This window comes from Luteolibacter sp. Y139 (genome assembly GCF_038066715.1).
In the GTDB taxonomy this organism is placed as follows: Bacteria; Verrucomicrobiota; Verrucomicrobiia; order Verrucomicrobiales; family Akkermansiaceae; genus Haloferula; species Haloferula soli.
The window spans coordinates 115,344-230,686 of record NZ_JBBUKT010000009.1 but is presented as its reverse complement, the minus strand read 5'-3'; the positions used below and the strand labels follow the sequence as shown (position 1 = coordinate 230,686).

General features: G+C 63.0%; 94 protein-coding genes and 1 riboswitch (2 of these 95 cut by a window edge). Of the genes, 45 read left to right on the top strand and 49 right to left on the bottom strand.

Going from position 1 to position 115,343, the window contains the following annotated elements:
• Window positions 1-4,248: the 3' portion of an nSTAND1 domain-containing NTPase gene (locus tag WKV53_RS20960; RefSeq protein WP_341406757.1), read on the top strand. 2,175 nt of this gene lie to the left of the window's left edge; only the last 4,248 of its 6,423 coding nucleotides appear in the window; the start codon falls outside the window, past its left edge; it ends in the stop codon at window positions 4,246-4,248.
• Here WKV53_RS20960 and WKV53_RS20955 read toward each other — a convergent pair whose 3' ends face one another.
• Window positions 4,249-4,452: a PEP-CTERM sorting domain-containing protein gene (locus tag WKV53_RS20955; protein ID WP_341406756.1), complete on the bottom strand. Its 204-nt coding sequence runs from the start codon at window positions 4,450-4,452 to the stop codon at window positions 4,249-4,251.
• 187 nt (window positions 4,453-4,639) lie between these two features.
• On the opposite strand from WKV53_RS20955, the gene WKV53_RS20950 reads away from it, so the two are divergent.
• Both WKV53_RS20950 and WKV53_RS20945 read left to right on the top strand, forming a co-directional pair.
• Window positions 4,640-4,903 carry a hypothetical protein gene (locus WKV53_RS20950; protein ID WP_341406755.1) on the top strand — a complete coding sequence of 88 codons (264 nt, stop codon included), beginning with the start codon at window positions 4,640-4,642 and terminating at the stop codon, window positions 4,901-4,903.
• A gap of 3 nt (window positions 4,904-4,906) precedes the next feature.
• On the top strand, window positions 4,907-5,338 hold the full coding sequence (locus WKV53_RS20945; RefSeq protein WP_341406754.1) for a TA system VapC family ribonuclease toxin: 432 nt from the start codon (window positions 4,907-4,909) through the stop codon (window positions 5,336-5,338).
• Window positions 5,339-5,352: 14 nt separating this feature from the next.
• On the opposite strand, the gene WKV53_RS20940 is transcribed toward WKV53_RS20945, so the two are convergent.
• The gene (locus WKV53_RS20940; protein WP_341406753.1) at window positions 5,353-6,333 is read right to left on the bottom strand and encodes a hypothetical protein; all 981 of its coding nucleotides are present in this window, start codon (window positions 6,331-6,333) and stop codon (window positions 5,353-5,355) included.
• Window positions 6,326-6,874: an RNA polymerase sigma factor gene (locus WKV53_RS20935; protein WP_341406752.1), complete on the bottom strand. Its 549-nt coding sequence runs from the start codon at window positions 6,872-6,874 to the stop codon at window positions 6,326-6,328. The genes WKV53_RS20940 and WKV53_RS20935 overlap by 8 nt, the downstream gene beginning before the upstream one ends.
• Window positions 6,875-6,958: 84 nt before the next feature.
• Between WKV53_RS20935 and WKV53_RS20930 the strand changes: the two genes are divergently transcribed.
• The 4 genes from WKV53_RS20930 (at window position 6,959) to WKV53_RS20915 (ending at window position 11,019) form a co-directional block, all read left to right on the top strand.
• A complete protein-coding gene (locus WKV53_RS20930) occupies window positions 6,959-7,894 on the top strand; it encodes a DUF6807 domain-containing protein (protein WP_341406751.1) in 936 nt (311 codons plus the stop codon).
• Window positions 7,891-9,315, top strand: a complete 1,425-nt coding sequence (locus WKV53_RS20925) for a Gfo/Idh/MocA family protein (protein ID WP_341406750.1) — start codon at window positions 7,891-7,893, stop codon at window positions 9,313-9,315. Before WKV53_RS20930 ends, WKV53_RS20925 begins: the two co-directional genes overlap by 4 nt.
• Window positions 9,316-9,476: 161 nt before the next feature.
• The gene (gene fdhD / locus WKV53_RS20920; protein WP_341406749.1) at window positions 9,477-10,244 is read left to right on the top strand and encodes a formate dehydrogenase accessory sulfurtransferase FdhD; all 768 of its coding nucleotides are present in this window, start codon (window positions 9,477-9,479) and stop codon (window positions 10,242-10,244) included.
• Window positions 10,245-10,305: 61 nt separating this feature from the next.
• Window positions 10,306-11,019 carry a Bax inhibitor-1/YccA family protein gene (locus WKV53_RS20915; RefSeq protein ID WP_341406748.1) on the top strand — a complete coding sequence of 238 codons (714 nt, stop codon included), beginning with the start codon at window positions 10,306-10,308 and terminating at the stop codon, window positions 11,017-11,019.
• A 263-nt stretch (window positions 11,020-11,282) separates the two neighbouring features.
• Here WKV53_RS20915 and WKV53_RS20910 read toward each other — a convergent pair whose 3' ends face one another.
• The 3 genes from WKV53_RS20910 to WKV53_RS20900 all read right to left on the bottom strand — a co-directional run bounded on the left by WKV53_RS20910 (window position 11,283) and on the right by WKV53_RS20900 (window position 15,771).
• Window positions 11,283-12,116: a hypothetical protein gene (locus WKV53_RS20910; RefSeq protein WP_341406747.1), complete on the bottom strand. Its 834-nt coding sequence runs from the start codon at window positions 12,114-12,116 to the stop codon at window positions 11,283-11,285.
• A 95-nt stretch (window positions 12,117-12,211) separates the two neighbouring features.
• On the bottom strand, window positions 12,212-13,612 hold the full coding sequence (locus tag WKV53_RS20905; RefSeq protein ID WP_341406746.1) for a toxin-antitoxin system YwqK family antitoxin: 1,401 nt from the start codon (window positions 13,610-13,612) through the stop codon (window positions 12,212-12,214).
• Window positions 13,613-13,653: 41 nt separating this feature from the next.
• Window positions 13,654-15,771 (bottom strand): serine/threonine-protein kinase, encoded by a 2,118-nt coding sequence (locus tag WKV53_RS20900; protein WP_341406745.1) that lies wholly within the window; start codon window positions 15,769-15,771, stop codon window positions 13,654-13,656.
• Window positions 15,772-15,926: 155 nt separating this feature from the next.
• Here WKV53_RS20900 and WKV53_RS20895 point away from each other — a divergent pair, with 155 nt between their 5' ends.
• The 5 genes from WKV53_RS20895 (at window position 15,927) to WKV53_RS20875 (ending at window position 19,845) form a co-directional block, all read left to right on the top strand.
• Window positions 15,927-16,778, top strand: coding sequence for an ABC transporter ATP-binding protein (locus WKV53_RS20895; RefSeq protein WP_341406744.1), 852 nt, complete (start codon window positions 15,927-15,929; stop codon window positions 16,776-16,778).
• 11 nt (window positions 16,779-16,789) lie between these two features.
• On the top strand, window positions 16,790-17,704 hold the full coding sequence (locus WKV53_RS20890) for an ABC transporter permease (protein WP_341406743.1): 915 nt from the start codon (window positions 16,790-16,792) through the stop codon (window positions 17,702-17,704).
• Window position 17,705: 1 nt separating this feature from the next.
• Window positions 17,706-18,665, top strand: coding sequence for a hypothetical protein (locus tag WKV53_RS20885; protein ID WP_341406742.1), 960 nt, complete (start codon window positions 17,706-17,708; stop codon window positions 18,663-18,665).
• Between the two features lie 63 nt (window positions 18,666-18,728).
• Complete coding sequence (locus tag WKV53_RS20880; RefSeq protein ID WP_341406741.1) at window positions 18,729-19,451, top strand: metallophosphoesterase family protein; 723 nt, start codon at window positions 18,729-18,731, stop codon at window positions 19,449-19,451.
• A 1-nt stretch (window position 19,452) separates the two neighbouring features.
• Window positions 19,453-19,845 (top strand): (deoxy)nucleoside triphosphate pyrophosphohydrolase, encoded by a 393-nt coding sequence (locus WKV53_RS20875; RefSeq protein ID WP_341406740.1) that lies wholly within the window; start codon window positions 19,453-19,455, stop codon window positions 19,843-19,845.
• Window positions 19,846-19,919: 74 nt separating this feature from the next.
• Here the strand turns inward: WKV53_RS20875 and WKV53_RS20870 are convergent, their stop codons facing one another.
• The 4 genes from WKV53_RS20870 to WKV53_RS20855 form a co-directional block, all read right to left on the bottom strand.
• Window positions 19,920-20,657 carry a PEP-CTERM sorting domain-containing protein gene (locus WKV53_RS20870; protein ID WP_341406739.1) on the bottom strand — a complete coding sequence of 246 codons (738 nt, stop codon included), beginning with the start codon at window positions 20,655-20,657 and terminating at the stop codon, window positions 19,920-19,922.
• A 93-nt stretch (window positions 20,658-20,750) separates the two neighbouring features.
• Window positions 20,751-21,449, bottom strand: coding sequence for a thermonuclease family protein (locus WKV53_RS20865; RefSeq protein WP_341406738.1), 699 nt, complete (start codon window positions 21,447-21,449; stop codon window positions 20,751-20,753).
• Window positions 21,450-21,452: 3 nt separating this feature from the next.
• Complete coding sequence (locus WKV53_RS20860) at window positions 21,453-22,115, bottom strand: murein hydrolase activator EnvC family protein (protein ID WP_341406737.1); 663 nt, start codon at window positions 22,113-22,115, stop codon at window positions 21,453-21,455.
• Between the two features lie 79 nt (window positions 22,116-22,194).
• Window positions 22,195-23,082 carry an undecaprenyl-diphosphate phosphatase gene (locus WKV53_RS20855; protein ID WP_341406736.1) on the bottom strand — a complete coding sequence of 296 codons (888 nt, stop codon included), beginning with the start codon at window positions 23,080-23,082 and terminating at the stop codon, window positions 22,195-22,197.
• Window positions 23,083-23,207: 125 nt separating this feature from the next.
• Here WKV53_RS20855 and WKV53_RS20850 point away from each other — a divergent pair, with 125 nt between their 5' ends.
• Window positions 23,208-23,783 carry a DUF2062 domain-containing protein gene (locus tag WKV53_RS20850; protein ID WP_341406735.1) on the top strand — a complete coding sequence of 192 codons (576 nt, stop codon included), beginning with the start codon at window positions 23,208-23,210 and terminating at the stop codon, window positions 23,781-23,783.
• Here WKV53_RS20850 and WKV53_RS20845 read toward each other — a convergent pair.
• Window positions 23,743-24,522, bottom strand: coding sequence for a hypothetical protein (locus WKV53_RS20845; protein ID WP_341406734.1), 780 nt, complete (start codon window positions 24,520-24,522; stop codon window positions 23,743-23,745). The genes WKV53_RS20850 and WKV53_RS20845 overlap by 41 nt on opposite strands.
• A gap of 235 nt (window positions 24,523-24,757) precedes the next feature.
• Here WKV53_RS20845 and leuA point away from each other — a divergent pair, with 235 nt between their 5' ends.
• The 5 genes from leuA to WKV53_RS20820 all read left to right on the top strand — a co-directional run bounded on the left by leuA (window position 24,758) and on the right by WKV53_RS20820 (window position 30,007).
• Entirely contained in the window at window positions 24,758-26,443 is a 1,686-nt protein-coding gene (gene leuA, locus WKV53_RS20840) for a 2-isopropylmalate synthase (protein ID WP_341406733.1), read from the top strand.
• An 80-nt stretch (window positions 26,444-26,523) separates the two neighbouring features.
• Entirely contained in the window at window positions 26,524-27,309 is a 786-nt protein-coding gene (gene rph, locus WKV53_RS20835) for a ribonuclease PH (RefSeq protein ID WP_341406732.1), read from the top strand.
• Between the two features lie 143 nt (window positions 27,310-27,452).
• Complete coding sequence (locus WKV53_RS20830) at window positions 27,453-28,160, top strand: type II secretion system protein (RefSeq protein WP_341406731.1); 708 nt, start codon at window positions 27,453-27,455, stop codon at window positions 28,158-28,160.
• A gap of 144 nt (window positions 28,161-28,304) precedes the next feature.
• Window positions 28,305-29,180, top strand: a complete 876-nt coding sequence (locus WKV53_RS20825; protein ID WP_341406730.1) for an alpha/beta fold hydrolase — start codon at window positions 28,305-28,307, stop codon at window positions 29,178-29,180.
• A gap of 35 nt (window positions 29,181-29,215) precedes the next feature.
• Entirely contained in the window at window positions 29,216-30,007 is a 792-nt protein-coding gene (locus WKV53_RS20820) for a DUF475 domain-containing protein (protein ID WP_341406729.1), read from the top strand.
• Here WKV53_RS20820 and WKV53_RS20815 read toward each other — a convergent pair.
• From WKV53_RS20815 to ileS, 3 genes are all read right to left on the bottom strand, one after another.
• On the bottom strand, window positions 29,955-30,488 hold the full coding sequence (locus WKV53_RS20815; protein ID WP_341406728.1) for a hypothetical protein: 534 nt from the start codon (window positions 30,486-30,488) through the stop codon (window positions 29,955-29,957). The genes WKV53_RS20820 and WKV53_RS20815 overlap by 53 nt on opposite strands.
• A gap of 73 nt (window positions 30,489-30,561) precedes the next feature.
• Window positions 30,562-31,203, bottom strand: coding sequence for a signal peptidase II (locus WKV53_RS20810; protein WP_341406827.1), 642 nt, complete (start codon window positions 31,201-31,203; stop codon window positions 30,562-30,564).
• 5 nt (window positions 31,204-31,208) lie between these two features.
• Window positions 31,209-33,956 carry an isoleucine--tRNA ligase gene (gene ileS / locus WKV53_RS20805; protein ID WP_341406727.1) on the bottom strand — a complete coding sequence of 916 codons (2,748 nt, stop codon included), beginning with the start codon at window positions 33,954-33,956 and terminating at the stop codon, window positions 31,209-31,211.
• Between the two features lie 239 nt (window positions 33,957-34,195).
• On the opposite strand from ileS, the gene WKV53_RS20800 reads away from it, so the two are divergent.
• The gene (locus tag WKV53_RS20800) at window positions 34,196-34,579 is read left to right on the top strand and encodes a hypothetical protein (protein ID WP_341406726.1); all 384 of its coding nucleotides are present in this window, start codon (window positions 34,196-34,198) and stop codon (window positions 34,577-34,579) included.
• The gene (locus tag WKV53_RS20795; RefSeq protein WP_341406725.1) at window positions 34,576-35,886 is read left to right on the top strand and encodes a B12-binding domain-containing radical SAM protein; all 1,311 of its coding nucleotides are present in this window, start codon (window positions 34,576-34,578) and stop codon (window positions 35,884-35,886) included. Before WKV53_RS20800 ends, WKV53_RS20795 begins: the two co-directional genes overlap by 4 nt.
• A 1-nt stretch (window position 35,887) precedes the next feature.
• Here the strand turns inward: WKV53_RS20795 and WKV53_RS20790 are convergent, their stop codons facing one another.
• The gene (locus WKV53_RS20790) at window positions 35,888-37,066 is read right to left on the bottom strand and encodes a DUF4190 domain-containing protein (protein WP_341406724.1); all 1,179 of its coding nucleotides are present in this window, start codon (window positions 37,064-37,066) and stop codon (window positions 35,888-35,890) included.
• A 291-nt stretch (window positions 37,067-37,357) separates the two neighbouring features.
• Between WKV53_RS20790 and WKV53_RS20785 the strand changes: the two genes are divergently transcribed.
• Window positions 37,358-38,362, top strand: coding sequence for a hypothetical protein (locus tag WKV53_RS20785; RefSeq protein WP_341406723.1), 1,005 nt, complete (start codon window positions 37,358-37,360; stop codon window positions 38,360-38,362).
• On the top strand, window positions 38,359-39,174 hold the full coding sequence (locus WKV53_RS20780; RefSeq protein ID WP_341406722.1) for a hypothetical protein: 816 nt from the start codon (window positions 38,359-38,361) through the stop codon (window positions 39,172-39,174). Before WKV53_RS20785 ends, WKV53_RS20780 begins: the two co-directional genes overlap by 4 nt.
• Before the next feature lies 1 nt (window position 39,175).
• Here the strand turns inward: WKV53_RS20780 and WKV53_RS20775 are convergent, their stop codons facing one another.
• Window positions 39,176-40,273 (bottom strand): glycoside hydrolase family 76 protein, encoded by a 1,098-nt coding sequence (locus tag WKV53_RS20775; protein WP_341406721.1) that lies wholly within the window; start codon window positions 40,271-40,273, stop codon window positions 39,176-39,178.
• Between the two features lie 188 nt (window positions 40,274-40,461).
• On the opposite strand from WKV53_RS20775, the gene WKV53_RS20770 reads away from it, so the two are divergent.
• The 3 genes from WKV53_RS20770 (at window position 40,462) to WKV53_RS20760 (ending at window position 46,412) form a co-directional block, all read left to right on the top strand.
• A complete protein-coding gene (locus tag WKV53_RS20770; protein ID WP_341406720.1) occupies window positions 40,462-42,780 on the top strand; it encodes a hypothetical protein in 2,319 nt (772 codons plus the stop codon).
• 132 nt (window positions 42,781-42,912) lie between these two features.
• Complete coding sequence (locus WKV53_RS20765; protein ID WP_341406719.1) at window positions 42,913-43,773, top strand: hypothetical protein; 861 nt, start codon at window positions 42,913-42,915, stop codon at window positions 43,771-43,773.
• 320 nt (window positions 43,774-44,093) lie between these two features.
• Complete coding sequence (locus WKV53_RS20760) at window positions 44,094-46,412, top strand: InlB B-repeat-containing protein (protein WP_341406718.1); 2,319 nt, start codon at window positions 44,094-44,096, stop codon at window positions 46,410-46,412.
• 74 nt (window positions 46,413-46,486) lie between these two features.
• Here WKV53_RS20760 and WKV53_RS20755 read toward each other — a convergent pair whose 3' ends face one another.
• Window positions 46,487-48,583, bottom strand: a complete 2,097-nt coding sequence (locus WKV53_RS20755) for a prolyl oligopeptidase family serine peptidase (protein ID WP_341406717.1) — start codon at window positions 48,581-48,583, stop codon at window positions 46,487-46,489.
• Between the two features lie 165 nt (window positions 48,584-48,748).
• Between WKV53_RS20755 and WKV53_RS20750 the strand changes: the two genes are divergently transcribed.
• The 5 genes from WKV53_RS20750 to WKV53_RS20730 all read left to right on the top strand — a co-directional run bounded on the left by WKV53_RS20750 (window position 48,749) and on the right by WKV53_RS20730 (window position 55,337).
• The gene (locus tag WKV53_RS20750; protein ID WP_341406716.1) at window positions 48,749-49,432 is read left to right on the top strand and encodes a hypothetical protein; all 684 of its coding nucleotides are present in this window, start codon (window positions 48,749-48,751) and stop codon (window positions 49,430-49,432) included.
• Window positions 49,433-49,621: 189 nt separating this feature from the next.
• Window positions 49,622-49,966 carry a HEAT repeat domain-containing protein gene (locus tag WKV53_RS20745; protein ID WP_341406715.1) on the top strand — a complete coding sequence of 115 codons (345 nt, stop codon included), beginning with the start codon at window positions 49,622-49,624 and terminating at the stop codon, window positions 49,964-49,966.
• A 46-nt stretch (window positions 49,967-50,012) separates the two neighbouring features.
• Window positions 50,013-52,244, top strand: a complete 2,232-nt coding sequence (locus WKV53_RS20740) for an FdhF/YdeP family oxidoreductase (protein WP_341406714.1) — start codon at window positions 50,013-50,015, stop codon at window positions 52,242-52,244.
• Window positions 52,245-52,439: 195 nt separating this feature from the next.
• Entirely contained in the window at window positions 52,440-53,750 is a 1,311-nt protein-coding gene (locus tag WKV53_RS20735) for a HEAT repeat domain-containing protein (protein ID WP_341406713.1), read from the top strand.
• Window positions 53,751-53,762: 12 nt separating this feature from the next.
• Entirely contained in the window at window positions 53,763-55,337 is a 1,575-nt protein-coding gene (locus WKV53_RS20730) for a hypothetical protein (protein ID WP_341406712.1), read from the top strand.
• 22 nt (window positions 55,338-55,359) lie between these two features.
• Here WKV53_RS20730 and WKV53_RS20725 read toward each other — a convergent pair whose 3' ends face one another.
• Both WKV53_RS20725 and lpxK read right to left on the bottom strand, forming a co-directional pair.
• Entirely contained in the window at window positions 55,360-56,037 is a 678-nt protein-coding gene (locus tag WKV53_RS20725; RefSeq protein ID WP_341406711.1) for a DUF2459 domain-containing protein, read from the bottom strand.
• Window positions 56,038-56,162: 125 nt separating this feature from the next.
• Entirely contained in the window at window positions 56,163-57,374 is a 1,212-nt protein-coding gene (gene lpxK / locus WKV53_RS20720) for a tetraacyldisaccharide 4'-kinase (protein ID WP_341406710.1), read from the bottom strand.
• Between the two features lie 441 nt (window positions 57,375-57,815).
• Here lpxK and WKV53_RS20715 point away from each other — a divergent pair, with 441 nt between their 5' ends.
• Entirely contained in the window at window positions 57,816-58,277 is a 462-nt protein-coding gene (locus WKV53_RS20715; protein ID WP_341406709.1) for an aminoacyl-tRNA deacylase, read from the top strand.
• A 6-nt stretch (window positions 58,278-58,283) separates the two neighbouring features.
• On the opposite strand, the gene recJ is transcribed toward WKV53_RS20715, so the two are convergent.
• A complete protein-coding gene (gene recJ, locus WKV53_RS20710; RefSeq protein WP_341406708.1) occupies window positions 58,284-59,981 on the bottom strand; it encodes a single-stranded-DNA-specific exonuclease RecJ in 1,698 nt (565 codons plus the stop codon).
• Between the two features lie 117 nt (window positions 59,982-60,098).
• Here recJ and WKV53_RS20705 point away from each other — a divergent pair, with 117 nt between their 5' ends.
• On the top strand, window positions 60,099-61,670 hold the full coding sequence (locus tag WKV53_RS20705) for a hypothetical protein (protein WP_341406707.1): 1,572 nt from the start codon (window positions 60,099-60,101) through the stop codon (window positions 61,668-61,670).
• Between the two features lie 30 nt (window positions 61,671-61,700).
• Here the strand turns inward: WKV53_RS20705 and WKV53_RS20700 are convergent, their stop codons facing one another.
• The 8 genes from WKV53_RS20700 to WKV53_RS20665 form a co-directional block, all read right to left on the bottom strand.
• Window positions 61,701-63,914, bottom strand: a complete 2,214-nt coding sequence (locus tag WKV53_RS20700; protein WP_341406706.1) for a transglutaminase-like domain-containing protein — start codon at window positions 63,912-63,914, stop codon at window positions 61,701-61,703.
• Between the two features lie 188 nt (window positions 63,915-64,102).
• Window positions 64,103-66,751 (bottom strand): AMP-binding protein, encoded by a 2,649-nt coding sequence (locus WKV53_RS20695; RefSeq protein ID WP_341406705.1) that lies wholly within the window; start codon window positions 66,749-66,751, stop codon window positions 64,103-64,105.
• Window positions 66,752-66,917: 166 nt separating this feature from the next.
• On the bottom strand, window positions 66,918-67,832 hold the full coding sequence (locus WKV53_RS20690) for an MBOAT family protein (protein ID WP_341406704.1): 915 nt from the start codon (window positions 67,830-67,832) through the stop codon (window positions 66,918-66,920).
• Window positions 67,829-68,272: a hypothetical protein gene (locus WKV53_RS20685; protein WP_341406703.1), complete on the bottom strand. Its 444-nt coding sequence runs from the start codon at window positions 68,270-68,272 to the stop codon at window positions 67,829-67,831. The genes WKV53_RS20690 and WKV53_RS20685 overlap by 4 nt, the downstream gene beginning before the upstream one ends.
• Window positions 68,269-68,673, bottom strand: coding sequence for a hypothetical protein (locus tag WKV53_RS20680; protein ID WP_341406702.1), 405 nt, complete (start codon window positions 68,671-68,673; stop codon window positions 68,269-68,271). The genes WKV53_RS20685 and WKV53_RS20680 overlap by 4 nt, the downstream gene beginning before the upstream one ends.
• The gene (locus WKV53_RS20675) at window positions 68,670-69,128 is read right to left on the bottom strand and encodes a hypothetical protein (RefSeq protein WP_341406701.1); all 459 of its coding nucleotides are present in this window, start codon (window positions 69,126-69,128) and stop codon (window positions 68,670-68,672) included. Before WKV53_RS20675 ends, WKV53_RS20680 begins: the two co-directional genes overlap by 4 nt.
• A gap of 22 nt (window positions 69,129-69,150) precedes the next feature.
• Entirely contained in the window at window positions 69,151-69,606 is a 456-nt protein-coding gene (locus tag WKV53_RS20670; RefSeq protein ID WP_341406700.1) for a thiol-disulfide oxidoreductase DCC family protein, read from the bottom strand.
• A gap of 157 nt (window positions 69,607-69,763) precedes the next feature.
• A complete protein-coding gene (locus WKV53_RS20665; protein WP_341406699.1) occupies window positions 69,764-70,354 on the bottom strand; it encodes an FMN-dependent NADH-azoreductase in 591 nt (196 codons plus the stop codon).
• Window positions 70,355-70,538: 184 nt separating this feature from the next.
• Here WKV53_RS20665 and WKV53_RS20660 point away from each other — a divergent pair, with 184 nt between their 5' ends.
• On the top strand, window positions 70,539-71,126 hold the full coding sequence (locus tag WKV53_RS20660) for a TetR/AcrR family transcriptional regulator (protein WP_341406698.1): 588 nt from the start codon (window positions 70,539-70,541) through the stop codon (window positions 71,124-71,126).
• On the opposite strand, the gene WKV53_RS20655 is transcribed toward WKV53_RS20660, so the two are convergent.
• Genes WKV53_RS20655 through WKV53_RS20635 form a run of 5 tightly spaced genes read right to left on the bottom strand, consistent with a single transcriptional unit; the run spans window position 71,118 to window position 85,980 of the window.
• Window positions 71,118-72,197 carry a hypothetical protein gene (locus WKV53_RS20655; protein ID WP_341406697.1) on the bottom strand — a complete coding sequence of 360 codons (1,080 nt, stop codon included), beginning with the start codon at window positions 72,195-72,197 and terminating at the stop codon, window positions 71,118-71,120. The two genes, WKV53_RS20660 and WKV53_RS20655, sit on opposite strands and share 9 nt — an antisense overlap.
• Before the next feature lie 31 nt (window positions 72,198-72,228).
• Window positions 72,229-84,378, bottom strand: coding sequence for a choice-of-anchor Q domain-containing protein (locus WKV53_RS20650; RefSeq protein WP_341406696.1), 12,150 nt, complete (start codon window positions 84,376-84,378; stop codon window positions 72,229-72,231).
• Window positions 84,379-84,434: 56 nt separating this feature from the next.
• Complete coding sequence (locus WKV53_RS20645; RefSeq protein WP_341406695.1) at window positions 84,435-84,965, bottom strand: phage tail protein; 531 nt, start codon at window positions 84,963-84,965, stop codon at window positions 84,435-84,437.
• A 7-nt stretch (window positions 84,966-84,972) separates the two neighbouring features.
• On the bottom strand, window positions 84,973-85,476 hold the full coding sequence (locus WKV53_RS20640; protein WP_341406694.1) for a phage tail protein: 504 nt from the start codon (window positions 85,474-85,476) through the stop codon (window positions 84,973-84,975).
• Window positions 85,477-85,482: 6 nt separating this feature from the next.
• Window positions 85,483-85,980: a phage tail protein gene (locus tag WKV53_RS20635; RefSeq protein WP_341406693.1), complete on the bottom strand. Its 498-nt coding sequence runs from the start codon at window positions 85,978-85,980 to the stop codon at window positions 85,483-85,485.
• 319 nt (window positions 85,981-86,299) lie between these two features.
• Between WKV53_RS20635 and WKV53_RS20630 the strand changes: the two genes are divergently transcribed.
• Both WKV53_RS20630 and WKV53_RS20625 read left to right on the top strand, forming a co-directional pair.
• Window positions 86,300-86,659, top strand: coding sequence for a DUF6916 family protein (locus WKV53_RS20630; protein WP_341406692.1), 360 nt, complete (start codon window positions 86,300-86,302; stop codon window positions 86,657-86,659).
• A gap of 14 nt (window positions 86,660-86,673) precedes the next feature.
• Window positions 86,674-87,159 carry a GNAT family N-acetyltransferase gene (locus tag WKV53_RS20625; protein ID WP_341406691.1) on the top strand — a complete coding sequence of 162 codons (486 nt, stop codon included), beginning with the start codon at window positions 86,674-86,676 and terminating at the stop codon, window positions 87,157-87,159.
• On the opposite strand, the gene WKV53_RS20620 is transcribed toward WKV53_RS20625, so the two are convergent.
• The 7 genes from WKV53_RS20620 to WKV53_RS20590 form a co-directional block, all read right to left on the bottom strand.
• A complete protein-coding gene (locus WKV53_RS20620; protein WP_341406690.1) occupies window positions 87,152-87,454 on the bottom strand; it encodes a DUF6916 family protein in 303 nt (100 codons plus the stop codon). The two genes, WKV53_RS20625 and WKV53_RS20620, sit on opposite strands and share 8 nt — an antisense overlap.
• Window positions 87,455-87,470: 16 nt before the next feature.
• Entirely contained in the window at window positions 87,471-88,778 is a 1,308-nt protein-coding gene (sufD, locus tag WKV53_RS20615; RefSeq protein WP_341406689.1) for a Fe-S cluster assembly protein SufD, read from the bottom strand.
• Window positions 88,779-88,784: 6 nt separating this feature from the next.
• A complete protein-coding gene (locus WKV53_RS20610) occupies window positions 88,785-89,243 on the bottom strand; it encodes a DUF6036 family nucleotidyltransferase (protein WP_341406688.1) in 459 nt (152 codons plus the stop codon).
• Window positions 89,244-89,415: 172 nt separating this feature from the next.
• Window positions 89,416-90,852, bottom strand: a complete 1,437-nt coding sequence (sufB, locus tag WKV53_RS20605) for a Fe-S cluster assembly protein SufB (protein ID WP_341406687.1) — start codon at window positions 90,850-90,852, stop codon at window positions 89,416-89,418.
• Window positions 90,853-90,864: 12 nt separating this feature from the next.
• The gene (gene dps / locus WKV53_RS20600) at window positions 90,865-91,386 is read right to left on the bottom strand and encodes a DNA starvation/stationary phase protection protein Dps (protein ID WP_341406686.1); all 522 of its coding nucleotides are present in this window, start codon (window positions 91,384-91,386) and stop codon (window positions 90,865-90,867) included.
• 22 nt (window positions 91,387-91,408) lie between these two features.
• On the bottom strand, window positions 91,409-92,167 hold the full coding sequence (sufC, locus tag WKV53_RS20595) for a Fe-S cluster assembly ATPase SufC (protein WP_341406685.1): 759 nt from the start codon (window positions 92,165-92,167) through the stop codon (window positions 91,409-91,411).
• Window positions 92,168-92,191: 24 nt separating this feature from the next.
• Complete coding sequence (locus WKV53_RS20590) at window positions 92,192-92,623, bottom strand: Fur family transcriptional regulator (RefSeq protein WP_341406684.1); 432 nt, start codon at window positions 92,621-92,623, stop codon at window positions 92,192-92,194.
• Between the two features lie 180 nt (window positions 92,624-92,803).
• Between WKV53_RS20590 and recQ the strand changes: the two genes are divergently transcribed.
• Entirely contained in the window at window positions 92,804-94,981 is a 2,178-nt protein-coding gene (gene recQ, locus WKV53_RS20585; RefSeq protein ID WP_341406683.1) for a DNA helicase RecQ, read from the top strand.
• A gap of 16 nt (window positions 94,982-94,997) precedes the next feature.
• Here recQ and WKV53_RS20580 read toward each other — a convergent pair whose 3' ends face one another.
• The 4 genes from WKV53_RS20580 to WKV53_RS20565 all read right to left on the bottom strand — a co-directional run bounded on the left by WKV53_RS20580 (window position 94,998) and on the right by WKV53_RS20565 (window position 99,965).
• The gene (locus WKV53_RS20580) at window positions 94,998-96,521 is read right to left on the bottom strand and encodes a glycosyl hydrolase 53 family protein (RefSeq protein WP_341406682.1); all 1,524 of its coding nucleotides are present in this window, start codon (window positions 96,519-96,521) and stop codon (window positions 94,998-95,000) included.
• Between the two features lie 27 nt (window positions 96,522-96,548).
• Window positions 96,549-97,964 carry a PQQ-dependent sugar dehydrogenase gene (locus tag WKV53_RS20575; protein ID WP_341406681.1) on the bottom strand — a complete coding sequence of 472 codons (1,416 nt, stop codon included), beginning with the start codon at window positions 97,962-97,964 and terminating at the stop codon, window positions 96,549-96,551.
• A gap of 11 nt (window positions 97,965-97,975) precedes the next feature.
• Complete coding sequence (locus tag WKV53_RS20570; RefSeq protein WP_341406680.1) at window positions 97,976-99,397, bottom strand: PQQ-dependent sugar dehydrogenase; 1,422 nt, start codon at window positions 99,395-99,397, stop codon at window positions 97,976-97,978.
• An 88-nt stretch (window positions 99,398-99,485) separates the two neighbouring features.
• Window positions 99,486-99,965: a hypothetical protein gene (locus WKV53_RS20565; protein ID WP_341406679.1), complete on the bottom strand. Its 480-nt coding sequence runs from the start codon at window positions 99,963-99,965 to the stop codon at window positions 99,486-99,488.
• Window positions 99,966-100,145: 180 nt separating this feature from the next.
• Here WKV53_RS20565 and WKV53_RS20560 point away from each other — a divergent pair, with 180 nt between their 5' ends.
• From WKV53_RS20560 to WKV53_RS20535, 6 genes are all read left to right on the top strand, one after another.
• The gene (locus WKV53_RS20560) at window positions 100,146-100,727 is read left to right on the top strand and encodes a C40 family peptidase (RefSeq protein WP_341406678.1); all 582 of its coding nucleotides are present in this window, start codon (window positions 100,146-100,148) and stop codon (window positions 100,725-100,727) included.
• Window positions 100,728-100,820: 93 nt separating this feature from the next.
• Window positions 100,821-102,020, top strand: a complete 1,200-nt coding sequence (locus WKV53_RS20555) for a TIM barrel protein (RefSeq protein WP_341406677.1) — start codon at window positions 100,821-100,823, stop codon at window positions 102,018-102,020.
• Between the two features lie 83 nt (window positions 102,021-102,103).
• Window positions 102,104-103,609: a sugar ABC transporter ATP-binding protein gene (locus WKV53_RS20550; RefSeq protein ID WP_341406676.1), complete on the top strand. Its 1,506-nt coding sequence runs from the start codon at window positions 102,104-102,106 to the stop codon at window positions 103,607-103,609.
• Window positions 103,606-104,541 carry an ABC transporter permease gene (locus WKV53_RS20545; RefSeq protein ID WP_341406675.1) on the top strand — a complete coding sequence of 312 codons (936 nt, stop codon included), beginning with the start codon at window positions 103,606-103,608 and terminating at the stop codon, window positions 104,539-104,541. Before WKV53_RS20550 ends, WKV53_RS20545 begins: the two co-directional genes overlap by 4 nt.
• On the top strand, window positions 104,538-105,569 hold the full coding sequence (locus WKV53_RS20540; protein ID WP_341406674.1) for an ABC transporter permease: 1,032 nt from the start codon (window positions 104,538-104,540) through the stop codon (window positions 105,567-105,569). Before WKV53_RS20545 ends, WKV53_RS20540 begins: the two co-directional genes overlap by 4 nt.
• Window positions 105,566-106,564 carry an autoinducer 2 ABC transporter substrate-binding protein gene (locus WKV53_RS20535; protein WP_341406673.1) on the top strand — a complete coding sequence of 333 codons (999 nt, stop codon included), beginning with the start codon at window positions 105,566-105,568 and terminating at the stop codon, window positions 106,562-106,564. The genes WKV53_RS20540 and WKV53_RS20535 overlap by 4 nt, the downstream gene beginning before the upstream one ends.
• A 65-nt stretch (window positions 106,565-106,629) precedes the next feature.
• Here the strand turns inward: WKV53_RS20535 and ahr are convergent, their stop codons facing one another.
• On the bottom strand, window positions 106,630-107,640 hold the full coding sequence (gene ahr, locus WKV53_RS20530) for an NADPH-dependent aldehyde reductase Ahr (protein ID WP_341406672.1): 1,011 nt from the start codon (window positions 107,638-107,640) through the stop codon (window positions 106,630-106,632).
• An 86-nt stretch (window positions 107,641-107,726) separates the two neighbouring features.
• On the opposite strand from ahr, the gene WKV53_RS20525 reads away from it, so the two are divergent.
• Entirely contained in the window at window positions 107,727-108,950 is a 1,224-nt protein-coding gene (locus tag WKV53_RS20525) for a class I SAM-dependent RNA methyltransferase (RefSeq protein WP_341406671.1), read from the top strand.
• Between the two features lie 240 nt (window positions 108,951-109,190).
• Here the strand turns inward: WKV53_RS20525 and WKV53_RS20520 are convergent, their stop codons facing one another.
• The gene (locus WKV53_RS20520; RefSeq protein ID WP_341406670.1) at window positions 109,191-109,790 is read right to left on the bottom strand and encodes a macro domain-containing protein; all 600 of its coding nucleotides are present in this window, start codon (window positions 109,788-109,790) and stop codon (window positions 109,191-109,193) included.
• 75 nt (window positions 109,791-109,865) lie between these two features.
• Window positions 109,866-109,927: riboswitch (guanidine-III (ykkC-III) riboswitch) on the top strand.
• Between the two features lie 21 nt (window positions 109,928-109,948).
• Between WKV53_RS20520 and WKV53_RS20515 the strand changes: the two genes are divergently transcribed.
• The gene (locus tag WKV53_RS20515; RefSeq protein ID WP_341406669.1) at window positions 109,949-110,275 is read left to right on the top strand and encodes a DMT family transporter; all 327 of its coding nucleotides are present in this window, start codon (window positions 109,949-109,951) and stop codon (window positions 110,273-110,275) included.
• 4 nt (window positions 110,276-110,279) lie between these two features.
• Here WKV53_RS20515 and WKV53_RS20510 read toward each other — a convergent pair whose 3' ends face one another.
• A complete protein-coding gene (locus tag WKV53_RS20510) occupies window positions 110,280-111,434 on the bottom strand; it encodes a phosphotransferase enzyme family protein (protein WP_341406668.1) in 1,155 nt (384 codons plus the stop codon).
• A gap of 180 nt (window positions 111,435-111,614) precedes the next feature.
• Here WKV53_RS20510 and WKV53_RS20505 point away from each other — a divergent pair, with 180 nt between their 5' ends.
• On the top strand, window positions 111,615-112,205 hold the full coding sequence (locus WKV53_RS20505) for a class I SAM-dependent methyltransferase (RefSeq protein WP_341406667.1): 591 nt from the start codon (window positions 111,615-111,617) through the stop codon (window positions 112,203-112,205).
• 111 nt (window positions 112,206-112,316) lie between these two features.
• On the opposite strand, the gene WKV53_RS20500 is transcribed toward WKV53_RS20505, so the two are convergent.
• Together WKV53_RS20500 and WKV53_RS20495 are read right to left on the bottom strand one after the other, a co-directional pair.
• A complete protein-coding gene (locus WKV53_RS20500; protein ID WP_341406666.1) occupies window positions 112,317-113,663 on the bottom strand; it encodes a glutamate--tRNA ligase in 1,347 nt (448 codons plus the stop codon).
• A 107-nt stretch (window positions 113,664-113,770) separates the two neighbouring features.
• Window positions 113,771-115,343, bottom strand: partial view of a LamG-like jellyroll fold domain-containing protein gene (locus WKV53_RS20495; protein ID WP_341406665.1) — the end only. 1,652 nt of this gene lie beyond the right edge of the window; only the last 1,573 of its 3,225 coding nucleotides appear in the window; its start codon lies beyond the right edge, outside the window; it ends in the stop codon at window positions 113,771-113,773.

Here is a 115,343-nt window from a genome sequence, read left to right as displayed (position 1 = left end):
CTCGGTGTGATCGCCCGCAACAAGCAGCACGATGCCGAGATCGCCGAGGGCAAGGCCAAGACCGCCACGGCCGCAACCAAGCGCTCGCTCGCCGCCGCCGACTTCGACTCGGGAGCCTCCCGTGTCGCCTCCGGTTCTCCGGATGAAGCGCTGCCTTTCCTGCTCGCCTCGCTGGAAAGCGATCCGAAGAACCTCGATGCCCAGGCACTCCTGTTAGAAACCCTGCGTCACACCGCGTGGAATTTCCCCGAGCTCGCGATCAAGCATCCGCTGCCGGTACGCATGCTGTCCTTCGGCAACGACCGCGACACGCTCTTCGCCGCCACCGACTCCAGCTCCAGCGGCGAGGGATTCAATACCACGCTGCGCTGGGACCTGACAAAACTCTCGGTCTCCTCGATGCTGGCCCCGCATTGGGGCGAGATAACCCTGACCCTCTCGGTCGCACCCGGCGGCAAGCACCTGATCATCCAGCGCGCCTACAAGTTCCTCGAAGACGCCTTCCTCTGTGACGCGGAGACGATGAAGGTGATCGCACGCCTGCCGGTCACCAGAGCTCGCACGATCCCTGCCACGTGCCTCGCGTGGTCGACCAATGGGGCGTTGCTCGCGTATCCGGCCAACCCGGCTCCCGGCAGTCCTGCCGCCTCGAGCTACGTCTGGCGCATCATCGCTGCCAACAGCGGCCAGACCGTGCGGGAGTCCGAACCGCTGCTGCCCACCGCCGCCGCGCCCGTCGCCGCCCAGCTCGACGGTACCCGGCTGCGGGCAATCGCCGCGGATGGAGCCCTCCTCGAAGTGCCCATCCAGCCGAACGCCGAATCACGCCATGCAAAGGTCGAGTCGCCCTTCGATTTCGCGGTGTTCAGCCCCGATGGCGGCCTGCTGCTTGCGGCCATCCCTCAGGAAAATCGCGACGAATCCCATCTGGAAGTCATCGAGTTCCGCGAGGAAAACGGGCAGCTCGAAAGCAGCTCCCGCTACCTGAAGGCGGAAGACACCTGGGCCTCCCCCACCGCCCTCGCGGAACGCTTCCCGTGGGCGAATTGGGAGTCGCCTTTCTGGCAGAAAATCTTCGCCGAACCCGACAAGACCGCGCCGCCGCTGCGGATCACCGGCTCGCTGCTGGAAAGCAGCACGCTCAATGCGGCTCGCACGCCGATCCGGGCTGAATCCCAGATCGAATCCGTGGCGACTTCCGGCAGCCGCGTGGCCGTGGGCACCGCCTCCGGTATGCTGACGGTCCACGAGTTTCTGGAACCGCTGGGCCATCGACTTCCAGCCGCGAAGGAAACCCCGGAGAAAGAAAGCGAAGGCGGCTGGAGAACCGTCAGTGAAAATCGCCTATCCGCGCTCCAAAGCCGCGGTCGCGATTGGCGGCTGAAGGCGAAGGACGGCGATCACATCACACCGCTCGAGACCTACTCCGGCTGGATGCAAACCTGTGACGTCGCGGTACCGGCCGACAACGCTTTCGTCGTTCAGGCGGGCTACAGCGCGGGCTCGGGAGGCTATTCCTACTCGGGCATGGTGGTGTCGGACGCGACGACCGGCGAAATCCTCACGGACCTGGAACCGGTCTCCGAGATTGGTTCGGTGAGCTTCCTCGGCGACCGCCATCGCGTGGCCGCGCTCGGCTCGATGGAGGTGACCATCGCGGACGTGGAGAAAAGCGGCTTCCATCATGTGGCGACGCTGCCGGTGGTGGCGGCCCATGCGCTGCACTACATCGCCGGCCGAGAACTGCTGGCGGTGGCGACGGCGGATTCGGTGCGGGTCTTCGATGCGCGTGATTTTTCACCGGTGTTCACCCTGCCCATCGCCCAAGGAGCCACCTTGGAAGGCTCCAATTGGGTCGATGGCACTCCCGTCTCCACTTGGGCGGATGACCCCGCGCGCGAGTGGCTCGCCTACCGCGCTGGCCGCCAGCTCGATGTCTGGTCGCTCAGCTCCGGCCGACGGCTGGTGAGTGGCCTGGTCTTGCCCTCGGAAAACGTGACCCCGGGCTTCGCGGAAAAGGATGGCATCGCCGGGCTTTCCTTCACTGGCGCGATCGAGGCGTTTGTGCCGCTCGCGCGCACGGGCGGGCTGGACGACTCACAGCTCGCCACCTTGCGCGAACTTTCCGAATGTCTCGCCGGCATGCGCTTCGCCGATGGATCGCGCGCCCTTGCCGCGATCCCTGCGGAAACCCGCCACGAACGGGTGCAGTCGATCGATGCCAGCACTGCGGAGTCGCTGCTGCCGGGCGCGAAGGATCTGATCGCCAGGCTGGCGACGCTCGCGCCACGCAGCAGCGCCCCGGCGGCATGGGTGCCGGTCTGGGACCGGCTCACGCTCGGCAGCGATGAAAACCAGCGCATTGCCCGCTGGGCTTCAGACCTTGGCACGGATCACCCGTGGTTCGGCGGCTTTATCCATGGCCTGATCGGAAAGTCCGACGAACAATTCTTCACGTGGCTGCGCGCCGAACCGACGACGGATCAAGAAAAGGACACCGAGGGCCCCTTGCCGCAGGACGACGATATCGGCCACCTGCACCGGATCGCCGGCGATCCGGCGGAAACCGCCGAGTTGAAGCAGGCCGCGTGGCTCGTCCTCCGCACCGCCAATGCCGGCGCGGCCCTGACCGAGAAGGCCACCCGCGAGGACTTCCCTGACCTCGACTTCGAGGCGCTGGCAAAGCTGGAGCCCACCGCTCTCGAAGCGCTTCGCAAGGAGCTCGACGAAGGCGAGCAGAGCAACTGGCGGATCAAGCTGATCGACGAGCTCGGCAAGCGCCCCGCTGCCGTGGCCCTGCTGGATGCCCGCATCGCCGCCACCTTGGCAGCGTGGGAAGCCGCGCCCACGCCTTCCAGTGCCATCGATCACGCCGAAGCGCTCGCCTTCCGCGGCGAGGTCGCCAAGGCCGCCGAATTCCTTACCGGCAAGATTCCGGACGATACCGTCTTCACGCTTCCGCAAGCCCACTTCCTCATCGCCTCCCGCCTTGCCACGACCTGCCAAGCAGCGGTGGAAAAATCGCTCGATGCGCTCGACTCGTCATGGCTGCACGCCGCGTGGGTCGACTCGCCTGCCGGGGGGCCCTTGGCCAGCCGGGTGGAACGCACGATGACCGCCGTGGACGGCCAGGGCCGCGCCGCCATCGCCGCCCTCCACGCGGCCTTGCACGCCAACGACCCCGCCTCCATCGCCATCGCCCTGCGCTTGGCCAAGGACTTGCCACTGGCGATCCGCGACTACGCCGGCGCGCGCGTCTTGTGGGCGGAGGGAAAGAAGGCCGAGGTGTTCGCGCTGTGGCCCGGCGAGTTGCCCGACTTCGGCGAGCTGGAAGAGGCGAGTGACTGGGGCGGCTGGGAAGCCGTCATGTCCTGGCAAGAGACCAACGCATTCGTCGACGAGCTGGAGCAGATGGCCGCCACCCTCAAGGCAGCGCCCGAAGCCAGCATCGAGGACCTGCGAGCCCTCGGCGAAAAACTGCTGGCGAAAGAGACCACCGCCACCTTCGGCGCAAAGCGCGTCCGAGACGCGCTCGTCACCTGCGCCCTCGGCCTCGCTGACGATGCCAAGTCATCGGAACTCATCACCAAGATGGTCGACCGGGCCCGCCTCGCCGGCGCATCCCATCAGGACTGCCTGCGGATCGAAGCCCGCTCTTTCATGGCGCAGGGCCAGTTTACCGCAGCCTACGGGCGGTGGCTCCAGCTCATCGACAACGACAAGAGCGAGATCTCGTCGAACGACTACCTCTACGCCGCCAGATGCGTGCTGGAGGACATGCAGGACGCCGCGGCGCTGGAGCTGCTGAATCGCGGCAAGGACCGCTTCCCCACCGATGCTGGCTTTGCCTTGGACGCCTCCTGGCTGCTCCTGACCACCTCTCATCCGGAGGACGCCGGAGTGATGCTCGAGCACGGCTTCAAGATCCCCTTCCCGGACGAACAGAAGCAAACGGCCACCGCCATGCTCCTGTGCGCCGCAGAACAAACCGGACGCGCGGACCGTGCCGACGAAGCCTTCAAGGAACTGCTCACCCTGAGCCCGGAGTGGGGTGAAGTGAAGAGCCTGAACACCCTCGATTGGCCTGACCTGCTGAAGCAGACCCTGATCGCCGTGGCGAAGCGGAATGGCGCGGTAGAAACCGCAGAACCGGAAAAGACCGAGCCGGAGAAAGCAGTGCCAGAGAAGCCGGCACCGAAGAAGGGAGCGCCGGAAAAGGCGAAACCGAAGAAAGCTAAGTCCAAGTAATCAGCGCGGTCCGCCCTTCCGCATCAGCAGGAAAAGCACCGCCATCGCGCCGGCCAGCAGGAACAGCGGCGATGGCTCCGGCACGGCGGTCACCTTCACCTCCGGCACCGGATCGCCGACAACCGCGCCCGGCCCGGCGTGAGCGACGGACAACAAGAGCACACTGGCCAAAGCCAAGGCGTTCCGGCAGGCGATTGATTTCATGGCACCGGGGGGTGTTAGGGAGGCACGGGAAGGATTCCCCATCCAGAGCGCTGCGTGCATTACCAGTCCCGGAGAGGCAGAACAAGCTGCAATTCTCTGCACGCCGCCGTTTCCAAAGCCTCTGACGTGCCAAGCCCTCGTGAAATGAAATGATCTGAATGAGCAGTTTTCTTCCGTATTCCCCGGAATGAAGACCTCGATCGATCTCCCGGATTCCCTGCACCACAAGGCTCAGGCCCGGGCCGCCGAGCAGGGAGTCTCTCTGGGTGAGATCGTTGTGGCAGCCTTGGAGAAAGGCTTGGACCCCGCCCGCGCAGCAACCCGGCATCCAGGTGAGCCACACTTCGAGATCGATGAGCTCGGCTTGCCCCGCCTCCGCCGGATGCCGGGAGACACGACCGTGATCACCGAGGAATTGCTGAACCTGCTCCGCGAACGGGAGGGCGTCTGAGCCATGATCCGCCTGGCTGACATCCCCGTCCTGATCGCCTTGGCCGATCCGCGTCACGTCCACCACGTCGCAGCCCGGAGATGGCTGGTCTCCCGGCCCGACATGGGGCTGGCCACCTGCCCGCTGACCGAGAGCGGATTCCTCCGCATCTACGGCCATCCCTCGTATCCCCATGGCCCCGGCTCCCCGGAAAAAGCCCTGATGGACCTGAGGGCCTATCGAGCCCGGCGCGGCCACCATTTCCTGCCCTGCGACCTGTCGCTCAGCGACCCCATGTTCACCTCCTTGGCCGGCTTGGCACCGCAGCGAGTCACGGGCATTTATCTGGTGGCCCTGGCGCTGAAATACGGGATCCGCTTTGCGACCTTCGATGCCAACCTTCCCACGTCGCTGGTGGCCCGTGGCTCCCACGCTGTGGACGTGATTCCGGTCTGAGGACGGATCACCCGTCAGAACATGTCCTCCAAACGCTTGCGATCGACATCCTGCTTCCGATCAGCGTCCTTCTCCCCCATCAGGACAAAGACCCAGTCTTCATCACTCCAGCGGGCGACCGACCACTTGCCATGGTTACCATAGGCCGGTTGGCCTTCCTTGGGCAGCTTGCAGCTGACATCACAGCGCTTGAAGACCACGAGGTGAACCACGTTGTTCTCCTGCTTGAAGCAAACGAGCGCGCCTTTCTTCCCCTCGATGTCCAGCTCGCGGCAGCCGAGGCCGGGAATGTCCTTGAGGCCCTTCGGCAGGCAGCGGTTCGGGCACGGCAGCTTGGCCGCTTGGAGATGATCGAAGAGCGCGTGGTGATCCGGATCATTCAGATCCAGTTTGAAGCCCGGGGACTCGAAGGTCTTGATGAACTCTTCCTCGACCTGGCTGATCGGCAGGCTGGCGACGACCGGAATCACTCCGCCTCCCGAAGTTCCCGGGCCATTGGACCCCAGCGACGTCTCCTCCGCCGGATTGGACACGACGCCGTCGGCCCCCTCATGTGGACGACTGGCGAGGAAAGCCAGAGCGATTCCCGCCGCAGCCGCTGCGGACAGGCCGAAATGCCACCAGCGGCGACGACTCACCGGTTCGGCGGCGGTACGCTCCATGGCGGAGAGAATCTCGCCGCGAAGAGCGGACGGCGGGCGGATGTCCGCCATCGCCCCGATCACCGAAACGTCGAACCGGTCCGGATACACCGCCGCATCGCCGCGCTCCATGGCGAGGCTGACGAGGATCTCCTCGCGCAGCACCGGCGGGATACCCACCGAGTTCAGCGCGGTGGCGAAATCCGCATCGCGGGCGCGCTCCCGGGCCAACCATTCGCCGAGTTCACGATCCTTCGCCGCCCAAGCGAGTGCCTCGGCGAAGTCGGGATTCCCGGCATCCGCACCATCGGGGCGGAAGCAGCGGAGAATGAAGCGTGCTTCCTCCTTATCCATGGTTCGATTTCAGGGCCTCCGGTTGCAGTTGCAGGATGTTCTTGGGCGCACTGGAAGGCTCCGCGGTCATGCGACGGCGGAGCATTTCCTTCGCCCGGGAAATGCGCGACATCACCGTGCCGATCGGCACGTCGAGGATCTCGGCGATTTCCTTGTAGCTGTGTTGTTGCAGGTAGAAAAGCGCAAGCGGAGCGCGGAAGGTCTCATCGAGATCGCCCAGCAGTTCGAGCGCGCGCTGGCCGTCCATGGTGCGCTCGGTGTCGTCTTCTTCCGAGCAGATCTTGCCCGCCACCGCCTCGGTCAGCTCCTCGTCGGAATAGCGCTTTGCCTTTCGCGCCAGGGCCAGGAACTCGCGGTGGAGTGTGGTGAAAAGCCACGTCTTCGCCTTGTCGCGCTCCTTGAGCTGGTGGCCTTTCTGGGCCCAGATGCAGAAGGTCTGCTGGACCAAATCGGCCGCGGTATCGGCGTTCTTCGATAGCGACATCGCGAAGCGGTAGAGCGCTTCGTAATGAGCATCAACGAGCTGTTCGAATTCCGACATCAAGCTTCCTTGGGAGACCTACTCAATAGAGTTATTCCGCAATTTTCCATCGCCCATGCACCGGTTCTTGTCCAGCGTGCCGGGATGAAGCTCCTGCTTTTGCCTCTTCTTTTGGCCACCACGGCACTCGCCGACGAAGGATTCTCGATCAAGGGCTCCACCGAGCCGATGGCGGTGAACATCGAGCTGGATGGCAAGCCATTCACCACCTTCGCGACCGACTCCCGGGTCCCCTACATGGCCCCGCTGCGCTCGACTTCCGGAGCGGTGCTGACCCGCCACTGGCCGATGGAAGACACCTTCAAGGAGGAGGAGCGGGATCACCCGCACCATCGCGGCTTCTGGCTGAGCCATGGCAACGTCAACGGCAACGACTTCTGGGCATGGCAGTTCGGCCAGGACCCGAAGATCGTGCTCAAGAGCACCCCGAAGATCGAAAAGAACTCCTTCAGCGTGGATCTCGCCTGGACCGCCGGTGGCAAGACCCATCTCACCGAGCAGCGCAGCTACGCTTTCAAGAAGATCGACGACAAGACCACGATGATCAACGTGGTCTCGAAGCTCACCGCGGCCGATGACGATGCGACCTTCGGCGATACCAAGGAAGGCTTCTTCGCGATCCGCGTGGACCGCACGCTGCGCCTGAAGGGCAAGGTCGCCAAGGGCCACATCGCCGACTCGGAAGGCCGCACGGATGACGAGGCCTGGGGCAAGCGCTCGAAGTGGGTGGCCTTCACCGGCCCCGATGAAAAGGACGAGCCGGCGGTGGTGGCGGTCTTCGACCACCCGTCCAACCTCCGTTTCCCGACCTGGTGGCACGCCCGCGACTACGGCCTGCTCGCTGCGAACCCCTTCGGCATCCACGAGTTCGAGAACAAGAAGGACGAGAAGCACCTCGGTGATCTCGTTCTGAAGAAAGGCGAGTCGCTGACGTTCCGTTATGGCGTGATCCTGCATCAAGGCAGCTTGGAATCCGCCAAGCTGGCCGACCGCTGGACCGAGTTTTCCAAAACCCCATGAAACGCCGCTTCTTTCTCCACACCTCGGCCTTCGCCGGCACCTGGTCGCTGCTGTCCCCGCTGGCCCGCGCCCAAGGCGCGAATGACGACCTGCGGGTCGCCGTGATCGGCTTCAATGGCCGGGGCCAGAGCCACATCGACTCCGCGACGAAAACCAAGGGCGTCCGCCTCGTGGCACTCTGCGATGTCGACTCGAAGGTGCTCGGTGCCGCAAAGGACAAGCTGGAGAAGCAAGGCATCAAGGTCGCGACCTACGATGACTATCGTAAGGTCTGTGAGGCGAAGGACATCGATGCCGTGGTCATCGCCACGCCGAATCACCTGCACTCGCTGATCGCCGTCACCGCTGCGGCCAATGGCAAGCACGTCTACGTCGAGAAGCCGGTGTCCCACAATGTTTGGGAAGGCCGCGTCCTCGCTGACGCTCAGGCGAAGTATGGCAAGATCATCCAACACGGCTTCCAGCGCCGCTCGGAGACTTCGTGGGAAGAGGCTTTCGCATGGGTCAACGCAGGCAACATCGGCAAGCTCAAGCTCGCCCGTGGCTTCTGCTACAAGCCGCGCCCATCGATCGGCAAGGTGAGTGGCCCACAGAAGCCACCGGCCGAGGTGAACTACGACTTGTGGTGCGGCCCGCGCGAAACCACTCCGCCGCATCGCGAGAAGTTCCACTACGACTGGCACTGGCAATCTCCCTACGGCAATGGCGACCTCGGCAACCAAGGCCCACACCAGCTCGATGTCTGCCGCTGGGCGATTGGCGATCCGAAGGAGCTCCCACCGACCGTCCTGTCCTGCGGCGGGCGCTTCGCCCATGACGATGACGGTGACGTGGCCAATACCCAGGTGGTCTTCCTCGGCTACGATCCGGTGCCGATCCTCTTCGAAGTACGCGGACTCCCGAAGACGGGCGTCGATTACAAGTCCGGCATGGACAACTACAAGGGCCAGTCCGTCGGCAACCTGATCGAATACGAAGGCGGCTGGCTCGCCGGCGGTCACGACGGCAAGTGCCAGATCTTTGATTCACAAGGCAAGCAGCTGAAGGCCTTCCAAGGCGGCCGCTCGCACTTCCAGACATGGGTCGATGCGATCCGCGCCGGGAAACAGGAGCACATGCGCTCTGCCGAGAGCGGTCACCTTTCCTCCGCGCTCGCTCACATCGGGAACATCTCGTGGGACCTCGGCACGCCGGCATCGACGGGCGATGTGAAGGCCGCCTTCTCGAATGCTGCCGGGGCGGAGGCCATCGAGCGCATGTCCGCCCACCTCGCGGCGAATGGCGTGGACCTCGAGAAGCAGAAGATCCGCCTCGGCGCATCGCTGGCCATGAGCGGTGAGAAATTCACCGGCGATCACGCCGACAAGGCCAATGCTCTCTTGAAGGGCAGCTATCGCAAGGGCTTCGAGCTCCCGGTCTGACTCATCTAACGACCAAAGGAGCGAAAGCCATAAGGGGTGTCGACGTTCCGTCGACACGGTGTGGACGGAACGTCCACACTCCTTATGGGCTCGTGCTGCCAGCGCTCAAGAACCACGAAAGGACTTCCCGAACCGCGGGCACGTCTCTAGGCAGAGGTGGCATGGACAAGCAGATGATGGCCACCGACGCCGATGGCGCGCAGGTTCCCGATCAGGTGGTGATCGAGGAACCGCTCCAGATCGTGATCGATGGCCACCCAGTCGCGGTCACGATGCGCACGCCCGGTCACGATGCGGAGCTCGCGCTGGGCTTCCTGCTCACGGAAGGCGTCATCCGCTCGCGAGATGATGTCCGCAAGATCGACACGGAGTCGCGCGAGAACCATGCGCTGGTCTTCCTCTCCGACACTGCGGAAGTGGACCTCAAGAAGCTGACCCGCCATGTCTTCAGCGCGTCTTCCTGCGGCATCTGCGGGAAGGCGACCATCGAGGCCGTCACTTCGCAGCGTCCGCCCCTGCAGGAGCGGTTTGAAATCTCCCGCGGGGTCCTTCTTGCGGCCCCGGCGAAATTGGAGGCCGCCCAGTCGGTCTTTGCCCGCACCGGCGGCCTGCATGCGGCCGGGATCTTCACGGCGGATGGCACGGCGCAGGTGATCCGGGAAGACATCGGCCGCCACAATGCGGTCGACAAGGTGCTCGGCCATGCGCTGGAAGCCGGGTGGAATTTGTCTCGAAGTTTCCTATTGGTCTCCGGACGCGTGTCTTTCGAGATCATGCAGAAGGCGCTCGCCGGTGGCCTGCCGTTGGTCGCCGCCCTCTCCGCTCCTTCCTCGCTGGCAGTGGATTTCGCGGTGGAATCGAACCAAACGCTGGTCGCTTTCCTACGCCCACCACGGTTCCGGGTCTTCGCCGGTAGCGTGACCGCGTGAATCCTCGGCCCCGGAAAACACCTTGCCTCGCGGGGTGGCGGGGACCATACATCCTCAAGTTATGAATTCCTCTTTCAATCCCTATGCTGTCGGTCCGGTGGCGGAGGCGCCGCTGGAAACGCGCACCGACTTCGTGCGCAAGACGTACACTCACGTGGCGGGAGCCATCGGGTTGTTCGCCCTGGTGGAATACCTGATGATCCAGGCGGGACTCGGAAACGCCGCCGTCTCCCTGCTCGGCACCAGCAAGTATTCGTGGCTGATGGTGATGGGCGCCTTTATGGGAGTTTCCTGGCTCGCCAACAAGTGGGCCTACGGTGGTGCTTCCAAGGGCATGCAGTATGCCGGCCTGGCGCTCTACACCGTGGCGGAAGCCGTGATTTTCCTGCCGCTGATCGGCATCGCGCTCATGCGCTCGAACGGTGCCGCCCTGATCGGCCAGGCGACCGTGGTCACCGGCTTCCTGGTGCTCGGCCTGACTGCCATCGCCTTCACCACCAAGAAGGATTTCACCTTCCTCGGGGGAATGATCAAGATCGGCTGCTTCATCGCGCTTGGCCTGATCGTCGCCTCCATCTTCATGGGCTTCTCGCTCGGCATCTGGTTCAGCGGGGCCATGGTGCTGCTGATGGCCGGTAGTATCCTCTACAATACCAGCGCGATCATGTATCACTACTCGCCCGGCCAGCACGTCGCCGCCGCGCTCTCGCTCTTCGCCAGCATCGCCACCCTGTTCTGGTATGTGCTCCGGATGTTCATGAGCAACCGCAACTGATCCTTGCGTTAGCTTTTCTCTTCCAAGGCCGGATGTCCGCGTGGCATCCGGCCTTTTTCGTGGTCCGGGAGCGGCCCGCCCTCAAGTGTAAGTAGTCCCGGCTTCAGCCGGACACGCTGGAAATGCAGGCTCTTCCCCTCGTTCGGTCCGGCTGAAGCCGGGACTACATACACTTGAATTCGCAGCTGCTGAAATTGGTCGCCAAAAAAGGCAGGCCCCGAAAGCGAGGCCTGCCTGATAGAAAAACAAGAAACCTCAGAACCTCACTTCACCTTCACGGTGACTTCGTCCTTCGTCTCGATCTTGAGGCCGGGGATATCCTTGAAGGCTGCGGCCGCGTCGGCGGGGCTGGCGTCTTTCATCGCTTCCAGCTTCTTCATGTTCACGGGATCGGAGATGATCTTGCCGAAAGGCATGTCGATCAGCGTCACCACATTGCCGTCCTTATAGGTCGCATCGGTCTCGGCAATGCCATCCGCAACCTCGAGCTTCACGGTGATGCGCATGTCCTTGAACATCTGCTGCGCCATCGCCAGAGACTGGGGATCGGTCTCTTCTTCTTTGTCGGGAGCAGCGCCTTTTTCGGCGTCAGGCTTCTTGGCATCACCCTTCGGCTTGGCGTCGGGGTTCATCATCTTGAGCACGCCGTCCTTGTAGGTGAAGGTCATCGGCTTGTCCTCTGGCTTGGCGGCAGCGCCATCAGGTGCATCCCCCGGAGGTCCCATGTCCTTGCCAGCGTCGGCCATTGCGCCGCCGGGCTTGAACTTCACCTGGTTGATGTCCTTGAACTTGTAAACGACCCGCCCGCCGACGCGGCCGTCCTTCTTGAGTGCCTCGGTCTTCTCGACCGTGACGCCCTCACCCATCTTGGCGGCGGACTCGGCGGCCTTCTTGGGATCGGAGAACTTGCCCACGGGGTTTTCGCCGCCGGCCGGCATGTCAGCCATCATCGCGCTGGCTTCAGCGCTGAAGAGGGTCTCCTCGGTGATGGTGCCACTGCCATCCTTGTTCAGCTTGATGGTGGTCGTGTTTTCGAGACAGGAGGGGAGAAGCAGCGCGACCAATGCCGCGCCGAGATATGGAAGTGCTCTTTTCATGGGAAGCTATCAGCCTGCACCAGCGGCGGACTTTGACAAGAACTCGCTTGGTACAACTTGGCCTGATAGGCGGGCGGTGCCTTTTCCTCCCTGCCTCATTTCTTGTCCACCTTCTCGCCGTCTTTGAATTTCTGACGGGAGATTTCCTTCCCCTTGCCGTCCAGCCGGACCACCTCGCCATTGAGCACGCCGTTGCGATACTCGGCGGTGAAGGTGAGCCCGCCCTCCGGATTGAAGCCCTCGGCCTTGCCGTTCAGGCGATGGTGCTTCATCGGCAGCTTGCGGGCGACCTTGCCTCCCGGATGAAGACTTTCCCACAGCCACTCGCCGTCCTTTGACGCGGTCAGCCGCTCATCGTCGGCGACATACACTCCCGGCGGCGGTTCGGTGATGAACAGCGGTTCCTTGTCACCCTCGCGGAAATAGTAGGCGCGACCGACTTCCTTTCCGTCCCGGTGAAAAACCGTGAGATTCTCAATGTCGATGGTGGCGAAGGAGGATCCCTGGGCCGGAGGCCCGACCAGGGAGAAATCGCTGCCTTGGGTCACCACCCTCAGCACCTTGGGATCGGCCGCCTTGGAGTCCACCTCGAACGCGAAATGATCATAGTAGTGCCAGGTCCGCTGGCGATCCTCCTTGTCGATCCCGTCGCCGTCACCGTGCTTGCGGACCTTTTCGAGCTCCTCGCCACTGCGGACGAAGTCCGGCGCGCCGTAGCGTTCGCGGATCGCGGCCAAGGCAGGCGATGTCTTGCAGGGAGGGACCGCGATCTGGGTGGTGATGAAGAATCCGCCGCGCATGCGACGAGTGCTCCGGATGCTGAAAAATGCCGAATCGATCTGGCTTGCGGCGTCCGCCGGCGCGAAGAACTCGCGATCGAGAAGAATCTTCCCGCCGCGCCAGCCGGTGGCGGCGATCTGCACTTCCGGCGACGCTTCCTTCAGGCCAAGCGCCTTTTCCACGGCCTCGTGATCCCAGTCATTATCCCCCTTGGCAAAGGTGGCCGTGCCGCGCAGTGCCGCATCCGGACTTTCGCCGGTCTTGCGGAACCACATCAGGTAGTCCTTGCCCGCCGTGAAGTAGGACCCTGCGAGCGTCTGAAGAATCCTCAACCGGTCTTTCTCCGCAACCTTGTCGAAGGTCTCGTAATATTTGTCGCCCTCCAGCCATCCCTTGAAGGCCTGGCCCGGCTCTCCCTCCACCGGCACGATGTACCAGTTCCCCCAATCCTTGGGCGCGTTGAAGTACCACACGAAGTGGGTGCCTTCCGGCAGCTCCGGGCAGCGGAAACGAAAACCGTCGAAGACGTCCTTCCCGATTTTGACGGGGCTCTCGCCGAGCTTGAGATCGAAAGAAACGGGCTTGCCGTCGGCGGTCAATTTCACCGTGTCAAAGGCCTCCACGCCTTCAACCAAACCGGCCTTGAGTTCTTGGATCGTCAGTTCTTCGGCCGCCGATACGGCGATCAGGAGAAACAAGGGAAGGAGGGCTTTCATCGTAGGACGCTGGAAAAAGCTTTCCGAAGTGGCGAGAGAATTCACTGAAGCTCCTTCGCCAGCCTCTCCCGTTCCCCGGCGGAAAGATCCGCCGCCTCGAACGCCGCACGCGCGGCCTGCAAATCGGACCCTCGCCAGGACTTCAGGGTCTGGCGCAGTTCGTTGAGACGGGCGTTTTCATCGGTGATCGAAGCCGCCCACGAGAAGGCAGTGGCAGGGTCGCTGTCCCGGACCTGCCCGACCAGTGGCTGGATGGCGGCATCCCGCGAACTACCGGCTGCCAACGTGCCGAGCCACTGGGATGTGGCGATGGCATCGTACTGGCTCCAGGAGGCCGCGACTGCCTTGAGCCCGGCATCGCGCGCCGGCCCCTCGGGAAGGGCCGCGGCCCATCCCGATGCGGAGGCCGGATCGTCCGCCGCCCACTGACCGGCCAGTCTTTCGGCGGAGGAGGCGAGGTTCTGGCCCATGCCATCCGGCGGCGAGGCAATGAGGCGGGCAAGCTGGGCGCTGGCGGTGTCCGGATGATCGCGGGCCAGAGAGGGCAGGACGGCGGCGAGCGCGCGTGCCTTCTCGGCACCGCTCAAACTGTCCGCCCACGCCTTGGCCGCTTCCGGATCGCTCTGGCTCCATGAGCTGGCGACATTGTCGAGGGCTTCCAAGCGGCTTTGCCCAGCGGGCAGCTTCTTCCAACCCTCCGCCGCGGCCTCAGGATCCTCGCGGCTCCAACTTTCGAAAAGCCCCTTCACCGCCGAGGTCTGTTCCTGCGTGTTCTGGAGAGCCACGGCGAAATCGAGGGCCTTCTTCGGATCGCGGTTCGTGTAGGCCTGCATCATTTCCTCAAGCGTGTCGGTGTCGCGTTGTGCTTCCGGCAGCGCGAGGAAGTATTTCTCCGCCGCCGCAGGATCGGAGGAAACCAGGCCCCGCAACACCGCACCCGAAGTATCGATCTTTTCCCGGTCCGTGAGCTTGGCGATCTGTTCCTTGAGCAGGTCCGGCGTGCCCCAGGCGGCGTAGTACATCTGGTTCCCCAGGTTTTCCCGCCGCGTGGCCGGGTCCTTCACTTGATCGATGAGATCGAAGGCAAGCCGCGTGTCATTCCAGTTCAAGTTCTGCAGGAAGCTGTTGGTGGCGATGCGCAGGTCCGCCTTGTTCTCCATCTTCGTCAGCATCGCCATGGCCCTGCCCGGGTCCTCATCAGCCACGATTTCCAAAATCCCTCCGACGATCCTTCCCCGCAGATAACCCGGCTCGCTCATGAGCCGCGTCCATGCCTTGTCCGGATCCTCGCGGGCGATGACCTTGTAGACTTCCGCTGCCGAGGTGCCCTTGCGGTCGCCGCTCAGGGTCTTGGCCCATGCAAGGGCCGCGTCCGGATCCTTCTGCGCCCAGCTCGCCGCCAGCATCCCCGCCGTGCGGTCGCCCGCCCGGTCCGGCGGCAGAGTCGCGAAGCGGGCCGCCGCGGCCACCGGGTCGGTCTGCGCCCACTTTCCGAAAACCTGCGCCGTGTAGTAGTCGCTGAATCCTGCGGGGCTGGCTTCCTTCTCCAGCAAGTTGCAGGCAGCCGCCGGATCGGTGTCACCCAGGGTGTTCACCATCGCCATGCCCGCAGACTCGCGAAGCTCGCCCTTCGGCAGCTTTTCAAATTCCATCATCGCGCGATCCGGGTCGGCCTTCGCCAAGGCCCCGAAGCAGCTTCCCGCCGCCCCTTTCTGGAACGAGCGCGACTTGCAGGACATCACGAACGCGACCGATGCCGCCGGATCGACCAGCGCCCACCGCTCAAAGAGCGCGCCCATCAGCGTGTAGCTGACGGGATCGTAGCGGTTCGAGTTGTCCCGGGCCTCCTTCTGCACCATTTCCATCAGCGCGGGGATCTCGTCGGCCTTGAGTTCATTCACCGCCAGCGTCAGCCGGGCGGACGCCACCGACTCGCCTTGATGCCGGAAGACCTTCCGCAGGTCCTCCATCGATGACAGTGAGAGCATGTCCCCGCCAAACGGGTCAGTCCGTGAACCTCGCGTAGCCACCTTCGATTCAAGGGCAGGCCCGGCGGAGGTGCCGGCCCGGGCATCGGGCGAAGCCTGTCCATGCCTCCCTGCGAAATAGCCGATTCCAAGGGCAACCGGCAGCATCAGCAGGGGGACGGAGGGTTTCATTGAGTTATGAATTAGTGATCTCCATGCGGGACGCCAGCGCTTTCTATCCGGGCTCTGGATGTCATCCGGCAAATGGCCACGGGCCACCCGGAATAAAACCCGGACGCGAAACACGTTGCCGGTGGCGCTCTCCCTCTAGCATCCTCCGCGCGCCGATGGAAACCGCCGTAGAGATCCGAGATCTGGTGAAAGACTTCCGCCCGGCGGGCCGCAAGGAACCGCTGCGCGCGGTCGACCGCGTGTCTCTAACCATCGCTCCTGGCGAGGTTTACGGGCTGATCGGGCCGAATGGCTCCGGCAAGTCCACCACCATGAAGGCGCTGCTCGGGCTGGTGCAGCCGGACTCCGGAGTCTGCCGGATCTTTGGCAATGACTCAATGAAGGTCGATTCACGCCAGGATGTCGGCTTCCTCCCGGAGAATCCCTATTTCTACAAGCACCTCAGCGGCGCGGAGACCCTGCGCTTCTACGGCAAGCTCTGCGGCCTGCGGGGCGCGTCACTGGAGGCCCGGGTGAAGGAACTTCTCCATCTGGTGGACCTCGATGGTGCTGCCGACCGCCGGCTCGGCGGCTATTCGAAGGGCATGCTCCAGCGCATCGGCCTGGCCCAGGCGCTGGTGCAGGAGCCGCGGCTGGTCATCCTCGATGAGCCCACCGCCGGTGTCGATCCGGTCGGCTCGCGCGAGATCCGCGACCTGATCCTCGATCTGAAGGCCCGCGGCATCACCGTGTTCCTCTGCTCGCACTTGTTAGAGCAGGTGCAGGAGGTCTGCGACCGTGTCGGCATCATCTACCGCGGCAAGATGGTCAAGGAAGGCCGCATCGATGACCTGCTGGCGATCGGCGACCAAAGCGAGATCGTGCTGCGCAATGCCTCGCCGGAGCTGTTGGAAAAACTCACCGCCCAGATCGAAGCCGACGGCCAGGCCGAGCTGGTGCGCACCGGCCGCCCGAAGACCACGCTGGAGCGTCTCTTCCTGGAGGAAACCGTGAACCGCCGCGACTGACCGCTGACCCGATGTCCCGCCCCGCGCCCAACCGTCCGCTCGATCCCCGCCGCATCGGCGTGATCGCGATGCACACCTTCACGCAGCTGGTGCGGATGAAGGTCTTCTACTTCCTCGGCATCTTCGCGCTGATCCTGCTGGCGAGCAATCTCTTCAACATCCAGGGCCTCGACCGCGCGGACTTGGAAGGCGTCGATGTGCTGCGCTCGATCCGCTCGTGGTCACTGGGAACCATGACCCTGTTCTCCGTGGTGCTAGGAATCGTGGCCACGGCCCTGCTCCTGCCGAAGGACGTGGAGGACCGCACGCTCTACACCATCCTCGCCAAGCCGGTGCCCCGGCTCGACTACCTCGTGGGAAAATTGGGCGGCGTCATCTTGCTGCTGTTCGCCTCGCTACTGGTGATGGACCTGTTGATGTCCGGCGTGCTGGCACTCCGCAGCCACCTGGTCGTCGAGGCACAGGAAGCGGCCGCCTTGAAAGCCGGCTGGCCGAAGGATCAGATCGAGTCGCTCCGATTGGAAACGCTGCGCCAAGGCACCACCTGGGACCTGCAAGGGGCAGTGCTGCTGGTCTTCCTTCGCTCCGTGGTGGTGTCCTCGTCGGCACTGATGCTGTCCATTATCTCGACCAGCACGCTCTTCACGACGATCACCGGCTTCATCGTCTATTTCATCGGCAACTTCCAGGAAACCGCCCGCGCCGCCTATTTCAGCAAGGATGGGACCGGGCCGCTGGAGCGTCTGGCCGGGCTGGTGGTCGCCACCTTCTTTCCGAATTTCCAGCTCTACAATGTGGTCGATGACCTGATCGCGGGCACCACGCTGACGCTGAAGGACCTCTCGGGTCCGCTGGGCATGACCGCCTTCTATCTGGTGCTGCACCTGTTCGTGTCCTGGCTGATGTTCTCGAAAAAGGAGTTCTGAGATGAAGGCCCGCCACCGAAACCTGCTCGCCGTGGTGGTTCTCGCCGCCGGTGGCCTGCTGCGGTTGCCAGCGGAGCAGGCGATCACCGCCCGATTCCGGGAAGAGGGGCTGCTTTCTGCCCCGCTCGAGATCGGCATCAAGGAGCGGATCGGCCAAAATAGCTCGGCGATCGCCCTCGCCGGCCTGCGGACGCTGGTCGCGACCTTCACCCACCTCCAGGCCACCGAGGCATTCACCGCCTGCGACTGGCCCGAGGTGGAAAAGCTGATGGAGACCACCGTCCAGCTGTCGCCCCGGGGACCCTACTACTGGGACATGGGTGCGTGGCACATGGCCTACAATGCCTCCTCGTGGTATCGCATGGATTCCGGTCTGCCGCCGCTCCGGGCCAAGGCGGAAGCGCACCGCTGGATCGAAAAAGGCCGGAACTTCTACGTGCGCGGCATCGCCAACAATCCCGGCGACTGGCAGCTCCCTTCCCTCTACGGGCAGCTTCTTTCCGACGCCCGGCGAGAACCGGACGACAAGGCGGCGGTCGAGGCCTTCCGAAAAGCCGTGGCCACCGGCAAGGCCCCGCCGCACATCCACCGCCAGCGCTTTTTCGCCGAAGCCCGCGCCGGAGCCGATCCCAAGGAAATGCTGGCCGCCGTCAGCTCCCTGCTGGCCAAGCAGGGAAACCGCGTCCCCACCCTGCTGTGCCTGCGCTACACCTTGGAATACCAACTCCATGAGCCTGAGGACCCGGCCGCGCTGGCGCTGGAGATTTTCGGCAGCGAGGAAAAGGCCCTGCGGAATCTGGGCGAATACCACGTGAACAACCTGCTGGATCGCATGCCGGAGCGCGGCGTGGAGGCCGCCGTCCGCCTTCTGGAGCGGCGTCGCGGGATTTCCCCGGAAGACGACAAGAGTTTCATCCGTCAGAAGGAGAAGGATGGCGAAAGGCTCGCACTTGACCATTGAACCGGGTTTGACTCGACAGCCGCCGGAACCCTCCCCTAAAGCCTCTCCCGCCGCCATTCTCCCATGCGAATCGCTCTTTTCGGTGACATTCACGCCAACCTCGAAGCCCTCGAGGCCGCGCTGGCCGATGCCGCCGAGCAGGGATGCACCGATTACGTCTGCCTCGGCGACGTCGTCGGCTACAATGCGGACCCGGGCGCCTGCCTGGAAAAGGTCCGTGCCATGGACTGCCCGGTGGTGAAAGGAAACCACGACGAGGATGCCTCCGGCACCCATTCGTTGGATTCCATGAACCCGGTGGCCGCCGCCGCGCTGGAGTGGACCCGCGAGCAGCTGACCGATGAGCAGCGCACCTGGCTGCGCCGCCTGCGGATGGTCCGCCAAGTCGAGGATTTCACGGTGGTCCACAGCACCCTCGACCAGCCAGCCCACTGGAACTACGTGACGAACCGCTTCGACGCGATGTCGAACTTCTCGTACCAGTTCACGCAGGTCTGCTTCCACGGCCATACCCACGTCCCGCGCGTGTATGTGAAGACCGACAAGGTCGCCGAGGTCCCCGCCGACTCGGTGGTGATCGAGGACGGCTCCAAGTATTTCATCAATGCCGGCTCCGTCGGCCAGCCGCGCGATGGCGATTGGCGTGCCTGCTACGCCATCTACGATCTCGACCACAAGCTGGTCGTCTTCCGCCGCGTGGAGTACGACATCGCCACCACGCAGAAGAAGATCCTCGATGCCGGCCTGCCCTCGATGCTGGCCGAGCGCCTCGCCGACGGCCGGTGATATGATCGACGTCGTCGCCGGCCTGATCCTCGATGACGCAGGCCGGCTGCTGGCCTGCAAGCGACCGGAGGGCAAGCACCTCGGCGGCAAGTGGGAATTCCCCGGCGGCAAGGTGGAATCCGGCGAAGACCCGGCTAACGCGCTGATCCGCGAGCTGGAGGAAGAACTCGGCATCCGGGTGGAAACGGGCACCGCGCTCACCCCGGTGGTCTGGGACTACGGCCGCGGGCCGATTCGACTGCATCCGTTCCTCTGCCGCATCCTTTCCGGCACCCCCCACCCGCATGAGCACTCCGAGATCCGCTGGTGCGGACCGGAGGAACTCGGCGAACTTGATTGGGCCGAGGCCGATGTCCCGATCCTGGCGGAGTGGAAGGCGCGCCAAGGCTGGTAGGTCCCGACAACTCCGCTAATCCGGTAACCCTATAAGAGCGGAGTAACCGGAGTGGCGTCGGTCCCGCCGATGAGTCACTTCCGCCGCCGGAAAAACGCCAGACCGGTGCCACCCAGCAGTAGCAGCGCGCCGGAAGGTTCCGGCACGGGCAGAGCCGTGAGCTGGAGGGACAGGGTGCTGGTCGGCGGGGCACCCGTGGAAATCCAGATCGGCATCCACTCGCCGCCGATTTCGCGATAATACAGGCGGCTGGGATCGGTCGACGCGCCAGTGGGAGCGAGATTGGCGGCATCTTCCAGCTTCGGGCCGAAGGCACCGCCGTCGCTGTAGCTGCTGATGTTCTCGAATTTCACCGACCAGAAGATGTCGTCCGGCACCAGCGTGTGGATGTCCGCGAAGAGGAGCTGGTTGAGGTTGCGGTTGGTGGGACCATCGTCCTCCAGTTGGAAGGTGATCGGACCGGAGGACCACAGCGGCATATCGGCGGGACGATAGCCGGCGAGCGCGCCGGGCGTCACTCCCGGTTGGCCGACGGGGCCGTCGTATTCGTTGTCGTCCACGATCGCCTGATAGAAGGACAGGGTCACCGTGGCCTGCCGGGCGATGTTTGAGTAAACGGTGACCGTGGCTTGATCGAGGTAGCGCTCGGTGCTGGCGAGGTGCGCGGAGTCGGCATACTCCGCCTCCTGCGCAATCGTCAGGTAGGAGAAGGTGCCGCCGGTCTCGCCGGGCAGCGAATACACCAGAGTCTGGGCGACCAAGGGAGCCGCGAGGGCAAGCGCCGCCGCAGCGAAAAGCAGGGGGAATCTCATCGGGGGGGATGGGGTGAACGATTAGCCCTTAGCACAGGCAGGCAGGGCAAGTCGATGTCCGATTGCACGTTGCCCGAGAAAGACCTGCCGAGCTTACTTCCCCCAAGCGCCGCGCTTGGCTTTCTTGGCCTCCTTCTCCAGCTCCCGCAACTGCCTCAGCCGCTCCTTTACCGGCGTGCCATCAGGCAGGTCGGCACCCTTGGTGTGAATGCGGACGAGGCCCTCGCGGACCAGTGTCTCCTCAAGGAAGGGCCCGCCATCGGGCGGCGTGACGAAGACGTGGTAGCGCTTGTCGCCAAAGGGATCGTCCCAGCGGGTGTAGAGAGTGAAGGTGCCCCGTGAGAGCAGGTCGTGGGTGAGGGCCTTGGCGCGCTGGCCGATCTCGACGGCCTGGTCATCGGTCAGGCCCATCTCCTGTGCCTGCTCGTGGATGCGCTCGCGATTGGTGGCACCGCCCCCATAGGTGCGGAACTGGCTTTCCGGCGCGTCCACGTAGTAGAGGCGGAATTGCTCCACGCGGCCGTCCGGCAGACTGGCGTAGAAGCTATCGCCGTCATTGTGCGAGTCATCATGCCAGCGGCAGCCGGAAATGACCTCGTAGCCATGGGTCGAAGTCCGCTCGACGGTGGAAGTGCGCTCGACAGTGGAGGGCCGCTCGACGGTAGAGGGCCGCTCGGCTTTTCCAGCGGCGGGCGGTGACTTTTGCTGCTTCAGCGCCCAGCTGGCGACGGCGAGGATCAGCAGCAGGACGAGCTGCCATGGCTTGGTCGGTCCGCGCCGGGCGATGGCCATGGCTCAGAGACCCTTGAAGCCCTGATACTCCTGATAGGTGCCGAGCGGCATGGCGGCCTTGCCCCAGTCGCGGTTCAGGCGGCGGTACTTCTTGATAAACTCGGTCGGATCGGCCCAGTTCGTCAGGTCCCGGGCCACGCTCTCGCGCTGCATGCCGATGTTGAGATTATGGCGGATCTCGAAGTGAAGGTGGGCAGGGTACATCCCGCGGTTATTCCCGATGGTGCCGATCTGCTGGCCGCGGCGGACGATCTGCCCGACTTTCACCAGGATATCCCGAAGGTGGCCGTAGAGGGCATCAATGAACCGGACCTGACCCGAGGCGGGGTCGCGGTAGGCGTAGCGGACGATGACGACATTTCCCCAGCCCTGATGGACGTCGTAGGCCCAGGTGACCACGCCGTCACCGATGCTGTAAACCGGAGCACCCATGTCGCTGTCGCCGCCGCCGGCGCCATTCCAGTCCTCGCCGAAGTGGACGGGCGGGCTCAGCCGCATGCCGCGGGCCTTGTAGTAGCCGGTGGCATCAGGCTTGCCGACGGGGAAGTCGAATCCGTCCGCCAAGGGCACCTTCGCGATGCGTTGCTGGGCATGGGCAGGCACCAGCAGGGCCAGGAGCAAGGCCAGCAGAATCAGGATCGTGGGTTTCTGCGGCGCTCCGCTCACCCCGCCAGTGCACGCTTGGAGGCGGCCCCGGGCAAGTTAAATTCGCCTTGTCCCGGTTAGGCCCGGCGAGCGGGGCGGCTCAACCCACCGCCAGACCGAAGGCATTCATTGCAATCAGCACGGCGGCAAGGACGGCGATCGCGATCCGATACCAGCCGAAGACGCCAAGGCCCTTCCGGTTCAGGTAGCCGACCATCCATTTCACCGCAATCGCGGCGGAAACGGCGGCGGCGATCACCCCGATGAGCAGGGGGACCGGGCCGTAGGTGTCCCACATCAGCAGCGTGCCACCGAGCTTGTGATCGTATTTCTCCGCGATGTGATGGACCGGCCAAACGGCCTTTTTCGCCGTGGCAGCCCCGAGTGTGACCAGCCCGAGCAGGAAGGAGAACTCGACCGCGGCGCTCAACCGCAGGCCCACCAACAGGCCCCCGATGATGGTCATCAGGCTGCGCGAGGTGCCCGGCCACATGGCGAGACACTGGGCGAAACCAACCATCAGCGCCATCTTGATCGTGATGTCGGCGAGTTCCACGCCCTTCGCTCCGCCCCCCTGTTTCATCCAGCGGTCGATCGCAAGGATGGCGAGGCCGCCGGTGAACCAAGCGAGCGCGACCCACTTGAAGAGGAACAGCTTTTCCTCGATCCAGTCATTGGCGAGGTAGCCGATGATGGCGGCGGGCAGGAAGCCGGCGAGCACGGCGAAGACCAGCTTCAGGCCTTCCTTGTCCTTGCCAAGCAGGCCCATGAACATCTGGCGGACCCGCGGGAAATAAAGACCCAGCACGGCCGCGATGGCACCGCCCTGGATGCAGATCGCGAAACAATCCGCCGCCGCTTTTTCCTGGCCGGTGAGGTTCCCCAACATCATCCGCTGGGCGACGATGAGGTGACCGGTGGAGCTGACGGGGAGGTATTCGGTGATGCCCTCGATGAGGCCGAGGATGAGCGCTTGCCACCAGTTCATGAGGGAGTGGCGCGACCTTGCCGGGCAAGAACGGCTCCGGCAAGGGATTTGCGGTTGCTTGATGGTCGAGGCGGAGAGATGTTATGGCCGCCCGGCGTAACCACCGGACCCTCTACCACCACGGCATGAAGCAAAAGTATCTCTGGATGGTCAGGCGCGCTTATCGGGCGCTGCGCCATCCGAAGCTGCGCCATCGGGTGTGGTGGAGAAAACTGACCCAGCCGCTGTTCGAGCGCCGGCTGTGGAAGCCCTGTCGGGATACCGTGGCGGTGGGCTTGGCGATCGGCTTGTTCTTCGGGGTGATCCCGCTGATTCCGCAGTCGCTCTTCGCGGCGATCGCGGCGATGCGGGTAAAGGCGAACATTCCCTTCGCCGTGGCGATCACCTGGGTTTCGAACCCGCTAACCAACGTTCCGCTGTGGGTATCCCAGCTTTGGCTCGGCAATCAGGTGCAGGATCTCCTGCATCTGGACGCCCCGGAATTCGCGGGCACCTTCCAGATTCCAGGGATCGGCGAAGCGAATGCTGCCACCTTCCTGCTCGGGGTGATTCTTTCCGGGCTGATCCTGGCACTGCTCGCCTTTCCGATCGTCCACTTGTTCTCGGCGATCATGCCGCACCACCTGCCGAAGATCACCCGGCGCAACCGCGACGCGGTGGTCATCGTCCCGCCTCGCGGTTCCCGAAACTCCGAGAGCTGACCTTGCCGCCACCGAAGGGTGCGCCCAGACGGGTGCCAACGGTGGCTTTCGGAAACACGAAACGCTCGAGCGCCTTAGCCTCCGCGCGCTTCAGGCCGGCCACCACCAGCAGCGCGATCAAGCCGACCGCCGCCCCGAAGCCCACCGCCAGCAGGACCAGGCTGCTCCGGGTCGTCCCCTCGGGAACCGCTGCCCGTTCATCGAGCACCTTGGAAATGCCGGTCGCCAGTCCCAGAGCCAACCGCTCGGCATAGTCCTCGGTGGAGGGCGCTTGCCGCAGGCTCTCCTCCATGGTGCGGCCGATAGCTCCCAGGTCGGTCGGCGCGAGTTCCTTCGGCCCGGTCACCGGCAGGGTCGCCCCCGCGGGAAGGTGATCGGCCTTGGTCGGTGTCTGGCTCTGGCGAAAGATCCGGCTGTCGGTCTCCAGCACCAGCACCATACCCGGCGAGTCGCCGAGCCACGCCCTCTGCAAGACGTGGGCGCGATCGTCCAGATTGCGGCCATAGAGCGAACTGTAGAGAACGAAGTAGAAGCGGAAGCCGTGCTTTTCCTCCAGTGCGGCCAGCGTTTCAGCGACCGCCTTGTGCCGCTCGGGGCTGCGCGCGAACATCCGCGCCTCATCGAGGATGCCATCGGCAGGAGGCGGCGGAGGCGTGAAATCGTCCGTTTCCTGAGCATGCAGCCAGCCGGCCATCATCCACAGCAACGCAACGCACAGTAACCTCACGCGGTGCATCATTTCAAAGCGGGCGAGCCTGACAAGCTCGCCTGCCGTCTTTCCCCTCGACAGGTCGAAGCTCCCGCGCCAGCGTCCGGGCCGTGACGACGAATCTCCGCGGGCTTCTTGAGCTGCGGCCGCTCCTTCTAGGGCTGGCCACCCGCTGAGCATTTTCCTTTCCTACCGCCGTCCACTGGCTGCTGCAATTTTCCTGCGGCGCCCCTTTTCCTTTCAGACTCATTCTCTCTTTTTTTCCGTGAAAACCGCCTCGATCTCGAAATACCGGCCCTTTCCGCCGGTCCAATTGCCGGACCGCACCTGGCCGGACAAGACCATCACGACCGCCCCGATCTGGTGCTCGGTGGACCTCCGCGATGGCAACCAAGCCCTCCCGCAGCCGATGTCGGTGGAGGAGAAGCTCGAGTTCTTCGACGTGCTCTGCCGGGTGGGTTTCAAGCAGATCGAGATCGGTTTCCCGTCCGCCGCGGACACGGAGTTCAACTTCTGCCGCCGCCTGATCGAGGAGAACCGGATCCCGGAGGATGTGACGATCCAGATCCTGGTGCAGACCCGTGAGCACCTGATCCGCCGCTCCTTCGAAGCCATCGCGGGCGCGAAGAAGGCGATCGTCCACATCTACAACTCCACTTCCCCGCTGCAGCGCCGCATTACCTTCGGCGATGCCTCGCGCGAGGACATCAAGCAGCTGGCGATCGATGGCGCGAAGCTGGTGAAGGAGTTGGCCCCCACGATCCCGCAGACCGAGGTGATCCTGCAATACTCGCCGGAGTCCTTCTCGGACACCGAATTGGATTTCGCCGCGGAGATCTGCAACGCGGTCATCGATGTCTGGCAGCCGACGCCGGAGAAGAAGATGATCGTCAACCTGCCGGACACCGTCCAGTGGACCACGCCGAACATTCACGCCGACATGATCGAGTGGATGATCCGCAACCTGAACCGCCGCGAGTCGCTGATCGTCTCGCTGCACACTCACAATGACCGCGGCACCGGCACGGCGGCCACCGAGCTGGGCCTGATGGCTGGCGCGGATAGGGTGGAGGGCACGCTCTTCGGCAACGGCGAGCGCACCGGCAACCTGGACATCGTCAACGTGGCGCTGAACATGAACGGCCACGGGATCGATACCGGGCTGGATTTCTCCGACCTGACCTCGCTGCGGCAGGTCTATGAAAAGGTCACCCGCATGACGGTCGGGGAGCGCCACCCGTATGCCGGCGAGCTGGTCTTCACTGCCTTTTCGGGCTCCCACCAGGATGCGATCAAGAAGGGCCTGGACCGCCGCGAAAAGGAGGTCGCCGTGGATGCCGATCTCCCTTGGGGCGTGCCCTACCTGACGATCGATCCGCAGGATATCGGTCGCTCGTATGAGGCGATCATTCGCATCAATTCGCAGTCCGGGAAGGGCGGCATCGCCTACATCCTCGACCGCGAACACGGCTTGGACCTGCCGAAGACGATGCACCCGCAGGTCGGCAAGCGCATCTATGACCTGGCCGATGAACTGGGCCGCGAATTGACGGCCGACGAGATTCGCGACGCGTTTTACAAGCTGTTCGCCAACGTCGAGCTGCCGCTGTCCGTGAAGGACTACGAGCTGGTCCACCACACCACCGAGCGCGGTCAGGTCGCCTGCAATGCGACGATCGAGCTGTACGGCGAGGAGCGGAAGATCCAAGGTGTCGGCAATGGCCCGATCAATGCCTTCGTCCACGCGATGGCAAATGCCGGGATGAAGGACTTCAAGGTGACCGACTACCGCTCCCACGCCGTCCGCGGCGGGTCGGACGCAAGCGCCGCCGCCTACGTCCAGGTCCAGCACGATGACGGCCGGATCCTGTGGGGCTGCGGCATCGACCCGTCCATCGAAATGGCCGGCTTGAAGGCGCTGGTCACGGGGTGGAATTTGCTCCGGGCCTAGCCGCCCGGTCCGCTGTCGTGACGGGCGATTGGGTTCATCCCCACTTGCCATGAGTGCGGGGCTTCCCTTGACTCTGCCCCATGTCTTCCGCCCGCCACGACGGCCGCCAGCCGGATCAGCTCCGCCCGATTTCCTTCATTCCCCATGTGGCCCCGCACGCCGCGGGCTCGGTGCTGGTGTCCTTTGGAAATACGCGCGTTATCTGCGCTGCGACCATCGATGAGGATGTGCCGCGCTGGATGAAAATGCAGCGGGTCGAGGGCGGTTGGCTGACGGCGGAGTACAGCATGCTCCCCTACTCGACGCTGGAGCGGAAGGATCGCGATATCTCGCGCGGCAAGCTGGATGGCCGTTCCTCGGAGATCCAGCGGCTGATCGGCCGGGCGCTGCGGGCGGTGACGGATCTCTCGAAGCTGGGCTCACGCACGATCTGGATCGATTGCGACGTGCTCCAGGCCGACGGCGGGACCCGCACGGCGTCGATCACCGGTGGCTGCGTGGCGCTGGCAATCGCCCTGAACAAGCTGATGGCGGCGGGGAAACTGAAGGCTTTCCCGCTGACCAAGCTGGTCTCGGCGATTTCCGCCGGAGTGGTGAATGGCCAGCCGGTGCTGGATCTGGACTACATCGAGGACAAGGACGCCTCGGTGGATTTCAACGTGGTGATGACCGAAAGCGGTGAATTCGTGGAGGTGCAGGGCAGCGGCGAGGAAGCGGTTTTCACCGGTGCCGAGATGTCCGCGATGCTGGAGCTGGCGACCAAGGGCTCGGCCGAGCTGGTGGCGCTTCAGAAGAAGGCGATCCTGGAAGCCGACAAGCCGAGCGGCGACGCGCTGGCCTCCCTCGCGGCGGCCTTCGGGCGTTGACCCACAGCGGTTTTCTTTGTCCTTGCAGCGGCCCCGGGCGGAATTAGTTTTGTCCGATCCTCAAGCGGTTCGCCGCTCGGGGATACATATAAAAAACGGGACCACTTAGCGGGTCCCATCATAGACAAAACCAAAGTAAGAACATGAAAACCAACATCCGTCAGCACGGAGGCTTCACCCTGGTGGAGCTGCTCGTGGTGATCGTTATCATCGCGGCCCTCGCGGGCCTCTCGGCTCCCGTCATCCTGAAGCAGCGCAAGGCTGCCGACCGGACGGAAGCGATCAACAACGTGAAGCAGATCAACCTCTCGTTCATCGACTTCGACAACGACTACGGCAGCTTCCCGGACAATGACACTGCAGCGGACGTGAAGGACGCAACCGGTTCGAGCCTGAACTTCGGTGGCACCTTCTCGAACGACTACTTCCGTCAGATGATCGCCGCCGGCACCAAGTCGGAGAAGATCTTCTGGTGCAAGACCAGCTACAGCCCGAAGAAGGGTGATGACATCATCACCGGCGAAAAGGCGCTGGCTGCGGGTGAAGTCGGCTTCGGCTACGTGATGAAGAGCCAGACCGACGGTCTGGGCACCTCCAGCGACCCGGGCATCCCGGTCTGCGTGACTCCGCTCTACAAGGCGCAGCCCAACTGGGAATTCGATCCCGAGCCGTATGGTGAAAAGGCAGTGGTGCTCCGCATCGACGGCAGCGCCAAGCCGGAAACCATCCGTACCGACAACCGCTACATCAGCATCCAAGGCAGCCGTTTCCTCCAAACCACGGGTGACAACACCCCTTGGGGCACGGACATCAACCCGGTCCTGCGTGCGCCTCAGCCACGCGGCAACTAAGCCGGTCTGACAATCACTGATTCCCACGCCGGGAAGCCTTTCGGGGCTTCCCGGTTTTTTCGTTTCCGGGAATCGACGGTGACGATGATGCCGCCGGAAACTTCGATGTGCGCTGCCGGGTCTTTCCACTACCCTGCCGCGGTCATGAAGGAAGACGAACGGGTGCGGCTGCCGGACGGCCGGATGTTAGGCTACGCGGAATATGGCGATCCCGCGGGCGAGCCGGTGTTGTTTTTCCATGGCTGGCCGAGCAGTCGCTATCAAGGAAAGCTGCTCCATGAGCTGGCAGCGGAGCGAGGGCTGCGTCTGCTCGCCCTGGACCGGCCGGGCGTGGGGCTGTCCGATCCGCTGCCCGGACGCGGTTTCGCGAGCTGGCCGGGCGATGTCGCGGGCTTCGCGGATGTGCTGGGGATCGGGCGCTTCAAGATCTACGGCATTTCCGGCGGTGGGCCCTACACGCTGGCGACCGCGGCGGCACTGCCCGAGCGGGTGATCGCTGCGGCGGTGATTTGCGGGGCGCCACCCTTCGGCGATCCGGCCGACCGGGCCAACATGCACTGGGCCTACCGGATCCTGACGAATCTCAAGCGGCTCCGACGCGCCGTCACGCCCGGCGTGATCGGAGCCAGCCGCTGGATGATCGCCCGCGGCGCGGAGCGCGCCCCGATGACGTGGATGATGCGCAGCATTCCCACGTCCGACCGCGAGGCGATCGCCGACGCTGGCTGCTGGGAAAGTGTGACCCGCAGCTATCTGGAAGCCGTGCGCAAGGGGACGGACACTGTTCTAACGGAGGGCGAGCTCTACCTCGAACCCTGGGATTTTTCCCCGGAAGACATACGGGTGCCGGTCGCCTTCTGGCACGGGCTGGCGGACAAGAACCTGCCGTGCGAGGTCGCGAAACGCCTCGCCGCCCGTGTGCCGGCGGCCGAGGGTCACTGGGAGGAAGGCGAAGGCCACTACTCGCTACCACTGCGCTATCGAGCGCCCGTGCTCGATTGGTTGCGAGATCGGGCTTGAGCCTATGGCATGTAGAAGGGAGCCTGCCCGCTCGCATGGACTGGACGAACATTTTCGGCACGGATCCCGTCGCCAGCATCACGGTCATCCTCACGCTGATCGTGATCGAGGGCATCCTTTCCGTGGATAATGCCGCCGTGCTGGCCACGATGGTGATGCGATTGCCGGAGAGCCAGCGCGGCAAAGCGCTGAAATACGGCATCATCGGCGCCTACGTTTTCCGCGGCATCAGCCTGGCGCTGGTCACGTTGCTCATGAGCATCTGGTGGCTGGAGCCGGTCGGAGGCGCTTACCTGCTCTATCTGGCGTGGCAACACCTCGCGCGCGGTGCCGCCGTGGAAGAGGAGGCCAACGAGCACGCCGGGAATGAAGGCAACTGGCTCTACCGCCACACGATGGGACGCCTCGGTCCCTTCTGGGCCACCGTCGTGGCGGTGGAGGTCATGGATCTCGCCTTCTCGCTCGACAATGTCTTCGCTGCCGTCGCGTTCACGAAGAACGAGAAGCTCTTCCCGGAGCCGTCGAACATCATCCTGGTCTGTATCGGCGTCTTCATCGGCATCCTTGCCATGCGCTTCGCCGCGCAGGGCTTCGTGAAGCTGATGCACAAATACTCCTTCCTCGAGAAGTGCGCCTACATCGTCATCGGCATCCTCGGTATCAAGCTGCTGCTTGCGATCCCGCGGCATCTGCTGGCTCACGGCCATCCCGTGCGCGAGTTTCTGGAAAGCAAGTACTTCGATCTCGGCACTTCGGCGATCACCCTGCTGATCTTCATCGTACCGGTGGTAGTTCACCGGGCGAGAAATCGGGCTCCTCAGGAGTAATCAGCCCCAGGCCCCGGATCTTTTTCAGGGCAAACAGCAGGGGCGGCAGGCACAGCAGGCCGAAGGAGCTATCGATCATCCGCCAGCCGAACGGAATCCCGCGGATGGGCCCGCAGATCAGCGCGAGCGGGATCACCGCCAGCGATGCGACCACCCCGACGCGCAGGACATCCTGGTAGCGCACCGGGTCCCGCCACGGCAGAAAGAAAAACATCGCGATCACCAGGTGGCCGAAGGCAAGCCAGTCGGTGCCGTAGGCGAGGAAGGGATAGTGTTCATGGGTCACTTCCAGCCCATCGCGCACCCGGAGAATCCATTGCGTGAATCCGGCGTGTAGCTCCGGGTGCCCCTGCGACTCCGCGGTCACCCACGAAGTGAGGAACCGCAATTCCTGAAGCAAGGGAAACGCCGTGATGCCGCTGAAGACGAGCCCTCCGATCACGATTCCGATCGCCAGGCGAATCTGCTTCAGAGGAGGCATGACCTCACAGTGGCGGGCCGACCGGCTGGCGTCGAATCCGCAACGGTGAAAAGCCGGTGAAGGGACCGCGAAGTCAGTCGCGCGAGACGGGGTGCTGCTTCTTGTGCTGCAGATCCGCCTTCAGGCCGGTGAAGAAGAGCAGCGCCGCGGCGATGCAAATGCACGAGTCGGCGACATTGAAGGACGGCCAGCGGTAGTTCACCAGCGGGAAGGTGAAGTCGAGGAAGTCGACCACGTAGCCGGCTTTCAGGCGGTCCCACAGCGGCGCGCCCTCCATGTAGGAAAGGCGCGAGCCCTGGACCAGGCGGTCGGTGAGATTGCCGAAGATGCCACACAGCAGGAGACCGACGGCGGCCCTGCCCCAGTTGCCGATGAAGAACTTGTTCCTCAGGCCGAGCGTGATCAGCACCAGCGCGAGGACCGGCACGGCAAGGAAAACCAGCGGCGCCCAGTCGCTGCCATTGCCGAAGCCAAAGGCCACGCCCTGGTTATGGACGCGCACGATATTGAAGACGCCATCGATCACCGGCTTTTCCACTCCCGAGGAGAAGTTCCCCCGGAGAGGCTCGGGGAAGGTCGCGACGATCTTGAACTTCGACCACTGGTCGAGCACGTAGAGCGGCAGGGTGACTCCCAGCAGGATCTTCCAAATGGGCCATTCCTTCCCTGCCCCGGCGACAGGTCGCGTCTCCTCGGATGCCTGGATCGATGCCATGTGCTTCACGCGTGGGAAACGGTTTGCACCACAGACTCGCAGCGGGCGCACAGGCCGGACTTGCCGAGCGGCTCGTAGCGGCGGCAGCGCGGGCACATGTGATAGCTCGTCTTCGCCGCCTTGGCCGAGAGCTTCTTGCCAGCGGAGACGTCAAGATCGGCGATGATGAAGAACTCGGTCGCAAACTGGCGGTCGCGCAACAGGTCATACACCGGCTCCTTCTCGGGAACCACGAGCGTGACTGCGGCTTCATTGTTCTTCGTGAAGACCTTGGCCTGGATCTGCTCCTCGATCGCGGTCTGCACCGTGCGGCGGATCTCCAACAGGCGGTTCACCTTTGCTGTGGCCTCGCCGGAAGCAAAGGCGGCATCGGGTTCCGGGAAGTCCTGCTCGTGGACGCTGCCTTCGGTGAAGGTGGCGTGTTCCCACGCTTCATCGGCGGTGTAGACGAGGATCGGCGCGAGCAGCTTGGCCAACGCTTGGAAGACATCATACATCGCCGTCTGGCTCGCACGTCGGCGCACCGAACTCTTCGCGTCGCAGTACATCCGGTCCTTGGTCGCATCGATGTAGATCGCGGACAGGTCGGTGGAGCAGAATTGATTGAGCGAGTTGAAGACCTTGCGGAACTCGTATTGCTCGTAGGCCTTGCGGCACTCGCTGACGACGGCGTGGAGCTTCTCAAGGATCCATTGGTCGAGCAGCGGCAGGTGGCTCGGTGCGACACGATCCATTTCCGGGTCGAAGCCATCGAGGTTACCCAAGAGGATGCGCAGCGTGTTTCGAAGGCGGCGATACGGCTCGGCGACCTGCTTGAAGAGATCCTCACTGAAGGGGACTTCGCTCTGCCAATCGACGGAAGACACCCACAGCCGCAGGATGTCGGCACCATACTTGTTGTAGAAGAAGGCGGCGTCGGTCGGCTTGCCAGCCTTCGCGGCGTCGGACTTCGAGATCTTCTTCTTGTCCTTGTCGACCACGAAGCCGTGAGTGAGCACGGCCTTGTAAGGAGCCTTGTCACGCCAGGCGACGCTCATCATGAGCGAGCTCTGAAACCAGCCGCGGTGCTGGTCGGTAGCTTCGAGATAGAGGTCGGCAGGCGCGTGCAGCTCCGGGTGCTTTTCAAGCACGGCGACGTGCGAGCAGCCGGAGTCGATCCACACGTCGAGCGTGTCGCGGCACTTCTTCACGCCGGCGGGCAGGCCGAGCTTCTGCGCGAGCTCGTCATCGGAAAGCTCGAACCAGATATTAGTGCCTTGCGTTTCGACGAGATCGGCGACCTTGCGGGCGACGTCGGCGGAAAGGATGGCCTTGTTGTTGGCATCGAAGAATACCGGCAAGGGCACGCCCCAGGTGCGCTGGCGCGAGATGCACCAGTCCGGGCGCGCTTCCACGGTGCCGTAGATGCGATTGCGTCCCCAGGCAGGCAGCCACTCGACCTTGTCGATCTCGGACAGCGCCTTGCCGCGCAGGGTTTCCAGCGAGATGAAGAACTGCTCCACCGCACGGAAGATGATCGGCGTCTTCGAGCGCCAGCAGTGCGGGTAGCTGTGGCGATAGACTTCCTTCGCGAGCAGCACGCCCTTGCTTTCCAGCAGCTCGACGATCGGCTCGTTCGACTTGAAGACGTGCTTGCCGACCAGATCTGGCAGGCCGACTTCCGCGGTGAAATTGCCCTCGTCATCGACCGGCGAAAGGATGCCGAGGCCATATTGCTGGCCGACGACATAGTCGTCCGCACCGTGGCCGGGAGCGATGTGAACCGCGCCTGTGCCGGTGTCAGTGGTGACGAATTGGCCGAGGATGATTTTGGAGGTGCGGTCCAGGAAAGGATGGCGCGCTTCGAGATGTTCGAGATCGCGGCCCTTCACGCTCTTCAGCACCGAAGTACGACGCATGCCGGACTTCGTTTCGAGTTCCGCGACGAGCTCCTTCACCACGATCAGGATTTCCTGGCGGCCACTGCCTTCGAATTGGCTGACCTCGTAAGTGAACTCCGGATGCACGGCCACGCCAAGGTTGGCGGGAAGCGTCCACGGGGTGGTCGTCCAGATCGCCATCGACGCGTTGCCGATGCCGAGCTTCGACGAAGACTCCGGCGTGAGCGGGAACTTCACGAAGATCGCGGTGCTCTCCTTGTCCTGGTATTCCACCTCGGCCTCGGCGAGCGCGGTCTGCGCGCCGTAGGACCACTGGACGGGCTTCTTGCTCTGATAGACGGAGCCGCTTTCAACGAGCTTGGCGAACACGCGCAGGATCTCCGCCTCATAGCCGGGGGCCATGGTGAGGTAGGGATTATCCCAATCGCCGAACACACCAAGGCGGCGGAACGAGCCGCGCTGGATATCGATGAACTTCTCCGCGAACTCGGTGCAACGGCGGCGGATCTCGGCGGGCTCGAGGCCGGTGGCTTGCTTCACCACCTTGAACTCGATCGGCAGGCCGTGGCAGTCCCAGCCGGGAACGAACGGCGCGGTGAAGCCGGCCATCGTCTTCGACTTCACGACGAGATCCTTCAGCACCTTGTTCAGCGCGGTGCCCATGTGCACGTCTCCATTCGCGAAGGGCGGGCCATCGTGGAGGAGGAAGGTGGGAGCCTTCTGCGCGCGGCGGCGGCCGAGAACCTTATGGTAAAGTCCCTGTTTCTCCCAAATCGCCAACCGCTTCGGCTCGTTGTCCACGAGGTCCCCGCGCATCGGGAACGTCGTTTGCGGCAGCAGCAGCGTGTCTTTGTATTGCGATTCGGAACTCATTTTGCGGGCGCGGAAGCTAGCAACGCCCCCCCGAGGGGTCAACTACCGGCGCAGGAGATTGAAAATCAGGGAGAAATGGGCGAAACCCCGGTATTTTCAGGCCAAATTCAGGGAAATCCGGAGATGGATTACCCCGCACCCACCCCGGGAACTCGTTCCGGCAGATCCATCGTTTGACGCGATCATGTGCCTCGCGGATTCGATTATCACGGGCGCCTCACCCCTGCTGAAGTGACGCTGTGGATCCCCTCAAGTTCTCGCTTCTCACCGGCTGGGCCGGCTTTCTCGGCGGCGTGATCAGCGGGGCGATCATGGGGCTGCTCTTCCACCGTGAGGACTGGCTGGGCGGCTACGGCAGCCACGAGCGGCGGATGGTGAGGCTGGGGCACATTTCCTTTTTCGGGATCGGGCTGATCAATCTCTTCTACGCGCTGTCGCTGGAGCCGCTGGGTGTGGCTCACGAGGCCGCGCGGATTGGCTCGATCGCGCTGCTGGTGGCACTGGTGGCGATGCCGCTGAATTGCTTCCTGTGCGCATGGCGAAAGCCGTTCCGCCATCTCTTCTTCATCCCGGTGTTGTCCGCGGCGGCGGGCATCTCGGTCATCCTTTTCGCCCGGTCATGAATATCGGCTACGTCGCGATGAGCGGGCTGCGGCTCGTCGATCTTGAGCTGCTCCAGCTCGGCTTGTCGTTCCCTGCGGTGGCGCGGCGGGCGCGGGAGATCGAGGCATTGCCATCGCTCGGGTTGCTGACCTTGGCGGGAATGTCGCCGCCTCACATCGGGGCCGAGTATCTGGAAGTGCGGGATATCTCGGAGGTGCCGGATCGTTTCGATGCGATCGCACTTTCCACGCTGAGTGCGACTTCGAAGGAAGCCTATGCGATGGCGGCAAAGTTCCGCGAGAAAGGGATTCCGGTGATCCTTGGAGGCCTGCACGCGACGCTCGCGCCGGACGAAGCCGCGAAGCATGTTGACTCGGTGGTCATCGGTGAGGGCGAGGTTGTGTGGCCGGAAGTCCTGCGGGATCTGGAGCGTGGCGAATTGAAGCCGATGTACGATGCCCGTCGTAGCGGGCCCTTTGATTTCCGGCATGCGCCGATGCCTCGCTTCGATCTGTTGTCGCCGGACCGCTACCCACGCTTCACGGTTCAAACGCAGCGCGGGTGTCCGTATGCCTGCGAGTTCTGCGCGGCTTCCATGCGCCTTTCACCGACCTTCCGCACCAAGCCGGTTGAGAAGATCATCGCCGAGGTGAAGCGGCTGAAGGAGCTGTTCGGCCGGCCTTTCGTCGAATTCGCCGATGACAATACCTTCGCCGACAAGCGCCATGGCCGCGCCCTGATGCAAGCGCTCGGGAAAGAGAGCCTGCGCTGGTTCACCGAGACCGATGTGTCCGTCGCTGATGACGAGGACTTGCTGAAGATGATGCGCGACGCGGGTTGCCATCAGGTGCTCATCGGATTCGAAAGCCCGCGCTTCGATTCACTCAATGGCGTGGAGAAGAAATCCAACTGGAAAGCCCGCCGCACCGATCGCTATCTGCGTGCCGTGGAGACCATCCAGCGCCATGGTATCACGGTGAACGGCTGCTTTATTCTTGGCCTCGACGGCGACGGGACAGACAGCTTCGAACACGTCTTTCGCTTCGTGGAGGAAAGCGGGCTCTACGATGTGCAAGTCACCTACCTCACGCCCTTTCCCGGCACTCCGCTGTGGAAGCGGCTGTCGGAAGAAGGCCGGCTACTCTCGGAAGAAGCGACCGAACGCTGCACTCTCTTCGACATCAATTTCCGGCCGACGGACATGAGTGTGGAGGAGCTGAAGAACGGCTTCCGCGATCTCACACGCCGTCTCTATGCACCGGAATTCGTGGAGCAGCGGAACCAGCGCTTCCGCGGGCACCTGCGGGCGAAGGTGCGGAACCGGTGATTCAGCGGCGCTTCATCCACTCGATTCCTGCGGGAATGCCCTCGACGATCATGGCATCGTAGTGGCCGCCTTCAGGAACTTCGCGGAACGTGATATCGGCGCCCTTCGCCTTGAGATTCGCCACGAAATCACGCGAATCGGCAACGGGCACGTTCTTGTCGTCCGCCGCGTGAAACACTAAAGCCGGGATCGTGAGCTTGTCGGCATGCGTCTTCGGTGAGCTGCGCTTCAGGAAGGCCTTGATTTCGGGGAACGCCAGATTGCTGAAGGGATTGTCGGTGACTTCCTTCAGGCGCGCCTCCACGTCCGTCGCAGGCGCATAGGCCGCACATCCGGCGAGGCGGGACTCATGCTCGCCAAAGAGCAGCGACAGCGTGGCCGCCGAGCTATGCCCCGCGGCAAAGATCTTTCCGCGATCGACCTGAGGCATGCGTGCCAGGACGAATTCGAGGGCATTGCGTGCATTCACGAGCCCTGCCTGGGCACCGCGGAAGCGCTCGTAGGCCGCCTTGGATTTCTCCCGGTCGTCCGAATCGTCGCGGTCCAAATTTCCATCCAGGGAATACATCACCACCGCCATGCCTGCCTCGGCATACGGCAGGCATTCATCGTGATAAGCCCCCGCATCCAACGGACCAACATCCGTCCCGGAAAGCAAGGTGGTGCCAGCCGGGGCCACGAGCACACAGCGCAGCGAGCCCGCAGCGGGGTTTCCGGCAGGCAGGTAAATGCGCAGCTCCATCGACTCGCCGGGACCGGAGCCGGATTGCAGGCGAAGCTGGCCGACCTTCACCCCGCTATCGCCCAGCGCAGTCATCGCCGGTAGTGCGGGAAAACTGGGAATCGCCACCGAGGACAGCGGGTAAGGCGTGCCCGCGACTGCTGCATCCTTCGCCGCCTTCTTCGCGCCCATGCCTGCGAACACGAGGAACAACGTGAGACCCGCGAGACCAAGATAACCAAACACCAGTCCCGTGATCGCCATTCCTTGGCCACCCAACTCCCCGCCCGAACGACGGATCGCGCGCAAGGAAAGATGACCACAGATCACCGCAGGCAAGGAGGTAATGCCGGCACAGATCCCCAACAACCCAAGCACCAGTCCGGCCACGCCAAGCGCCGAGGTCTTCGGCATGCGGGTGATCGGCACGATCTGACGCGGTGGTGGTGCTTGATACATGAGCGTGAACTTGCGTGGAGACTCCGCCGATGTCGAACCGATAGATAGATCATCTCAATCCGGCCGAAGCTTGCCGACAAACATGGCTTCATCTTGAATGAGTTCATGCGCGTTCTCGATCCCCTGCTATTCCTCACCGGCCACCGTGGGGCGATCGAGCGCATCGCCGCGACCCGTCATGCGTGGATCATCGGCGCGATCCTGGTGCTCAGCGCTGGCGTCGCGCGGAACTACGATCACCTCGACTTACTGCGCGAGCCAGAGTGGTTCATCGGGCCCTTCGTCGCGTCGATGGTGTCGATCTTCTTCATCTTCGGATGCATCGCAGAGCCGCTGAAATTGAAAGATACCGGCAAACGGTGGCCGCAGCTGGGATCCTTCCTCACGTTTGCCTGGATGACGGCGCCGTGCGCATGGCTCTACGGCATTCCCGTTGAGTCCATGACCGATCTGGTCACGGCCACCAAATGGAACATCGCTTTCCTGGCCATCGTCTCGCTGTGGAGAGTCGCGCTCATGACGAGGACGGTGGCTGTTTTGACCGGGGTCAGGCACCTCAGGGCATTCGTTCTCATCCTCGCTCCCGCGGCTTTCGAATCGATGGTCGGCAGCACCTGGAAGGGCATGTCCTTGGTCCAAATCATGGGCGGAGTACGGTTGCCCCCACATACCCAACTTCTCCGCGATGCCTCTGAATTCATCGCAACGGTTTCGGGCTGGCTCTTCCTTGCGATGATCGTGCTCTGCTGGATCGTGCAAGGCCGGGCGACACTTCCATTGTCGCGGACTCACACCTCATCGCCATGGGGCTCTTCGGTTCTGGCGGCCATTGCTCTTTCCGCTTGGATCATTGCGAGCGCTCCCGTCCAACCTGCGGTTCAAAACAGGCATCAGCTGCAAGGTTTGATCGATGACGGTCGTTATGCGGAGGCCGTTTCTTTCGCGTCCTCGAAGAAGCGCTCCGATTTCACCAATGATCATGAGCTCCCAGCGGGTCGGCGAGGGCGCCACGCCCTTGACTTGCTCAAGGCAACTTCTCCCTCGACGCCGTCCTGGCTTCGGGACGAATGGAGTTCAAGCGCCCTTGAATCCCTGAAGGCATACCCATCGTTCTCCAAGGAAATGCTTGCCGACCTGGACCGGGACCATCCGGATATCGCCATTGGTCTGCGGACCTATGCAAGGGAACTCCGAAGCCAGAACCACTTGGACTCGGAGGAACAATGGTGGCTGGATCGCTACGAAGATCTTACCGATACCAAACCCCCAAAGGCTCCCAAGCCCTCGCGCCAGTGAAGCACTTTCTCCTTCTTCCCATCGCTTTTCTTACCGCATGCTCGACGGATATCCCGCGCATGCCCGGGGCTCCTTCGTCGGCCCTCTCGGGGGCAACCATTCGCACGGACTCCGACCAGCGCTTCGCGGCGCTGTTAGATGGGGCGACTGACAATACCGTCATCACGAACTACACCACCGACCGGCCATCCACATGGGGTCACAACTTCACGCGGCGTCTCGATTTCACCGGCGTTGCGTGGGATGATACCCGCACCGCCACTGCGGTTTCGCCGCTGCATGTGGTGATGGCGGCGCACTACCAACGGCCGGTGGGTTCCACGATTGTTTTCAACGACCGGAGCGGGCAACCCCACCGCCGCACCTTGGTCGCGGTCGAGTCGCTTTCCGAGATCGCCGACGTTGCGGTGGGAAAGCTCGATTCACCGCTGCCTTCCGGCGTGAAGCCGTATCGCTTGCTACCACCTTCGACGGGCTATGAATCGCTCGCCGGGTGCCTCGCGTTCGTGACCGATCAGCAGCGCCGAGCCTTCGTCCACGAGATCGCGGGCGTTCAGGGGAACGGCCTGTCGTTTCGCCATGGCTCGCGCGTTTCGAGCTTGTTCCGAAAGAACCTCGTCGCCGGCGATTCAGGCCATCCTTCATTCCTCCTGGTCGGTGGAGAGATGGTGCTGATCAGCACGCATACCACAGGTGGCCCGGGAAGCGGGTCCTTCTACTCATGCCCGCAAGTGTTCTCCGCGGTCGATGCGGCCATGACCAAGCTCGGCGGCGGATACCACCTCTCGGTCGTCCCGCTGGCCAGCCGTTAGATCACTTGATTGCCTTCGGCTTGTCCGACTTTTTCCAGAACTCGATGCCCACCGGCGTCTCGTGGTCGACCAGCAGCCACAGCTCGCGGGCCAGCGATGCCTGGGTGATCAAGTCAGGCGCGGGCGACTTCTTCCACGTCTCATAGTGGTACTCGGCATTCTTGATCGCACGCTCGTGATAGCTTTTGTCGCCGGTGGCGCGATAGAGCTCCAGATCCGCCTCCACCATCAGGTGCGCCCACTTGATCGGATCGCGGTAAGCGCTAGTGCTTCCATCGATCAGGGAGTTCGCGGCCTTGCCCATGCGCAGCGCTTCATCCATGTAGAAGCGCTCGCCGGTGCGGGCATAGAGCGAAAGGAAGGCCCGCAGCGGCAAGCCCGCATTGTAGGTGAGCTGGGCATGGTTGATCTCCTTGGTCTTCACATTGATCGAGTCGGCGAACAGGCCGTTCGGTGCCTGGAGCGTCTTCACGGTCCACACCATGATCTTTTCGCCAAAGGCATTCCACTTGGCCGCCTCGGCATCCTTTTCAAAGCGAGCCAGGCGGAAGCAGCCGAGCGCTGCGGGGCCGTTCACGCAGGTGTTCTTGCCATCGCCCTTGTGCGCCTCGTGCCACCAGATGCCGCCGCCGAGTTCCTCGTCCCAACCGCTGGTCACGAACTTGAGCGTCTCCTCCGCGCGCTTGAGGTAGCGTGACTCGCCGGTGAGCTCATAGGCCTCCAGGAAGGTGAGCACCATCCACGCGTTGTCATCGTAGTACTTGTCGTTGCCTCCCTGGGTTCGGCCGGGTTCGTAGCCGGGAATCTTCACCTTCAGATCCCAGTAACCCTCCAGCCCGTCGAAGAACTTCCGCATCACCGGGCGGTACTGCTTGTCGTTCCTCGCGGCTCCCACGACCGCGGAAAACATTACGCCGCTGCCCCAGATCAGCTCCGGATCCTTGCCGCCGGACTTGGAAGCGTAGAGGCCGGACTTCCGGTCGTAGAAGTTCTTCTGGATCGACGCCATGACTTCGGTCGCCTGTTCCAGGTGGGAAGTGGGCGCGGCCACCGCGGAAAGCAGCAGCGCCGGGAACAGAAGCAGGGCAACGAGTCTCATGGGCGGGAATCCGATGACATTTCAAAACCCCGGCGACAAGGAGCGGTCTCGTCCGGACCGAGGAATGTCACAATCTCGCCATTTCCCGCCAATCATTCGGCGGCCCGCCCGTTCACTCACGGGTAAATTCTTCGTCACTTCACCGATTCATCATCGAAGCCGCGACATTGAACCGTAGTCCTCTTGCCATGCGTCATCTCCTGCTGATCGCCGCCCTCGCCTGCCCGCTCGTAGCCGCCGGGGAGCGCACCTACATCCAGGAATTCTACGATGCCCGCAAGATCGAGAAAGCCGACCCTGCCGCCGCCGTCGAGGGCATGAAACGGAGTTTCGAGAAGGCGATCGCGGAGGGAAATACCGACTACGCGGCGGCGGCCGGCGCCTCGGCCTGCCACCTGATTTACGAGCAGGGCAGGAATGTCGAAGCCGGCAAGTTCGCGCGCGAGGTGCTCGACAAGCTCGATCCACTGCCGGTCGATGGCCCCTATGGCGACGCGGTCCGCCGCTGTACGATCTTCGGCTATCTGGAGCGTGGCCTGATGATGGAGGGCAAGATCGGAGCGGCGCTACAGGCCAACCGGGCCGGGGCGGAAACGCTGCGTGGAAAGAAGGTCACGGCGAATGGCGACGGCCCGCCCGTGAAGGTCAAGGAAGTCATCGCCCTGCCCGCGAAGCTACGGTCAATGGGCTGGCGATTGATCGAGCGCGAGGGGGAGCTGCTCGACCACATCGGCCGTACGACGGACGCGCGCGCGCTTCTCGACGAAGCGGCGGCTTACCTGACCGCGCCGGACCGGGATCTGGAGTCGGTGGAGCGTTTCTACGCCTTCAAGTTGCTGGCGTCGCGGGCGGAGCTCCTCGATTTCCTCGGCTACAACAAGGAGGCGATCGACCTTCAGGAGGAATTGCTCGGAAGCGATCTGGCTGCCACCCATAGCGGCCCCGGGCTGGACACACTGCGGCTGAATCTGCTGCGAAACCGATCGCAGTGGGAAGGACCGTCCGAGGCGATCCTGGAAGAAGCGAAGCAAGCAGCCGCCGCTGCGAAGCGGGCGGGCGCGATCCACGGCTTCGACCGCCTGATCGCCAAGATGGAACTCGACCTGAAAGAGTCACAGGAAGCGCTCGATGCGATCCAGGCCGATGCCAAGTTCGAGAAATCGCTAGGCCATTTTCACGAGGCGCTTTATGCGGATCGCGACTATCTCATCGCCCGGGCAAATGCCGGTGTCGACGGGCTCGATGGAGAGTTCGGCAGCCTGCTGACGCAGATGCGCGCGCAGGGCAACAAGCGGGGGGAACCGACGCTTTACCGTGAGTATGGCGACTACCTGCTCGACCGGCAGCGGCCGACGGAAGCGGCCGTCATGTTCAGCGAGGCACTGCGGCTGACCCGGTCCTTTGGCTGGGTGCTGCATGAGCCGGCGCTGCTTTCCAAGCTCTTCGACGCGCGCTTCGCAGCAGGCGACCTGGCGGGAGCGCGGGCTGCCTTGGCCGAGTTCGACGCGTTTCTCGCCAATCATCCCGACATCCCTGCCGCCCGCCGCGTGCTGGCCGAAAGCGGTCGCGCGAAGGCCCTCGCCCGCCTCGGCGAGAAAGAGGCGGCACGGACCGCATTTGCAGCAGCGCGAAAGTCCGCAGCCGATCTGCCGGACTATCTCAAGAAGTGGCTGACGCCGGAAATGGAGAGCAGCCTTGCGGACCCGGCTCCGCCCGCTCCCGGCGCCGCAGTGGCCAAGCTCAAGCCGCTGTCCGTGCAGCCGCTGGAAGTCACCAGCATCGCTCCGCCCGGCGGCAGTGCGCGCACGCGCTTCACGGTCTTCAATTCCAATGCGGCCGGGGTGACAGGAAGCCTCGTCGTCAGCGGCCCGGGCGCAGTTGCCGCGGGCGATGGCATCCGCTTTGAAGCCGGCAAGCCCGCTACGGAAGTCCGTGTGGCGCGTTCTATTTCCTCGGGCGGGGAAATTTCCGTCGTGGGAACACTGGCCGCCGGAAATGCCGCCACGGCTGAGGTCCGTGTGGCCTGGGAACACACGGGACAAGGTGCCGGCAACGTCACGACGTGGAACGTGAGCTGGGACAAGGCCGCCACCGGCAGCGTGGTGCTCGATGCCAGCGCCCTGGAGACGAGCCCATTTCGCTCGGTGGTCCTGTTCCACGAACTCGCCGTGCCCGTGCATGAACCGGAGGGAATTTCCTTCCGCCTGGTATCGAAAGTGCCGCTCCGCTTTGAGTACTACGATCCTAGTAACCAGGCGCTGCTCGGAGTCGATGCCAACGGGAATGGCGACTTCACGGAAACCGGCGATCTTTACTTCCGGGGTAGTTCGGGGGCAACTGCCGCCTTGGTACCGGCCGGGCCGGGAGGCAAGTCACCTGGCGTGGAAGTCCGGATTTTCTCCATCGACGGCGGTCCCGCCTCGCCGGAATCGCAGGCCCTGATCCTTGCCGCGGAAGTCTTCCGCGACGGCAAGTGGAGCAAGGAAGCCGAGGACACGCTGAAATAGCCGCGGATTTCCGGCTTGCCAAAGTTACTTTGTTCCACAAAGTAACTGCATCCTCACTCCATTGAGGACTCACCCGCCCCGAAACTTTGCAATACAAAGTTCATGTCTGCAAGCACCCAATCCCCTCCCTCCATGCGCCTCCAACTCCGCCGTGCGATGGTCGCCGGCCATGGAAAGGAAACCCGTGAAGCGCTTGCGCGCCTGGAGTCCCGCCTCAAACGCGGACCGGTGACGGTGCTGGGGCCGCTCGCACCGGATGCGGCGCTTTGCGAGATGTACCGCCGCCGGGGTGCGCTGGAGGGAGATCCGCTGGAGTTCCGGGCGCCAACGCACACCGTGGTGGTTCCCTTGAACGGCTTGCCGCGGGAAACGCGTCGTCGCTGGAAGGACAGCGGGCATGAACTATTCGATCTCACCTTGCCATCGGTCCGGCGTGCGCAGACTGCGCTGAATCTTTTGACGCTGGAGCACTGCAAGCCGCTAGTGGCGGGCTTTCGCGATGATGCGGAGAGCCTGTCCATCGCTGGCGAAGCTGCTGGGGCCGCAGTGGTGGAGGATGCGGAAGAGGCGGCGCTGCTGCCGTTCGCGCCGAAGTTCGGGATCGTTTGCCAGACGCGAATCACGCGCCGCCAGGCATCCGTGACGGCGGAGGCGCTGCGATTGCGCCATCCCGACAGCCGCATGGTTTTCCTCGATACGACCTCACTCACGATGTTGGAGCGTGAGCGGTCCGTGGAAGCGCTCAGCCGTTGGGCGGAATCGATCATTGTCGCGGGCGACGCCAAAGAGGCATCCGTCAGGGCCTTGATCGAGACCGCCCGGCGGTTGGGTCTCCCGGCCAAGGCGGTGGCGGATGCGGGCGCTCTCGATCCGGGCGATTTTGCAGGCGTGGGAAGGATCGGCCTAACAGCGGGCGAGTTCTCGCCGGACGCGGTGATCGAAGCGATAGCGGCCCGGTTGGAGACGGAAGGCGCGGGGAAATCCGCGACTTAGGAAAGTTCTCTTGGGTGTTTGGGAGGGCGAGGTGCTGGAGCGCGGGACGGGGTCCCGCGCTCCAGCTGTTTTTTCCCCCACAAGAATCGACGGCGACAGGCCACGCACGGTTACTATGCACTTTTATGCAACTTTTTGCTCGCCATCTCTCCTGGATGAGACCAATGGTCAGTAACCCAAGGTTGAATCGGATCTCTCGATTCACTTCGGAACCCAACCCGACAGCGCCGTTTCCACTCCCGCTCCCGAGTGACTTCACCCATGGAAGTCATCCCGGGGAACCCGGAAACAGCGCGATAGATCCAGTCCATCCATCGATCGTGAAATCCATCCATCCAACCCAACTCCATCCCCCGTCGCCTCGTCCGGAACGACGCAAAATCAAGGGTTTCGCCGCCTCGGCGATTTCCTTCCTCGCTGCCCTCGGCCTCGCTGAAGCCGCTCCGCTGAAGCTCGATTTCGCCAGCAACGCATTGAATACCGCCAGCGGCTGGACGCCGGTGACGGGCATCACGCTGGGCGACACGATGGTGAATATCACCGGTGCCGGCGGCACGTCGTACAACTTCACTTTCAACCACGTCGCCTGCTGGGACAATGGTCAGGCGGGCCAGCCTTTGACGCGTTCGGGGTTCTACAATTTTGGGCAACTCGGGAACAATCACGACTTCACCTTGTCGGGCCTGAACGCGGGTCAATCGGTGAAGCTCTACGCGAGCGCCGGCTGGGATGGAAACGGAAAGGGCGGCTACGTTCTCTTCGGTGACAACGCTCCAACCGGCGTGAAAGCGCAGACGGTCGGTAACCCCGGAACCGCCCCGACGCTTGCCAACCTGACCTACATCGGCACCGCGATCGCGAATGGCAGCGGTGTCGTGACCGGCAGCTTGAACGGCTCCGACGGGGTCGGCACTGCTTCCGAAGGACAGGTCGGTGGCTTCCTTTTCTTCCCCGCCCCTATCATCACTGCCAGTGCAGGAGCCAATGGCTCAATCACGCCCACGGGAGCGGTCGAAGTCCCGGGAGGTGACGACAAGAGCTTCACCATCACGGCGAACAGCGGCTATCACGTCGCAGACGTGCTGGTGGACGGCGCCTCCGTCGGTGCGGTGACGAACTACACCTTCAGCGCCGTCGAGGTGAACCACACGATCAGCGCCAGCTTCGCGGTCAATACCTCCACTCACACCATCACCGCCAGCGCCGGGGCCCATGGGTCCATCAGCCCGTCCGGCTCAGTGACCGTGAACCATGGTGTGAACTCTCCCTTCACCATCACACCGGAGGCAGGCTACCACGTGGCAGACGTGCTGGTGGACGGCGCTTCGGTCGGTGCGGTGACGAACTACACCTTCACCAATGTCGTCGCCAATCACACGGTCAACGTCAGCTTCGCGCTGAATAGCTACTCCATCACGGCCAGTGCCGGCGCGCACGGTTCCATCAGCCCCGCCGGCACGAGTTCGGTGAGCCATGGCAGCAGCCTGCAATACACCTTCACTCCCGATCCCGGCTATCAGGTCGCGGAGGTCTTCGTCGACAATGTGCCGGTGAGCAGCCTGGACGCGTATTCATTCGACGAAGTCACTGCCAACCACACGATCTCGGCCACCTTCGACAATCGTACCCGGCTCTATCTTGACTTCACGAACGTGGGCGGCAACTCCGTCTCCACCTGGACTCCGGTCTACGCGAACTACGTGGCGGATACCGCTGCGGCCACCGCCAGCGATATCAATGGACTGGGCTATGCCTTCTCCATCAACCACGTGGGAGCCTACGACAATGGCCGCGCGTGGGAGCCGATGATCCGTTCCGGTTTCTACACCTTCGGCCCCGCAGCCAATGCCAACGACCATACCTTCACTCTGACCGGTCTCAATGCCGGACAAACGGTGACGCTCTACGCCAGCGCTGCCTGGGATGGCAATGCCGCCGGCGGCTACGTCGTCTTCGGCGACAGCGGTGCGAACGGCGTGAAGGCGCAGACGGTCGGCGAGCCGAGCGCGGTTCCCGTTCTTGCCAACATGACCGTGATCGGCACGGCGACCGCTGATGGCAGTGGCACCGTGACCGGCAGCCTGCATGGCCGCACCGGTGTGAATACCAACCTCGAAGGCCAGGTCGGTGGCTTCGTCTTTGCCATCAATCCCGGTGGCACCTCGGTTTCACCCTATGCCGCCTGGTCGACCGCACCGCCTAACAGCCTCTCGGGCAACGCGGCCCTGCCTGCCTCCGATCCGGATGGCGATGGTGTCTCGAACCTGATGGAGTTCGCCTTGAACGGCAGTCCGATCACCGGTGCCTCCTCCGGCCGGTCCCATGGACGAGTGGCCTACATTGACGGGACGTCCGACGTGCTCACGCTGACCATCGCGGTCCGTGAAAACGCCGTCTTCTCACCGAGCGGCAACCGCATGGTCTCCGCGCCCGTCGATGGTGTGACTTACACGGTCGAAGCCTCCGCCAGCCTCGGCACCTGGGGTGACCGCGCCGTCACGGAAGTCACCGGCGACGACGCGTCCCTCATCCAGTCCGAGTTCCCGGCCCCCGATGCCGGCTGGGTTTACAAGACCTTCCGCACCGCCGGAAACGCCGGCACCAATGCCCACGGTTTCATCCGCGCGGGCGTGCAGTAATCGACTTGGGGAAAACGAAAGGCGGCGGAGAAACGATGGACCATCGTTTCCCGCCGCCTGAATTCATTTGCCACTTACAAGACCGCTTCGAGGAAGGACCACTCGTCGGCGGTCTTGTCGATCATCTTGGAAAGCGCCGTGCCCGCACCGTGGCCGGCGCTGGTGTCGATGCGGATCAGCACCGGCGGGCCGTCCTTCGCCTGGCACTCCTGAAGGCGCGCGGCGAACTTGAAACTGTGAGCCGGCACCACGCGGTCATCGTGATCGGCGGTGGTCACCATCGTCGCCGGATAGCGGGTGCCGGGCTTCAGCGCGTGGTACGGCGAGTATCGTAGCAGGGCCTTGAACTCTTCCGGGTTCTCGGCGCTGCCGTAGTCCGGCTCCCAGCCCCAGCCGATGGTGAACTTGTGGAAGCGCAGCATGTCCATCACGCCGACGGCGGGAAGTGCCGCGCCGTAGAGATCCGGGCGCTGGGTCATGCACGCACCGACCAGCAGGCCGCCATTGCTGCCTCCCTGAATGGCGAGTTTCTTGGATGAGGTGTACTTCTCGTTCACCAGCCACTCGGCGGCAGCGATGAAGTCATCGAAGACATTCTGCTTCTTCAAGCGGGTGCCTGCGAGGTGCCACTCGCTCCCGTATTCACCGCCACCCCGAAGATTCGCCACCGCAAGCACTCCACCACGCTCCAGCCACACCGCACGGCCGACGGAGAAGGCCGGCGTGATGCTGATGTTGAAACCGCCGTAGCCCGTCAACAGTGTGCGATGTGAGCCATCGAGTGTGAGACCCTTCTTGTGGACAATGAACAGCGGCACCTTCGTGCCGTCCTTGCTGGTGGCGAAGACCTGCTTGGTCTCATAAGACGAGCCATCGAAGCCAACCTTCGGACGATTCCACAGCGTGCTGGTCCCGCTATCGAGATCGTAGCGATAGATCGCACCCGGATCGGTAAAGCCGGTGAAGGTGTAGAAGGTCTGCTTGTCCTTTTCGCGGCCGTGGAAACCCGCTGCGCTGCCGATACCCGGCAGGTCGACATCGCGGACCTTGGTTCCGGTGGGATCATAGACGGTCACCGCGCTCTTCGCGTCCTTCAAATACTCCACCACCAGCTTGCCGCCGACCATGCTGGCTTCCTGAAGCAGATCCTTTGACTGCGGGATGATCTCCTTCCAAGCGGACCGCTCCGGCTTCGTCACGTCGATCGCGATCACACGACGACGCGGAGCATCGAGATCGGTGCGGAAATAGAAGACGCTATCGTAGTTGCCGATGAAGTCATACTCCGCATCGGCATCGGCAAGCAGTTCGATCACCTTGTCGCCATCCACGGGACGGTAGAAAAGACGGTTCTTCGGATCGGTGCCCTCGGACACATGGATCACGAGGAACTTGCCGTCCTCGGTGACTCCACCGCCGAAGCCCCACTTCGGCTGATCCTTCCGCTCGTAGATCAACTGGTCTTCGGATTGCGGCGTGCCGATCTTGTGGAAGCACAGCTTCTGGAACTCGTTCTTCTGCGTCAGCGCGGCACCTTCCGGCGGGGCATCGTAGCGGCTGTAGAAAAAGCCGCTGCCATCCTTGGCCCAGGAGATGCCGCTGAACTTCACCCACTGCAGGTGATCACCGGTGTCCTTGCCGGTGGCGACGTCGCGGACGAGGATCTCGTTCCAGTCGCTGCCGCCACGCGAGATGGAGTAGCCGAGCAGCTTGCCATCTTCACTCGGGGTGAAATGGGCAAGCGCCACGGTGCCATCCGCCGAAAGTGTATTGGGATCGAGGAGCAGCCTGCCCTCGCCATCGAGCGTATCGGAGACCTTCAGCACCGACTGGTTTTGCAGGCCGGTATTGTGGGTGAAGAACCACTTCCCACCATACTCCTGCGGCGCACCGGTGCGCTCGAAGTTCCAGAGATCTGCCAACCGCTTCCGGATCTCGTCACGGTGCGGCACGGTCTTCAAAAAGGACTGCGTGACCTCGTTCTGCGCCGCCACCCATGACTTCGTCTCGGCGGCATTGTCATCCTCCAGCCAGCGGTAGGGGTCGGGCACCTTGGTGCCGTGCAGTTCTTCGGTCACGTCGGCCTTGCGAGTCGAAGGATAGTCGATCGCGGCGGCGAGCCCGAGCGACGGGATCATCATGGTAAGCAGTGAGGGAATATTGGCGGTCATTCAGTTCACATCGGGTTGCCTCAGAAGCGACGCAGAAGCGATCCTTTTTGCCCAAATTCCTATGATTAAACGTCAAAATTCCACCATGGGTCCTTCTCCGAGGCGGGTGAAATTGACCGCGCCTGCACGGTGTGATTGAAGTGAAATGCCCAAAAACCAAGAATTATGAAACTCAAGCTCCCCCTCCTCCCACTGCTTGCAGCAGTCATGTTCCCGGCATCGCCGGTCCAAGCCACCCCGGAAATCATGGAACTGACCTGCACCGTGACGGGTCAATACCAGCATCCCGGCAACGTGAGCGTCTCATCCTCCTCCGAGACCATCGTTGGCAAACTTACCAATATCGCGATCACAGCCAAGGACCTGATCCGCTTCGCCGGGGATGAAAACGAGACGGAATATCCAGCCGGCTCCGCGTTGCAGGTAGATCTCGGCTACTTCAAGCCGACCATCGCCGCCACCAAGGGCTCGTCCACCTACGCCAGGGTGTGGGTCATCGACAAGGATGGTGTTCGCTTGGAAGACGTCACCGAGTTCATCTGCATCAGCTTCGATTTCGACAGCCTGATCTACTCCGGCACGGTCGATTGGGTCACCGACCAGGAAGACACGCGGAACCGCTTCGCGGCGAAGATGCACCTGCGCTTCCCCTCGAAGGGCATCCAGATGACTTTCCGCGGCAATTGCACGGAATTCTACAAACTGAGCGCACCGAATAACGATGGTGACCAACGCGAACGCGGCAACGTGATCTTCACGGGAGACGGCAGCGGCTACTTCGATGAGATGCTATGGGTCGGGAAGATCGTCGCCCATCTGGTGGGCAATAGCGTTCTCAACTTCGACTGAGCCGGTTCCATGACCCGTCGTATCACTCTTCTCGCCGCCTGTGTTCTGGTGGTCATGGCCGCCATGCTCACATGGAGAGGCTGGTGGAAGGGCCCCGGGGAATCCTCCGCCCCCCGAGCGGATTCCCGCGGGGCCATATCGGCCGCGCCGTCGCGCCTTGCGCGCAATCTTGCTTCACCCGCGGACGGGTTGCCTCGTCCCCAGCTTTCACCCTATGCTCCCGGCTCGAATGAACACGAGGCGTGGGTCCATGAAAAGGCGGACGAACTGGTGAAGCTCTCTTGGAACGAAGACAGCGACTCCTTGAAGCGAATCCTCGCGGAACTGGAGAACCCGGAGCAAGAGATCCGCAAGGCGGCGCTACAGGCAGCCGCGAACTTTGGCAGCCGGGACGCCATTCCCTACCTCGAGTCGCTGGTAGCGAGCAGCACCGACGCGGAAGAGAAAATCGCACTGATCCAAACGGCCGAGCAACTGAAGATGCCGGCGGCATCCGAATACTTCGCGCAAAAGAAGGCCGCCGCCGCGAAGTGACCGGCTTTCCTTTTGCGGAGGAGCTTCCTGCCAGTAGGGTGAGGCAGTGAGCGACGAGCACTTCTCCAAGCCGAAAGAATACGCTGCCGGCCTTCCCGCCGTGACGTCGTCACTGCGCCATGTCTTCGGCAAGGCGGGCGTGGCGCGCGGGACCAAGGCATTGCTCGACCTGAATCAAGTCGGTGGCTTCGACTGCCCGAGCTGCGCGTGGCCGGATCCAGACCGTGATCGCGCACATGCGGAGTTCTGCGAGAATGGAGCGAAGGCGATCGCGTCGGAAGCGATGGCCAAGACCATCGGCCGCGAGTTCTTCGCGGCGCACCCGGTGGCGGAACTGATGGCACAGAGCGATGCGTGGCACGACCTGCAAGGCCGGCTCGCCGAACCGATGCTGCTGCGCGAGGAGGCGACGCACTACGAGCCGGTGTCGTGGGATGAGGCTTTCAAGTTGATCTCGGAAGAATTGCGCGGACTCGATTCTCCGGATGAAGCGATTTTCTACACCTCGGGTCGCGCCAGCAATGAGGCCGCGTTTCTCTATCAGCTCTTCGTGCGCGCCTACGGGACGAACAATCTGCCGGACTGCTCGAACATGTGCCACGAATCGAGCGGTCTGGCGCTTCGTGATGCGATCGGTATCGGCAAGGGCACGGTGACGCTGGAAGATTTCCTGGAGGCGGAGGTGATCCTATGCGTCGGACAGAATCCGGGAACGAATCATCCGCGGATGCTCTCGACGCTGGAGGAAGCCGTGGACAGGGGAGCCCAGCTGGTGGCCGTGAATCCCTTGAAGGAGGCGGGCCTGCTTGGTTTCGCCCATCCGCAGCATTTGCGCGGGATCCTGGGAAAGGCCTCTCCGCTCGCCTCCAGCTATCTTCAGGTGAAGGTGAATGGGGACATGGCGCTGTTCCGCGGTGTGGCGAAGGCACTGGTGGCCGCGGGAACGATCGATCACGAATTCATCAGAGAGCATGCGGATGGCTACGAGGTTTATCGTAGTTTATTGGAGGCCACGTCATGGCAGGACATCGAGGAGCTGTCCGGCATTGGCCGCGACAAGATCGAGGAACTCGCAACGCTGCTCGGCGCGGGGGAACGACGGGTGATCACCTGCTGGGCGATGGGACTTACCCAGCATCGGAATGCGGTGGCGACCATCCGCGAGATCGCGAACGTCCATCTTCTGCTGGGAGCGGTGGGCCGTCCCGGTTCCGGACTATGTCCGGTGCGCGGCCATAGCAACGTGCAGGGGGATCGCACGGTCGGGATCTTCGAGAAGATGCCGGAGTGGTTTCTCGCGGCCCTGGAGAAACAGGCCGGTGTTCCCATTCCGCGCGAACACGGCTACGACACCGTCGCTTCCATCCTCGCCATGCATGAAGGACGCGGGAAGGTCTTCTTCGCCCTTGGCGGAAATTTCGCACAGGCAACTCCGGACAGCACGTTCACCGCCGCGGCACTCGGCAAGTGCCGGCTGACCTGCCACGTCTCGACCAAGCTCAATCGAAGCCATCTGATTCACGGCAGGCGTGCGTTGATCCTGCCCTGCCTGGGGCGTAGCGACGAAGATGGCGGGCAACTCGTCTCCACTGAAAACTCGATGGGCGTCGTCCAGTCTTCGCAAGGGCGACTGAAGCCTTCGTCGGAACATTTGCTCAGTGAGCCGGAGATTGTCGCGCGGCTGGCAGAAGCAACGCTCGGCGATGCCGGCAACATCCGCTGGCGGTGGCTGGTCGGGGATTACGATAGACTCCGTACTTGGATCGAAGCGGTGATTCCCGGCTTCGACCGCTACAATGAGCGCATCCGCGAACCCGGCGGCTTCTATCTTCCCAATGCCGCGAAGGAGCGCGTCTGGAATACGACAAACCAGAAGGCGAACTTCAGCGCAGCGCCGCTCGATGCCTTCCAACCCGCACCCGGTCGCCTCTTGCTCCAGACCTTGCGCAGCCACGACCAGTTCAACACCACGGTCTATGGATTGGACGATCGCTATCGCGGCATCTCCGGCATGCGCGATATCGTCTTCCTCAATCCACAGGATCTAACAGAAATCGGCGTGAAGCCCGGTCATCGCATCGACGTGACCAGCCATTGGAGTGATGGCGAACGCCACCTGAATGGCTTCCGCGCAATCCCGTACGATATGCCGCGCGGCCTGGCGGCAGCCTATTTCCCCGAGGCGAATGTGCTGGTGCCGGTCGGTCATGTCGCGGAAGGCAGCAACACGCCCGCCAGCAAGAGCATCGAAGTGAGCATCACGCCATCGCGAGCATGATGTCCTTGTTAGTGACGTGTCGCTGAAACAACTCGTAAGGCAGACTTTCGACAGTCGACGTCATTCGACCAGAGAGAGGTAAAATCCACGTTGAACTCCTGACGCTTGGGTCTCATCATGGGAGTTCTCATGAAGGCGCGGGGTCAGTCAGGTCCTGGGTCGGAACGCACGAGCCGTCACCGGTTTTGGCGTAGGGTGAAATGGACCATCGGGAGCGTATTCGGCCTTGTGCTCGCAATCGCAATCTTGATTGCCGGCAGTGTCTGGATCGAGCACCGCCATCCCTACGACGATCCGGCACGCGCATGGTTCCCGAGGACCCAGCGCTTGGTCACCGGGCCGATCGTCGTGGCACTCGGGAGACAAATTCAGAGTCACTACCGCCGCCAGATCGAGGCGAAGTACATGAAGACGGGCCTGAGCCTGCGGGAAACAATCGAGCGTTTCCTTGATGAAGGAACCGACCTCGCAGCGCGGCGCGATTTTGCGTTCCGGCTAGCGCGCGAGGGCACTCCGGAGGCGCTGGCCGCATTGCAACATGTGCTCGGGACCGCATCTCCCGCGGATCTGGAGCACATGCTTTGGCTTATCGGCCGCGCGGGGAACCCGGCCACGATACCACTGCTCGAGTCGCTGGTGCGCCATACCGATGAATCCGTGGCCCGCGCGGCAATCCGGGCGCTCGGGTTGATCGGCAATGACACTGCCGTGCGGCTCGTGGCAGACTTGCTTGCCAATCCAACGTGCCCGGAGGCGCTGCGCATTGAAGCCGCGGTCACCCTGGGAACTGTCCAGACGACGACCGCGCAGCTTGCGTTGACCGAGACTTTTGCCCGATTGCCTTCCGGAGAAGTTGCTTCAGAGATTCTCCACGGCCTCGGCCGCTATGATTTCGACCGCGTGGCTCCGGTCTTCCGCAGCTATCTTTCGTCTCCCACCGCCAGTGGTGAGTTGAGAATCGTGGCGGTGGAGGCTCTTGCCAAGTCATCGGCTGATGCCGTCCCGTTCCTGCTCGAAGTCGCTCGCGCCGACACCGATCCGGAAGTCCGCGCTTCCGCCGCGTGGGCGATCAGCACCCACCAGACCGCCGAGCGATTTGGCAATCGCTTGACCGAGATGGCAGAGGACGAAGCGGAGGTCGAGGTCCGGCGGCGTCTGTACGAAGCCATGGTCAACCAGTCCGACACATCGGCCGGGCGGATCTTTCCTCTGGTACTGGCCGAGGAGGACACCGCCGCCAGGATCGCCGGGCTCAACGCCCTTGGCGCATCCGTCCATCAGGACCCGTCTTCCTCCGCGGCGCTGGACTTCGACGAAAGGCTGGTTCCGGAGCTCCAGCGTCTCGCGACCTCGCCCAACAGTCTCAATCTTCAAATCCGCGCCGTATTCGCTTTACGGCGCGCCGGCACTCCGGCGGCGCGCGAGGCGCTCGCCCGGATCGAAAGCGACGCCCCCCCTCAAGTCGCCTCCGCTGCCCGTAACGGGCTGCGTGCGGCCAGCCCCTGACTACGCACGACCATGAAATCCTCCCCCGTCCTTCTGGCAGCACTTCTGTGCGCGCCCCTCCTTTCCACGTCCGCATTCGCCAACGGCGATGACAATTTCGAAGGCAATTCGAAGAACAACGCGAATTGGGGAACCGACGTGGTGACCGGCAACGGCGCGATGGACGATGCCGGGTCCCGCCTGAACTACAAATGTGCCAGCGGCACCTTAGAGGACCAAGTGGATCGACCCTGGATCCGCACCCGTCTTCCCTACAATTCCGATTGGGACATGCAGATCGACCTCTACAACACCACCTCGCCTGTCTCCCCGTTCCAAGTCAACAGCATGGGAATCACCCTCGAAAGTCCGCTGTCCAGCGATACGACCCTTTACCACGAATTTTACAACTCCGCCTTGGGTGCCCCTCCTGCCCGCACGGGGTTCAGTGCCCAAATGGACGTCGCCGGCACCCATGTGGGTGGCGGGGACTCCGGCGGTCCCCAGGGCAACTCCGGAGCTGTTAGACTTCACTGGAACGCTTCGAGTCAAACCGTGACCGCCTATTACGACATCGACCCCTCCGACGGCTACCAGTGGATCTCCCTCGGCTCCTTCGGTCTCGGTGCCGCGGGTGGCGGCACCTTGGCCAACGGCGACTGGGGCATGGCATCGACCGATCAATTCTTCTTTTCCATCTACGGCTACAGCTCCGCCATGAGTGTCGCGGTGGGTCAAATGGAGTTCAACAATTTCAGCGAAACCGGTGGCGTCGCAGGAGGAGGCGGTACCCGGCCCGCCCCGACTGGAAGCTTCCGCTTCCCCTTTCCACTCGGCAACGACCTGCTGACGCGCATCGCCAGCTTCACCGGCAACTACAAGGGGACCTCGCCGGTCGTGCCAGCGCGCAGCTACGACCTCGATGTGGCCCAAGACGAGTCCGGAAAGGTCATGGGGATGGGAACGGTTGACGGTGTTCAGGACTCGGGCGGCAACAGCGATCTCTCCATGAATCTCGGCCGGGTGAGAACAGTCAACGGCGAGCCGGTCGCTGAAACCAAGAGCAGTTTCAAAGGCACCGCCGACGGCATGGAGGCCAGCTTTAAATCAAACGGCACCTATGTGGCCGAACTGGTGGATGTCGGTGCGCCCTACGAAGGCGTGACAGGCACCTCAAGCTATAGTGGCAAGGCGAATGGCATCCCGTTTTCGGGACAGAACGAGCCGTTCGAATTCGAAGCTCCACCGGGAACCGAGGACAACCTCAAGCAGGCCTGGTCCATCGATCTCGAACTCGAAGAGAGGACGGTCAACGGCAAGGTAAGCATCTTCGCCTCCGCCATTCTCACCCGGCCGGATGGTGACGTCATCGTCTTCCCGGAGAAGGTGGTGAAGTTCTCGCAAACCAAGGGCTACAATCTGAAGTTCAAGAAAGGCACCAACGTCACCGCGAATCCGGACACCATCGATGCGAAGTCTTCCGTGACCTTCACCGGCTTGGACTTCGAGGAAAATGGGGGCGTCCTGGAAGCCAGCGCGGGCACGATCAACTACAAGTTCCTCGGCCAAAGCGGGACGGCGAATGTGACCGACTTTCTGGCTCCGTAACAATCCTCCCAAAGCCCGGGGCTCACGGACGCGATGGATTCCAAATCAGGCGGAATCCATTCGCTTCGGAGGTTGCCTGATCGATCACGTCGATGGCCGTCAGAACTCTTTTGGTGTCGATCGACAGGCCGGTGGCAGCCAGGGCTTCCGCCGTCCAATTGTTGCACATCCGGAAGATGTCATAGGGGAGGTCCCGGGGGCAGCGGATCAAGCGACCATCGCCCCAGCTCGACGGCGCAATCGTAATCGGCGTCCCGTCACGGCTCCGCGCCGTATGGGCATTGAGAAATCCGGCAAGCGCCGCCCCGGAGGATTCCGGGACTTCCGCCACGTAGATGCGTTGGTGAAGGCAAACTTCCTCAACCTTCCAGTCGAATGGAATGCACTCCATCACGGAGGGTGAAGGGGTGAACAAGGCGCGCAAGACCTGACCCGGGGTGAGCCAACGCTCCTGCACGTACGCGACTTCATTGCCCCAGCTCATCGAAACAAACTCATGGGTGCCGATTTCCGTCGGCTTGATGTAGCCCCATTCTTCAAGCCAGTGGAGTTCGAAGGCCAAGCCGGTATGCCAGGGGTCCGCCAACAGATAGATGCGAACGGTGCCAGGGCCTGCCCCGATGGACGTCTCGGGGGCCGGCAAGCGGGTGCTGGCGGCGATCAGCACGGTGGCAACCAAAGGCCGGAGGGGAAGGCACATGATGGAGGGGCCGGGACCTTGCCTGCACTGTCGCCCGTGGCATCCGTCGAAACCAGTCCAAAGTCGTCATGACCAGACAGACCCAGCAGGCGATCGCTCTTCACTGATCACCGTCTCCTTCGCCACTACATCGCGTAGGCGTCACGATGTCTCAGCACCGGATCACCCGGTGCACCGGGATGGCAAAGCCTCGCGATCAAATCACTCCATGCATCGTGGCCCTTGAGGATCTCCACCTCGATGCGGAGGAAATAGATCGGCACGGTGAGTTCCTTCGGCTTCGGAAAACGCACGGCGTCCTTTTCGGTGGTGACCACCAGCTCCATGTCGCGCTCGATGCAGCGCTCCATGAATTTGTCGATCTCGCGGCGTGAGAAGCGATGGTGATCGGAGAAGCGCCGGCGGATTTCCACGCGCGCACCGAGCTTCTCCACGCTACGCTCGAAGCCTTCCGGCACCGCGATCCCGCTGATCGCAGCAGTCCACTTGTCCTTCAGGAAATCGAGCTCCTGGCGCTCGCCGGTGAAGACTTCCTCAAGATAGCGCGGGCCGTGGGTGCACTCGATGATCGGCGCGACCCGATTGTAACGGCGGAGGCGTTCGATGAGCGCGTCATTTGACGTGCCATCGCACTTCGTGATGAGGATGTAGCTGGCGCGGCAGAGATTGCGCGGTGGTTCGCGCAGGGTGCCGCGTGGCAGGATCGCGCCGGTGCCAAAGGGGGCGCTGCGGTCCACCAGCACGATATCGATGCCGTGAGCGAGGTGGAGATACTGGAGGCCATCATCCAGCACCAACGTGTCCGCGCCGAGCTGGCCGACGGCGAAGCGGCCGCCTTTCACGCGGTCCTTGTCCACGACCACGGCCACGTTGTTGAGATTGCGAGCGAGCATGAAGGGCTCGTCACCGGCGAACTTCGAGTCGAGCAGGAGCGCCCGACCGGTGGAGACCACCTTCGGCATCTTCTCGGCGGGCAGCTTGTTGCCGTCCTTGTCCTTCCAATTCTGGGGAGTCTTCAGGCGGCGGCTCTTGTAGCCGCGGCTGAGGATCGCGACCCGGCGGCCTTCATCGCGCAGGGTGCGGGCGAGCAGCTCGACCACTGGTGTCTTTCCCGTTCCACCCACCGTGAGGTTGCCGATGCTGACGACGAGCGTGCCGAGGTGATGCTGCTGTCGCCAGCGACGCCGGTAAACGAGCAGCCGCGCCTGGACCACGCCGCGATAAACGCCGGAGAGCAGGCTCATCGCGAGCCGCATCATGCTGGCGCGAAAGCCCTTGGCGCGACCGAAGATCACGTCGGCGCCCCAACGCTCAAGTTCGGCCAGCGTTTCCTTCATCGGCACAGCCAGCGGAACCCGGAACCGCCATGGGAGGCAAGACTGGATGACGCCCACACCCGCCACGAAAAAATCTCCGCAAAGATCGAAGAAACACGTTGCGTGATTTCCGAGCAGTGCGACCAGTCTTCCCAGAGCCGGACGAACCGAGTCGGAATCAGATCGCAAAGCCTGAAGAGGATGAGCGATGACTTGGAAAAATCGCCCGGCTCACTTCTTTCCTCACGCCTGCTCCGTTCACCGGTGCAGGCGTTGTTCGTTTTGCCCGGGTGTCATTTGACCCATGCAGGGACCGGGCTTACCGGTGGTTAGATTCACATGCGGTCGGACAGACGTTTCACGGTCCCCGCGCAATGCCGGTCAGCCGCGTGATTTTCAACCCGCCGCGATGCCCTCCACCAGAGAGCGAGCATCCGGCCCATGGAAAGCGAGGGTTCCGCCATGCTATCGAAAAAACTCAAAGCCTTCCTCGACGCGAGGAACGTCAAATACATCACCATCACCCACTCACCTGCTTTCACGGCTGCCGAGATCGCACGGAATGCCCATGTGCCTCCCGACGTCCTGGCAAAGACCGTCATGGTAACGCTCGACGGGGCTTTGGCCATGGCTGTGGTGCCGTCAAACCGACGGCTAAGGCTGGAAGAACTGCACGACTTGGCCGCTACCGATGATGTGGAGCTGGCTCCCGAGTATCTTTTCAAGCGCCGCTTCCCAGACTGCGAGCCCGGGGCGATGCCGCCCTTTGGAAATCTCTACGACATGTCCACCTACGTCTCCCCGGACTTGGCGGCGGAAGGAGAGATCGTCTTCAACGCCGGCTCGCATATCGAGCTGATCAAGATGTCATGGCACGACTACGAGCGGCTGGTGAGGCCGCGGGTAGCGAGATTGACGGTGTGATTCAGGTCACTGCGCCGCCCGCACGTCCTGGATGATGATCTGCAAGGTCGTCCGGCCGCGGAAGCAGTTGCGGTCGATGGTAAATGCAATGTCCCACGGCGGATCAGGCAGGGCGACTTCGCCGCCACCGAAAAAGACGGCATCCTGCTCGTGGTAGCCCTGGCGAAGGTTCAGGCGCAGGTGCTGGTTCTTCATGTGCACCGGCGGGCGGCTAAGGTGGACGCTGCGGGCCATGAAGATCGGCTGCGGGTTGCCATTGCCGAAGGGCTGGAGCAGCTCGTAGTCGGCGAGGAATTCCAGCGAGAGCTGATCAAAGGAGATTTCAGCATCCACGCACAACTTGGGCTGGCGCTGCTCCGGGGCGGTATTGCTCAGGACGAAGTCGGCGAAGTCCGAGCGGAAAGCGTCCATGTTGTCCTCGGCAATGGAGAGACCGGCCGCCATGTCATGACCACCGCCGGCGAGCAGGTGCCCGCGGCAGGCATTGATCGCCTGAACCAGCGAGACGCCCTCGATGCTACGTCCGCTGCCCTTGCCAACACCTTCGGCATCAATGGCCACGACAAACGTGGGCTTGTGGAATTGCCGCATCAGCCGCGACGCGACGATGCCCACGACGCCGGGATGCCAGGTCCGTGAGCCGAGCACGATGACGGGGTCCCTTACCGGATCAAAAGTCGCCATCAGCATCTCCATCGCCTCGCGACGGATCTGGGTCTCGTGAGTCTGGCGGCGCTTGTTATAGTCGTCGAGCTTCTCCGCGAGCGTCCGGGCGAGCCTCTTGCAGTCGGTCAGCAGGGTAGCCAGCGCGTCTTCCGGCACGTCCATGCGGCCGGCAGCATTCAGGCGCGGGCCGATCCGGAAGCCGACGTCCATCGAGGTCGCCTTGCCATTCATGCCCGAGACTTCCTGGAGTGCCTGGAGGCCCGGATTGAGGGTCAGCGGCAGGCGCTTGAGCCCGTGGCGGACGAGCAGGCGATTTTCCCCGATCATCGGGACGATGTCAGCGATGGTCGCAACCGCCACCAGTTCAAGCAGTTCCTTGAGATCGAAATTCGGTGCCGGCCGCTCCTTGACCATGGCGTGGGCCAGCTTGAAGCAGACGCCGGCGGCGCACAGATAGGTCGGACCACTGCCGCACTTGGGATTTACCAGCGCGACCACGTCCGGGCGGCCACGGGGGCTGGGCTCGTGGTGATCCACCACGATGACGTCGACCCCATCGGACCGCAGGGCGGCAATTTCATCCAGCGAAACGGTGCCGCAATCGACCGCGATCAGCAGGTCCGGCTTCGGGCCCTCGACCATGCAGCGGGCCAGCGCGGCACAGCTCAGCCCGTAGCCCTCACTGCTACGCCGCGGGATGAAATGCCGTGGCTCCAGCCCATAGGCGTGAAGCAGGCGGCGCATCACCGCGATCGAGGTGACGCCATCCACGTCATAATCGCCGTAAATGCAGACCTTTTCGCCCCGATCGACTGCGCGGAGGATGCGCTCGACGGCCGGCCGCATCTCCGTGACCTCAAAAGGGTCGGCCAGATCTCGCAGTTTCGGGCGGAGAAAGGTTTCGAGATCGTCACCAGCCGGGAGGCCCCGCTGGCGTATCAAATGCTCCAGGATGGCTGGAAAGGCGTGGCCCCGACCGTTTCCATTGGAGTGGAAAGGGTCGCCGCGGAGAATCCAGTCGGCGGGAGGAGCGCGCATTCGGGTGTTGCGGACCTTAGTCAGCGCCCAGCGTGCCACTCAAGCCCGCATGTCCGTCAGCCGGACTAACGGCGATTTGGCATCGACCCTGCGGCAGGCCAGCCACAGCCTCCCGCCATGGGTGAGGCGAAACGGAAAAAACAGCGGGATTGCCCCGCCAAGGGCGGCGAGATCACTCCGGAAGAGTGTGGACGCGGCCGGAATAGCAGCATCGCCTGCCCGGTGACCTGCCCGCACAATCCCTTCGCTGCCGCCAACCACGCCGAGCATTTCGAAGCGCTGGAAGCCAAGGTCTTCGGTCTGCTCGGCCGGAAGCTGATCGCCGAACTGACGCCATCGCAGGTCCGTGAAATGGCCGACGCGATGAACCAGGGCGACGATTTTACCACCCAGGCACTCCTCACCTGGCACCTGATCGGTGAAGGACGGCTGGCGAAGTGGCTGGCCGAGGGCTTCGCCCGGGATTGGAAAAATGACGAGGCCGTGATGCTGGGCCATTTCCAGACGCTGCGACCGGCTCTGCTGGAATTCCGGGGCGTCGTGGACGAGCTGACCTGCAACGCCGTGGACCTGCTGGACCCTGAATCGCCCACCTTTGCCGTGATCGACCCGGGCGTTGCCAGCCGGGTGGATCGCTACGAAATCCTGCTCGGCTGGGTGTATGCCCTGCCCACCGGTCAGAGGCTGAGCGGCGGAGCGGTCACGATGCCGGCAATGGGCACGCAGGATCCTGCGGAAGCGTTCGCGGCCCTGCTCGATCACCTTGGCGCACCGGCGGAAGGCCGTGAGCTCTGGATGCTGGAGCACATGATTCTCTTGGGCGAGTCGTTCCGGGCGATCGAATCCGCACGCCGCGATCCCTCAGCGAAATATGATCTGGATTTGGTGCCGGATGCCTTCCGCGCAAGCGTCGCGACCTTGGACGACGGAGCCGAGGTGCTCGCCGACCATCCCCAGCCCGAGCTGGGTGGCAAAACACCCCGTGAAGCAGCGGCGGACCCGGTGCTGCGTCCGCGATTGGTGCGACTTTTGAAAGAGTTCATCCGCTCCGGCGACCGGCTGCGCCGCACGGTCGGAATGGACATCGATTCCAACCTGCTGCTCGGAGAAATACGCCTTGAGGAGCTGATCCTCCCGCCTCCTCCGCTCGGCTTTCTGGATGAAGACGAGGCGGATTTCGACGACGCGATCCCGCTCGATCCCCTGCCCCCGCAGGAAATGCTGGATAGCCCCGAACTCGACGACCGGCTCCAAGCGGCCACCGGCGACGAGGCTCTTTGGAACCGCCTTGAGATCCGCCTGGCCGATGTGCTGGATGCCTTCAACGACCTCCCCGACAAGCTGAATGCGAACGAGCTGGAGACGCTGCAAAGCACCGTTCTCGCCGCACTCGGCGCTCTGCATCCCGACCAGCCGCCGGGATATGAGCCGGACACCGAGCGAATGCTTGCCCGCTACGAAGCTTGGATGAGAAGCGGCGACGATCAGGAAGACCTCGCCGACTACGCGCAGCGCATTTTTGAAGAGACCCGCCAGCCTGCGCTCTGCGAGGCAGCGGCGGACATGATGTTCTTCCTCGAAAAACAGAGCGGCAAGAAGCTCCGGCCGAAGAAGCTGGATGTGCTGATGACCGCCCTCGCCGCCGCCATCTGGGAAGCCGCTCACTGGCCACCGGTGCTCAAGTCATAGTGGCGGCAGGTCAGCTGAGCCCAACTCGACTCACAGCGCGCCCCTCTCGGCATCGCGCAGCAGGCGTTCGTAGCGCTTCTCCAGCTTCACGGCCTTCGCCTCGTCACCGGCGGTGCGGTAATAGCCGCAAATCATCTTGTAGATGCCGGTCTCGGTGTTGGCGCGGAACCAATCCTTGGAGCCGGTTTCCACCACCCGCATGAAGGCGAGCTCGATATCGCGGGCGGCCTTGCGGGCGGTTTCCGGGTCGTCCTTGCAGAACGAGAAGTAGTCCTCCGCCATCCGCTTGAAGCCGGTGATGCTACCGCCGTATTGGCGCAGCGACTTGTCGTAAAGTTCGGAAATTTCCTTCGCCGCGCCGGCCGAGTTATTCTTGTGAATCAGGTCGGCCTCACGCTTGAGCGAATCGGCCACCAGGTCCTTCTGCTCGCCGGCCTCGCGTTCGATGCGGCGACGCTCACGCGACAGCATGCGGCGGGCGTCGTTCTCCTTGGCGTAGGGGAAAAGGTATTCGCTCTCCGCCTTGGAGGCGAGCTGGGCCATGCGCGGGTTCTCGCGGAACTCGCGGCGCATGCTATCCACGAACTCGTCCCACGCTTCGAGGACATCCGGAGCGCCGGGATCCTTCGCTTCCTTGGTCTTCTTCTCCAACACGGCGTAGAGTCCAAGCCAGGTTTCGGAGAATGCCTTGCCGAGGTGGTTGGCCACGCGCACCGCCGCTTCGGACGAAGTCGGCTCATAGAGATTCTCCAGCAGCTTGCCGAGCCACATGTAGCGGAAGACGTTGAGCGTCTGAAGGCGGCTCTGCTGAGCCTTGTCATTCCACAGCCAGATCTCCTGCTCGCTGATCGAGCCACCGACCTGCGGATTGCCACCGGCGCCATTGGCAGCACCGCCGATGCGGCCGATGTGGGTGTCCCACTCATCGTCCTTCGTCTTAATCGCAGCCCATGCGTGGCCGCCGAGGTCGGTCTCGCCGGCGAGTCCGATCGCCGGGATGCCGAGCGCACGGGCGGTGTTCACGGAGAAATAGGTCTGATCGCCGCAGATGCCACCTTCCTTGAGGATCTCCGAGAAGGAGTATTCCTCATAGGGGTTGATGCCCTTCACGGCGCGCTCCATGAGATACTCGATCATGCCGTAGGCATTGCCCCAGCTCTTCCGGCTCAGATGCATCTTGGTCACGGCCCACTCGAGTTCGCGCTCCGGCACCGGCGCGCAGACGACCCACACGAGATCGCGGGCGCTGATCTTGTTGATGGAAGTGACCAGCTTGCCCTTCTCGCTCTTCTCGACGTACCACGAGTAACGCGGGATCGGCTGGATCACGCCCGACGAGTTTTCCTCGTCCTTCAGTTGGGAAGTGATCTCGCCCTTGTCGAAGACGACGCCACAGGCGAGCGCGAGGTTGAAATACTTCTCCGCCTTCTCGCGGTCGGCACCCCAGGCATCGGCCACGATGGAGGCGACCTTGGAAGTTTCGTCCTCCGGCTTCACGGTGAGCAGGACCTCCTCCATCGCCGTGTCATTCGTCATCAGCCACGCAAACAGGTCAGGACCATAGGTCGGGGTGGTGATGTCCGAGGTGGTGAAAATCCCCAGCACCTGCCAGCGCAGGAAGACCTGATAGAAAACCGGCTCCTTCCACAACGCGTCGAAGCGATCGCGGAGTTTCGCCGGATCGATCTTGCCGATCTTCATCTGGGACTCGGAAAGCGAGCGCTGGAGGAATTCGCGGTAGTCGCTCCACGTGCCGAGCCGCTTCGTCTCGTCCAGCAAGCTCTTGGCGCGGGCGACCTGATCGGTCTTGGTCGCGTCGATGCCGACCAGCGGCATGACCGGCTCGCCCGCGAGACGGGTGGCGAAAAGGGATGCCTCGGTGGGGGGGGCCTTCGGTTCTTCCTTGGGCGTCGCATCGGCGGGAGCGACTTGAGGTGCATTCGCGGCCACAGCTGGAGCGGAAGTATCCGGTGAGGACGGCGTGACCGCGGCTGCGGTTTGTTCTTCGGTGGGAGTGGAAGAGCCTCCTTGCACCGCGGTAGCCACCGGCTTTTTCGCCGTCTTCGGCGGGGCATTTTGGCCGCGTTGGTCGAAAACCCACCAGACTCCACCGAGTCCGGCTGCCATGAAAAGCGCGACCGCCATCATGGACGCGTTCGCGTGATATCCCTTCGCACGGACCACCATGGTTTTTCCCGGCGCGGAGGGGGGCTTGGGGGAAGAAGCTTTACGCGGCTCTTTCATGACATGAAATGATTAGAAAAATGACGGGCGGTGCCTCTCAGCGGCGGTGAAGGTGCCTACTTACACCTATTAACGCAATTTGTTTTCCGCCGGTTGCATATCTTCGTCCACGAAAGCCTTTTTTTACGTGACGAAGCCGGTGACGTGAAACGCCACCGGCCCCGAAATTCGTTTAAAGCCCCTAAGCTTCAGGCAACAACCTGCTCCGACCGGCGGCTGAGAAGCGCTGAGACGAGGGTGGAAATCTGCTGCCAGATCACTGTTCCGACCAAACCGGCGGCCAGGGTGCCCAAGTAGGTCAGAATGATCGCAGCCGGGACATTGTCGTGGAAGAACGCGAAATGCTTCGGCAGCACGAATTTCGTGATGTGAAGGACGAGCGGATGGGCCAGGTAGGCCATGTAGCTGGCCGCCGCGAGCTGGGAAACCGCCCCTCCGATCCAGGCGGGCAGGCGGATTTCCTTGATGATCGCCAGCACCACCAGCGCGGCGACGAACCAATAAGGCCGACTGCTCTCGAGGCCGAATTGCTGCACCACCACCACGCCGCCGATGGCCACCAGCAAGGCCTTTTGCCAAGCCTTTGAGGCAAGCGCGAAGGTCCAGCCCAGCATGTAGACATAGAGCCAGCCATCGAACTTGTGCGAGAATTCCTCGCTGCCGAAGGAGTGCCGTCCCAGCCAGAACGCCAGCACCCCCACCCCGGTCAATGCCAGGCCGCTCCCGAAAGGCTGGGCCTTCGCCCATCTCCGCACCGGCGGGATCAGGAATAGCCCGCAGACGATCAGCAGGCAGTGCACCAGCGCCTCGATGAACCAGTACGAGTACAGAATTTCGCGGTGGGAGGTATCGATGAAGAACACGCTGGTCAGCGACCACCACGCCGGATGGGGCGGTATGTGCTGCCCGAACAGCAGCACGGTCATCAGCAGCAGGTAGGGAACCACGATACGCTGGAAGGCCCCTTGGATCGCCGGCAACACTTTCCCGGAAAGGAACTGCTCGCGCTGGAACCGGCACAGCGAGTAACCGGCCAGGCAGAACAGGATGGTGGTCCCGCCGCGCAACCACATGGTGTGATCGGGCGAACCGTGGCCGATGAAAATGGTCGAGATCGCGATCAGCCGCAGCACGGCATCGATCGACAAGGTGGAGATCGCCTTGCCCTTCACCGGATTGAGCACGCGTTCCTGACGCAGCCGGTCGATGTCACGCACGGTGATCCGCTCCCAGTGCTGCGGCAGGGAACCGAGCATCTTTTCCAAGCCGCGCGAGACGACCATGTAGGACAGCGAATCGCCGCCCAGCGTTGAGAAGCTCGCGTCGTCATCGATCTGCGAGATCCCGAGCGCCTTCCCGTAGAGCGTGCGGACGGGGTCGTCGCCGGTGGCGGCTTCAGCGGCCTCCTTGCGGTGGAACTCCTCACCCATGGTGCGAACCCGGACGTAGTCGATTTTCCCCGAAGGCAAGGTCGGCGCGCCATCGAGATTGAAGACGATCAGGTGATGGGCCGGCAGCTTGCAGCGCTCTGCCAGAAGCTGGCGGGCGCTCGCGGCGTCCGATCCATCGATCAGGGCCACTGCCACGAATTCGTCGGTGCCTGCGGCATAGGCGCGGCGGCCGGATTCGCGGAGGATGCGCTCGACGTCATCCAGCCCGATGCGCAGGCCGGCGATCTTGCTGAAGCGGCTGGAGCGGCCGACGATCTTCACCAGTCCGGAGTCGGACCACTGGGCGATGTCGCCGGTTAGCAGCTCGGTGAGCTTGGCGGGAGCGGCGAGGTCCTCGCGCTTCAAGCCATAGCCCATCATCACGTTGGGGCCTTGATAGACCAGCTCGCCGGAGGCACCCGGCTTGCGGATGGCATGGCCGGCCTCGTCGCGGATCTCGAATTTCCCGCGCGGAATGGCCACGCCGATGCAGTCGGAATTTTCCAGTGTCTGCTCCGGCGGCAGGTAGGCCATGCGGGCGGTCGCCTCGGTCTGGCCATACATCACGAAGAAGCGAATGCCGCGGCTGCGGGCGAATTCGGCGTAGTCGCTCACCAGGTTCGGGGGCAGGCGTCCGCCGGCCTGAGTCATCACCCGCAGGCTAGGTGGTGGGTCGGAACGCAGGCCGACCTTCTCGAAGAGTTCGTAGGTGTAGGGCACGCCCGGCAAGTCGGTCACCTGCTCGCGGCGGACGATCTGCCAGAAAGCTTCATCCACCACCGACAGCTCGGTGAGCACGATCGAGGCCCCGGCGGAGAGGTGCGAATTCAGCACCGACAGGCCGTAGGAGTAGTGCAGCGGCAGGTTCGTGATCGCGCGGCGTTCCGGGGTGAGTTCCAGGTATTCGGCGATCGAGCACGCGTTCTCGTGGAGGTTCGCGTGGGAAAGCTTCACCAGCTTCGGGCTGCCGGTGGTGCCAGAGGTGGAAAGCATCACCGCGAGGTCGGGGTGGAGCCCGTCGACGTCCTCATGCTCGTCGCGAACTTCGACTTCCCAGCCATTCGCGCCACAGACCACGGCCTTTTCCGGCCGGAAGGTGGCGATGATGGGATGCTCCCTGGAGGTGGAACCTTCCGCGGCAAGGATGACCGGCGTGCCGGACCGGAGCGCGCCGAGATACGCGGCAATCGCCTCGATATCGTTGCGCATCTCGATCACCAGCAGCTGCCGCTTCCGGGAGAACTGCCGTGCATAGCCGTCGGCCCGCTCCGCGAGGTCGCGATACGATACAGGGCTACCGTCAGGGAGGACAATCGCCACCCGGTCGCCATGGGACTCCAGGGTGGTAAAAAACTGCGGTTTCCGCGTGGAAACCGTCGCAACGGGGGGAACGAGCGTTGATACCATGGAGAGATGTGGGTGGGGGGAACTCCACCGGGATTGAAGGGGGACCGGTGGCGGGTGGGGAACCCGGTGGCCTCTCGCACCTCCGACTTCCTAGCCCCAATCGTAACAAACCCGTCGTAATTGCCAAGTTTTCAATGGCCCCCTTCCCTTCCGCGATCGCGGGAGATTAGCTGATCCAGCTTCTCAGAAGGTCGAAAACACCGAGGCATCTGGCGATCACCTCATGTTGAAAGGCCGGAGGGAAAAGGATGCCCATAGGCACCATGACCGCCAGCAGAGCGGGGATTTTCCCGATTGGCCGGCCGAGCTTTCTTTCCAGCAGGGTCAGCAGCCCGTGGAGCGTGAAATACGCGGTCGGGAGCCCCAGCCCCGGCCTTACCGGAAGGGCGATGGCGAGTTCATGCAACAAGCCCGAACCAACGAACACTGCCATCACACCGGCAGTTTCCCCCCACCTCTTTTGCACCGGACGCCCCACGAGCCGTTGCATCATCTGCGAGTAGCCGACATTCCAGCGCTTGCTCCAAAAGTCACCGATGCCGCGTGCTTCGAGGACATTGGGAAATAGTGTCCGCACCGGGAATCCCGCCGCGCGCAAGGCTCCCTTCAAGACCCGCAGCGCCCCGAAGTGAAAGCCGAGGCTCATGGGAACAAACATGATGAGGATCTGCCGCCACCCCATGGCCCAAACGATCCCGGCACCGAGCGTCCCCAGCATCATCAGCAGCAGGCCGAGCGCGACATCTCCCTTCCACTCCAGACCCCTGCGCCGGGTTTGGAAGCTGCCCGGGTCCATCCCGAACCACAGGAACGCAAACACCGCGTAATGCGACATCGGAAGCTTCTGCGGACCTGCCCACTCCGCATAGACGAGGCCTTTCATCGCGGCGAGCAGCACGCAGCAGATGCCGATCATCCGCATCAGCGGCGCCTCGCCGATCAAGACCTGATCCGCTCCTATCATCAGGACAGCGAGCAGCAACCAGCCAACGAGCCTCCTTATCCACACCGTCCGGACTTCCGCAAACATCGGACCCGCCGCGATGCCCGTCACCACCAGAGCTGGAATCACCCACATCATGGCATCCCTCCTTCCGGGACCCATCCCGCATTCCAAGCGACCAGGCTTCCATAGAGGACGACCAGCCCCACGAAGAGCAGGGTCAGCAAATGCTTCGCCACCCGGTTCGCCTTGCTTCCTTGGACCTCTGTTAGATCGAAACCGAAAAACTGCAGCCACAATCGAGCACCCCACCACAGCAGCATGAACGTCGACATCGCGGTCGCCGATCCCGTGCGGCTCATCAGCCATTCTCCGAAGCCGAGCGTGAGCACGGCGAAGAAGACGTGGCTGCTCCAGACATAGATCGAATACGTCCACCACAGCTCCCGCATCAGCGGTGTCAGGACGGCCAGCTTCTCCCGCCAGCCGAGCGCCTTCGGAATCCAGAAGCTGGCGATGCTCAGCGCCACCAGCGACCCACCTCCCAGCCATAAGCCGATTTGAAGCAGCTCTTTCATCCGTAGATCGCGGCGAGGGTGAAGATGATGCCAAGGGTGAGAAACACCCCGAGGAAGAAGAGGTCCCAGCCGCGTTCATTGCGGCGCGTTTCCTTGTCGTAGTAGGTGAGCTGAACGATCACGCGGCTGGTCCAGAAAAGTCCGAAGAACCCGCTGAGCACCCGGCCCATGCTATCGGCCAGCAAGAGCTGCGGCCACCCCAGGCAAAGCACTCCCAGCCCTCCTACAATCGCAATGATGTAGGCGCAGTGGACGTGGAAGATTTGGCGGACCATCACCTCGCAGCGCGCAAGACTCTCACGATACCGCAGCCGCCTCGCCGCGACGAAGTTTGCCATCACGATGCCCGCCATCATCAGGCCTGCGATGCGGAGGGCAATTACTAGAGTTTCAGTAGTCATGGTCGTTTGAGGGGATCAGCGTCCGGCAAAGTCGCGCTACTGATCCTCCGTAGGAGGTGGGTTCCGATCAGACCGAAGGCAGCGGCGGGCAAGACGCCATAGAGGCCCATCCAAAAGAGCGGCTTGACCACGTAGGAGCTCATATCGAAGTCGCGATAAACGAACATCGAAGTCGCCGACCCGCAGAGAACACCGGTGATGAACAAGAAGATCGCGAACACGACGCCAGCTGCGTATCCCCGAAGCTCGGAACGGCGAAAAATCCCCGACGTCTCAGCGGCGAGGATCATGGCAGTGTAGCTCGCCGCAATCTGAACCGCATACCCCGTGGCGCATTGGAAGGTCACCTTCGGACCGAGCATCAAAAGGCAGACGATCACCAAGCCCGAAACCGACAGGCCCAACGTGAGGTAGAACGCTCGGCGGAATGCCTTGGTAGTGACTTTCGTATTCATCGGATCGCAGGGGGGTCTCGATTCACTTCGTCACGCAGTAGCCATCCGCGCAGACGACCGTCTCCATCCGGTGCAGTTCCTTCCGAACCTGCTGGTCCTTCTTCCGGAAGAAGACCTTGCTTAGCGAATGGCGATTCGCCGCGAGGACGTGGCAGGCATGAACGGCAACCGGTAGCAGGTGCTTTCCTCCCAAGCGGCGGGCGGCTTCCTGATGATTCGCGCAGCTGTAGAGGCACCACACCCAAGCCTGCGCTCCCCGGAAGATCTCTCCTTCACTCGTCCTCACCACCATCTCCCGCGCCGGGTCCAGCGCGCCTAAACCCGGGAACACTTTCTCCGCATCCGGCGATTGGTAGGGAACGAATCCAATCCGGAATGCCCGCGGCTGGCGGGCGACCCACTCATGGAAGGTGCAGCACATCCCACAGCGGCCATCATAGAAAACCTCAATTCCTTCGATCGTGTCCGGCAGTTCCATCGTGTCTCCTTTCGTTGTTTTCAGTATTTACTGAAACTTCTGTAATAACAAGAGGAATCTGAAATCGAAATGCCCTTAGCCCTGAAAAATACAAAAGCCGGCGGGAGATGAACTCTCCGCCGGCTTCGAAGATACCCGCCACTCGGGCAACGCTTGGTCAGGCTGCCAGCGCGGCGATCTCGCTGCGTGCGGCTTCGATCGATTTCTCGCGCTGGTCGGTGCGACCCAGGTTCTCGGCGCGGATGACCTTGATCTCGGTGATTCCAAGGAAGCCGAGGAAGGCCTGCAGGTAGCTCTCCTGGTGATCGAGCGCTTGCAAGGGCCCACCGGCGAATGAGGCGCCACGGGACGAGGCGATCCATACCTTTTTGCCCCCTGCCAAGCCCTCCGCCCCCTTCTCCGAATACCGGAAGGTTTTTCCCTGAACCGCCAGACGGTCGATCCAGGCCTTCAGCTGGCTCGGGACGGAGAAATTGTACATCGGAGCCCCGATCACCACGATGTCCGCGGCCAGAAACTCCTCCAGAATCGCCGCTCCCTCCGCCAAATCCGCCCCGGCACCGTCGCCGCCGTGAGCAGCCGCAAGGTGATTCCCCGAAAGATGCTGGAGAGGAGTCGCCGCCAGATCGCGGTAAACGACCTCGAGACCTGGGTGCAAGGATTTCTGATTTTGAACGAGTTCCGCGGTCAGGAGGCGGCTGACGGAGGCATTGCCCGTGATGCTGGAATCGATGTGGAGCAGTTTCATGATGAGCAAGTGGTGAGTGGTATTTGAACCTTTGTTCTTTAAACGACATTTGTTCATTAAACCGACTTTAGCCACGCGCAACCTGGAAAATGAACAAATGTCTATTTAGCGACCCTTGTTGCCTTTCAGGGGTCCGCGAGTACCCTGCCCGTCGATGCAAGAAGGCCGGGAACTGGATCCACGCGTGAAGCGGACCCGTGCCCTGCTATTCCAGGCCTTGCAGGAGCTGCTTGCGGAGAAGGGATTCGAGGCGATCTCGATGCAGGACATCGCCGAGCGATCGACGCTCAACCGCGGCACGATCTACCTCCACTACAAGGACAAGTTCGCGCTGCTCGAGGCGCTGATCGAAGAGAAGTTCCGTACCCTGCTCGAAGCCCGGATGGCAGGTTCGTCCGGTGGCTGTCCCGCCGCCTTGCGACAGCTGATCCTCGCGGTCAGCGACTTCTTCGGAAACGTGGGCGGCGGCTGCTCGGCTCATCGGGGTCTCTTCGAGCCGATGGTCGAAACCGCTGTCCGCGGAGTCGTGAGGGCCTTCCTGCTGACGGGCTTGGAGCACAGCACCAGGGTCACCTCCCGCACCGACGCGGAGCTCCGCGCCACCGCGGCCACCTGGGCGATCTGCGGCACCGTCATGGAATGGAGCCGTACCCGCCCGATCACCGCCGAGGAACTCGCCGACGCGGTGCAACCCCTGGTAGCCGGCGGGCTATTCCTGGATGGGAAAGCACCCGCGACGCCAGTCTGCGCGAGCGTCGCCCGGTCAGAATGAATGGAGCATCCCGAGCGAAAGGATGAACGCGGAGTCGAACGAGAGGTTCGCCGACGAGCCGTTCGCCCCCAGATCGAAGTTGTCCATGTACTGGTAGCGGCCGGCCGCCTGGATCGCCCAGCTGTCGGTGACCTGATAGATACCGCTCAAGCCGAGGTAGACGCCCGGCAGGATCGAAGTATCGGAATCGCTGCCCGCACTGCGGAGGGTGCCGACGTTGGCAATCGTGGTATTCGACAGGTAGTCATACGATCCCGAAGCGAGCGCGGCATTGAAGCCACCTTCAAGCGTGAGGCTGGCTTTCTGAGCGAGCGGGATTTCCACGAAGCTGCCGAGGCTGAGCGTGGTGAGATGGACATCCAGTTCGCGTGACCCGGACACCAGCGCGAACCCGCCCGGCGCGATGCTGCGATCCGGAGAGTCGGAGATCAGCGGACCCGGGCCATCGAAGGATCCCTCATAGGGGGCAAGCGGAGGAATGGTGCCGCCCAGGCTGAACCGGTCGGTGAGCACGGAGGTGCCGGACCGGAGATTGTCGCCATTCGAGATATCGATGTGGGCGTAGTGGACGCCGACACGGAATCCCCACTTGGCCCCGGGAAGCGAGAGCCCCGGGATCTTCACGTCTCCCATGTCGTAGTAGCCGAATGCCTCGACTCCGGTCATGGCGTCGTCGCGTTCCTCGGCGCTCGCGTTGCCGGTGCTCCGGCTCAGCGTGTACGAGACCGAGCCGTCGCCCGAAGTATCGATCTGGGAGGCATTGTCGTAGCCCCAGTTCCACGTTTGCCCGCCGGCGTTGCCGGACGAGTCCCTGTGGACATAGCCATCGTCGTAGTTGTAGTCCTGCCCGCCGCCTAGCGGCTGCGGAGCGAAGCTACTGCCGAAGCGGCCGAGGCCGGAGAACTCCGCCTTGAGACCCAGCAGCGGCGCGTAGCCGAGGCCGACTCTCCAGCGCTGGGGCGCCGATGGGGCGGTCGTGATTCCCTCCACCGCGGAAGGTTCGCCCGCCAGCAATGACGTGGCCGCGGCACCGAGAAGGGCCGTCGAGAGCAATGAGACGCGTGCGTTCATGAGGATCGCGATTTTCAGTCGGTGGCGGGGTTCAGGGGGCGGCAATCTCGTTGACGCGGTAATAGCGGTTGGGCACCTGGGACGGCGGCACATCGGTGAAGGGCGGGCCGGAATCGATCCACTGCATCCGGGTGGAGCCCGCCTGCAGCGGAACCGGGCAATCCTGCCAGTGGACCAGATCCGAGCTGTATTTGACGCGATACCACTTGCCGGTGACCGACGGGAACTCCAGCAGCAGGCTGCCATTGGTAAACCCGACCACCCGCGGCTGCACGCCGGCGCCATCGGTGCCGGGCAGTTGCGAGCTCGGCAGGATTTCCACCGAGAGCTGCGGTGCGAATGGCGACGGGAAGGTGCGCGTGCTGGTGTAGAACGACAGCTTCATCGTGACCGCGCCATCGATCGCGACCGGGAACGGGTAGTCCACGTAGACATCCTGGGCATTGGCCGGGCTGCTCGCATTGAAGAGGCGCAGGCTCGGGTAGGCCGCCTTGTAGGAGGCGTAGTCGACGTGCAGACGGAAGCCATTGATCGCATTCGGCGTGGTGTTGGTCACGTTGACGTTCACCTCGAACAATCCGGACTGCGAATTGAGCGCGATGCCGGTGGTGATCGGCTGGACCACGGTCGGCAGGACCGTTCCCACGGCTGCGGTGGCGGTGGCCGAGTTGTTCGCCGTCTGCGGATCGCTGGCCGCCGAGCTGGTGGTCACCGTGGCGGAGAGCACCGTGCCCGTCGGGGCATTGGTGTTCACCTTGGCAACGACCGTGAAGTCAGCAGTTCCACCCGTCGCGAGGGAGGTCGCGGAGAAGGTCACCGTGCCCGTGGCCCCGACAGCCGGTGCGGTGGTCGTCCAGCCCGCCGGAGCGGAAGCGGAAGCGAAGGTCATATTGGCCGGCACCGGCAGTGATACCACGGTCGATGCGGCGTCGCTCGGACCCTGGTTGGAAAGGCCCACCGAGAAGGTCACGTTGGATCCCTTCGGCGCGGTGGTCGGAGAGGCGACGATCGCAACCGCCAGGTTCGCCTGTGTCGAAACCGTGGTGGTGGCCGTGACGCTGTTGTTGCCTGGCACGATATCGACCGTGGTCGAGCTCACCGCGGCGGTGCTGCTGAGGACGGTGGCGTTCGCGACATTGGAAGCGACCTTGACCACCAGCGTGAAAGTGCCGGTGGCGGCATTGGCGAACGATGCCCGGGTGATCGAGACTGTCCCGGCCGATCCCACTGCAGGTGTGGTCGCGCTCCAAGCGGCTGGCACGTTCAGCGAGACGAAGGTCGTTCCCGCGGGCAGGGCCTGGTTGATCGAAACATTGTCCGCAGCCAGCGGGCCGTGGTTCGTGGCACCGATCGTGTAGGTCAGGTTGGTGCCGGCATTCACCGGATCCGGGCTATCGGTCAGCGTCAGCTCCACATCCGCGCCGCTCTTGGCCTGCGTGGTGGTGGTCGCGGTGTTGTTGCCAGGCGTCGGATCGGCCGTGGCAGAGGAAGCCGTGGAGGTGGCGGTCAGGATCGAGTCGTTGACGATGTTGATGTCCACCTTGGCCACCACCGTGAAGGAGGCGGTTCCCGCGCTCGCGATGGACGAGGCGGTGAAGGTGACGGTGCCAGTCGCCCCGACTGCCGGTGAGCTGGTCGACCAACCGGCTGGCGCGGAGGCCGACGCGAAGGTGGTGCCCGCTGGCAGCGGCAGGACGACCTGCGGCGAGGCTGAGGCACTCGGGCCGATGTTCGTGAGACCGATGGTATAGGTCAGATTGCCAAGCGCATTCACCGGATCCGGCGCATCGGTCATCGTCAGCGCGAGATTGGCTTGCGGCGTGAGCGTGTCGGTATCGGTCGCGCTGTTGTTGCCCGGGGTCGGGTCGGTCACTCCGGCAGGCGTGGCCACGGTGGCGGTATTGGCCAAGGTTCCGGTGGCGGTGGACGAGATCGTGCCGGTCACCGTGTAAGTCACCGAACCACCTGCGGGCAGGTTCACGGTGTCATTGATGTTTCCGGAACCGGAGGCCGTCGCGGTGCCACCGCCTGCACCCACTGCCGTCCAAGTGACGCCGGTGATGGTGGCGGGCAGCGTGTCGGCCACGGTCGAACCTGGCGAATTGCTCGGACCGGAGTTGGAGGCGGTGATCGTGTAGGTCACCTGAGTTCCCGGAATGGCGGAGGTGACGCCGTCGGTCTTGGTGATCGCCAGGTTCGCCTGCGGCGCGAGCGTGTCGGTATCCGTCGCGCTGTTGTTCGCCGGATTTGGATCCGTGGCAGCGGAGCTGACGGTCGCGGTGTTGACCAGGGTTCCAGTGGCAGCGGCCGAAATCGGCGCGGTCACGGTGAAGGTGAAGGAACCACCCGCTGGCAGGCTGATGTTGGAGACGCTGATATTGCCCGAGCCGTTGGCAGGGCCCGTTCCACCACCCGCGCCTGCACCTGTCCAGGTGGCTCCGGAAATGGAGGCTGGCAGGACGTCGCTCACGCTCACCGCGCTCGCATTGCTCGGACCGGCATTCGAGGCGGTGATCGTGTAGGTCACGCTGCCGCCCGGAGTCGCGGTGGTCACGCCGTCGGTCTTGGTGATCGAGAGGTCAGCCTGCGCGTCGAGGGTGTCGCTGTCGGTCGCACTGTTGTCCGCCGGGGTCGGGTCGGTCACACCGGCAGGCGCACTAACCGTTGCCGTATTGCTCAGCGTGCCCGAGGCCGCAGGAGAGATCGCGGCTGTCACCGTGTAGGTCACAGAGCCACCCACCGGAAGGTTCACCGTGTCGTTGATGTTTCCGGAACCGGAAGCCGTGGCGGTTCCGCCACCTGCGCCGAATGCAGTCCAAGTTGCGGTGAGCGACGCGGGCAAGGTGTCCGCCACGGTCGCACCGGTCGCATTGCTGGGGCCGGCATTGGTCGCAACAATCGTGTAGGTTACCGATCCGCCCGGAGTCGCGGTGGTCACTTTATCGGTCTTGGTGATGGCGAGGTTCGCCCGCGGCGTGAGCGTGTCGCTGTCGGTCGCGCTGTTGTTCGCCGGAGATGGATCGGTGACGCCTTCGGGTGCGGAAACCGTCGCGGTATTGGACAGCGTGCCGGTGGCCGATGCGGAGATCGTGGCCGACACGGTGTAGGTCACCGAAGCCCCTGCGGGTAGGTTCACCGTATCGTTGATGTTTCCGGAACCAGAGGCCGTGGCCGTGCCACCGCCTGCACCGACTGCCGTCCATGTGGCGGTCAGCGATGCGGGCAAGGTGTCTGCCACGGTCGCACCGGTGACATTGCTCGGGCCGGCGTTCGAAGCGGTGATCGTGTAGGTCACGCTGCCGCCGGGGATGGCCGTGGTCACGCCGTCGGTCTTGGTGATCGAGAGGTTGGCCTGAGGTGTAAGCGTGTCGGTGTCCGTCGCGCTGTTGTTCCCCGGAGTTGGATCGGTCACCGCAGAGCTCACCGTTGCCGTGTTACTCAGCGTTCCCGTGGCCGACGGAGAGATCGTGGCCGTGACCGTGTAGGTCACCGATCCGCCCGCGGGCAGGTTCACGGTGTCGTTGATGTTTCCAGAACCGGAGGCCGTGGCGGTTCCGCCACCGGCACCGACTGCCGTCCACGTGCCGGTGAGCGAGGCCGGAAGAGTATCCGCCACGGTGGCACCGGTCACATTGCTCGGGCCGGCGTTCGAAGCGGTGATCGTGTAGGTCACGCTGCCACCCGGAACGGCGGTGGTCACGCCGTCGGTCTTGGTGATCGTGAGATCGGCGCGCGGCGTGAGCGTGTCGGTGTCGGTCGCGCTGTTGTTCGCTGGAGTTGGATCGTTCACTGCGGAGCTAACCGTCGCGGTATTGCTCAGCGTGCCGGTGGCTGCTGGGGAAATCGTGGCCGTCACGGTGTAGGTCACCGATCCGCCTGCCGGCAGGTTCACCGTGTCATTGATGTTTCCGGAACCGGAGGCCGTGGCCGTGCCGCCACCTGCACCCACCGCGGTCCAAGTCGCGGTGAGAGATGCCGGCAGGGTATCCGCCACGGTGGCACCGGTCACGTTGCTCGGACCGGCGTTCGAGGCAGTGATGGTGTAGGTTACCGATCCGCCTGGCGTTGCGGTGGTCACGCCGTCGGTCTTGGTGATCGAGAGGTTTGCCTGCGGCGTGAGGGTGTCGGTGTCCGTCGCGCTATTGTTCCCCGGAGTCGGATCGGTCACCGCGGAGGTAACCGTCGCGGTGTTGGAAAGCGTTCCCGTCGCCGCAGCAGAGATCGTGGCCGATACGGTGTAAGTCACCGAGCCGCCGACCGGCAGGTTCACCGTGTCGTTGATGTTTCCGGAACCGGAGGCCGTGGCTGTGCCGCCGCCTGCACCCACTGCGGTCCACGTCGCGGTGAGCGACGCCGGCAAGGTGTCTGCCACGGTCGCGACCGCGTTGCTCGGGCCGGCATTGGAAGCAGTGATCGTGTAGGTCACCGATCCGCCTGGCGTCGCGGTAGTCACGCCGTCGGTCTTGGTGATCGAGAGGTTGGCCTGCGGGGTAAGCGTGTCGCTATCGGTCGCGCTATTGTTGCCCGGAACCGGATCGGTCACTGCGGAGCTAACCGTCGCGGTGTTGGAGAGCGTGCCAGTGGCTGCCGCGGAGATCGTGGCCGACACGGTGTAGGTCACCGAGCCGCCTGCCGGCAGGTTCACCGTGTCATTGATGTTTCCAGAGCCGGAGGCCGTGGCGGTGCCGCCGCCCGCACCGACTGCGGTCCAAGTCGCAGTGAGCGATGCCGGCAAGGTATCTGCCACCGTGGCGACTGCATTGCTCGGACCGGCATTGGAGGCGGTGATCGTGTAGGTCACGCTGCCGCCCGGAGTCGCGGTGGTCACACCGTCGGTCTTGGTGATCGAGAGGTTGGCCGACGGGGTAAGCGTGTCGGTATCAGTCGCGCTATTGTTCCCCGGAGTCGGGTCGGTCACGACGGAGCTGACCGTTGCGGTGTTGGAAAGCGTGCCAGTAGCCGACGGGGAGATCGTGGCCGACACGGTGTACGTCACCGAGCCACCCGCAGGCAGGTTCACGGTGTCATTGATGTTTCCAGAGCCGGAAGCCGTGGCCGTGCCGCCACCCGCGCCGACGGCGGTCCAAGTTGCCGTGAGCGAGGCTGGGAAGGTGTCCGCGACCGTGGCGACTGCATTGCTCGGACCGGCATTGGAAGCGGTGATCGTGTAGGTCACGCTGCCACCCGGAGTCGCCGTGGTCACGCCGTCGGTCTTGGTGATCGAAAGATCGGCCTGCGGGTTGAGCGTGTCGGTGTCGGTCGCGCTGTTGTTGCCCGGAGTCGGATCGGTCACCCCTGCGGATGTGGAAACCGTTGCCGTGTTGCTCAGCGTGCCCGTGGCGGCCGGAGAGATCGTGGCCGATACGGTGTAGGTCACCGAGCCGCCAACCGGCAGGTTCACCGTGTCATTGATGTTTCCGGAACCGGAGGCCGTCGCCGTGCCGCCACCGGCACCAACTGCCGTCCAAGTCGCGGTAAGCGAGGCCGGGAAGGTATCCGCCACCGCGGCTCCGACCACCGGGTCGGGACCCGCATTGGAAGCGGTGATCGTGTAGGTCACCGAACCACCCGGAGTCGCGGTGGTCACACCGTCGGTCTTGGTGATGGCGAGATCCGCCTCGAAGTCGTCGTTGGTGATCGTGCTCGTCGCGGAAGTGCCGGAAACAACGTAGCCGTCGGTGGGATTGCTCAATGTGACCTGGAATCCTTCATTCGACTCGCGGACCGAATCCTTGCTGACGGGAATGGTCACCGCGATGTGATCGCTGCCATCGGCGATCGTCACTTGGCCCGAGGGCAGGGTGCCGCCGAAGTCTGCCGCGTCGGCGGGATTTCCACCGCTGCCGGTCACTGCGTAGTCGATCGTCACCGGTCCGGTGGTGCCACCGCTGCGGGTGACCGTGAAGGTGAAGTCCGTTGTGCCCGCGCCGTTGCCTTCATTGGCACTGGCAAGATCGGCGGCGATGGAGACCGACTTCTGAAGCTCGAAGGCTCCCATATCGACCGAGCCGATGGCGCGGACGAAACCGGTGCCACGCTGGTCGAAAGGAATCGGTTCGGTCGTGTTCGAGTCACCGTCGAGGTCGAGCGTATCCGCCGGGAGGTCGGCATTCGTGCCGCCGTTGATCGCCGGGCTGCCGCTGGGCAACGAGTGGGTCTGAGTGGGGCCTCCGTTGTTAGCCAGAGGGCTGAGCAAATTGCCCAAAGTCGTGCTCGTCGAAGCGAAGGTCTTGTCCGTTCCTGAGATTCCATTGGCTCCGGTCGCGGAGCCGATGAAATTGGCACCGTTGCTCACCAGCAAATGGCCAGCGCTGAACGTCTGGATGTCGGCTCCCGTTCCGGTCGCGGTATTTCCCGCAACAATCGAGTTTTTCAACGTGAAGCTGCTCGAGCCAGAGCTCGCAATGCCGCCACCGTCGCCAGTCGAAGCATTGCCGGTGATGGTGGAGTTGATCACCGTGAGAGTGCCTGAACTCAGGATGCCCGCTCCGGAGCCTCCGGCGGTGTTGCCGGAGATCGTGGAATTCGAAATCACCACCGTCGCGCCGGACACGATCGCAATGGCCCCGCCGCCGTTCAGGGAGGTGTTCCCCGACAACGTCGAATTCACGACCGTCAGCGAACTGCCTGCGATGCTGTAGATCCCGCCACCGACCCCCGAAGGCGAAGCGTTGTTGGCGATGGTCGAGTTCAACACGACCAGCGTGCCATTGTTCAGGATTCCTCCATAGGTGGACGAGGAGTTCCCGGAGATCACGCAGTCTTCCAAGCGCAGCGTGCCCAAGTTGGCGATACCGCCATCCCCGCCGGAGAAGGTCAGTCCCGAAATCGACGCATTGGCACCCGGGAAGAGCTGCATCAGGCTATACGGACCGGCCGCGGCCGGGCGACGGATCACGAGCTTGGCCGAACCAGGACCGACAATCCGGAGCTGCTGGGAAAGGGACGGCAGCATCGACGCCAGATCGATGAAGTCCGGTTGGGTGGCGTCGGAGAATGTCGAACCCTCGAAGGTGATCGTATCCGCTCCGGCGATGGCATTGGCGTTGGCGATTGCCTGCCGCAGCGAACCCGCGCCGCTGTCGTTGGTGTTTACGACCACGAAGCCATTGGCCGCTATCGTCACGGTAGCGTTATTGCCCGGCGAGGAAGCAGGAATGTAACCCGTGCCGGAAGCGACATTCAGCCTGGCGGTCTCCGCGACTTCCGCGGCATTCAGACTTTCCGTCAGGGCCGTGAGCGTGACTGTCGCGGTCAGCGATCCATCCGGGATCACGAGGGTGCCCGCGCCGGAGGCGTTGTTAAACGTCAGCGCCTGGGTAGAAGACAAGGTGAAGTCCGTTCCCGCCACAGCGGTGCTGGAGGCATCCAACTGGAAGTTCACCGTCACGTCGCCCGAGCTGGCACCGCGGGTGAAGGTGTAGAGGCCCGTCGCTCCGCCTTCCACGGCGGTGGCGGTCGTGGCGGCGATGGAAACCGCGTCCAGGATGGTGCGGCTGAATTGCGTCGCCGCGGTGTTGGAGTTGCTAGCCGCATCCTGCGCCACGCCCGCCGCGATGTCCGCGGTGGCGGTGACTCCCGGAGCGCTTGGCACCAGATTGAAGGTATAGTTTGCGCCCGTTCCTCCGAAGTTGGCCACGGTGGCGTTGCCCGGGGTAATGTCGGCGGCGACAAAGCCGGTCACGCTCTCGCTGAAGTTGACGCTGACAGGAATGGCGGCATTGGGGGCCGGGTTGCCCGTGGCGGAAGTCATCGCCACCGTCGGCACGACGCTATCGTAGTTCCGGATGAACTGCGCCGCGGCGGTGTTGTTATTCGTCGCGGAATCTTGGGCCACGCTTGCCGCGATGTCCGCAGTGACCGCGCCTTGGCCGGCTGGCACCAGGTCGAAGGTGTAAATATTACCCGAGCCCGCGAAGTTGGCCACGGTGGCGTTGCCGGGAGTGATGTCACCGGCGATAAAGCCGGTCACGTTTTCGCTGAAGGTCACCGTCACCGGGATCGGCGAAACGTTCGTGGGATTGGCCGCGGCGGAAGAGAAGGCTACCGTCGGTGGCGTCTTGTCGATGGTGTAGACCTGACCGGTGAACGGCTTGTTGGTGATGTCGTGTAGCAGACCGGTATCGTTTGCCAGGTTCAGTCCCAAGGAGCCGTCGCCAGCCACGCCGGTCACCGTGACGTTCCAGGTGGTGTAATAGCCGCCGGGAGGCTGCTCGGCACTGGCAGGCACCGGAGCACCGATGGTGGCGCCGCTGACCGTGCCGGTGGTGGCCAGGGAAAAGTTGGAAGCCGTCAGTCCATTGACCGGAGCAGCGAAGACAACCTGCCAGCTCATGCTGGTGGTGTTGTTCGGATTGGCGCTGGTGCGGTTGATCGAAGCAACCGTCGTGTCCGGCCGCTCGATGAGGGTCACGGTCGGATCCGCGGGACCCGCAGGAGCATCCGTATCGTTCACCACGTCATCGGTGGTCACCGGGGCAAAGTTGCCTCCGGTCACGGTTCCCTGGCTCGAGATCGGTGCCACGGTGAGCGGGTTGTTGACCGTCACCTGATAGTAGATCCGGAATCCCTTGCCCGGTGGCAGGTTCTGGTATCCCACCGGCAGGCCGAGCGGGGCATCCAGATAATGCGGCGTCTCATGGTCATGCGGTACCGCTCCCGCAGCCTCGCCCTTTTTCGGCAAGCGGCGCTCTCCCTTGGTCAGGAAGCCATACATCACGCCGTTCCGCTGCTCGCCGACATAGGCATCGCAGAGACCGATCGTGTGACCCATCTCATGCAAGACGGTCGTCAGAAGGTCCACGCGTCCGGTCACATCGCTCCGGACCTCCGATCCCGCCTTCGCCATCAGTCGTCCACCTTCGCTGGTGAACTCGCTGTCTTCGGCGGGCGTGCTGTCCACGAACCATCCGTTGCCACCCGCATCACGGTCGATACGCACCTTCTTTCCGCCGGCCTCGCCCAAGTGCCAACCCGGCAGGTCGGTCACTTCAAAGGTCAGCCCATCGAGAGCGGCGGTTTGCTCCCCGCTCAGGCCCGCTGCTTCCCAACGCTCGCGCGCCAAGGCGACCATGCGATCCAGTTCCGCTTGGGTGATGGGTTCGATCTCTTGCCGCGGTGCCGGAGCAGGAACGTCCTCCGTGGTCGTCTGCACCACCGGCTCGGCCAACGCCACCGTGTCTGTCGATTGCGGCTCAACCGGCATCACGCTCGCCGTTTCGGCAGGAGCGAACAGTAGCGGCAGCGGCACCGATCCCGGTGTAGACACCGGGCCGCCGAAATAGCCATCGGTGGTGACGGAAGCATCATTGCTCGCTGTGGCCGTGGCAGTCGCCGGGGCATTGTTGGTCTGGAGGAAGCTGATGACATTGGCGGTGTTGAACGGATCGCCACCGTTGTTGAAGGAAGGCATCTCGACCCGTGAACGGAAGCGCTGGCGCATGCGAATGTCGCCATTCTTGGACGCGCCGCCGACCAGCGTATTGCCCGAAAGGTTCACCCGCGTCGTGGGCGCATCCACTTCGCCGAAGACGTTCGTGCTGGTGGAGGCAATGTTGAACTCGATGGCCTCCCGCGATCCGTTCGGATCGTTCGCCGTGGGCCTGAGGTTGTTGCCGGTGATGGTGAGATTGACGACCGGGCTGCCGTCGTTGATGAGCACGCCCATGCCGCGGTCAAAGGCTTCGCGGACGGTGTTGCCGGTTACCGACGAGGTGTGCGTGCCCTTGCCATGAGCGTCCCAAGCGATGCCGTATCCCTGGGTGGATCCGGAGTTCGTCTGGCCCGTGGTGCCGATCACGTTGTTGCGGATGAATCCGTTGAACAACGCCGGTGGATTCGAGGTTCCCAGGTTGACCGTGATCGCGCTCAGGATGGACCCATTGATCGTATTGCCGTCGATGTCGTAGTTGACGGTGCCGGTGTAGCCACCAAATGCCAGGCCAGTGGCCGCATTGATGGTGATGCCTTGTCCCAGGGCGCTGGAGTGGCCGCCCGTGAGGGTGTTCGACTTGAATGTGACGTTGAGGTTGCCGCTGTTGGAGGCGGACGCTTGGAAATGGTCGCCTTTGTTTGCGGAGAAGGACGAACTCTGCGCATTCGCCGTGATGGTGGCCGACGACAGCACCTCGAGGAACAGGCCGTCGTTGTTATTGTTCTCCGCAGCCCTGCCGTTGAAGGTGCATCCGGTGACCGCCAGGCCGACGGTGCCGCTGCTGTTCCGCACGGTGAACTGGTTGTAGTAGTTCCCGGTGAAAGAGGAGTTGGTGACGTTGGCCGATCCGAACAATCCGTTCGGCGTGACGGTTCCCGAGCCTCCGAAATCGACGCCATCCTCGTTCACGGCGTTGCCGTTGTTGGTGACGTTGCACCGGTTCATGGTGAACCCGGTGACGGACGTGCCGCTGATCCCGTCGTCAGCGGAGTCCTGGATATTCATGTAACCCAGGCTCACATTCGAAGCAGAGGTGAAGCTCAGACCGGCTCCGGACGTCCTCTGGATCGTTCCGCCCGAACCGTTGTTCGACCCACCGCCGTCGCCGGTCACGGTCAGGCCGCCGCTGTTGCCGGTGGTGTTCAGGACGATGCCATTCGCCGGCCCGGAAGCAGCCGTGCCTGCCGAGATGCTCCTGAAGGTCATTCCACCGGCCCCGATGTTCGTGCCCGTGACGTTGAGCGCGGTCCCGGTGGTCGTCGTGATGATGTTCGCCTCGTCAGCTTCGTCGGTAGTGCCGTCGCCATCGTTGTCGATGCCGTCGGTCAGAGCGTTGGTGACCACCACCGTGCCGCCGTTGATGGCGCTGAACGCCGTGTTCGTGGCGGTGGTGAGGTTCAGGCTGCGGAAGGTGATCGTTGCGGCGTCATTGTTGTCCAGCAGGATGCCGGCGCCGGTGTTGATGATCTTGTTATTGAAGGTGAGGTTGCCACCCGCGCCGCGGTTGCTGATGTTCAGGGAGCGACCCGTTCCAGTGGTGCCGCTGAAGGCGTAGTTGGCCGGGAGACCGAGCGTCACGGTGCCGCCATTGATGTTGAAGAGGTCACCGGTGACACCGGTCATGCTTACCGTGGTCGCATTGAGCGAACCGGTGATGGTCGTCAGGCCGATCGCCGTACCCGCCGAAGTGGTCGAAAGAGATGCAAACGTGCCGCCGAGGGCTCCATTGGTGAGTCCCAATACCTGTCCCGAGCCGCTCGTGGAAACCAAGCTGCCCACCGCCAAGGTGCCGAACCCCGAACCCGTAATGGCCGAGCCGGTGCGAGTGCCCAGGTTCACTCCCGAAATCGTCTTGGTGGCGGAGCCCGCCGCGAGGCTAACGATGTCTCCGCCCGTATTCGTCAGCACCGGTGCTGTCGTCGCCGGGAAGATCACGAGTGGGGGCGAAGCGGGAAAGGAGGGATGGCCGGTCGCCACGCTGAGTTCCACACCCTGCCCGCGCAGTTCCTGGCCATCTTCCAAGGTGGACTGACCATTCAAGGGGCTGGCACTCCCGAGCACATAGATCATGTCCGTCCCCGTCGCCGCCGTGGAAGCAGCCGCCGGCGTATTGAAAGGCGACTGGCTCTGGCCGTTTCCTCCCGCAGCAGCCCCGGCCTGGACAAACCAGATCCGTGGACCGGTAAGGGAGAAGGTCACGATCCCCGGCGAGACGCTCAGGACATTGTCGCTGTCCCTCAGGTAATACTGGAAGCGCTCGGAACCCGTCGCACCCACACCCGGAGTGTAGGTGAAACTTCCATTCCCAGCGACCACCAGCGTCCCCGGATTCGCGTTGGTGGTCCCGGTGCCGTCCAGTCGGGTTGCATTCACCACTGTCAGCGAACCCTTGTCGTCGACGTCGTTCCACGCCACGCCGTGGCTGGAGTCGATGACCAGTTGCGTGTTCGGGAGCGTATTGTAACTCTCATCGAACACCAGGGGCGACATGTTCACCGATCCCGCCACGATGGTGGTCCCCGCGGGCGTCGGCAGGCTGACTATCGGATTGTTGGCATTTCCCGTGGCGGTCGCGGCATTCGTGACCGTGACCCGGTAATTGATGGCATCTCCCGGATTCTTCTTGGTCGCCGCCGGCGTCGTGTCCGTCAGCGTCGCTTTGACGTCAGGAGTTTGGGCGGCGAGCCGCTGCATGGATCCGCCAAGCAGCGAAAACGCGGCAACCGCGATGGGGAGGGACCGGAACATGTCGGTAATTCGAAAGGGTGAAGCGAACAGGAAAAGAGATGGGTGCCAGGCAACGGTCAGGTGCGCGGCGGGAACACCCCCTGCAGGGCGATGCAGAAATAGAAGGTCAGGTATGGCATCATGTTATTGTGCGGAGCATCGCCGCCGGCTGGCGCGAGTGCTTGCGGTGCCATCTGGACGAGATTTCCCCCCGGTGGATTCTGCTGATTGGTAAAGCCCCCGGTGGAGCGGGCCAGCGAACGGGCAGGCGTGGGAGCCTTGAGATCAGCGTCATCGGTCGACGCGCGGAGCGTGTGCGTGTGGGACGGGATTTCCGACTCGAGCAAGGTTACCGTGTCCGAGCCGCCCGTTTCTCCCAGATCATGCAGGGAAAGGCCCGGGCCCTGGCCGGGATGCATCGGCGCGCGACCTTGCAGGTCGGGCAGCGCGAAGTTGCTCTTCCCGTTGCCTCCGTAGGTGGTGCCAAGGAGCGAAAACAACGCGGTATTCTGCGAGAGCGGCAGAATTTGCCCGTCGCACCATGCCCAACCCCGCGGCGCGAAGTTAAAGGGAAAGATACGGATTTCGGCGACGAAGGGATCAGCCATGGGTGGATCAGGTGGGAGACGGGAAGATGCCGAAGAGCGAGATGATGAAATTGATGCAAAGATACGGCTGGAAGTTCGTATGCGGCTGGCTTCCACCGGTCGATGTGATCGCGGAAGCGTTCATGAGCCCCGCCGGTGCATCCTCAATGTAGAGGCTGATATTGGGTGACTCCGCCGTCAGATGACCTGCCGGGCTGTTCTGCGAACCGGGGCTGGTCGATGCCAGCAGCGGGTGACTGTGGGCGGGGATCTGATTCACCGTCAGGGTGATCTCCTCCGCCCCACCGGTCTCGGCGAGGATGAAGCTGTTTCCCTGGTGAATCGGGATCCGTCCGCGCATGTCGGGCATCGCAAAGGTGCTCTCGCCATCGCCGCCGTAGGTGGTGCCAATCAATTGGAACAGCGTTTCATATTCCGAGATCGGCAGAAGCTGCCCCTCGCAAAACTGCCAGCCGGCGGGGGCGAAATTGCCCGCAAACATGCGGATCTCACCAACATAAGGTTGAGCCATGGGTGATCAGGTGGGAGATGGGAAAATGCCCTGCAGGGCGATGCAGAAGTTCAGCGTGAGGAACGGCTGCATGTTCAGGTGAGCTTGGCTGCCGCCGACGTTCGTGACGCTGCCGGGATGGAGAGAGGTAAGGTTCGTCGGAGGCGCATAGACGTTCGACGCGCCGGCGAGGACAGCGGTGGCCGGCGCGGGGCCGGTCGCATTGGCAGAGCTGCCTTGAAGCACGTGAGTGTGCGTCGGGATTTCGGAGATGCTGAGCGTGTGCGCCTGCTCCCCGGCCTTTTCGCCAAGCGTGTGCCCGCCGCCGACGTGAATCGGGGTGCGACCTTGGTTGTTGGGCAGGCCGAAGTTCACCCGGCCGTCGCCGCCGAAGGTGGTGCCAAGCAGTGAGAACAGGCCTTGGTTCTGGTTGATGGGCAGCAATTGGCCGTTGCACATCGCCCACCCTTTGGGAGCGAACGCGAACGACATGATGCGGATCTCACTCAGGAAAGGTTCGGCCATGGTATCGGCGGGAGAAATTGGGAAGGGACGCCGGATCCGGAAAAAGCGGATAGCGGCGGTTCCCTAACAGGCATTGATGATACCCGTCCAGCCGATATCTGGAGTCTTCATGAATTTCAAGTATCTTTGATTGTAAGCGCAGGATGCAACTGCTATTCCGAACCCAGAGCCGCTCATGAAAAATTCCGACGCTTCCTCCCCTTCATTGACTCGCCGGCGTTTGCTTGGATTGGGTGGCACGGCAGCCCTCGGTGGTGTCGCCTGCTATCTTGGCTGGCCTAAAAACTCCGAAACGCCCGCAAATAGTGCCGCTGGCATCGTGCGCCCGCCTGTAAACGACGCTGTGGTGGCGAAGTACAAGGCTTTGGAGGAGTCCGAAGTTCCCGGCGAATACAGCCACAAGCGGTTTGCACCGCATGTCGGATCCGATTTCCAACTCGCTGCGGCTGGCACGACATGCCGCTTGGAGAACGTCGGTGACATTTTTGCCACCACCGGACCACCGGGGGATTTCGTTTCCTTCTCCCTGGTGTTTTCGGCCGCTGCGGGCAGCCCGGTAGAGAGTGCGATCCACACGCTCAAGCATCCGGTGCTGGGCGAGTTCGATCTCTTCCTCTCCCCCATCGGCCCCGGCGACAAGAAGCTCTATCTGGAGGCCATCTGCTGCCGTCGCGTCTGACGTCCGCCCAGTCCATGGAGCCCCTCGCCCTGCGCCCCGTTACCGATGGCGACCGGGATTTTCTCGCGGACGTCTATGCCTCGACACGGGCTGAAGAGCTGGAGGCGACGGGCTGGACGGATGCGGAAAAGGCAGGCTTCTGCCGGATGCAATTCGACGCCCAGGACGCGCACTACCGCCAGCACTATCCGGGGGCGAGGTTTGAGGTAATTGAGTCCGCTGGCGTCGCCGTCGGGCGGCTGTATGTCGACCGCTGGCCGCGCGAGATCCGCATCATGGACATCACACTGCTGCCCGGCCACCGCGGCAAGGGCATCGGCACGCGTCTGTTAGAAGAGTTGCAACAAGAAGCCGCAGCGTCCGGAAAGCTGCTCTCGATCCATGTCGAGCGGATGAATCCAGCCCTGAAGCTGTATGACCGGCTCGGCTTCCAACTGATCGAAGACAAGGGCGTTTACCTGCTGCTCGGCTGGACCGCCGGAGCAAAAGACGTCACGTAAAGATGGCCTCGAACTCTGAACCGCGCGCGCCGTCGCCGGTTTGGGTGATGAAGATTCCGGCTACTCCGAAACCCTCGCGGGAGAACTGATAGATCTCTTGCGGCAGGCGCAGTCCCTGGGGACCCACGAAGCCCAGCGAGAAAGGATCGCGAATAGCTTCCGGCCGACGGTGGCCGAGAAGGCGAACCGAATCCAGACGCAACGTGACGGCAGTGCCACCCGACTCCACGGTGAACTCCGCCCCGATGTGCGGCTCGAACGACGCGGCGGAAAGATCTTCGAGTGGAGTCGTCATGATTCCGCTGCCTTTCTCAAGCTCCGCCACTCGCGATGTGCGCGAACTTGTCGTCGAGGAAACGCAGGACGATCTCCTCCACCTTCTCGTCGCCAAGGCGCTCGATGACTTCCACCGAGAAGCCGCGGGCGATGAGCTGGCGGGCGCGCACCGGATCGATGCCGCGGGCGCGGAGGTAGAAGATCTCGCTCTCGTCGATCTGCGAGCTGGTGCTGCCGTGCGAGCACTTCACGTCGTCGGCATTGATCTCAAGGCCGGGCATGGAGTTCGCCTCGGCGTCCTCGCTCATGAAGAGATTGCGGCAGGTCTGGTAGGCGTCGGTGCGGTGCGCACCTTCGTCCACGAAGATCAGGCCGGAGAAAATGGTACGAGCTTCATCGTACAACGAGTTCTTGTAGAGCAAGTCGCTGTAGGCACCCGGGGAAACGTGATGCTGGAAGGTGCGCTGGTCGTACTCCTGCTCGCGGGCGGGAATGCTGACCGAGAGCATGTCCGAGCGAGAACCTTCGCCCTCCAGACGACAGAGTGATTCATTGCGCGCCCAAGCGGCGCCGGTGTTCAGGATGAAGCCGGTGGTGGAAGCATCCTTGGCAGCGCCGGTCTCATTGACTTGGATGACGCGGGTGTTTTCGTTGAATGCCTGGATCGCGACGTAGTCGAGCTTGGAGCCTTCGCCGGCGATGAGGTCATTCACCGCGACGCAGAGGCCGGCGGCGCTTTCATCGGCGGATTGGAAGTAGTCGACCACGCGGACCTTCGCGTTCGCACCGGTGACAATGAGCGTGTGAGGGAAGATCGCGACGTTCTCGCCGCAAAGCCAGTGGAAGACCTCGATGGTGCCTTCGACTTCAACGCCCGCGGGGACGTGAACGAAGAGACCGTTGCGAAGGTTTGCCTCGTGAAGCGCGGTCCACTTCACCGAACCAAGACGCGTGTCCTGCTTCATGAAGTGTGCACGAACGAGATCCCCGTGCGAAACGAGCGCTTCGGCAAGCGGCAGGCAAATGACGCCTTCCGGAAGCTTCGACTCGGAGTGAAGAAGCTGCTCATTGCCGAAGACGAACTTGGCAATGGGAGCTTCGAGACCAGCCGAGCGTGTGACCAGACCAGCGGGAGCAGCGGCTTCCGCACGGGCCATGCCGGCGAAGTCGAGCCGCTTGATGCTGGAGAAGCGCCATGTCTCATCGCCGCGCTTCGGCGCGGGCGTTTCGAGGAAGCGCTGCCACGCGGCACGCTGGCGCTCGGCAAACCAAGCGGGGAATGCGGCGGGCGTCTCGGGAGCGGATTCGAGCAGGGAAGCGGGATGTTCGAGCACGGCGGGCATGGGAAATCAGTTCGGCGGAAGGTTTTCCAAGTCGGCGAGGTCCTTGTGCCGACCTGCCGCGAGCTTGTTGGCTCGCAAATCGGTCAATGAGAGAAAGGGAATGCGGAGGCCGGAGTAGTCGATCACAGCACGTCGCTCGTAGGCGGCATCGAATTCGACTCCGGTGATGGAATTGAGAACATCGACACGCATCGGTTCCACGCCGAACTGGCTCATCCGGTCTGCCGACAGGAAGTTCTCCACCCGAATCTCCGGCATGGGGCCGAAGAATTCGTGGAGCGCCGAGACGGTGCGGTTGGCGTTTTCGATGCTCATTTCGATCCAGAGGTCGATGTCGCCCGTATTGCGCGGACGACCGTGAACTCCCAAGGCGTAGGCGCCAACAACCAGAAACCGGACTTCATGGGAAAGGAACAACGCGATGAGTTCTTTGAAGTCCAGGGGCAGTTCCAGTCTCGCTTCCATAGGTCTGGGCTCTGAGGAATTCGATGGCGGAAAGCTTTTCCTGCGGGGTTCGCCCGATCCAGTCCTCCAAGCCCGACTCATGCGCGACCGAAGTGACGCGCACCTTGGTGCGGTCGATCCGATATGCAGCGAGCGGCTCGTTGAGGCGGGATTCGGACACGGAATGAGATGGTTAACCGACGGAGCCTTCCATTTCGAGGTCGATCAGGCGCTTGAGTTCGACGGAGTATTCCATCGGGAACTCGCGGACGAGGTCGTTGATGAAACCGTTCACGGCTAGCGACATCGCTTGGCCTTCATTGAGACCTCGCTGCTGCATGTAGAAGAGCATGTCCTCGGACACCTGCGAGACGGAGGCCTCGTGCTGCGTCGCGTGCTGGTTGCCCTTCACGGTGATCGCCGGGTAGGTGTCGGTGCGGCTGCGGGTATTGATCAGAAGGGCGTCACACTCGGTGTTGTTCTTGCAGCCCTTGAGGTGCTTCGGAATGTGGACCTGGCCACGATAGGTGGCGCGGCCCTGGCCGACGGAGATCGACTTCGACACGACGTTGGAGGTCGTGTTGTTCGCGGCGTGAATCATCTTCGCACCGGTGTCCTGATGCTGGCCGGTATTGGCGAGGGCAATCGAGATCACCTCACCGCGGGCGCGCTCGCCCTTCATGATGACGCCGGGATACTTCATCGTCAGGCGGCTGCCGATGTTGCAGTCGATCCAACGGACCTCGGCGTCTTCCATCGCGAGGCCGCGCTTGGTGACGAGATTGAAAACATTGCTGCTCCAGTTCTGGACGGTGACGTACTGGATCTTCGCGCCCTTGAGGGCGACGAGTTCCACCACGGCGGAGTGCAGCGTGGAGGTTTCGAACTTCGGCGCGGTGCAGCCTTCCATGTACATCACCTCGGCACCTTCGTCGGCGATGATGAGCGTGCGCTCGAACTGGCCGAAGTTTTCCGAATTGATCCGGAAGTAGGCCTGCAGCGGCTGCTTCAGCTTCACGCCCTTCGGGATGTAGATGAACGAGCCACCGGAGAAGACGGCGCTGTTCAGTGCGGAGAACTTGTTGTCACCGGTCGGGATCACCTTGCCGAACCACGGGCGGAAAATCTCCTCGTGGTTCTTCAGGCCTTCCGTGGAGTTCACGAAGATCACCCCCTGCTTGGTCAGCTCCTCCTTCATGTTGGAGTAGGCGGCCTCGGAGTCATACTGGGCCTCCACGCCGGCGAGGAACGCGCGCTCCTGCTCAGGAATGCCAAGGCGTTCGAAAGTCTTAAGCACTTCTTCCGGCACTTCATCCCACGAGCGCTTCGGCTTCTCGCCGTCGGACAGGTAGTAGCGGATGACGTCGAAATCGATGTTCTCCAGGTCCTTGGTGGCCCAGTTCGTCGGCATCGGCTTTTCGCGGAAGACCTTGAGGGCCTTCTGGCGGAAGTCGCGGATCCACTGTGGCTCGCCTTTGACTTCGCTGATGTAGTCGACCGTGCGCTCGGTCAGGCCACGACCAGCATCGTACTTGTGGCGCTCAGGGAAGCTGAAGTCGCCCTTGGTGCGGTCGATGTCGATCGCTTCGCGGGTATCCGCGTCGATGGTACTAGATGCGTCGTAGGACATGGCGGGAAAAGGTCAGGATTCGGTGGCGGGGACGTCGTCCTCGCAGGAAGGATCGGTCTCGAGGGTGGCTTCCAGGAACCACAGTGCCTTATCGAGCTCGCCCGAGGTTTTGATGAAAAGGTCGGCCGTCACTTCGTCGCCGGCCTTCTGCGATTGCGCGATGGCGAGGCCCGCGCATTCGGTGACGGCAGCGAAACGATCGGCGAGTAGTGCGACGAGTTTTAGACCGGCGGTCGCCTTCTTCGGCAGCTCATCGAGCTTGGACTTGTCGGCAACGCGGGATGCGGTTCCGAGCGCACGGCCACCGAGGGCGGTGGCTCGTTCGGCGAGTTCATCGATAATCTCGTCGAGTTCCCCGGAGAGACGGTCGAAGAGTTCGTGGAGGCTGATGAAGTTCGGCCCGCGGACATTCCAGTGGGCCTGCTTCACCTGAAGGCGGAGGTCGATCGCCAGCGCGAGGAAGTCGTTCAGCATTTCCACGATGAGCTCGCGGCTATGCGGATCGAGGGGGTGTCGGGTCTTGCGCAGTTTCATGGCGGGTCTCCGTGAGCACGGATCAGGCCGTGGCGAGAGCTTCCTCCTTGAGGAATTCGTAGCCGTCCTTTTCGAGTTCCAGAGCGAGCTCCGGACCACCGGAGCGGACGATCTTGCCAGCGGCCATCACGTGGACGTGATCGGGAGCGATGTAGTCGAGCAGGCGCTGGTAGTGAGTGATGAGCAGCATGCCGCGGGCCGGAGAACGCATGGCGTTCACGCCCTTGGCAACGATCTTCAGTGCATCGATGTCGAGGCCGGAGTCGGTCTCATCGAGGATGCAGTAGGTCGGCTCCAGCATCATCATCTGGAGGATCTCATTGCGCTTCTTCTCGCCGCCGGAGAAGCCTTCGTTGACGGAGCGGGCGGTGAACTTGCGGTCCATCTCGAGGTGATCCATCTTCGCGTAGAGGCTCTTGTAGTAGGCCACGGCGTCGAGTTCTTCACCCTTCGGCAGGCGGGACTGCAGCGCGGCGCGAATGAAGTTGGCGTTCGAGACGCCGGGGACTTCCGCTGGGTATTGGAAGGCGAGGAAGATGCCGGCGCGGGAACGCTCGTCGATGGACATTTCGAAGATGTCTTGGCCGTCGAGGGTCACCGTACCGCTGGTGACGACGTAGCCTTCGTGGCCGGCGATCACCTTCGACAGTGTCGATTTGCCGGAGCCGTTCGGGCCCATGATGGCGTGCACTTCGCCGGCGGGGATTTCAAGGGTGACACCCTTGAGGATCTCGGTGCCGTCTTCGAGGGTCGCGTGGAGGTCAGTGATGACGAGGGACATGGCGGAAGTGGAAAAAGGAAATGATCAGTGAGAAGTGGCAGGAAGTTCGCCGCGGAGGGTGATTTCGACGCCGGTGATGACGGTGCCGGGGGGAAGATCGAGAACGTCAGCAAGGTTCACGCCGGGCTTGATGGTCACGTCGTGGATCTTGCCGCTGGCCTTGTCGTGGAAATGGCCATGCTCCTGGAGGTTCGGGCAGAAGCGGGATGACTCGCGCTCGAAATTGACCTGGCGGATCACCCCGTGCTGCACCAGCGCCTCGAGGCAGTTGTAAACCGTTGCCAGCGAGATATTTGGCAGCCGGTCCTTGATCCGCATGAAGACGTCATTGGCGGTCGGGTGGTCCCGCTGCTCCATGAGCAGGCGGTAGACCTCCCAACGCTGGCGGGTCATGCGCAGGCCGGAAATTTCGGCCGGCATGTCATCCGGAAGACTGTCTGGCGAATGGGTGACCATCGGGGCGGCGGGAAGCTAGCCCTGCACCCAGAGTTCACAAGAATAATTCTAATTTTAATTATAAGGATGAATTCGGGAGCATCGGGTCGCATGGAATTTAGGAGCCGGGCAATTCTTTTTCACGCGGAAGCCCAAAACAAATGGCTTGAACTGTTCAAATAAACATCATTAACAGCTGCCATGATCCCGAGTGAAGATCTGCTCCCGCTGCTGAAAAAGCACTTCGGTTACGAGACCTTCCGCCCCCTCCAGCGGGAGATCATGGCCGCCATCCTCGGCCGCCGGGACACGCTCGCCATTCTCCCTACAGGTGCAGGAAAGAGCCTGTGCTACCAGCTTCCCGCGCTCGCCCGGGACGGTGTGACGCTCGTCATCTCGCCGCTGATCGCCCTGATGAAGGATCAGGTGGACCAGCTCCTCGCCGCGGGGGTAGCGGCCACCTTTCTCAATTCCACCCTGGCACCGGAGGAAAACCGCCACCGCCTTGAGGAGATCCGAAGCGGCAACTGCAAGCTCGTCTATCTCGCCCCGGAGCGGCTGATGTCCGGGGATTTCCTTTCGGTCGTCCGGTCATGGAATGTCACCGCGCTCGCGGTGGATGAGGCGCACTGCATCAGCGAGTGGGGACACGATTTCCGCCCGGAGTACCGTCGGCTGAAAGAGCTGCGCCACGCGTTGCCGGGTGTCCCCGTCATTGCCCTGACGGCGACCGCCACACCGCAGGTGCGGGAGGATATTCTCCGCCAGCTTGCGTTGCGCGATCCCGCCGTCTTTCTCGCCAGCTTCAACCGGCCGAACCTGAACTACCTCGTCGAGCCGAAACAGGACGCCGCCTCGCGGCTCGTCGCGTTCATCAAGTCGCGCAGCAACGAATCCGGCATCGTCTATGCCCAGTCCCGCAAGCGGACCGAGGAACTCGCCGCCTCCTTGCGCGATGCGGGCATCCCGGCCGCCTGCTATCATGCAGGTCTGGAAGCACCGGAGCGGGCGCGGAACCAGGAGGCCTTCCTGCGCGATGAGATCCGCGTGATCTGTGCCACCGTCGCCTTCGGCATGGGCATCAACAAGCCGGACGTCCGCTTCGTGATCCACGCCGATCTACCGAAAAACCTCGAAGGCTACTATCAGGAAACCGGCCGTGCCGGACGCGACGGGCTCCCCGCCGATTGCCTGCTGCTCTTCTCCCGCAGCGACATCGTTAAAAACCTGCGGTTCCTCGACCAAATGAGTGACGAGCAGGTGCGTGAAAACGCACGCCACCAGTTGGAGACGATGGCTGACTTCGCCGAAAGCGACGCCTGCCGCCGGGTGGGACTGCTTGGCTACTTCGGCGAGTCTTGGACGATGGAGAACTGCGGCGCTTGCGACAATTGCCTTTCTCCACGGGAGACGTGGGATGCCACCGTGGAGACTCAGAAGATCCTGAGCTGCGTCCTCCGCGTGAAGCAAGCCGGTGGGCCGTCCGTCGGCATCCGCCATCTCGCTGACATCCTCGCCGGTTCCCGCGCCGAAAAGGTCCTGGCCCGCAACCACGATAAACTTAGTACTTACGGCATCGGCAAGGAACACTCCGCCGCCAAGTGGACAGAGATCGCCCGCCAGCTCGCGCGCAAGGGCTGCCTCGCCGTGGACGGCGGCAACTATCCCACTGTTTCGGTCAGCACCGAGGGAATGAGCATTCTCCGCGAGCGCCTTCCCGTCACGCTCAGCCGGCTCATGGTCGCCGAGAAAGCCAGCGCCGCCCGCGCTGGCGATATCGAATGCGACCGAGAGCTGTTCGAAGTCCTCCGCAGCCACCGCAAGCAAGTCGCCGATGCCAAGGAAGTGCCGCCGTATGTCGTCTTTTCTGACGTGGCGCTGCGGCACATGGCCCGTGCCTATCCCATCGATGAAGCGGCCTTCCTCAAGATCCCGGGCGTGGGTGAACGCAAGCTCGCCGACTACGGCCCCGGCTTTATCGGTGAAATCGTGGCCTGGCTCGCCGATCATCCGCGTCTCCAATTCTCTCCACTCAGCGCTGCGACCGTCCCCGCTTCTCGCCCCGTCGCGAACGGCACCTCAAAGGTTTCCTTGGAACTGTGGCGCGAGGGAAAAACAGTCGATGAAATTGCGGCCCTCCGCGGATTCGCCGCAACAACCATCGAAGGCCACCTCGCCCAAGCCATTGAGGCCGGCGAGGATCTCGACCCATATCGCCTCTACACCCGCGAAGAAGAAAGCGAGATGCGCGCCGCTCTTGAGGGCTACGAAGACGCTTCCCTCAAGCCCGTCTTCGAGCACCTCGGGGGTCGCATCAGCTACGGAAAGCTCAGGCTCTTCCGCGCCATCGAAGCCCGGCGGAGCATGGCGGTGGCATGATCGCGCCGAAACCAGCTCAGTAGGCGGAATCCGCTTTCGTCCCACCCAGACCGAACTTCAACGGCTTGTCGTCCGCGACCGGATGCACGACTACCTCGACTCCACGCTGGCTGGCCACGGCGAGAGTTTCTGCGACAACGCGATCTTCAGGATTCACCGCGAACACCATCAGGCGTTGCGCGGCAGGGTCCATCTTGTCGATGACGGCCTTGGCATCTGCGACAGGGGCGTCGGGCTGGAGGGCCAGATCGAGGTTACCTGAAAGCGAGGCGCGCAGGATGACGCGATAGCCGTCCACCACGAGCACGCTGTCGGTGATGTCTTTGATGTAGTCCACGTTCACCCGGCCTGCTTTCGCGAGCTTCTCGGCGAGTACCGGCGCGGCTTTTTCCCGCGCCGTTGCGACGGGCACAGCGTGGACCTTGCCATCGCGCACTTCGAGGAAGACGGAGGACTTCGGTGCTGAGCGCTCGGCACGGGGCTTGGCGAAAGCGCTCCACGCGGGTCGCGCCGAGCCATCGGGATCGAAAAAGGCCATGCCCTTCCACATCCCCTCCCCGCACCACTCGGGGCTCCAGTAGTAGACGCCCGCGATGGCCGGGGTCTTGGCGCAGGCATCGAGAAAATCACTGACCCAGCGGCGCTGACCATCGGGCGTGAGGGGGTAGCCCGGCGTCTCCTTCTTCCAACGGGAGAACTGCCCTTTGAAATCCGCCGTCGAGGGGTAGGCCACCTCGGGCACGATCACTGGTACGTTGGTCAACTCGTTCAGCCTCTTCGCCACATCGAGAAACTGTCCCATCTCCAGCGAACCGCCGATGTTCGACGACGGGAAATAAGACAAGCCCGCATAGTCCACCCGCGCGGCGTTCTCCTTCATGAACTTGAAGAACCCGTTCACGAATTCGACATCCCACCAGTGCGCGATGTGGAGGAGGAACTTCGCTTCCGGGTCTGCTTCCAAGACGCCTGCCTGGCTCGCCTTGATGAGCTCCACGGCTTCAGGCCAGCACTTCTTCGACAGGCTCTCGGGTGACTTCTTGGTACTCTTTCCCGGATAGACGCCGCAAATGCCGTAGTCGATCTCGTTGCCGATCTCGTAGAGATGGCTCTTCAGCCCCTCGCTCCGGAAATGGGTGACCATCTCGCGCGAATAGTCCTTCACCGCCGCGGCACGCGCTTTCAAATCGAGATCGGCCCAGATCTTCGGTGCCGGTTGCTTCATCAAGTCGGCCCAATCCTCGCTGAGGAAGATCACCAGGTAAGGATCCAGCCCGGCCGCGAGTGCGCGCTTCACCACGCTGGTGGATTCAATTTTCCCGTGTGCTCCCTCGTCCCCGACCCACAGGCGCACGCGGAAGCCATGCACTCCTGACTTCGCCATACCTTCAAAAAGGTCTCTCTTCTTCCCGTCCCACGACCACGACTTCCCCTCCTTCTCCATGCCGAGCGAGTAGTTCGCATCGACGCCGATGAAAGGCGTCTCGGCAGCGGCCGACGCAATGAAAGCCGCCATCAGAAAGTTCCGGCACCACTTCATGGCGGGAAAAGCAGCTTGATCCGTGCCTTACTTCCGGTGGCTGCGAATGTAGTCCGCAACGATTCCGATCTGCTTGTCGCTCAAGAGGCCCGATGCCGGTGGCATCCCCGCGATAGGGACTCCATCGTGGATGGTCTTTTCAAGATCAGCGGGATCCTTGAGGTGCTTGAACTCGCCGGAAAGCAGGCCGCGTTTTTCACCGCCGGCGAGACCGGAGCCGTGGCAGGCGGCACAGGCAGCAGCGATGATCTTCTCGGGATCGTCCATGTCCGGAGTCAGCAAGACGGGCTCGGCGGTCTTGCCCACGACTGCTTCCACGGTGCCATGCGGATCGGCGACGATGCGGATCAGCTTGTCGTCGCCTTCGTTCGGCTTTCCTTCGGGCGGGTCCTGCATCGAGGTGCCGAGCCACAGCGAGCCATCGGGCGCTTCATTGATGAAGCGGATGCGGCCCCACTTTTGATTCCAGAGGCGCTCGATGTGCGTCGGCAGGCCATCGCCACCGAGCGAGATCCGGAACACCGCAGAGCCGCGCAGGCAGCAGAGCAGCAGCGTGCCACGAAGCTCGGGGAAGGCCTTGCCCTGATAGAATAGCAAGCGCCCCGGTCCCACGGCCGGCGTGATCTCAATCAGTGGCGTGCGCATGCCCTCGGCCTCGCGGCGATGGGAGATTACCGGCCAACCGTAGTTCGCGCCCTTCTCGATCAGGTTCACTTCATCACCGTGCAGCGGGCCGTGCTCGGATTCGTAGAGGCGACCGGTGCCGGGTTGAAAGGCGAGGCCCTGCGGATTGCGGTGGCCATACGACCAGATCTCCGGACGTGCCCCTTCCTTGCCGACCAGGGGATTGTCCTGCGGTACCGAGCCGTCGGCATTGAAGCGGAGGATCTTGCCCTGAAGTTGGTCGAGCTTCTGCACACCATCGGCCTGGTCGGCATCGCCGGTGGTCATGTAGAGCATGCCATCCGGGCCGAATTCCAAGCGGCAGCCGGTGTGATTCTGATTTGCGGGGATGCCCTCGATGATGGTCTTCGGTTCGACCAGCTTGTTGCCATCGAGCCGGTAGCGCTCCATCCGCAGCTCGAAGTGGCGGTCTCCCACAACCTTGTCCCACGCGAGGAAGAGGTGGCCGGTCTTCTCGAAATCCGGCGCGAGCACCAGACCTAACAGGCCCATCTTGTTTCCCTGCGCCGCGGGCAGGGTCAGCGCCGGCTCCTCCAGCACCTTGCCATTCTCCACGATCCGCACCCGACCGATGCGCTCGGTGAAAATCTGCCGGCCATCCGGCAGGAAGCGCAGCTCCCATGGCACCTTCAGCCCCTCGGCCAACACCTCGATGCGATGAGGTGTTGTGAGAGCGGCGTCAGGTGGCGCGGAGATGGAAAGCGGAGCGGCACCCGCAAGCGGGGGTACCAGCAGCAGGAAGAGTCCGGTCGCTTTCATGGCGATGACGATTACTTCGCCGGCACCAGGCGGATGATGTTGTCCGGGCCGTTGAGCACCACGTAGATGAAGCCGTCCGGCCCGTTGCGCACGTCGCGCACGCGGCCGATGTTCTTCAGGATGATTTCCTGCTCGGTCACCTTGTGATCCACGAGCCGGAGGCGGCGGATTTCCTGCTGGGCCAGTGCGCCGACGAAGAGGTCATTCTTCCACTCCTGGAACTTGTCGCCGCTATAAAAAGCGAGACCGCAGGTCGCGATGCTCGGCTGCCAGTAGGTCACCGGCTGGTCCATGCCTTCATGCGCGGTTTCATTGCTGATCGGCGAGCCATCGTAATCCATGCCGTAGCAAATGACCGGCCAGCCGTAGTTGTGGCCCGGTTGCACCCAGTTCAGCTCATCGCCGCCACGCGGACCGTGCTCGGTATTGTAGAGCGATCCATCGCGCGGATCGAAAGCGAGGCCCTGTGGATTGCGGTGGCCGTAGGTCCACACGCCGGGCACTGGATCCTTGTCGAACTTCGGATTGTCCTCGGGGATGCGGCCATCGTCATGGAGGCGGTAAATCTTGCCCTTCGCATTGGCGACGTCCTGCGCCTCCATCCGTCCGCCGCGCTCACCGACGGGGAAGTAGATGTGGCCCTTGCCATCGAAGACCAAACGCGTGCCGAAGTGGATGCCAGCGTCGGTGTAGAACTTTGGATCGGCCTTCCAGATCTGCTCTTGGTCCACCCACTGGCCATCCTTGATACGGCCGCGGACGTAGGCGGTGATCGTCTTCACCTTGCCCCCTTCACGGGTGCCATCGGCGAAGCCGAGGTAAATCCAGCCGTTCTTCTCGTAGTCGGGATGGACAGCCACTTCCATCAAGCCGCCTTGGCCATGCTCGATGATCGCCGGCGTGCCCTTCACCGGCTCGGGCTGCAGCACGCCATCGGTGCCGATGATGCGCAGGCGGCCGCTCTTTTCGGTCACCAGCTTCCGGCCATCGGGCAGGAACGCCAGCGCCCATGGATCCTTGAGGCCACCGTCGATCACCATCTCGATCTTGTAGTCAGCCTTCTCGGTCTTGGTCACCTCGCCGGGCTTCGGCTTGGGAAAGCTCATCCCCTTTTGCTTCGCCTGCTTCTCCTTTTCGCGGATGTAGATGACCATCATGCGGAGCTGCCCGTCATTGAGCACGGTGCCGAAAGGGGTCATGCCGAGCTGCGGATTGCCCTCCTTGATCGACTTCATCAGGTCGGCGTCCTCGCTGCCGTGCTTCCATTCGCCATCGATCAGCGATCCGCCCTGGCCGCCGCTCAGGTCAGCCCCGTGGCAACCGGCGCAGAGCTGCTCGAAGATTTTTTCGGCCTTCATCTTCGAGAAGTCGGGCTTGTCCTGGGCAAGCAGCGGGGAAATCAGGAGCGCGGAGAGAAGCAGGGTGCGTTTCATGAATGAGGAGCGTGGAGACGCATACGAGAAACGTTTGGCATTTCAAATTCCCATCACGTCTGTCACGAAATCGGAGCCTGTTTCCGGGTCACGGTTCTCCGGTGGCCTCTGGCCATGATTCCCGGGGGCCATCGGATTCCAGCGCGGCCTTGGTCAAGGCCTCCTCCGAAATATCGCGGGAATCAAAGGCGAGAGAGTTGGAACCCAAAAACCCGCCTAGTTCGGGATCATACAACCAGATCTCGTCGATCACCCGGAATACTGCCGCGGCGAGAGGAGTTCCGACCACTTCAGCGCGCGTCAAAATCCGTAGCCCAGTCGAGCTCCAATCATGGTCCTCAGGTTCCGCCACGGCGAATCCTCCCTCTGCGACCAGAAAAGAGGCGGAAACCGCATTCCCTTCGCCACCCAAGCATACGAGAAAGGGGATTCTCGGTTCATACTCTTCATAGTTCCAACGAACCATGTAGCGGACGCCCGACTCCTCCGCGGTGTCCACCCGTCCGGTGGTGGTGATCGTCGGGGGACCGCTTTCTTCGCATTCGACCTCGTAGTCGCGGATCGGCATTCCGCCACCCTGACAGGAACCGGGAGGACGAGAAGCATGATCTACCCGGCAAATCAGGAGCCCCACCCGCCGCCAGCTTGGAAGCAAACCGCGAAACTCCTCGTTCGCATGGACCGCCGACCGGTGTTAGGATGACAGGTGAAATTTTGCGTTTTTCTCCTGCTGGCGTCGTTCCCTGCGATGGCCGCCGAACCAGCCACGCGCCCCGGCATACTGGCGGGAGCGGACCTTGAGGAATATGCGTCGCTCGACGGCTTGCGGAAACGGATCGTGGACGAGTCCTTGGACCTGGCATCGAAAGACTCGTGGCTGAGGTACCAGTTCGGCAGCGCCGATCCGGACAGCGGCGGGTTCGATTGTTCTGGCTCAGTCTATTACATCCTCCAACGCGTCGGGATCGATCCGCCGCGGAGTTCGGCAGACCAGTTTACCTGGGTCAAAGATGCGGACGCCCTGACGGAAGTACCTTCCGCGGTCAGCTCCACCAGCGATTCCGCCTTCAAGGACCTCAAGCCCGGCGATCTGCTTTTCTGGTCAGGCACTTACGAACCGACCGATGGCCGCACCGTCCCTGTTTCCCACGTGCAGATCTTCCTCGGCCACGAAAAGGCGACCGGCGAGCCGGTCATGGTCGGCGCCAGCGATGGCCGGACCTATCGCGGGACGAAGCGCAGCGGCTACGGCGTCTTCGATTTCAAGCTCCCGAAGCCCGGCTCCAAGGCGAAGTTCCTCGGCTACGGCCTTCCCACCGCCTCCGGCTGACCCGTTCGGGGTAACCATCCTGAAAAATCTTGCGAATTCATAAGAAACGATACTTTCATTGCATTCGCGCCGCCGAACCCAAGTCCCGCTGCCATGCCCATTTCCACGGAAACCATCATCCGCGCCCTCGATTCCTTCCGCATCGAAACCCCGTCGTGGGGCTACTCCGACACCGGCACTCGCTTCGGGAAATTCCACCAGCCGGCTGCGGCGATCGATCTCGACGACAAGCTCGCCGACGCCGCGCACGTCCATTGCCTGACCGGCTGCTGCCCGACGGTGGCGACGCACGTGCTGTGGGACTTCGCGCCGGGCACCGATGCCGCCGTGGTGGCCTCGAAAGCGGCGTCGCTCGGGATTTCGATCGGCTCGATCAATCCGAACCTATTCCAAGACCAGATCTACAAGCTCGGCTCGGTCGGCAGTCCGTTCGAAACGGCACGCGATCAGGCGCTGGCCCACATCATCGACTGTATCAAGCTCGGCCAAGTGACCGGCAGCAAGGCGGTCTCGCTGTGGTTCGCCGATGGCACCAACTATCCGGGACAGGACAACATTCGCGCCCGCAAGCACCGCTTCGAGGCCGCGCTGAAAGAGGCCCATGGCCACCTTTCCAAGGACCAGATCCTGTTGGTGGAGTACAAGCCCTTCGAGCCCGCCTTCTACCAGACCGACCTCGCCGACTGGGGGATGTCCTTCCTCACCGCGAAGAAGGCTGGCCCGCAGGCCAAGGTGCTCGTCGACACCGGCCACCACTACCTTTCGCAGAATATCGAGCAGATCGTCGCGTGGCTGCTCGATGAGGACATGCTCGGCGGCTTCCACTTCAACGACCGCCGCTACGCCGACGACGACCTCACGCTCGGCTCCATCGATCCCTACCAGATCTTCCGCATCTTCCACGAGATCCACCTCTTCGCCTGGGAGCGCGGCGGCGTCTATCCGGAGATCGAGTACATGATCGACCAGTCGCACAACCTGAAGCCGAAGATCGAGGCAATGATCCAGACGGTCTGCACGGCGCAGGAACTCTACGCGAAGGCCGCACTCGTCGACCACGAGGCGCTGCTCGCCGCGCAGAAGAAGGGCAACATCGTTGATGCCGAGCTGTGCTTGAAGAAGGCTTTCAACACCGACGTCACCGAAGCTCTCGCCGCATGGCGGGCCTCGAAAGGCCTCGATGCCGACCCGCTCGTCGCCCACCGCGCCAGCGGCTACGCTGAAAAGGCCGCCGCCGAACGCGCCAAGCGCCGGCAAGAGCTGGGAATCGCAACGGAGCACAGCTACGCCTGATTGCCACGCCGGGACTTGGCAAAGATGCCGCGCGAAACCTAACATGGTTTCGTCAAACTCGCCGCCTTTCGAACCCACGCGTCTTGAAACCCCTCCTCCAACTCTCCGACATCCGCAAATCCTTCGGTGCCGTGCGCGCACTGAAGGGCGTGTCGTTTGAGCTGTTGCCGGGCGAAGTCCATGCGCTGCTGGGCGAAAACGGCGCGGGCAAGTCGACACTGATCAAGGTAATCACCGGAGCCCATGCTCCGGATGAAGGAACGCTGGTGGTAGGCGAGGAAACATTGCGTTCGCTGACACCGTCGCATGCGCGCGAGTTGGGCATCGCTTGTATCTATCAGCAGCCCGCACTCTTTCCTGACCTTACGGTCGCGGAGAACATCGGGCTGCGACTGAAGAAGACATCAGCATTTGCCAAGGTGAACCACGCGGAGCGGCGTGCGAAGGCGCTCGAACTGCTGAAGCGTATTGGCGCAGAGATTTCGCCTGATGCGGAAGTGCGGTCGCTCTCGATGCCGGAGCAGCAGCTTGTCGAGATCGCCTGCGCGCTCGGCTCCGGCGCGCGGATCGTCATCATGGACGAGCCGACGGCTTCGCTTACGCAGAAGGAGCAGCATCTGCTCTTCGCTGTGGTGAGAGACCTGCGAAAGAATGGCGTTGGTGTCGTTTACATCTCACACCGCTTGGAGGAAATCTTCGCGCTCGCCGATCGAGTGACTGTCTTGCGCGATGGCGAGAGCGTCGGCACGAACCGGGTCGATGACCTCGACGAAGCAGCGATGATCAAGCTGATGGTCGGTCGCGAGGTTGCCACGCTTTATCCTTCGGCCGAAGGCCAGCCCGGTGATGTGGTGCTTTCGCTGAAGAACGTCAGTTGTGCCGGCGGCGGCGTGCAAGGCGTAAACCTCGAAGTGCGCGCCGGTGAAATCGTCGGCATGGCGGGCCTCGTCGGCGCGGGGCGCACGGAGTTGGCGCGTGTGCTCTTCGGCATCACGCCCGCCGACTCCGGCGAAGTCGTGCTGAACGGCAAGAAGCTCTCCATTTCGAATCCGCGCGAAGCAATCTCGCATGGTATCGCGTATGTGCCCGAGGACCGCCGCCGCCATGGCGTGATCCTGGAAATGCCGATCGCGCACAACATCACGATGGCAGTGCATCCGGTACTCTTCCCCGGCACGTGGCTGCGCTTCAAGGCGGAGACGGAGATGGCGCAGGACTTCATCCGCGACCTCGGCATCAAGGCCTACGGACCGGATGCTCCCGGCGGCAGCCTCAGCGGCGGCAATCAGCAAAAGGTCAGCGTCTCGCGTTGGCTTGCGACCAAGCCGAAGTTGCTGATCCTTGACGAACCCACGCAAGGCGTTGACGTCGGTGCGAAGAGCGAGATTCACAAGATCATCCGCGGCCTCGCGAAAGAGGGCCTCGCGGTGCTGATGATTTCCAGCGACCTGCCGGAAGTGCTCGGCATGAGCGACCGCATCGCGGTGATGCGTGGAGGCACGGTGACCGCCGTACTTCCCGGCGGCACCGATGCGCATGACGTGATGGCTGCCGCGCTTGGCCAAAGCAACGGGAAGGAGGTCGCATGAGCGGCAAGTATTCCCGCGAGATCACCGTGGCCGGAGCGCTTGGCTTGCTGCTGGTAGCACTCGCTATCTTCGCGCCGAATTTCTACGAGCTGCAGCCGCTGCTTTCCCGCACCACCTCGCAGATGCCAGCGCTGGTCGCTGCGATCGGCATCACGCTGGTGATCATTACGCGGCAGATCGACATTTCCATCGGCGCGCAATTCAGCATGTGCGCGGTGATCGCCGGGATCGTCGCCGCAGCGGGCATGCCCCTGCCCGTCGCCGTGTTGGCGGCGGTCGGCACCGGCGTCGTGATGGGTGCCTTCAATGGCCTGCTGGTCGCATGGCTAGGACTGCCAAGCATCGTCGTCACGCTCGCGACCATGGTGACGTGGAATGAGCTATTGCGACTGTGGCAACAAGGTCGCCTGATGAATCTTCCCGCCGGCTTCCAATGGTTCGGCCTCAATCAGGCAACCGGGCAAGGCATTGTCATCACCGTCGCGGTGGCACTGCTCTTGTTCGCTGCATGGGCAATGAAAAATCTCGCCGGTGGCCGCTACGTCTATGCCGTCGGCACCGACGCCGAAGCGGCTCGTTTGGCCGGCATCAACCCAAAGTGGACCACCTTTGGCGTATTCGCACTTATGGGTGCCCTCGCAGGCATCGCCGCGGTGATCAACCTCGTCCAATCGCCTCAAGTCCAGCCGAACGCCGGTGACGGCCTTGAGCTGAAAGTCATCGCCGCCGCGGTCGTCGGCGGCGTCGCCATCAATGGCGGTCGCGGCAATCTCTGGGGCGTCCTGCTAGGCCTGCTGTTGCTCGCCAACATCAACCCGGCGCTCACGCATTTCCACCTGCCCCCATATTGGGAACGCGCGATCCAAGGCATGGTCATCCTGCTCGCCGTGATCGCCGACGGCCTCAAGCGTTCGAAGAAAGCCACCGCATGAGTTCCGCGAAGTCCATCAAGAGCCTTCTTCTCCGGCACGAGGTCGTGCTGGTGGTGGTTATCGTGCTGGAGATTATCCTCTTCCAAGCATTCGGCCGTAGCTTCCTGGTCGCCTCGAACGTTTCCAATATCTTCCGCTTCTCCGTCGAGGTCGGCCTGCTCGCGCTCGCGATGACGCCGGTCATCCTCACCGGTGGCATCGACCTTTCCGTCGGCTCGATGATGGGTCTCTGCGCGGTCTGCTTCGGGATCCTGGTGAATGACGCGTCGCTGTCACCGTTGGTCGCGGGCGTCCTCTCCGTCGTCATCGGCATGGTGGGTGGCGGCATCAATGCGCTGCTCATCGCACGCTTCAAGCTGCCGCCGCTGATCGTCACGCTCGGCACCTTCTCCTTGTTCCGCGGCTTGGCCGAGGCCCTGACAAAAGGATCCAAGTCCTACTCCGGCTTCTCGAAATCCTTCCTCAATCTCGGCAATTCCGACGTCGCCGGCATCCCAGCGCAGATGTGGATCTTCATCCCGGTGGCGATCGGCATCTGGCTGCTCGTTCATCGCACCACCATCGGCCGTTCGTTTCGCGCCATCGGCTACTCGCCGGAGGGCTCGCGCTACGCGGGCATCCCGGTCGAGCGGAACTTGAGCCTTGCCTACATCCTCGCGGGCGCAGTGGCCGGGCTTGCCGCGGTGATTCTTGTCGCCCGTCTCGGCGAAGCCCGCGCAAACGCGGGCATCAACTACGAGCTGCTCGCGATCACCGCGGTGGTGCTCGGCGGCACCAGCATCTTCGGCGGCTCCGGCACCGTTGGCGGAACCTTCCTCGGCTACCTCGCCATCGCCATTCTCAACAACGGCCTCAGCCGCATCACCGCCTACAAGCTCTTCGACCAGCCGATTGCCAGCATTTCACGCGAGCTCTCCGGCGTGCTCACCGGCGTGCTGCTCCTGCTAGCCCTGGCCGTCGGTCCCATCTCCAAAAACCTCGCCACCCGGCGATCTCGCCGGCAGATTTCAAAGCAGTCTAACCCATGAAACGCATCCTCTGCTCGCTCGCGCTCTGCGCCGTCCCCTTCCTTACCGCTTGCAAGCCATCCGGTGAATCCGCTGGTGGCAAAGGTGGCAATCTCACCATCGGCTTCCTGCCGAAGAGCAAGGGCAACCAGTACTTCGTCACCTGTGAGAAGGGTGCCCGTGCCGCGGCCAAGGACCTCGGCATCGAGATGCTCTTCGACGGCCCGACCAACTCCGATCCGGCGAAGCAAAACGAGATCGTCGAGAACTGGATCTCGCTCGGCGTGGATGTGATCGCCGCCGCTTGTGAGAACAAGGACGGCCTTTCCACCGCACTGCGCAAGGCCCAAGAGAAGGGCATCAAGGTCGTCACCTATGATGCGGACGCGCAGACCGACGCCCGTTCGTTCTTCGTCAACCAAGCCACCGAAAAGGGCATCGGCGATGCGTTGCTCGACAACGCCGCCACGCTGGTAGGCAGCGAGGGTGAGTTCGCCATCATCACCGCCAATCTCACCGCTGCGAACCAGAACGCTTGGATCGCAGCGATCAAGGCACGCCAGGCGGAGAAGTATCCGAACATGAAGCTCGTCGACATCAAGCCGTGCGACGACCTCAAGGACAAGGCCCAGCAGGAAACCACCAACCTCCTCAGCGCGCATCCGAATCTCAAGGCGGTCATCTCCGTCTGCTCGCCGGGCGTTCCCGGCGCGGCCGAAGCCGTGAAGCAAGCCGGCAAGACCGGCGCGGTGAAAGTCGTCGGCCTCGGCCTGCCAAGCGAAAACAAGGCCTATGTGAAGGAAGGCGTCACCCAGGCGGTGATCCTCTGGAAGGTCGAAGACCTCGGTTACCTCACCATCCAAGCCGCGGCCGCGCTGGCGAAGGGCGAGCTCAAGTCAGGGGCCACCGAATTCAAGGCCGGTAAGCTCGGTGCGATGAAGATCGAAGGCGACAACATCCTGCTCGGCACGCCATTCGCGTTCACGAAGGAGAACATCGACCAGTTCGATTTCTAACAAATCCTATTCACACGAAAGCCGGCATCCCGCGTGAGATGGCGGCTTTTTCGTGTAGGGATCGTTCAGTTCTCCAGCACGATGCGATAGCGTGCCTTGCCCGCCTTGAGGTGTTCCAGCGCATCGTTTACATCCGCCATCGCGAAGGTTTCCGTTTGCGGGGCGATGCCGTGGCGGGCGCAGAAATCGAGCATATCAAGGACCGTGGCGGGTGCCCCGAGCGGTGAGCCGGAGATGCGCTTGCGCTGGCCGATCAGCGAGAAGGCCTGCACCTCGATGGGCTCCAGCACGGCACCGACGAAATGCAGCCGGCCGTCCGGAGCGAGCAGGTTGATGTAGGCACTCCAATCGAGCGGCACGTTCACCGTGGAGAGGATGAAGTCGAAGCTGCCCGCCGCTGATTTCATGGCTGCACTATCGCGGGAGTTCAGGACTGCATTCGCGCCGAGCGCCTTGGCTTCCGCCGACTTCGAGTCACTCGAAGTGAAAGCCGTCACGTGGCAGCCCCACTTTGAAAGAAATTGCAGCGCGAGGTGACCCAGCCCCCCAATGCCAATCACGCCGACGCGATGGGTCGGCTTCACGCCGAAGTCGGCGATCGGCCCGAAGGCGGTGATGCCGCCGCAGAACAGCGGCCCGGCCTTTTTCGGGTCGATGCCCTCCGGCAACTTCAGAGCCCAGCTCCAGTGGCAGCGCACGCGATCCGCGAAGCCGCCGTGGCGGCCTACGATCGTCTGCTCGGCCGTGGCGCAGAGGTTATGACGACCGGAGAGACAGGGGCGGCAATGCATGCATGACCCCGCGAACCAGCCTAGGCCGACGCGGTCGCCGACCTTCACGCCCTTCGCGAAATCTCCCGCCGCCTCAACGATCCCGATCGCTTCATGGCCGAGGACGAGCGGATAGACGGAGTTTCCCCAGTCGTTATCGAGCATCGAGAGGTCCGAATGGCACAGCCCGCAGCTCTCGACGCGGATTTGCACCTGCTCTGGACCCAGTGGGCCCGGCGAATAATCGAACGGCTGGAGTTTTGCTCCGCGGTCGGCGGCAGCCCATGCGTGGAAGGTTTCGGCCATATTCTCCCATCGCAGCCCCGGCTGATTTCGCAAGTCCGCGATGATGACGACTTGGCAATTTCCGTTCTGCCCCGTAACCCCGCTCCGTGCAGCGTCCGCCGAAAAAGTTCCACCCCCACCCGTTCGCCTACCATCAGGAGATCGAGCTGCGCATCGACGCGCTCAGCAACCTCGGCGTGGGCATCGGCCGGATCGATGGCTGGGTAGTCTTCGTCCCCTTCTGCCTGCCGGGCGAATTGGTGAAGGCGCGCGTCTTCCGCAACGACAAGAATTGCTCGAACGCGGACCTGCTCGAGGTGCTCGAAGCCTCGCCCGAACGTGGCGAGCCGAAGTGCCCACTCTTCGGCACCTGCGGCGGCTGCCAGTACCAGCATCTCTCCTATCAGGCGCAGCTCGATTGGAAGACGCGCCAGGTGGGCGAACTGCTGCAGCATATGGCGGGCATCGAGTTCCCGGTGCTGCCCTGCATCCCTTCGCCGAAGATCTGGAACTATCGCTCAAAGATCACGCCGCACTTTGACCGCCCAAAGGATGGCGTCATCGGGCCGATCGGCTTCCTGCCGAATGGCCGGCGCAGCATCATCGATGTCCCGCAATGCCCGATCGCGATGGAGGAGATCAATGCCGCCCTCCCTCGCGAGCGCGAGTCGGCCCGCCAGCGCGCCAAGCAATTCAAAAAAGGCGCCACGCTGCTGCTGCGCGCGACCGAGGGGCGCGTGGAAACGAATCCGAATGCGGTGGTGACCGAGCATGTCGGCGAGTTGTCCTTCGATTTCCTCGCCGGTGAGTTCTTCCAGAACAATCCCTTCATCCTGCCCGCCTTCACCGGCCATGCCGCGGAAGAGGCGAAGGCGGGTGGCGCGCGTTTCCTTGTCGATGCCTACTGCGGCTCCGGCCTGTTTGCGCTGACCTTGGCGAAAAACTTCGAGCAAGTCGCCGGCGTGGAAGTCAGCGAAGCCGCCGCCGATTGGGCGCGGCGCAATGCAGAGTCAAATGGTATCACCAATGCCCGCTTCCTCGCTGCCTCGGCCGAGACGATCTTCGCCGACATCGAGTTTCCCGCGAACGAGACCGCGGTGCTCATCGACCCGCCGCGGAAGGGTTGCTCGCCGGAGTTCCTCGAGCAGCTCATCGCCTTCGCGCCGTCCCGGGTCGTCTATGTCTCCTGCGACCCCGCGACCCAGGTCCGCGACCTCGCCATCCTCAAGCAAGGCGGCTTCGAGCTTCAGAAGGTGCAGCCTTTCGATCTCTTCCCGCACACCCGGCATTTGGAGTGTGTGATGACGCTCACACGCAGGACTACAGATTGAACATCCGCACGCGGCGGAAACGGCGGGGAGGCAGAGAGCGTTGGCGGCGCTTGAAGAGCGATAGTAGTGCGGTGAAGCGAGAGATCATGATGGCGCGCGTTTTAGCGAAGCCTGTGCCACGACGTGATTCCGCGCCGATCCCGCTCCCTCCAAGGATTTCCTACAGCATGCCCGCCCTGGCACGTCTCTAACGGGTGCACCCTGCGACGAGGCGGATGCATCTTGCGCCGTCCACCTCTCTCAGTCGTACAGCATGGCGCTGCGGTTCAGGTCGAGATGCATGCGCTGAGCCTCATTGAAGCTGCCGGGATACTTGTGCTCATCGAGCATCACCTCGCGATAGGCCTTGGCCATTTGAGCCGCTGCGACTTGCGGAGCCAGATGCCCCACGCCTGTGCCCAGTCCCGGAACCGCGACATGAGTGATCGGAATCTCTTCTTGATGCGACTTGGCAGCAATCAAGATCGCTTTCATGGCGAGATACGCGTGGATGCTGTTCCGGATGCGCATGGGCACCCGCATCGTCGGGGCGGCGATGAGCCAAGGGACCCGGACATCTTCCGTCGCTACGACAATCGCTTCGCCGATCAGCAGTTCGCGCATCGGCCGACTTTGGATCGCCTTCATCACGCGATCCTGCAAATCCCATCCGAAGCGCTCCGAGAGCAAATGATCCAGCCCTCCGTCCATGAAGCCGAAGGAATTGGCGGGACTGACCACCGCATCGCAGGAAAGCTGGCAAATGTCGCCTTCGAGGATGGCCACCTCATTGAGCCCTTCGAAGCAATGTCTCCAAGCCTCACCCAAGGGCTCATCGCGATAACACAGCGTGATCTTCACGCGCGCAGGATCATCTCCCCCACCGTTCTCCGTCAAACGCTAGCTCTTCTCCACTTGACCAAAGCCCGCCCCGGGGCTTTGGTCCCGCCGCCCGGACGAGACGCGCCGTACCCGGTTGAAGGAAAAGACGACGCACCTGAACCCTGCTTCAAGTGCACATGAATTCCTGGATCCTACTCGTTCTCGCCGGCTTGCTGGAGATTTGCTGGGCCCTCGGCCTGAAATCCACTGAAGGCTTCACCCGCCTTTGGCCCTCTGTCTTTGTCGGCAGTGCGCTCGTTGCCAGCCTCGTGCTTCTCTCACTTGCGGTGAAGAACCTGCCGGTCGGGACCGCCTATGCGGTGTGGGTCGGCATCGGCGCCGCGGGAGCCGCCATCGCGGCGGTCTTTCTCCACGGCGAAACCATGACTCCGGCCCGGGCCTTGTTCCTCGGCTTGCTGGTGGTCGCGATCATTGGCCTGAAGTTCACCTCGACCGCGCACTAGCCGCTCAGCGCTTCCCGCGCCGCACCTTCCGCACGAATTTCTCCATCGTCTCCTGCTGGCGCTCGATCTCCGCCACCAGCTTGAACTGGGTGCGACAGCGATCGAGGTTGTGGCCTTCGCGGTGAATCTTGAAGTAGCCGTCGCCCTCAAGAAAGTCGGTCAGGAAACGCATGCCGGTTTCGAAGGTGATCAGCTTGCCGCTGAAGGCGAGGTGCTCGATCTCGGCGTCGTTGAGGAAATCGTCGGCCGCATCGAGGTAGCCATCCACCAGCGCCTCGAACATCGGCATCTGCATCACCACCTTGGAGAGATCCCGCTCGTCTTCCGCTGCCGGGCTGGTGGCGGTGCGGACGAGGTCGCCGAAATCGTAGAGCGAGGCGCCGGGCATCACGGTATCAAGGTCGATCACGCAGACCGCCTCATCCGTGTCGGCATCAATCATCACGTTGTTGATCTTGGTGTCGTTGTGAGTGATGCGCGTCGGAATGGAATGCGTGGCGAGCAGGTCGATGATCACGCCCACGTCCTTTTCCCGCTGCCGCACGAATTCCAGCTCGGCTCCCACCGATCCGGCGCGACCATGTGGGTCGGCATCCGCCACCCGCATCAACCGCTCGAAGCGCTTCCTTGTGTGGTGGAAATCCGGGATGGTCTCCTCGATCTCACTCGCCGGCAGATCGCTCACCAGATCTTGGAACGAGCCGAAGGCGCGCGCCGCCTGGAAAGCCTGGCGGGTGTTTTCGATGATGTCGTAGGTGACGCAGCCTTCGATGGAATTGTAGCAACGCCAGATCCCGCCATTCGGTCCCACCACCCATGACCGGCCGCCGCGGCCGGGATAGAGGCTGAGCGTCTGGCCGCCGAGGTCCTTTTTCACCCGCAGCACCTTCCAGTTGATGTGACGGGTCACACATTCCACGTTCCGCATCACCGCCACCGGGTCCTTGAAGACCTTCTCATTGATCCTCTGGAGGATGTAGCGGTGCCGGGCTCCGGACGAGGTCTCGAAGGTAGCCCGGTAGGTCGAATTGATATGACCGCTCTCGATTTCCTCGCCTTCGATGAACTCGCCCTCAATCGCGAACTGGTTGGAAATGCGGGCGATCGATTCTTGTAGAGCCGGATCGACGGGATGGACGGGCGAGGTACTGGGGACCATGTGGCGCAGGTTTCGGGGCGGAAAGGGATGGTTGTAACGGCGATTTGTGACAAAGACAAACTGGAATTCCCGGAGGTGTTGCCGCTGGGGACCCCTCATTTTGGAGGATAAGACTCAGAACGGGAAAGCCTTGCCGGGATCCGGAGGAGAACGCATTTCTCCCCGCGCGTGACGCCTGCCGTGCCATTCAGCTTCCCGGGGATTGCGGCGGATGTCCGTCGTCTCGGGGACTTGCTGGCGCTGGGCCTGCGGGCGGCGGAATGGCAGGCTCCGGAGAAAGTGGCGGTGCTGAATCTGGCCTGCGGGCGGGCGGATGAGACCGGGGTCTTGTTGGGCGCGGTCGCCCCCCAGGCGACGGAGTTATTCTATCTGGGGATCGATTTGCGGCCGCCGGAAATCGCCGAGGCGAGGTCGCGCTGGATCCCGAATGCGCCGCCGGGGTGGCAGCTCGATTTCCGCGCGGGGGATGCCTCGCGGACGGATCGGATGAAGCAGCTGCCGCCCTTCGATTTCACCTTCATCCGCCACCAGAACTACTGGCACGACGCGGCGGTGTGGGAGGTGCTGTATCGCAATGCGCTCGATGGGCTGAAGCCGGGTGGTCTGCTGGCGATCACTTCCTACTTCGACCGCGAGCACGAGCTGGCGATGGCGTGCCTGTCCCAATGCGGCGGGCGGAAACTGGCCGACCTGCGTAATCCTCACAGTCGCCCGCTCGACGACGCGCCGAACAAGTCCGTGGACCGGCGGCTGGCGCTGTTTGTGAGGTAGCGGAACGGCTGCGCCGTTCCGGCGGGGTGCAGACACCTTGCGAATCGGAGTGACGATTCCAAGAGAGAGCTCGCCCCACCCGGAAGCGCGCAGCGCTTCCGCTACGAAGACTTAGAGAGAGGCCACGAACGCCCGTAACCGCGCCACGCACTTCTCTTGGCCTAACAAGCCGAGGATATCCCCCAGATCCGGCCCGCCGGACTTGCCGCTGAGGGCGACGCGGACCGGGAACATGAGCTGGCCCGGCTTGGCGCCGGCGGCCTTGGCGGTCTCGCCGATCTGGTGCTTCGCTGCATCAGCGGACCACTCGGAAAGCTTGGCGAAGTCGTTTGCCAAGGCGGCGAGCAGATCCTTCGCGGCGGCATTGCCGCGGACCTTTTCGACGGCCTCGGGGTCGAGGTCGAAACTATCGGCAAGCAGGAAGCCAATCGCTGCCGGGACTTCAGAAAGCAGGCGGACCTTCTCACGCACGACGGCGGCGACGGCGGGGTAGCGGTCGTCGATGGGCAGGCCGGCTTCGGCAACGAAGGGCCTGGCGGCTTCGGCGAATGATTCCGGGGAAAGCTTGAGCAGGTGTTGCTGGTTCACCCACGCGCATTTCTCGTGATCGAAGCGGGCCGGAGCACGATTGACCGCTTCGAGCGAGAAGCGCTCGATCAACTCGTCCATGGTGAAGATTTCATCGTCGCTCTTCGACGACCAGCCGAGCAGGGCGATGAAGTTCACCACTGCCGAGGCGAGGAAACCCTGTCGCTCGTAACCCGGGCTCGCTGGAATTTCACCAACGGGTGGGGTATCACCGATCGATGCGCCTTTGTCGCTCTTCGACATCTTTGAACCGTCTGGATTCAGAATGAGTGGGATGTGCGCGTACTGCGGAGCCGGAGCATCGAGCGCTTCGAAAAGCTGCAGGTGCTTCGGCGTGTTCATGAGGTGGTCCTCGCCGCGAATCACGTGGGTGATCTTCATTTCGAGGTCGTCCACCACGTTGACGAAGTGGAAGACGTACGAGCCATCGGACCGCCGGATCACCATGTCCGGTGTGTTCGACTCATCGCGGTAGTCGATGGTGACTTCGCCGCAGACGAGGTCGTTCATGGTGACGGGCTTGCGCTCGAAGCGGAAACGCCACGCGCCTTCCTCTTCGTAGACGCGGCCCTTCTCGCGCAGCACTTCGAACCACTTGTCGTAGATCGCGGTGCGCTCGCTCTGGTTGTAGGGACCGTAGTCGCCGCCCTTGCCCTCGCCCTCATCCCAATCGAGGCCGAGCCAGTGCATCCCGGTAAAGATCGCATCGCGGGCAGGCTGGGTATTGCGTGCCTCATCGGTGTCTTCCACGCGCAGGACGAAGGTGCCGCCGTGCTTGCGGGCGAAGAGGTAGTTGAACAAGGCAGTACGGGCGCCGCCGACGTGGAGGTAGCCGGTGGGCGATGGGGCGAAGCGCGTGCGGACGGACATGGGAGGCGGAGTGTAGGGCAGTCCGGCGCTCCGCCAAGAGCTTCGTGCAGACGAAAAAGCCGCCGCCGGAGAACTCCGGCGGCGGCTGGGATTGAATGCGCGAAGGCTTACGGGTTCACCGTGGCACGGAAGAACACCCTCTGCTGGCCGCTCAGCGCCGGGAAGCTGGACAGATTCACCGAGAACGGCGTGCTGTTGCCGGTGGCAGGCAGGCTGTTGGTGAGGTCGACCCAGCTGGTCAGATTGGTCGAACCCTGGACGGTGTAGGTCTGGCCGGGCTGGCCCGCGATATTGAACGAGACCGAGGTCACCGGATGGCCGGTCAGAACGATCTGGTTGATCTGGAAGCCCGGGCTGTTCGGGATGACCGTCTGCTCGATCAGGGCGAGGCCGCCATTGACCGGAGCGCTGCCAGCGGTGGTCGTCAGCAGCGGGTAATTGTAAGCCGCCGTCTCGGAGCTGCCGATGACTTCCCACCACGAGCCGCCACCGCCCTCGAAGAAGAGGGTCTTGATCTGGTATTGGCCGGCTTGCAGGAAGACGCGGACGATCGTGCGGCTGTTGCCGGTGCCCACGTCGGTGCGGACGGCGTTGTTCACGGTGCTGCCGGGGGCGGTTCCAATTGCCGCCTGCTGCGGGTGGTGGGTGAAGACGATCGAATCGATCGCCGGGTCGGTGTTCCCACCCACGCCATAGATATACATATAGCCGCCGTCATCGCCTTGGAAGCCGAGGTGGTAGTAGCCAGCCTGGGTGATGATGATGTTGCCGGTGGCACGGATCGCATAGTCGTTGTCCGCATTCGTCGTGTTGAGCGGCCACGGATTCGTCGGAGAGAAGCTTCCAGCCGAACCGTCTTGCGGATCGTTGAAGTCGAGCGAAGCCCAAGTGGTCGTGCGATTGGCGGGATTCAGTCCGAGCGTGGTCCAGACGGGATCATTCGTGGCCAGCCCCTGCGTGTAGCTGATCTTCGCCTCTGCTCCGGCGATGTTACTCGCGAACTGGTTCAGCCCTGGGATCGAGCTTTCCACAGTCCAGCCGGGAGCGGCAATCGCCGGGAACAGCACCGTCGAAGCAGGTACGCCGACGAGCTGGAAGCCACCCGGAGGCGTGGTCTGGTGAGGCCACTCGCCGGCGGCAACACCGAGCTCATAGCAGAAGCCGCCGACATTCTCCACCTGGAGGTATTCGATGTCGTACGATCCAGCCGCGAGGTCCACGATGCACCGGGTCTCCTGGTTGGCCTGATCGAAGTAGACCTCATTGGGATTCGACATCTGGAAGCGCGGATCACCACCTCCACAGGTCACGCGACGGAAGGAGGGATCGGGTGCTCCATTCGTGCCCTTGAGGCGGAAGACGAAGCCATCGTCCGAGGTCGTGATGAAGGTGTAGGTGCCAGTGGTCGGAATGGAAATCCGGCCCTTGGCTACGGTCGCCACGTTGTTCTCGTCCACACCGTTGTTGTTGCCGGGGAACGGCCTGTCATCGATGAACCGGTTGAACCCGCCATTGTTCGGGTCGCGATGGTTCAGGTAGGGCACCTGGGCATCGACGGTGTTCGCCGCATCGTTCGCCGGGGTCCGGGTGGTCGTATCGAGGAACGTGCTCATGTTGCCAATACCGGTAACCCCCGCGGCGTTAAGGAAAGTCCGCACGCCGAAGGTGCCGTTTCCTGCG

Coding starts and splice junctions, on each gene's coding strand:
- WKV53_RS20635 (WP_341406693.1), bottom strand. CDS start 85,980: ATGGCCGAACCTTTCCTGAGTGAGATCCGCATCATGTCGTTCGCGTTC.
- WKV53_RS20625 (WP_341406691.1), top strand. CDS start 86,674: ATGGAGCCCCTCGCCCTGCGCCCCGTTACCGATGGCGACCGGGATTTT.
- WKV53_RS20545 (WP_341406675.1), top strand. CDS start 103,606: ATGAGCGGCAAGTATTCCCGCGAGATCACCGTGGCCGGAGCGCTTGGC.
- WKV53_RS20930 (WP_341406751.1), top strand. CDS start 6,959: ATGAAGCTCCTGCTTTTGCCTCTTCTTTTGGCCACCACGGCACTCGCC.
- WKV53_RS20905 (WP_341406746.1), bottom strand. CDS start 13,612: ATGAAAGCCCTCCTTCCCTTGTTTCTCCTGATCGCCGTATCGGCGGCC.
- WKV53_RS20870 (WP_341406739.1), bottom strand. CDS start 20,657: ATGAGATTCCCCCTGCTTTTCGCTGCGGCGGCGCTTGCCCTCGCGGCT.
- WKV53_RS20675 (WP_341406701.1), bottom strand. CDS start 69,128: ATGAATACGAAAGTCACTACCAAGGCATTCCGCCGAGCGTTCTACCTC.
- WKV53_RS20725 (WP_341406711.1), bottom strand. CDS start 56,037: ATGTGCCTTCCCCTCCGGCCTTTGGTTGCCACCGTGCTGATCGCCGCC.
- WKV53_RS20910 (WP_341406747.1), bottom strand. CDS start 12,116: ATGAAAAGAGCACTTCCATATCTCGGCGCGGCATTGGTCGCGCTGCTT.
- WKV53_RS20695 (WP_341406705.1), bottom strand. CDS start 66,751: ATGGTATCAACGCTCGTTCCCCCCGTTGCGACGGTTTCCACGCGGAAA.
- WKV53_RS20565 (WP_341406679.1), bottom strand. CDS start 99,965: ATGCCGATCCGCGACTACGAGGTCGAATGCGAAGAAAGCGGTCCCCCG.
- WKV53_RS20590 (WP_341406684.1), bottom strand. CDS start 92,623: ATGGTCACCCATTCGCCAGACAGTCTTCCGGATGACATGCCGGCCGAA.
- WKV53_RS20515 (WP_341406669.1), top strand. CDS start 109,949: ATGAATTCCTGGATCCTACTCGTTCTCGCCGGCTTGCTGGAGATTTGC.
- WKV53_RS20950 (WP_341406755.1), top strand. CDS start 4,640: ATGAAGACCTCGATCGATCTCCCGGATTCCCTGCACCACAAGGCTCAG.
- WKV53_RS20795 (WP_341406725.1), top strand. CDS start 34,576: ATGAATATCGGCTACGTCGCGATGAGCGGGCTGCGGCTCGTCGATCTT.
- WKV53_RS20945 (WP_341406754.1), top strand. CDS start 4,907: ATGATCCGCCTGGCTGACATCCCCGTCCTGATCGCCTTGGCCGATCCG.
- WKV53_RS20915 (WP_341406748.1), top strand. CDS start 10,306: ATGAATTCCTCTTTCAATCCCTATGCTGTCGGTCCGGTGGCGGAGGCG.
- WKV53_RS20640 (WP_341406694.1), bottom strand. CDS start 85,476: ATGGCTCAACCTTATGTTGGTGAGATCCGCATGTTTGCGGGCAATTTC.
- dps (WP_341406686.1), bottom strand. CDS start 91,386: ATGAAACTGCGCAAGACCCGACACCCCCTCGATCCGCATAGCCGCGAG.
- WKV53_RS20765 (WP_341406719.1), top strand. CDS start 42,913: ATGCGCCTCCAACTCCGCCGTGCGATGGTCGCCGGCCATGGAAAGGAA.
- recJ (WP_341406708.1), bottom strand. CDS start 59,981: ATGCGCGCTCCTCCCGCCGACTGGATTCTCCGCGGCGACCCTTTCCAC.
- WKV53_RS20715 (WP_341406709.1), top strand. CDS start 57,816: ATGCTATCGAAAAAACTCAAAGCCTTCCTCGACGCGAGGAACGTCAAA.
- WKV53_RS20955 (WP_341406756.1), bottom strand. CDS start 4,452: ATGAAATCAATCGCCTGCCGGAACGCCTTGGCTTTGGCCAGTGTGCTC.
- WKV53_RS20690 (WP_341406704.1), bottom strand. CDS start 67,832: ATGATGTGGGTGATTCCAGCTCTGGTGGTGACGGGCATCGCGGCGGGT.
- WKV53_RS20900 (WP_341406745.1), bottom strand. CDS start 15,771: ATGAAACCCTCCGTCCCCCTGCTGATGCTGCCGGTTGCCCTTGGAATC.
- sufB (WP_341406687.1), bottom strand. CDS start 90,852: ATGTCCTACGACGCATCTAGTACCATCGACGCGGATACCCGCGAAGCG.
- WKV53_RS20790 (WP_341406724.1), bottom strand. CDS start 37,066: ATGTATCAAGCACCACCACCGCGTCAGATCGTGCCGATCACCCGCATG.
- WKV53_RS20500 (WP_341406666.1), bottom strand. CDS start 113,663: ATGTCCGTCCGCACGCGCTTCGCCCCATCGCCCACCGGCTACCTCCAC.
- rph (WP_341406732.1), top strand. CDS start 26,524: ATGTCTTCCGCCCGCCACGACGGCCGCCAGCCGGATCAGCTCCGCCCG.
- fdhD (WP_341406749.1), top strand. CDS start 9,477: ATGGACAAGCAGATGATGGCCACCGACGCCGATGGCGCGCAGGTTCCC.
- sufC (WP_341406685.1), bottom strand. CDS start 92,167: ATGTCCCTCGTCATCACTGACCTCCACGCGACCCTCGAAGACGGCACC.
- WKV53_RS20755 (WP_341406717.1), bottom strand. CDS start 48,583: ATGACCGCCAATATTCCCTCACTGCTTACCATGATGATCCCGTCGCTC.
- WKV53_RS20830 (WP_341406731.1), top strand. CDS start 27,453: ATGAAAACCAACATCCGTCAGCACGGAGGCTTCACCCTGGTGGAGCTG.
- WKV53_RS20850 (WP_341406735.1), top strand. CDS start 23,208: ATGAAGCAAAAGTATCTCTGGATGGTCAGGCGCGCTTATCGGGCGCTG.
- WKV53_RS20730 (WP_341406712.1), top strand. CDS start 53,763: ATGAAATCCTCCCCCGTCCTTCTGGCAGCACTTCTGTGCGCGCCCCTC.
- WKV53_RS20815 (WP_341406728.1), bottom strand. CDS start 30,488: ATGCCTCCTCTGAAGCAGATTCGCCTGGCGATCGGAATCGTGATCGGA.
- WKV53_RS20555 (WP_341406677.1), top strand. CDS start 100,821: ATGCCCATTTCCACGGAAACCATCATCCGCGCCCTCGATTCCTTCCGC.
- WKV53_RS20865 (WP_341406738.1), bottom strand. CDS start 21,449: ATGGCCATCGCCCGGCGCGGACCGACCAAGCCATGGCAGCTCGTCCTG.
- WKV53_RS20890 (WP_341406743.1), top strand. CDS start 16,790: ATGTCCCGCCCCGCGCCCAACCGTCCGCTCGATCCCCGCCGCATCGGC.
- WKV53_RS20685 (WP_341406703.1), bottom strand. CDS start 68,272: ATGAAAGAGCTGCTTCAAATCGGCTTATGGCTGGGAGGTGGGTCGCTG.
- WKV53_RS20700 (WP_341406706.1), bottom strand. CDS start 63,914: ATGAAAGAGCCGCGTAAAGCTTCTTCCCCCAAGCCCCCCTCCGCGCCG.
- WKV53_RS20560 (WP_341406678.1), top strand. CDS start 100,146: ATGGCCGCCGAACCAGCCACGCGCCCCGGCATACTGGCGGGAGCGGAC.
- WKV53_RS20610 (WP_341406688.1), bottom strand. CDS start 89,243: ATGGAAGCGAGACTGGAACTGCCCCTGGACTTCAAAGAACTCATCGCG.
- WKV53_RS20855 (WP_341406736.1), bottom strand. CDS start 23,082: ATGAACTGGTGGCAAGCGCTCATCCTCGGCCTCATCGAGGGCATCACC.
- WKV53_RS20750 (WP_341406716.1), top strand. CDS start 48,749: ATGAAACTCAAGCTCCCCCTCCTCCCACTGCTTGCAGCAGTCATGTTC.
- WKV53_RS20935 (WP_341406752.1), bottom strand. CDS start 6,874: ATGTCGGAATTCGAACAGCTCGTTGATGCTCATTACGAAGCGCTCTAC.
- WKV53_RS20880 (WP_341406741.1), top strand. CDS start 18,729: ATGCGAATCGCTCTTTTCGGTGACATTCACGCCAACCTCGAAGCCCTC.
- WKV53_RS20620 (WP_341406690.1), bottom strand. CDS start 87,454: ATGACGACTCCACTCGAAGATCTTTCCGCCGCGTCGTTCGAGCCGCAC.
- WKV53_RS20885 (WP_341406742.1), top strand. CDS start 17,706: ATGAAGGCCCGCCACCGAAACCTGCTCGCCGTGGTGGTTCTCGCCGCC.
- ahr (WP_341406672.1), bottom strand. CDS start 107,640: ATGGCCGAAACCTTCCACGCATGGGCTGCCGCCGACCGCGGAGCAAAA.
- lpxK (WP_341406710.1), bottom strand. CDS start 57,374: ATGAAGGAAACGCTGGCCGAACTTGAGCGTTGGGGCGCCGACGTGATC.
- WKV53_RS20825 (WP_341406730.1), top strand. CDS start 28,305: ATGAAGGAAGACGAACGGGTGCGGCTGCCGGACGGCCGGATGTTAGGC.
- sufD (WP_341406689.1), bottom strand. CDS start 88,778: ATGCCCGCCGTGCTCGAACATCCCGCTTCCCTGCTCGAATCCGCTCCC.
- WKV53_RS20655 (WP_341406697.1), bottom strand. CDS start 72,197: ATGAACGCACGCGTCTCATTGCTCTCGACGGCCCTTCTCGGTGCCGCG.
- WKV53_RS20680 (WP_341406702.1), bottom strand. CDS start 68,673: ATGACTACTGAAACTCTAGTAATTGCCCTCCGCATCGCAGGCCTGATG.
- WKV53_RS20540 (WP_341406674.1), top strand. CDS start 104,538: ATGAGTTCCGCGAAGTCCATCAAGAGCCTTCTTCTCCGGCACGAGGTC.
- WKV53_RS20570 (WP_341406680.1), bottom strand. CDS start 99,397: ATGAAACGCACCCTGCTTCTCTCCGCGCTCCTGATTTCCCCGCTGCTT.
- ileS (WP_341406727.1), bottom strand. CDS start 33,956: ATGAGTTCCGAATCGCAATACAAAGACACGCTGCTGCTGCCGCAAACG.
- WKV53_RS20925 (WP_341406750.1), top strand. CDS start 7,891: ATGAAACGCCGCTTCTTTCTCCACACCTCGGCCTTCGCCGGCACCTGG.
- WKV53_RS20770 (WP_341406720.1), top strand. CDS start 40,462: ATGCGTCATCTCCTGCTGATCGCCGCCCTCGCCTGCCCGCTCGTAGCC.
- WKV53_RS20535 (WP_341406673.1), top strand. CDS start 105,566: ATGAAACGCATCCTCTGCTCGCTCGCGCTCTGCGCCGTCCCCTTCCTT.
- WKV53_RS20895 (WP_341406744.1), top strand. CDS start 15,927: ATGGAAACCGCCGTAGAGATCCGAGATCTGGTGAAAGACTTCCGCCCG.
- WKV53_RS20645 (WP_341406695.1), bottom strand. CDS start 84,965: ATGGCTGATCCCTTCGTCGCCGAAATCCGTATCTTTCCCTTTAACTTC.
- WKV53_RS20705 (WP_341406707.1), top strand. CDS start 60,099: ATGGGTGAGGCGAAACGGAAAAAACAGCGGGATTGCCCCGCCAAGGGC.
- WKV53_RS20845 (WP_341406734.1), bottom strand. CDS start 24,522: ATGATGCACCGCGTGAGGTTACTGTGCGTTGCGTTGCTGTGGATGATG.
- WKV53_RS20580 (WP_341406682.1), bottom strand. CDS start 96,521: ATGAAGTGGTGCCGGAACTTTCTGATGGCGGCTTTCATTGCGTCGGCC.
- WKV53_RS20785 (WP_341406723.1), top strand. CDS start 37,358: ATGGTGTCGATCTTCTTCATCTTCGGATGCATCGCAGAGCCGCTGAAA.
- WKV53_RS20775 (WP_341406721.1), bottom strand. CDS start 40,273: ATGAGACTCGTTGCCCTGCTTCTGTTCCCGGCGCTGCTGCTTTCCGCG.
- WKV53_RS20575 (WP_341406681.1), bottom strand. CDS start 97,964: ATGAAAGCGACCGGACTCTTCCTGCTGCTGGTACCCCCGCTTGCGGGT.
- WKV53_RS20940 (WP_341406753.1), bottom strand. CDS start 6,333: ATGGATAAGGAGGAAGCACGCTTCATTCTCCGCTGCTTCCGCCCCGAT.
- WKV53_RS20875 (WP_341406740.1), top strand. CDS start 19,453: ATGATCGACGTCGTCGCCGGCCTGATCCTCGATGACGCAGGCCGGCTG.
- WKV53_RS20820 (WP_341406729.1), top strand. CDS start 29,216: ATGGACTGGACGAACATTTTCGGCACGGATCCCGTCGCCAGCATCACG.
- WKV53_RS20670 (WP_341406700.1), bottom strand. CDS start 69,606: ATGGAACTGCCGGACACGATCGAAGGAATTGAGGTTTTCTATGATGGC.
- WKV53_RS20810 (WP_341406827.1), bottom strand. CDS start 31,203: ATGGCATCGATCCAGGCATCCGAGGAGACGCGACCTGTCGCCGGGGCA.
- WKV53_RS20665 (WP_341406699.1), bottom strand. CDS start 70,354: ATGAAACTGCTCCACATCGATTCCAGCATCACGGGCAATGCCTCCGTC.
- WKV53_RS20510 (WP_341406668.1), bottom strand. CDS start 111,434: ATGGTCCCCAGTACCTCGCCCGTCCATCCCGTCGATCCGGCTCTACAA.
- recQ (WP_341406683.1), top strand. CDS start 92,804: ATGATCCCGAGTGAAGATCTGCTCCCGCTGCTGAAAAAGCACTTCGGT.
- WKV53_RS20650 (WP_341406696.1), bottom strand. CDS start 84,378: ATGTTCCGGTCCCTCCCCATCGCGGTTGCCGCGTTTTCGCTGCTTGGC.